The following is an 88,684-nucleotide window of genomic DNA, read 5'->3' on the forward strand; positions in this document are numbered from 1 at the left end:
TCGGCAATGAAGACATTATTGCGATACGACGCCGGAAACATCGGCCCGGTATAGAAGCGCATCCCGAGCGCCGCGACGTGCGCGCCGAGTTTCAGGACGGGCGGCACGTAACGGCGGCAAACCTCGGCGCTGCCGAATTCGGGGTCGGGTGTATCGCCGCCGTGGCAGTAGGGAAAGCCGAAGTCGAGGCCGGCGCGGGGCGCGCGGTTCAGCTTGTCGTCGGGTACGTCGTCGCCCATCATGTCGCGCCCGTTGTCGGTGAACCACAGCTCGCCCGAATCGGGGTGCCATGCAAAGCCGACCGTATTGCGTATGCCGCGGGCGACCACTTCGCGTCCGCTGCCGTCGGCGTTCATTCGCGCGATGATCGCGTAGCGGTTGCGATCGGCGAGGCAGGCGTTGCACGGTGCGCCGGTCGGCACGTACAGCTTGCCGTCGGGACCGAACGCGATGAATTTCCAGCCGTGATGGTGGTCGGTCGGCAGCGCGTCGGTCACCACGACAGGGGCGGGCGGTCTGGCGAGCCGGTCGTCGATATGGTCGATGCGCACGATGCGCGACACGGCGGATATATAGAGAGTGCCGTCGCGGTAGGCGACGCCGACGGGCATGTCGAGCCCGGACGCGACGACGTAGCGCGCGCTGATCTGGCCCTCGTGCATGACGAACGCGTGGACGCGGCCGTCTCGTGTGCCGACATACAGGATGCCGCGCGGCGACCACGCCATTTCGCGCGCGGCCGGTACGGCGTCGGTCAGCACGTCCACGTGGAAGCCGGGCGGCACGACGAGTTCGTTCACCGGCAGCGGCGCGGTAAACGCCGGCGCGGACACGGAGCAGGCAAGGCCGGCAAGCAACGCCGCGAATGGGCGCCGTGCGCGGCGCACGAGGGCGGCGCGAAGGGGCAACATGACGGTCGGGAGCGTCCTGGACACGACGATTGTAGGCCCGGCGGACGGGCCGTCCGCGGATTTTTACGCGTAAGTGTTTGTTGTACCTCTGGTTTCCGGCTATAATCGCGTGTTTCAGTAGTTTCGAACCCGGTTTTCCCGAAGGACATCATATGGTTATCATCCGTCTGGCTCGTGGCGGCTCGAAGAAGCGCCCGTTCTACAACATCGTTGCTACCGATTCGCGCAACCGTCGTGACGGCCGCTTCATCGAGCGCGTCGGCTTCTACAACCCGGTCGCCACGAAGGGCGAATCGCTGCGTATCGCTCAGGATCGCCTGACGTACTGGCAAGGCGTTGGCGCGCAACTGTCGCCGACCGTCCAGCGTCTCGTGAAGGAAGCGCAAAAGGCGCAACCGGCTGCCTAACATGGCACGGTGTGCCGGTCGTGCCGGCTATGAGGTGCATTGATGGCGGGTCACGATTCCGGTAATGCAAGGCGCGGGCGTGCGTCATTCGGCGCATTCGTCCGCAAACCGGTCGAGCGCGACATGGTCGCGAACGCCGGTCAGGCTGCCGAACCAGGCGGCCCCGACGCGACGCAAACCTGGCCCGACGATGCCGTCGAGGTCGGGGCGGTGGTCGACGCCTACGGCCTGAAAGGCTGGGTCAAGGTGGCGGCGCATGCCGATGCCGGTCGCGGTGGCGACGCGCTGCTCAATGCGCGTCGCTGGTGGCTGGAACGCGGTGCGGAGCGGCTTTCCGTCCGCATCATGCAGTCGAAGACGCACAGCGATACTGTCGTTGCGCAACCCGCGGGCGTCAGCGACCGCGATGCTGCGCTGTCCATGCGCGGCTTTCGCGTGTTCGTGCGCCGGGAAGATTTCCCGGCACTGGCCGCGGACGAATTCTATTGGGTCGACCTGATCGGTCTCGAGGTCGTCAACGAGCAATCGGTGGCGCTCGGGAAGGTGAGCGGGATGATCGACAACGGCGTGCATTCGATCATGCGTGTCGAGTATCCGGCGACCGGCAAAGACGGTCGGCCGACCACCGACGAGCGGTTGATTCCGTTCGTCGGCGTCTACGTCAAAACGGTGGATCAGGCGGCGCGTCGCATCGTCGTCGACTGGGAAGCCGATTACTGAAATGAACCAGGTTACCGAGAGCGCGGTGCAGTTCGACGTCATCACGCTCTTTCCCGAGATGTTCCGCGCACTGACCGACTGGGGAATCACCAGCCGGGCCGTCAAGCAGGGGCGCTTCGGGCTGCGCACCTGGAACCCGCGTGATTTCACGACGGACAACTACCGCACGGTCGACGATCGTCCGTACGGCGGCGGTCCGGGCATGGTGATGCTGGCGAGGCCGCTCGAAGCCGCGATCGATGCCGCGAAAGCGGCACAGGCGGAGCAGGGCATCGCGAGCACGCGCGTCGTGATGATGTCGCCGCAAGGCGCGCCGCTCACGCATGATCGCGCGGTGCGGATGGCGCAGGAACCCGGCGTCGTCGTGCTGTGCGGTCGTTACGAAGCGATCGATCAGCGCCTGCTCGACCGTTGTGTCGACGAGGAAATCAGCCTCGGCGATTTCGTGCTGTCGGGCGGCGAGCTGCCGGCGATGGCGATGATGGATGCAGTCGTGCGGTTGCTGCCCGGTGTGCTGAACGATTCGCTGTCGGCCGTGCAGGACAGCTTCGCCGATGGTCTGCTCGATTGTCCGCACTACACGCGTCCCGAGGAATACGACGGCGTGCGCGTGCCGGACGTGTTGCTCGGCGGGCATCATGCCGAGATCGAGAAGTGGCGGCGTCAGGAAGCATTGAGGAATACGTTGCGGAAGCGGCCGGACCTGATCGTCCGGGCGCGCCGCGAAAAGTTGTTGAGCCGGGCCGACGAGGCGTGGCTTGCGAACCTCGCACGCGAAGCGAAGGACGCCTCCTGAGGCGGCTGCGCGAGCGGGAATTGGCGGTGCCGTACATGCGTGTACGGTGCCTGATGTGAATCCATCCTCTATCGGGGCCAGGCCTGGAAGCAGGCGGGTGCCAACGCCGACACGATGGCATAAGGAGTCAGTAATGAATCTGATCGCAAAACTTGAGCAGGAAGAAATCGAGCGCGCGCTCGCCGGCAAGACGATCCCCGATTTCGCCCCGGGCGACACGGTGATCGTGAACGTGAACGTGGTTGAAGGTAACCGCAAGCGCGTTCAGGCTTACGAAGGCGTCGTGATCGCGATTCGCAATCGTGGTCTGAACTCGAACTTCATCGTTCGCAAGATCTCGTCGGGCGAAGGCGTCGAGCGTACGTTCCAGACGTACTCGCCGCTGCTGGCAAGCATCGTCGTGAAGCGTCGCGGTGATGTGCGTCGTGCGAAGCTGTACTACCTGCGCGAGCGTTCGGGCAAGTCGGCTCGTATCAAGGAAAAGCTGGTGTCGAAGGATCGCGCCGCAGCAGCTTCCCAAGAGTAAGAGCTGTAAGGAAAAAGCACCCAACCGGGTGCTTTTTTCATTCTGGCGCGACAATATGCTCGATACGACACGAACCCGAGAGCCCCATTGAATCGCCGCCCCATCATCGATCCCGAAGTCTTGCCGGTCGAAGGCACCGGCGCCGGCCTGCCCGTCATCGACTCCCGGCTGATGACGCCGTCCGGCCTGCGCGAACGTTTCGCGCGCACGCTCGAATGGAGCGTCGAGCCCGGCGAGGCGAGGCTGCAGGAGGGCGTCGATCCGCGTAGCGCGGCCGTCCTCGTGCCGCTCGTCGTCCGCGAGTCAGGCCTCACCGTGCTGCTGACGCAGCGCGCCGATCACCTGAACGACCACGCCGGACAGATCAGCTTTCCCGGCGGCCGTCGCGAGCCGTTCGACCGCGATGCGACCGCCACCGCGTTGCGCGAGGCGAAGGAAGAGATCGGGCTGGCCGCCGAACGCGTCGAGATTCTCGGCGCGCTGCCCGACTACCTGACCGGCACGGGTTTCTGCGTGACGCCGGTCGTCGGCCTCGTGCATCCGCCGTTTACCGTGCAGGCCGATACGTTCGAAGTCGCCGAGATTTTCGAAGTGCCGCTCGCGTTCGTGATGAATCCCGCGAACCATCAGGTCCGCGTGTTCCGGTGGGAAGGCGGCGAGCGTCGTTTTTTTGCCATGCCCTATCCGAATGGCGAACCGGGCGGGCATTACTTCATCTGGGGCGCAACTGCCGGCATGTTTCGCAATCTGTATCGCTTCTTGGCCGCCGGCTAGGCGGGCGCGCCGACTGGCGCGCGCGACCGGCTGCCGGGCGACCGCGCCGGCAGCCATGCGCGGCTGACGCTGTGCTATCGTTATGCAAAAAATGACATAACTCCGAAGACGGCGCCACGCATGACTTTCTTTTCGGTTCTCCTCGCTCTCATCATCGAACAGGTCCGCGCGTTGTCGCCGAGCAATCCGGTATTCGCGCTGTTCCAGTTTCATGCGGAAACCGTCGCGCATGGCCTCGACGCCGGCAAGCAGAAGCACGGGATCCTCGCATGGCTTGCGGTCGTGCTGCCGTGGGTGCTGATCGTCGCGCTGATCTATTTCCTGCTGTACAAGGTGAGCTTCGTGCTCGCGTTCCTGTGGAACGTCGCCGTCGTGTATTTCACGCTCGGCTTCCGCCAGTTCAGCCACTACTTCACCGACATCCACCTCGCGCTCAACAACGACGACGTGCCGCGCGCGCGTGAAATCCTCCATGAATGGACGGGCATCGACACGGTCGACATGCCGGTGGGTGAAATCGTCCGCCATACGCTGATCCATGCGGTCGTCGCGTCGCATCGCCACGTGTTCGGCGTGTTCTTCTGGTACGTGCTGCCGATCGGCCCGGCCGGCGCCGTGCTGTACCGGATTTCCGAATATCTCGCGCGCAGCTGGGCGACGCCGGGCGACGACCGTACGGCCGCGTTCTCGACGTTCGCGCAGCGTGCGTTCTTCGTGATCGACTGGATTCCGTCCCGACTGACGGCGCTCGGTTTCGCGATCGTCGGCAATTTCGAGGATGCGATTTACGCGTGGCGCAATCACACGCGCCAGTGGCCCGACCCGAACGACGGCGTACTGCTGGCCGCCGGCAGCGGGGCGCTCGGCGCGCGTCTTGCCGGGCCGCTCGCGGAACCGTCGAGCCTCGATGCGCTGGCAGTCGGCGACAGCGGCCCGTTGACAGTTGGTGACGATTGCACGCCGCGCACGCTGCAGTCGGCGGTCGGCCTCGTATGGCGTGCGGTGATTCTGTGGATGATCCTGCTGCTGATGCTGACGCTTGCCGTCTGGGTGTCGTGACGGGGCAGCCTGACGCGCGATGAAATGAAAAGGCCGGCTCGATGCCGGCCTTTTCGCTGTGTGTCAGCGCGGTGCATTCAGTCATCGAGCGGGTCACGCACGGCGCCGCATTGCCAGCACGCGGTGAATTGCGCTTCGAGCGCTTCGCCGCACTGCCGGCAGCGCCAGGGCGCCGCGCCCGCCGACGGGCCGTGCGACGCGGCGTCGAGGAGCCGGCGGGCGAGCGCGTCGTCACGTTCGTCGTCGAGCCACAGCTCGGGCGTGCACGCATCGGCCGGCAGGCCGCCGAGCGCGCCGGTCGCGTAGCAGTTGTGCAGTTCGCAACCGATGCCGGCTACCTGGAGCACGTTGGCCCAATGCTGCGCGGTCGCGAGGTCGGGTGCCTTGAAACGCATCGCGGCTCCTGTCGATGAAAGCCGGCCCGGCTGGCGCCGGCCGGCCGTCGTGCACGTCGCGCGGTCAGCGGACGATCTGGCTCGCCTCGTGCACGAGCTGCGCGTACAGCGCGTGCCGCGACGGCGCGATACGGCCGTCGGCGACCGCTTCGAGGATCGCGCAGCCGGGCTCGTGCAGATGATGGCAATTATAGAAACGGCAGTCCGCGAGCAGCGGCCGGAATTCCGGAAACGCGCGCTCGAGGCGGCCTTCGGTCAGGTGGTAGAGGCCGAATTCCTGGAAGCCCGGCGAATCGATCAGCGCACCGCCGCCTTCCAGCGGGTACAGGCGCGTGAACGTCGTCGTGTGACGGCCGCTGTTGAGCGCGGCCGAAATCTCGCGGGTTGCGGCTTCGGCGTCGGGCACGAGCAGGTTCACGAGCGTCGACTTGCCCATCCCGGACTGGCCGAGCAGGATCGTCGAATGCCCGGCGAGGTGCGGCATCAGCTGCGCGCGCGCATCGTCCGGCGCGCCTTTCACCGACAGCTCGAGCACGTCGTAGCCGAGCGCGCGGTACGGGGCGAGGCGTTCGCGCGCGACCGGCAGCGCGGCCTCGACGTCGATCTTGTTCAGCACGACGAGCGGCTTCAGCTCGTTCGCTTCGGCGGCGATCAGCGCGCGGCCGAGCAGATCCTCGCTGAAATAGGGCTCGGTCGCGAGCACGATCAGCAACTGGTCGAGGTTCGCGGCGAACAGCTTCGATTTGAACTGGTCGGAGCGGTACAGCAGGTTGCGCCGTTCGCCGATTTCCACGATCACGCCCTGGTCGGCCGACGCGAGTTCGTACGCGACGCGGTCGCCGACCGCGATGTCGCTCTTCTTGCCGCGCGGGAAGCATTGCAGCATCGGGCCGCCGTCGTCGGGGGCGACGATGTAGTGGCGGCCGTGCGCCGCGATCACGCGGCCTTCGGCCCGTTGCGCGCTCGACGCGCGCGGGGCCGGCTTGCGGGAGGTCGGCCGGCTCATGCGTGTTGCAGCAGGCGGTCGATCCGCTGCGAGGCCGGCGGATGCGAGTAGTAGAAGGCCGTGTAGACGGGGTCGGGCGTCAGCGTCGACGCGTTGTCCTCGTAGAGTTTCACGAGCGCGCTGACGAGATCCTGCGCGTCGGTCTGGCTGGCCGCGAACGCGTCGGCCTCGAATTCGTGCTTGCGCGACGTGAGGCTGCTGAACGGCGTCGCGAAGAACAGGAACACGGGAATCGCGAGGAAGAACAGCACGAGCGCGGCGCCCGCGTTGCTGGTGTCGAGCGACGGCGTGACGCCGAGCCCTGTATAGAACCACGTGCGCTGCGCGAGCCAGCCGAGCAGCGCGAGCAGCACGAGGCTCAGCACGAACGACACGAGCATGCGCTTCATCACGTGGCGGCGCTTGAAGTGGCCGAGTTCGTGCGCGAGCACGGCCTCGATCTCCTGGCCGGACAGGCGCGCGAGCAGCGTGTCGAAGAACACGATCCGTTTCGATGCGCCGAAGCCCGTGAAGTACGCGTTGCCGTGCGCGGAGCGGCGGCTGCCGTCCATCACGAACAGCCCCTTGGCCGCGAAGCCGCAGCGCTTCATCAGCGACTCGATGCGCGCGCGCAGCGCGTCGTCCTTCAGCGGCTCGAACTTGTTGAAGAGCGGCGCGATGAAGGTCGGGTAGATCAGCAGCACGAGCATCTGGAACGCGACCCACACGATCCAGGTCCACAGCCACCACAGGCTGCCGGCCTGGTTCATCAGCCACAGCACGACGAACAGCAGCGGCAGGCCGAGCGCGGCGCCGAGCAGCGAATTCTTCAGCATGTCGGTGAAGAACAGCTGCTTCGTCATCCGGTTGAAGCCGAAGCGCTGCTCGATCCCGAACTGGCGGTAATACTCGAACGGCACGTCGATCACGCCCGTGATCACGAGCACCGCGGCGACCAGCGCGACCTGCTGCCCGTAGCCGCGGCCGAGCCAGCCGGTCAGCAGCGTGTCGAGAGCGCCGACGCCGCCGAGCAGCGTGAGGCCGACCAGCACGGCCGCGCTGACGACGATCTCGAGCATCGTCAGCCGGGTGCGCTCGACCGTGTAGTCGGCCGCGCGCTGGTGGGCGGTCAGCGGGATGGTGGCGCTGAACTGCGCGGGTACGCCGTTACGGTGCGCGGCGACGAAGCGGATCTGCCGCGATGCGAGCCACAGTTTGGTGACGACCATCGCGAGTACGGCGAGCGCGAACAGCAGGGTGAACGAAAAGGGTGACATCGAAGGCGCCAAAGGGTTCTATGCGAGAATTATATGTTCTTGCGGACCGGCCCCGCTGATGCGATGCCGGCCGCCCGGGCGGCGCTGCATCGGCGCGCCCGGTCCGCCATTTTCCAGGATGAATCATGACCGATACCGCCGCTTCCGCCAGCCAGCCCGCGCTCGTGCGCAACGAGTTGAACCTCGTCTGGCTCGACATGGAGATGACGGGCCTCGACCCGGATAACGACCGCATCATCGAGATCGCGGTCGTCGTGACCAACTCCACGCTCGACATTGCCGTCGAGGGCCCGGTGTTCGCGATCCACCAGAGCGACGAGACGCTCGCGAAGATGGACGACTGGAACAAGTCGACGCACGGCCGTTCCGGCCTGATCGACCGCGTGCGCGCATCGACCGTGACCGAGGCGGACGCCGCCGCGCAACTGCAGGCGTTCCTCGCGCAGTACGTGTCGCCCGGCAAGTCGCCGATGTGCGGCAACTCGATTTGCCAGGACCGCCGCTTCATGGCGCGCTGGATGCCGGAATTCGAGCGATTCTTCCACTACCGCAACCTCGACGTCAGCACGCTCAAGGAGCTGTGCCGCCGCTGGCAGCCGGCCATCTACAAGGGTTTCCAGAAGCGGGCGATGCACACTGCGCTCGCGGACATCCACGAATCGATCGACGAGCTGAAGTATTACCGCGAGCATTTCCTGATTCCGGCCGCGTCGGTGTCGGCAGGGGAATCCGCGCCGGCCGCGTGAGCGGGCCGGCACGCGCGCAGCGCCCGGCAAACGCTCAGCGCCGCGCGCTTTTCGGCCGGAACGCCGCGACCACCGCGGCGTCGGTCTCGACATACGGGCCGCCGATCAGGTCGATGCAGTAGGGCACCGCGGCGAAGATGCCGGGCACGGTCGGCTTGCCGTCGGCGTCGCGCAGCCCTTCCAGCGTTTCCCGGATCGACTTGGGCTGGCCGGGCAGGTTGATGATCAGCGCCGCATGGTCGGCCGTTTCTCGGATCACCGCGACCTGCCGCGACAGGATCGCGGTCGGCACGAAATTCAGGCTGATCTGCCGCATCTGCTCGCCGAATCCCGGCATTTCCTTCGTCGCCACGGCCAGCGTGGCTTCCGGCGTCACGTCGCGGCGCGCGGGGCCGGTGCCGCCCGTCGTCAGCACGAGGTCGCAGCCGGCGACGTCGACGAGCTCGGTCAGCGTGGCCGAGATCGTCGGCGCATCGTCCTGGATCAGGCGCGTTTCGGCGCGCCACGGCGAAACCAGCGCGCCGGCGAGCCATTCCTGCAGCGCCGGAATGCCCTTGTCTTCGTAGACGCCCGTACTCGCGCGGTCGCTGATCGACACGAGGCCGACCACGAGTTCGTCCGGGTGGTTATGCTTCGTCGTCATGGTCGTCTCCGGCGTCGTCGGCCGCTTCGTCGTCGCTGTCGGATGCGCCGCCCGCGGCCTTGATCCACTGGAACAGCTCGCGGAAATAGCGCGGCGGCTTGCCTTGCTGCGCTTCCTTGCGCGCGTTGCGGATCAGCGTGCGGCCTTCCTGGATGTCGGCGTCGGGGTGCTGGCGCAGGAATTCGGTCAGTGCGTCGTCGCTCGCGAGCAGCTGCTCGCGCGTGCGCTCGATCCAGTGCAGGCGGGCTGTCGCGGCCTTGTTCACGCCGCGTTGCGCGTCGAGCGCGGTACGCAGCGCGGCCGTTTCGTCGTCGGTCAGCGAGCGCATCACGCGGCCGACGTACTGGAGCTGGCGGCGCTTGCCCTCGTGATCGGTGATCCGGCGCGCCTCGCGCACGGCGTCGGCGAGATCTTCGGGCATCGGCATGCGCTTGAGCGCGTCCTTCGGCAGGTCGACGAGCGCCTGGCCGAGTTCCTGCAGCGCGTGCATTTCGCGCTTCAACTGGGATTTGCTGGGGCGATCGTAGCCATTGTCGTCGTCATCGACGGCATGTTCGATCGGCTGGATTCGGGTTTTGCGTGTCATGGGCCGCATTGTATCGCGGCGCGGACACCCCAAGCTTGTCTGTGTCCGGCCCCGGACCTTGCTATGATCGCGGGATACGCAACATTTTGACCATGCGGGCGCCCGCCCGCCACCGGATACCAAGACGATGGCAGCCAATCTCGACGTACAAGCGCGCTATTTCCCGCACACGCAGGACCAGCTCAAGGAAATCGCATCGGACATCCTTCGCCATGCGAAGGCGCTCGGCGCGACGGACGCCGCGACCGAAATCTCCGAGGGCGACGGCCTGTCGGTGTCGGTGCGCCGCGGCGAAGTCGAAACGATCGAGCACAACCGCGACAAGATGGTCGGCGTGACCGTGTTCATCGGCAAGAAGCGCGGCAACGCGAGCACGTCGGACTTCTCGCCGGCCGCGATCAAGGACACCGTCGCTGCCGCGTACAACATCGCGCGCTTCACGGCCGAGGACGAAGCGGCCGGTCTCGCCGAAACCGAGCTGCTCGAAACCGACCCGCGCGACCTCGATCTGTACCACCCGTGGGCGCTGAGCGCCGACGAAGCCGTCGAGCTCGCTCGCCGCGCGGAAGACGCCGCGTTCGCGGTCAGCCCGCAGATCCGCAATTCGGAAGGCGCGAGCGTGTCGGCGCAGCATTCGCAATTCGTGCTCGCGACGTCGCGCGGCTTCCTCGCCGGCTATCCGTACTCGCGCCACTACATCGCGTGCGCGCCGATCGCGGGCAGCGGCCGCCACATGCAGCGCGACGACTGGTATTCGTCGAAGCGCAGCGCGATCGATCTCGCCGCGCCCGAAGCGGTGGGCCGTTACGCGGCCGAACGCGCGCTCGCGCGGATGGGCGCGCGCCGTCTCGACACGCGCAAGGTGCCCGTGCTGTTCGAGGCGCCGCTCGCGGCCGGCCTGCTCGGCGCCTTCGTGCAGGCAGTGAGCGGCGGCGCGCTGTATCGCAAGACGTCGTTCCTCGTCGACAGCCTCGGCAAGCCGGTGTTCGCGCCGCACGTCCAGGTCGTCGAGGATCCGCACGTGCCGCGCGCGATGGGCAGCGCACCGTTCGACGAGGAAGGCGTGCGCACGCGTGCGCGCAGCGTCGTGAAGGACGGCGTCGTCGAAGGCTATTTCCTGTCGACCTATTCGGCACGCAAGCTCGGCACGCAAACCACCGGCAACGCGGGCGGCTCGCACAACCTCGCGCTGCGCAGCTCGAACACGCAGGCGGGCGACGACTTCGACGCGATGCTGAAGAAACTCGGCACGGGCCTGCTGCTGACCGAACTGATGGGGCAGGGCGTGAACTACGTGACGGGCGACTATTCGCGCGGCGCGGCGGGCTTCTGGGTGGAGAACGGCGTGATCCAGTATCCGGTCGAGGAAATCACCGTCGCCAGCACGCTGCAGGAGATGTTCCGCCATATCGTCGCGATCGGTGCGGATTCGATCGTGCGCGGGACGAAGGAAACCGGCTCGGTGCTGATCGAGCAGATGACGATCGCGGGGCAGTAAGCCGCACGCGGCACCGGCCGCCTGGAAACGAAAAAGCCCGACCGGCGCAAACCGGTCGGGCTTTTTTCATCGTGCGGAAGCTGGCGTCAGCCGCGCTTGCGTGCGTAGACGACGAACGCATAGCCGAACGTGTTCGGCGCGGCTGCCTGATGTGCGTCGCGCGAGATTTCCTGCCAGTGCGCGGCGTCGGGCGCCGGGAACGATGCGTCGCCGTCGAAGTCCGCATCGATCTCGGTGACGACCAGCTTGTCGGCGAGCGTGAGACCTTCCGCATAGAGTTGCGCGCCGCCGATCAGGAATGCCTCGGGTGCGCCGTCGCGCGCGGCGAGCGCCAGCGCATCGGCCAGCGACGTGACCGTGTCGCAGCCTTCGAAACGGCGCGTCGCGTCGCGCGTGACGACGATATTGCGGCGGCCCGGCAGCGGCCGCCCGATTGACTCGTGGGTCTTGCGGCCCATCACGATCGGCGCACCCATCGTCGTGCGCTTGAAGAACGCGAGGTCCTCGGGAAGTTTCCAGGGCAACTGGTTGTCGCGGCCGATGATGCCGTTGCGGGCACGCGCGACGATCAGGGTCAACGTCGTCATGAAGGTCGGGGAAGAGGGAAAACGGAATGGGCCGATTTTACCGGAACGGCGGCACGCTCCGGATTCCGCACGCCGGTAGGGACGTCGGCGTTTCCCGTGCCGTGCGCCGCGACGCGTGATGCTCCGCGTCGCGGCGACCGTCCGAATAAAAAGAGTGCCCGCCGGGGGACGGAGCACAAAAAACGTTTTGTGCCGCGAGATCGGCGATACCGGTTCCGATCGAGGGCAGCGCGTTCGACCGGATCGTCAGTTCAATACGGAATCCTGATCGAATCGAAGCGACGCGAGCATCAAGGATGCGTACTGCCTCGCGCGTTGCCGCCCATCGCGTGCCGCATGTCCGACGGTTGCGGCGCCGGCAGCGGCATCGGCAACTGGGGCGGCGGCGGGATCTCGTCCCAAAGCGTCACGGAGGCCTGGGCGGCCGGCAGCGGTTGCGGCGCCGACACGGTCACGATACTGAAGCCGTCGCCGAGCTGCATGCTCGGCACAGGCTCGGCAACCAGCATGGCGCGATCCGGCCGCATGCCTTCGTCCGCGCATGCCGGTGCTGGCGGGCCGGCTGCCGAGAGCACGAGCGTCATCGGCACGAAAGAAAGTAAAAGATGTTTTCGCATGGCGACTGTCTCCGGTCGTTCCCGTATTCAGCGAAATACATGCCACGGTACCGGGACCATTGCCGCCATTGCGATTCCTGCTCAAGCGTTGCGAATTGTGGCCAAAAACGCCTGAAAATGTTTCAGGCCTGAAACGAGGGGGCTCGGGAATACTGCTGATTCAATCGATACGCTTCAAGGATGAAAATCGGCGCGTGTGTTGATGACGAAACCCTTCCCTGCGCATGGGCTATGTGCAGATGATTGATCTGCATCGACCTCCTGAGCGATTCGGCCGCATCGCCATCGGCACTGAAACGGCTTTGTCGTATTCGGTGCCTATAACCAAGCAGTCTTGATCAAAAATAACTGGACGCGAGATAAGCGCCATCATGCGAGGCTGTGTCGTTGCCGCGCATCGGCATGGCGAATCGAGCCACCTTGGGCTGACCCGATTCGATCCTTTTGCACGTGACCTTGACGTGTGCGGCAATCGTTAGACGGTTGATGAACGGGGTGAGCATATGGGAGCCGATCAGCGGCACGTGATCTACTATTCGCGCGAACCGAACGACGCGTTGCGCGGCCATTTCGACGAATGCGGCTGGCGCGTCGATCTGGCCGAGACCGTGCGCGATGTGCGGCGCGTCGTGCAGCATGGCGTCGCAACCGCCGGCCTGCTCGATTTCTCGCCGGGCTTCAAGCCGTCGGATCTGCGTGAACTCGAATCCTGCCTGAGCATCCAGCACATCGGCTGGATCGCGGCGACGCGGCGCGGCCAGTTGCAGGACGCGACGCTGCGCCACCTCATTCGCGACTATTGCTTCGACTACGTGACGATGCCGTACGAAACGGCGCGGATCGTCGAGACGGTCGGTCATGCGCACGGCATGGTCGCCCTGACCGATCCCGTTGCGCCGCCCGTCGGCGCCGGACGCAGCGAAGGCGAGATGGTCGGCACCTGCGATGCGATGCTCGGGCTCTTCAGGACGATCCGCCGCGTCGCGGCGACCGACGCACCGGTATTCATCTCCGGCGAATCGGGTACGGGCAAGGAGCTGACGGCGGTCGCGATTCACGAGCGCTCGTCGCGTGCGCAGGCGCCGTTCATTGCGATCAATTGCGGCGCGATACCGTCGACGCTGCTGCAGGCCGAACTGTTCGGCTATGAACGCGGCGCGTTCACCGGTGCGAACCAGCGCAAGATCGGTCGCGTCGAGGCCGCCAACGGCGGCACGCTGTTTCTCGACGAGATTGGCGATCTGCCGCTCGAAAGCCAGGCGAGCCTGTTGCGCTTCCTGCAGGAAGGCAAGATCGAGCGGCTCGGCGCGCACGTGTCGGTGCCGGTCGATGTGCGCGTGATCTGCGCGACGCACGTGGACATGGAAGCGGCGCTGCGCGAAGGGCGCTTCCGCGAGGACCTGTTTCATCGGTTGTGCGTGCTGAAGATCGAGGAGCCGCCGCTGCGCGCGCGCGGCAAGGACATCGAGGTGCTCGCGCGCCACATGCTCGAGCGCTTCAAGGGCGATGCGCATCGCCGTCTGCGCGGCTTTTCCCCGGATGCGGTCGCGTCGCTGTACGGCTATTCGTGGCCGGGCAACGTGCGCGAGCTGATCAACCGCGTGCGCCGCGCGATCGTGATGTCGGAAGGCCGGATGATCACGTCGGCCGATCTCGAACTGAACGACTATGCGGCGCTTGCGCCGGTGTCGCTGCTGGAGGCGCGCGAGGCGGCCGAACGGCAGGCGATCGAGCAGGCGCTGCTGCGCCATCGCGGCCGTTTCGCGGATGCCGCGCGCGAACTCGGCGTATCGCGCGTCACGCTCTACCGGCTGATGTGCGCACACGGGATGCGCGATCGCGGCGACACGCTCGGAGGGTTTTCGGCGCCGTTGCCGGAGCTTCCGCGTCACGCTTGTTAAAATTGGCGGGTACGGCCGCCCTCGCGGCCGAAGGAACCCGCATGAAACAGTATCTCGATCTCGTTCGTACCATTCTCGATACCGGCAGCTGGCAGGAGAACCGGACGGGAATCCGCACCATCAGCATGCCGGGCGCGATGCTGCGCTTCGACCTGCAGCAAGGCTTCCCGGCCGTGACGACCAAGAAGCTCGCGTTCAAGTCCGCGATCGGCGAACTGGTTGGTTTCCTGCGCGCGTCGCGCAGCGCGGCCGATTTCCGTGCGCTCGGCTGCAAGGTGTGGGATGCGAACGCGAACGAGAACGCACAGTGGCTCGCGAACCCGTATCGCCAGGGCGTGGACGATCTCGGCGACGTCTACGGCGTGCAATGGCGCCAGTGGCCGGGCTACAAGGTGCTGGATGCCGGCGCGGACGCGCAGATCGCCGATGCGACCCGCCGCGGCTTCCGGATCGTCACGCGTTTCGACGAAGACGGCGCGCCGAAGGTGCTGCTGTACAAGGCGATCGATCAGTTGCGCCAGTGCCTGGACACGATCATGGAGAACCCGTCCGATCGCCGCATCCTGTTTCACGCATGGAATCCGGCCGTGCTCGACCAGATCGCGCTGCCCGCGTGCCATCTGCTGTACCAGTTCCTGCCGAACGCGACGAAGCGAGAGATCTCGCTGTGCCTGTACATCCGCAGCAACGACGTCGGCCTCGGCACGCCGTTCAACCTGACGGAAGGGGCCGCGCTGCTGTCGCTCGTCGGCCGGCTGACGGGCTACACGCCGCGCTGGTTCACGTATTTCATCGGCGACGCCCACATCTACGAGAACCAGCTCGACATGCTGCAGCAGCAACTCACCCGCGAGCCGTACGAAAGCCCGCGGCTGGAAATTGCCGAGCGCGTGCCCGACTACGCGAAGACGGGCGTCTATGCGCCGGAATGGCTGGAGCAGGTCGAGCCGTCCGATTTCTCGCTCGTCGGCTATCGGCACCATGAGCCGCTGACCGCGCCGATGGCGGTCTGATCGCGCGGCCGGGGCCGCGCGGGTCCATCGCTCCGCACCCTGCAAAAAGGCTCGACCGGCTGATACCGGTCGAGCCTTTTTGTTTCAGGTTTGCTGCACTTACTGGCGATGCCGCTCCTCGTGGCCGCCTTGCGGCGGCGGGTTGCTCGGGCGCGGCGCCTCGACGTGCGGCGCCGGCTGCGGCCGCGGTTCCATCCGCGGAGCGGGCATTGCCGGGCGCGGCTCCATGCGGGGCGCCTGCGGCTCCATCCGCGGCGCCTGCGGCTGCGGACGCGGCACGTCGTGCACGGCGGGCGCCGGCGGACGGTACTCGTTCACGCGCGGCGGCGCGACTTCGCGATGGGGCGCCGGTTGAGCGAAGTCCGGGCGCGGCTGCGGCGCGGGGGCGGCCCGTTCCGGTTGCGGCTGCGCATGCCGGGCCGGCGTCGGGAAATCGGGGCGCGGACGCGGCTGCGGAATCTGCGCGGTATGGTCGGGCTGCGGTTGCGGCAGCGCGCGCGGCGCTTCGTTGCGGCCGCCGGGCTGGATGCCCTGCGGGGCCGGCACGCCGTCCGGGTGCGGCACCGCGGCGCTGCGCACGGGCGGCAGCGCGTTCTGGCCGGCCGCGTGCAGCGCAGTGGGCGGAGCAGGGCGCTGACGTTCCATCGGCGTGTGCGGCTGCATCCACGTGGGCGATGACGGCGCGTCGGCTGCCCGCGCCTGACCGATGCCCGACCGAGCGTTGTTCGCTTCCGGCGGATGCGGGACGCCGTTGCCGGTCGCGAATCCCTGATGCGGGATCGGGTTGCCGGACGCCTGCGGCGTGCCGCCATTGGCGAAACGCGATGCGTTCGGGATTTCGCCGTTTGCAGGCCGTGCGACATTCGGCATGCCCAGCGTCGGCGCCTCCGGCCGTCCGGCCTGCACGCCGGCCGGCTGGCCTTCGCGCGGCGCGCGGGTCGGCTCCACGACGGGGCCGTGCGGATTCACGAGCTGCACGTTGTGCATCGCCCAGGCGCCGCCGCCCGGCTTGCCCGGCACGCGGACCGGACGAGCCGTATAGTCGGCCGGCACGTTGGTCTTCACGACCGGTGCGCCGGCGCCCGGTACGCGCCCGCCTTGCTGCGCGAGGTGGGCGGCGGCCTGGTCGCGATATGCGGCCGGCACGGCCGGATTGCGGGTCGCGACGTACGGGTGCTGCGCGATCGCCGCCGGCGGACGGTAGCTGGCATTGCGCAACCCGCCGGTGAAGCTCTGGCGCACGGGCGCGATGCCGGGCGTGCCCGGCGTGACATGCGCGTTGCGCCATTGCTGCGGATCGACGTGCTGCGAGAAGTGCGCGACCGGCTGGCCGTGCACGAACGCGGAGGCCGGTACGGCCGTGATCGCGTGCGGCGCGCGGAAGTTCACGTACGTCTTGTTGATGTTGGTGATATTGGTGATGTTCGTCACGTTCACGGTCTTGTTCACGTTGACGTTGTTCACCACGATGTTGCGGTTGACGCGCTCGTAGTAGTGCGGACTCCAGCCGCCCCAGCCCGGATGCCACGGCTCGCCCGGGCCGAGCGCGAACCATGCGCAGCCGGCCGCGGCGACGCCGCCGACCGTCAGCGCCACATTCCAGTCGGAACCGCCGCCACCGCCGCCGCCCACGAAGGCGACGAGCGCCGGCGCATAGACGGGCGGCTGGCTGACGACCATCGGGCCGGGCACCCAGGCCCAGCTGTCGTCCACGTACGCCCAGCGGCCGTAGTGATACGGCGCGAAGCCCCACGGCGCGTCGTCGACCCAGGTCCAGCCCCACGGCGCCTGCCAGATCCAGTGGCCGTCGTGATACGGCGCCCAGTCGGCCGGCGTGTCGTTCGGCACCCAGACCGCGCCGTAGTTCGGCGTTTCGCGCCACGTGCCGTTCGCATCGAGATCCTGGTAGCCGGGGATGTCGCGGGACACGTAGCGGGCCGACACCGAGCGCGCTTCGGCCGCGTCGCGGCTGGCCGCCCACTGGTCGAGCGCATCGGGGCCCGGTGCGGCCGATTGTTGCGCGACCTGCAGGTCGGTGCCGGTGAACACGACCTGCTGCCCGGGCGACAGCGGGTACTGCCCGTTGCTGCCGTAGACCGTCGCGCTGCCGCTGCGCACCGTCACCGTCGTGCTCGCGCCGTTCGGCGCGACATCGACGCGATAGTCGCCGGGGCCCGTGATGCCGAGCGCGAGGTTCGGCGTGTCGATTTCATATGATCCGCCGGCCGGCAAATCGCGCACGTGCGTCGACACGGTGCCGAGGCCCACTTTCAACTGCGTCGTCGTGTCGTCGAGATTCAGCACCGACAGGCTCGTCGATTCGCCGAGCCGCACCGCGGTCGAGCCGATGTGCAGTTCCGAGCGCGCGCCGGCATCGTTCCAGAGCTGGTCGCCGGTCGTCAGCGGCCGGTTCACCGCCGCATACGACCACGCATCGGTGCCGGCCGGTTCGGTCGTCACGGCGCCCGACAGGTAATTGAGCCGCGCGACGCGGCCGGGCGGATCGCCGCCCGGTTGCCGTGCCGCGGCGATATTCGGCGGCGCATCGGCCGATTGCGCGAAGGCGGGCGGCAGCGCCGCAAGCGCGACGAACGCAAGCAGCGTGTAGCGGGCGGTGCGCTTGAGCGTGAACAGGGTGGCCATGGTGAGCGTCATTGTCGTGATCGCGGCGCGTCGATTCGTGCCGTCGAGTTCACAATATCCGCTTGGCCTGTTTCAAGGCACGGTGTTTTGTAAGTCGAATGGCATGCGATGTAACAAAACCTGTCCATCGCGCGCCGTTGTCGTGCGGCTGCAATGCCGGCGTCAAGCGGACGTAAGCCACGCATCGAAAACCTGCCGGCCGGGCGCCGTGACGCGCAGCACGCGCGGCCGGGCAGCGCGCTCGATCCAGCCGTGTGCGCAGAAGCTTTCGAGCAGCGCCGCGCCGAGCGCGCCGCCGAGATGCGAGCGCCGCTCGCTCCAGTCGAGGCAACCGCACGCGAAGCGGCGTCGGCGCGCGCGCTGTTGCGCGACGTCGATGCCCCATCGTCCGAGCGCCTGCGTGCCGAGCTCGGTGGTCTCGATCGCGTCGCCGTTCGCGAGCAGCCAGCCGCGCGCGGTGAGGCCGTCGAAGATGCGCACCGCGAGCTCGCCTGCCATGTGGTCGTAGCAGGTGCGGGCGTAGCGCAGTTCGGCCGGGACCGCGCGCGACGGCGGCGGAACCGGACGGTGCGGCGCGGCCGCGCGGGCGACGTTCGCCAGCGCTTCGAGCGAGGCCGCGATGTCGGCCGACGCGATGCGGTAGTAGCGATGCCGGCCGCGCACGTCGAGCGCCAGCAGGCCGCCCTCGGTCAGGCGGGCGAGGTGCGCGCTGGCCGCGGACGGCGACAGCCCCGCGATCATCGTCAGTTCGCCGGCCGGCCGCGCGCTGCCGTCCATCAGCACCCACAGCATCGCGGCGCGGCCGGGATCGGCGATCAGTGCGCCGATGCGGCTCAGGCCCGGAAAATGGTGGTCGTCTTGATCGGTCATCGTCGTGCCTCGTCGAGCGGGATGAAGGCAGTGTAGTCGGTGCGCGCATTCGATGTTTCGCTTCCGGATGAAATGTCGGATGCGGCCGCGACGCCCCTGCGGGGACGGGCTGCGGCCGGTTGCAGGGCACGCGTAGAATGGCCGGACGCGGCGGCAGCGGGCCGCCGCATGTGACGCGATGCAACGATGAAGACGATTTTCTGTGTGTTGACCGCCGCGCTCGTATGCGCGGCGTGTGCGCAGGGCGGCGCGGGCGCGACCGGCGAGCGCGGCGGCAGTATCGAGATGTACGGGACGATCGACCAGGGCATCACGGTGCGCCGCTGACCGGCGCCGCTCCCCGCGCGCGTCGGCATGACCGCCGCAGCCCCGCCACGCGGGGCTTGCCGCGACGCGTTGCCGCAGTGCAACGTATAATGGCCCGATCACAGCGCCCCTGTCGCCCGGAGCCAGAACAATGTCCCAACCGTCCCCCGTGCCGGCCGCCCTCGACCGCACCGAAACCGTATTCCGCTTCCTCGCCGAGCCTTCGTCCGTGAACTTCGGCGGCAAGGTGCATGGCGGCGCGCTGATGAAGTGGATCGACGAGGTCGCGTATGCGTGCGCGGCGGTCTGGTCGAGCCGCTATTGCGTGACGGTCAGCGTCGGCAACATCCGTTTCCAGCGTCCGATCCTGGTCGGCAATCTGGTCGAGCTGAAGGCGCGCGTCGTCGCGACGGGGCGTACCAGCATGCACATCCACGTGTCGGTGCACGCCGGCGATCCGAAGGGCGGTGTGCTGCGCCAGACGACCGATTGCCTCGTCGTGTTCGTCGCGGTCGACGAGAACGGCAACCCGGTGCCGGTGCCGCCGTTCGTGCCCGAAACCGACGAGCAGCGCGTGCTCGCGAAATATGCGGCCGACGTGCGGGCCGCGCTCGACAAGATCGTCGAGATGAAGCCGGAAGAAGTCGCGAAGGGCACCGTCTGAGTGCCGTGGGCGCCGCGCTCGTCGCGCCGCGCCCGCCGTCCTGCCGTTACCGCGTCCCGATCATCTGCTCGGGGCGCACCCAGGCATCGAATTCCGCCTCGGTCAGGTAGCCGAGCGCGAGCGCGGCCGCCTTCAGCGTCGTGCCTTCCTTGTGCGCCTTCTTCGCGATCTGCGCGGACTTGTCGTAGCCGATGTGCGGATTGAGCGCCGTCACGAGCATCAGCGATTCGTTCAGCAACAGGTCGATCCGCGAGCGGTTCGGCTCGATGCCCACCGCGCAGTGATCGTTGAAGCTCTGCGCGCCGTCGGCGAGCAGGCGCACCGATTGCAGCACGTTGTGCGCGATCATCGGCCGGAACACGTTCAGCTCGAAATTGCCGCTCGCGCCGCCGACGTTGACCGCGACATCGTTGCCGAACACCTGGCAGCACAGCATCGTCACCGCTTCCGACTGCGTCGGGTTCACCTTGCCCGGCATGATCGAGCTGCCCGGCTCGTTTTCCGGAATCGACAGCTCGCCGAGCCCGCAGCGCGGCCCGCTCGCGAGCCAGCGCACGTCGTTCGCGATCTTCATCAGGCTGGCCGCGACCGTCTTCAGCGCGCCGTGCGCGAAGACCAGCGCATCGGCGGCCGCCATCACCTCGAACTTGCTCGGCGCCGTCACGAACGGCAGCTTCGTGAGCCGGCCGATCTCGTCGGCCACGCGCACCGCGAATTCCGGGTGCGCGTTCAGCCCCGTGCCGACCGCGGTGCCGCCGAGCGCGAGCTCGTACAGATGCGGCAGCGCCGATTCGACGTGACGGATGCCCTGGTCGAGCTGCGCGACATAGCCGGAGAATTCCTGGCCGAGCGTGAGCGGCGTGGCGTCCTGCAGGTGCGTGCGGCCGATCTTCACGATGTCGGCGAACGCCTTCGACTTCGCGTCGAGCGTCGCGCGCAGCGTGCGCAGCGCCGGCAGCAGGTGATTGACGATCGCATACGCGGCCGCCACGTGCATCGCGGTCGGGAACACGTCGTTCGACGACTGGCCGCGGTTCACGTCGTCGTTCGGATGCACCTTGCGCGCTTCGCCGCGCTCGCCGCCCATCAGTTCGCTCGCGCGGTTCGCGATCACCTCGTTGAGGTTCATGTTGGTCTGCGTGCCGGAGCCCGTCTGCCACACTGCGAGCGGGAATTCGCGCGGATGCTTGCCGGCGATGATCTCGTCGGCGGCTGCGATGATCGCGTGCGCCTTGTCGTCGGCGAGCACGCCGAGCGACTGGTTGACGGCCGCCGCGGCGCGCTTGACGATCGCGAGCGCGTGGATCAGCTCGGGCGACTGCTTCTCCGTCGAGATCCGGAAATTCTGCAGCGAGCGCTCGGTCTGCGCGCCCCAGAGCCGATCGGCCGGCACGGCGATCTCGCCGAACGTGTCGCGTTCCATCCGAACTGCTTCATTCATGATGCACTCCTCCTGGAAAGGGGAAAGGCCGCGCGTCGTCGCGCGGCGTCAGGCGTAATCAGACGTATCGTGAGGCAGTCGCGCCGCTGGCGCGGCGTCTCGAGGTGTTCAACCGACAAGCATAGCGCCGGCCGCGATTTTGCGTCGTGTCGCGCCTGGGGCCGGCGCAAGCCCGCGACGAGCGGGAACCGGCCCTAGCGCGCCGTCGCGATGAGCGAGAGGGTCTTGCGGTGAAAGCGCCAGGCCATCAGCGCGGCGACGCTCGCGAGCCCGGCCGCGAGCCCCCACCACAGGCCGCGCGCGCCCAGGCCCGCGTGGAACGCGAACCAGTAGCCGGTCGGGAAGCCGATGCCCCAGTAGCCGAAGGTCGCGGCGAGCATCGGGATGCGCGTGTCCTTCAGGCCGCGCAGCGCACCTGACGCCACGGTCTGCATCCCGTCGACGATCTGGAACACCGCGGCGATGCCGAGCAGTGACGCGGCGAGCGACACCGTGGCCGCGTTGGCCGGGTCGTCGAGGTGCAGGTACAGGCCGACGATCGTGTGCGGCGCGACGATCATCACGAGGCCCGACAGCGACATGAAGCCGACGCCGAGCGCGAGCGCGACGAAACCCGCGTGCCGCGCGGCGACGGGCGAGCCCGCGCCGACCCAGTAGCCGACGCGCACGTTGGCCGCCTGGCCGATCGCGAGCGGCACCATGAACGATACCGACGCGACGTTCAGCGCGATCTGGTGCGCGGCGAGCGACGTCGCGCCCAGCACGCCGACCGTGAGGCCGGTGGCGAGGAACAGCGTCGATTCGACCCCGTACGTGATCGCGACCGGCCAGCCGATGCCGATCAGCTCGCCCATCACGGGCAGCTTCGGGCGCGCCGCGGTCACGAAATGGCGGAAGCGCTGCCGGCCGTGCAGCAGCCAGATCAGCGCGAGCGCGGTGAGCCAGATCGTGATCGTTGTCGCGACGGCCGAACCGAGAAAACCGAGGCGCGGCAACCCGAATGCGCCGTGGATCAGCCCGTAGTTCAGCACGCCGTTGACGCCGACGCCCCCGATCGACACCCACAAGAGCCGCCGCGCGGCGCCGATCGCCGGCAGGAACGCGCGCATCAGCCCGACGCCGATCAGGCTGCCGAGCGCCGCGTAGCGCAGGATGCCCGTGTATTCGCCGACGTGATGCGCGAGCAGCGGCGGCTCGTGGAACATCAGCAGGATCGGCTCGGCGAGCGACAGCGCGACGATCGCCGGAATCGCGAGCAGCACGGACAGCGCGAAGCCCGTCCAGTAGATGTGCGGCACGCGGTCCTCGGCCTGCGCGCCGCGCGCATGCGCGACGCTCACGCTGACCGACGACAGCACCCCTTGCAGGATCGTCACGATCACGAAGAAGAAGTTCGCGCCGAGCCCGCCCGCCGCGAGCGAATCGGGGCCGAGCGAGCCGAGCAGCACCGTGTCGGTGACGCTCATCGCCATCTGGGAAAGTTGCGCGATCGCGAGCGGCGCGGCGAGGCGCGCGGTATCGGCGGCATGACTGGACAGGGACGGCGGCGCGGCGGCCGTCCGCGTGAAACCGGAATGCGACATGGAATGGGCGCTCGCGCGGGTGCGGGCCCGCGCTATATGTATTTATTTTGAGAGACGGTTAGCTTACGGCTTTATTCGTACCGTGTCGAACGCGTGCATCGATGGCCATGTCGCAGGCAGGGGGAACGCGGCGGGGCTAGGCCTCGCGCACCGCGATGCGCGTGTCGCCGAGCAGCACGACCTGGCCCGCGCGGATCTTGCAGGTCTTGCGCAGCTCGACCGCGCCGTCGACTTTCACGGCGCCGGACGCGACGATCAGCTTCGCGGTGCCGCCGCTGTCCGCGAGGCCGGTGATCTTGAGAAGGTTGTGCAGCTCGACGTATTCGCCGGTCAGCGTGAAATCCAGATTGGGCATGACGAGGAAGGTGCGCGACGCGCGGGAGGAAACGCCCCGCATCATACGGCACCGCGGGCCGGCACGCGAGCGCGGCCGGCTGCCGGCGGATGTAAAGGACTGTGAGCGATTCGTCAGCAAATGAAACGGTGGGTAACAGTCTGAGAGATTGGCGAACCGGCCGCGCGGGCCGCCGGTCTTCTGTCGTACCTGCTGCGTGTTGCGGTGGGGACGCGACGGACCGCAACGGCGGCCCGGGCGGACAACTTCTTGAGGAGAATTGCCATGTCCAAGATTCGTACGATGCTGATCGGTGCCGCGCTGACGGCGTTCGCCACTTCGGCCGCATTCGCCCAGACGGGCACGACGGCGCAAGGCGCAGCCGGTGCCGGCGTGCAGGCGCAGACGCCGGCGGCCGGTGTCGGTGCAGGCGCGCAGGGCGGGGCCGGCGCGAACGCGTCGGGCAATGCGACGGGTGCTGCGACCGATGCGGTCGGCGCGGCAGCCGATGGCGCGAAGGATACGACGTCGTCGGCCGTCCATTCGACCAAGAAGCACACGAAGCATGCGGCGAAGTCGGCCAAGAGCCATGCCGGTTCGGCCAAGGCGAAGGCCGATGAGGCGACCGAGGGCGGCGCATCGGTCGGCGCGCAGGGCGGTGCATCGGCCCAGGGCGCCACGCAGTAAGCGATGCCCGGCGCTTGTCGCGACGCTCGCCTTCGGGCGGTGCGTCGCGACCGGCGATCGTCCGGCGGCCCGGTTCGCTTGACGCGAGCCGGGCCTTTTTCATGAGGTAAAAGGTTCAGCGGGACGGGCGAGCCGTCACGGCCGGCGCGGGCCTTGCCCTTGTCCCTGCCCCTGGGCCGGCCGCACGGCGGCCGGTGTGAACACGCTGCGCAGCCACGCGGCGAGCCGCGCGAAGACGTCGTACGGTTCCTCGACGAAGATCTCCGGCTTCAGCAGCCGCAGGTATTCCATGATCTGCTGGGCTTCCTGCTTCTGGAACGAGCCGTGCGCGAGCCCGAGCCGCAGCAGCCCGCGCAGTTCGCCGAGCTTGTCGCGCGCGGTGCTGCCGACGCTCATCTCGCACGCGAGCTTGGCTTCGTAGATCCGTTGCCGCAGCGATTCCGCGAGCCGCCACGCCGGCGTCTGCATCGATTCCTCGAGCGTCTGGATGTCCTGCGCCGCGCCCTTGATCTGCGACGCGAGCGGATCGATCAGCGACGCGTCGCCCTGCGCTTCGGCGACGATCGCCTTCGCCCAGTCGCGGCAGGCCTTCGCGAGTTCGTCGGGCGTCCACTCGGAGCGCGACGCGAAGCCGAAGCCGAATTCGCCGGCCTGCCGCATCAGGATCGCGACGACGTCCGGGAATTCCTTGTCGAGCGTGCGCTTCGCCCATGCGTACTGGCCGCCCTGCAGCATCCGCTGCACGGCGTGCTCGGTCAGCGGCACCATGTTGTCGAGCAGCTTGGCGCGCAGGAAATCCTCGAACGACGGCGTCGCGAATTGCGGGTCGAGTTTCAGCGACACGCGAACGAACGCATCGTAGTCCTTGCGCAGGGACTCGAGCGTGTCGTCCTTGAGGGAAAGGGTGATCTGGCCCATGAATCGTCTCGATGGCGGCCCGCGCAGGCCGGCGCCGGCACGGCGCACCGGGGCGGGCGCAGCGTCGACTGACCGGTGCGCGCCGAGGCCGGTGGCGGGTCTTCATCTCCTATATCGGCGCACCGGGCGGAAACTTGAGCGGGCGCGATCGAGCATGCGCTCAGGCGGGCAGCCAGTGCGGGAGGACGACCCCTTGCCACAGGAAGAACACCACGAGTCCGGCGGCGATCGTCACGAGCGGGCGGCGGGTCGTGGCCGATACCAGCACGGCGGCGAGCGCGCCGACGAGTTGCGGATTGCGCCAGGTCAGCTCGGCCGTGCCGCCGTGCGGGGAAACGGTCATCGGCACGATGATCGCGGTCAGCACGGTGACCGGCACGAAGCCGAGCGCGGTCCGCACGAGCGGCGGGAACGTCAGCCGCTCGCCGAACAGGAACAACGTCGAGCGGATCGCATACGTGATGACGGCCATGCCGAGGATCAACAGCGCGTAGCTCACGATGCGGCCTCCGAGCGCGAGCCGGCGCGCGTGCGATCGTGCAGCAGCGTGAGCAGGACGCCGATCGCGACGCCGACGGCGACCGCGCCGAGCAGCCCGAGCTTGTACGGCCAGCCCTGCCAGAAGTACGCGAGCGTGCCGGCCGTGGCGGCCGCCGCGAAATAGCGCAGCGTGCCGAGCTGCGGGACGACGATCGCGATGAAGGTCGCCGCCATCGCGAAATCGAGGCCGAGCGACTGCAGGCCCGGGAATGCCGCGCCGAAGCCGATGCCCGCGAGCGTCCAGACCTGCCAGTTCAGGTACATCGCGAGCCCGGAGCCGAAAAAGTAGTGGGGGCCGATCGTGCCGGGCGGGTAGTGCCGGTAGTGCCCGTACGCGACCGCGAACACCTCGTCGGTCATCAACGCGCCGAGCGTCGCGCGCCAGCGCAGCGGCAGGTGCGCGACATAGGGCGCGAGGGTCGCGCTGTACAGCAGGTGGCGCAGGTTCACGATCAGTGTCGTGGCGAGCACGACGACGAAACTCGCGCTACCGGCGATCAGGCCGAGCGCGATGAACTGCGCGGAGCCCGCGAACACGGCGAGCGACATCAGCGCGCCGTGCCAGGCGGCGAGCGGGCCGCCGCCGACGAGCGTGCCGAAAATCACGCCGAACGGTGCGGCGCCGATCATCATCGGAATCGTGTCGCGCGCGCCGTCGAGCCATTCGTTGAGCGGGCGGCGCGGGGGCGATGCGGGTGTCTTGTTCAAGAAGCGCTCCTCCATGAGCGGGAGGATAGCGGGCCGGTGGCGGGCCGGCTTGTATGTTCTTGCGCCCGCCGGAACGGGGCCGGCGCCCGCGTGCCGGCCGGCGCGGGCGGCCGTGCGGCCGACGACGGCGGGAAGCCGCGCGTCAGCTTGCCTGCCAGCGCCCGGGCGGCACGCCGAACATCCGTTTGAAATGCCGCGTGAAGTGGCTCTGGTCGACGAAGCCGCTGGCCGCCGCGACATCGGCGACCGGCACGCCCGCGCGCAGCGGCGCCAGCGCACGCTGCAGCCGCAACTGGTTGCGCCACGCATGCGGCGGCATGCCGGTCGTACGCGTGAACAGGCGCGCCGCGTGAAACGGCGACAGGCCGGCCGCCTGCGCGACCTCGTCGAGCGTCACCGTGGACATCAGGTCGGCGGCGAGCCGCTCGCGCATCGCGTCGACGCGTGGCTCGTCGGCCGCGAGCGGCGCGGGTCGCGGCCGTACGTCGGCGTGGCGCACGATCAGCGTCGACAGCGCGTCGAGCATCGCGGTTTCGGCGGCGAGCGGATCGTAGATGCGCGGCGCGCCGGTGGCCGGATCGCCGGCCGGCTGTCCGGCCGCATCGGCCTGCGACGACAGCGCGCGCTCGCTGCCGGCTTCCAGCATCCGGTGCGCGAGCGTGAGCCGGGCCGCGAGATCGGCGTCGCGGATCACGTCGGGGGCAAACCACGGTGCATCCTGCGGGCGGCCCGCGATCGTACTCGCGAGTTCGTGGATGAATTCGACCGGCATGTAGCTGACGCGATAGCACCAGCCTTCGTCGGCGGCACGCGAGCCCGTGTGCACTTCACCGGGATTGATCACGGGCACGGTGCCCGTTTCGGCGACGTAGCCGGTGCCGCGATAGGTGAAGCGTTCCGCGCCTTCGAGAATCACGGGGATCGTGTACGCGTCGTGCCAGTGGGGCGCGAACGCGTGATCGCGATAGGTGGCCGTGAGCAGATCCGCGTCCGGCACGAGCGGCGTGCGCCAGTAGCGTGCGGAATCGGGGAGGCGGGCGGCGGACATGATCGGGCGCGGGAGCGGGCTTACTTGACCGGAATCGTCGTGCCGGCGGGCATCGGCACCGCGGTCACGGCGTTCTTCGGGCTGCCGCTGACGATACGGTCGCTGTAGGTCAGGTAGACGATCGTGTTGCGCTTCTTGTCGATCACGCGCACGACGTGCAGCGTCTTGAAGATGAACGACATGCGTTCGCTGAACACGTCGGTCTGCTGCTTGAGCGGTTCCTTGAAGCTGATCGGGCCGACCTGCCGGCACGCGATCGACGCTTCGCTCGGATCCTCGGCGACGCCGAGCGTGCCCTTGATCCCGCCGGTGCGGGCGCGCGACACGTAGCAGGTCACGCCACTCACGACCGGATCGTCATAGGCCTCGACGACCACGCGATCGGAGCCCGTGACGCGGAAATGGGTATTGACGCTGCCGACTTCCTCCGCGTGCGCGAACGGTGCGGCGGCGACGGCGGAGAACAGGAGGGCGACGGGGGCGAAACGGAAGAGGCGATGCTTCATCGACGGAACCGGATGCGAATGCGGGACAGAAACTCTAGCATGCGCATGACCGGACCACGAAAAGCGGGAAGAGGGAACGGCGGCCGGAAAAACAAAAGGCCCGTCGAATGACGGGCCTTTCGCTGTTTGGCTCCCCGACCTGGGCTCGAACCAGGGACCTACGGATTAACAGTCCGGCGCTCTACCGACTGAGCTATCGGGGAATAAATCGGTACATCTGCGTGTTGTGTGTTCCAACAAAAAACCCGTCCACTTTCAACGGGCCTTTGCGTTTTTGGCTCCCCGACCTGGGCTCGAACCAGGGACCTACGGATTAACAGTCCGGCGCTCTACCGACTGAGCTATCGGGGAACAAACAAGCAACAGCAGAGAAACGAGATTGTATGGAGTGTTCGCTAACCTGTCAACACCTTGGAGCCGCGCCGCATGAAATTTTTTGCGGCCGCCGCGCGATCAGCGCTCGAGCAGGTGCAGCTTCTCCTGCACGTCCTTCCACTCGTCCGCGTCGGCCGGCGCCGGCTTGGTCTTCGTGATCGACGGCCAATTCTTCGCCAGCTCGGCATTCAGCTCGGTGAACTGCTGCTGGTCGGTCGGAACGTCTTCTTCGGCATAGATCGCATTGGTCGGGCATTCGGCGACGCACACGGCGCAGTCGATGCACTCGTCCGGATCGATGGCGAGAAAGTTGGGACCTTCACGGAAGCAATCCACCGGGCACACATCCACGCAATCCGTGTATTTGCACTTGATGCAGCCTTCGGTCACAACGTGAGTCATTAAAACGCTCCTGCTTGGCGGTATATATGGGGTGGCGTTTGCGCCAAAAGCGGCATTGTAACTGAAGCGCAAAACCCGCATGACGTGGTCGGCTATCCGGCTTATATCGTTTCGTGATTAGTTTATGGCGTGCGCAACGCGGATACCCGCGCACCCGGCGGCGGCGCGACGCGGCCCGGCGGCGAGGGCGGTTTCACGATGGTCCGGCCCGCATTCGGGTAACATGACCGACAGACCGGGCGGCGCGCGGTGCGCCGGGGCCCGGTCATGATATTGGCGGTGCCGTCATCATGATCATCACTTCGCTGCTGGACACGGATCTCTACAAGTTCACGATGATGCAGGTCGTCCTGCATCACTTTCCCGCTGCAAACGTCGAATACCGCTTCCGGTGCCGTACGCCCGGCGTCGATCTCGTGCCGTACATCGACGAGATTCGCGATGAGGTGCGCGGCCTGTGCTCGCTGCGCTTTTCCGACGTCGAACTCGATTACCTGCGGCGGATGCGCTTCATCAAGAGCGACTTCGTCGATTTCCTCGCGCTGTTCCACCTGAACGAGAAGTACATCTCGGTCACGCCGTCGCCGAAGGGCAACGGCGAGATCGACATCGTGATCGAGGGGCCGTGGCTGCATACGATCCTGTTCGAGATCCCGGTGCTCGCGATCGTCAACGAAGTCTATTTCCGCAACACGCAGCGCGAGCCCGACTATCGCGAAGGCCGCGAACGGCTGCGCGAGAAGATCAAGCTGCTCGGCGCGAAGCCCGAGTTCGCCGACTGCAAGATCGCCGATTACGGCACGCGCCGGCGCTTCTCGAAGGTCTGGCACGAGGAAGTCGCGCTCACGCTGCGCGACGGGCTCGGGCCGCAGTTCGCGGGCACGAGCAACGTGCTGTACGCGATGAAGCACGACATCACGCCGCTCGGCACGATGGCGCACGAGTATCTGCAGGCGTGCCAGGCGCTCGGCCCGCGGCTGCGCGATTCGCAGATCTACGGCTTCGAGATGTGGGCGAAGGAATATCGCGGCGACCTCGGGATCGCGCTGTCGGACGTCTACGGCATGGACGCGTTCCTGAACGACTTCGACATGTACTTCTGCAAGCTGTTCGACGGCGCGCGCCACGATTCGGGCGATCCGTTCGAGTGGGGCGAGCGGATGCTGCGCCACTACGAAGCGAACCGGTGCGACCCGCGCACCAAGGTGCTGGTGTTCTCGGACGCGCTCGACATTCCGAAGGTCATGCAGCTGTACGAACGGTTCCGCGGCCGCTGCAAGCTCGCGTTCGGCGTCGGCACCAACCTCACCAACGATCTCGGCTACGTGCCACTGCAGATCGTGATCAAGATGGTTCGCTGCAACGGGCAGCCGGTCGCGAAGCTGTCCGATTCGCCGGGCAAGAGCATGTGCGACGACAAGGCGTATCTCGCGTACCTGCGGCAGGTGTTCGGCATCGCGCAGCCGGTCGAGGAAGACGCGTCGAAGTAGGCGCCGGCCGTTCGGCCGAAGGTGCGTCGCGGCAGGGGCGGTCGGTATAATCCGACGTATTGCCCGCCACCGTCACGAGGACCGTTCATGGACACTTCCGCTGCCCGTCGCCAGATCCTCGCGCGCATTCGCGCGGCGCAGGGGCGCGCGGCCGAACCCGATGCAGCGGAGCGCGACGGCGTCGCCGACTATCTCGCCCGTCATCCGGAGGGGCCGCGCCCGCCGGCGCCGGCCGACCTCGTCGCCGCTTTCGTCGACGAAGCGGCGCGCCTGTCGACCACGGTCGACGAAGTCGCGACGCTGGCCGACGTGCCTGCCGCCGCCGCCCGCTATCTTGCCGCTCACGGCCTGCCGACGCAGGCCATCGCTTGGCGCACGCTCGCCGATCTCGACTGGGCCGGCGCCGGCCTGTCGGTCGAGTGCCGCAAGCCGCGCGACGGCGATCTGGTCGGCCTGACCGGCTGCTTTTGCGCGACCGCCGAAACGGGGTCGCTGGTATTGCTGTCCGGCCCCGACACTTACGCATCGGCCGGCCTGCTGCCGGAAACCCACATCGCGATCGTGCCGGCATCGCGCATCGTCGCCGGTCATGAAGACGCGTTCGCGCTGATTCGCGCGGAGCGCGGCGAGCTGCCGCGCGCGGTCAATTTCGTGTCCGGCCCGTCGCGCACGGGCGACATCGAACAAACGATCATCCTGGGCGCACACGGCCCGTACCGCGTGCACGCGATCGTCGTACGGGGCGCATGACGCGCCCGCTGCATTCACCCCTACTCGAACAAGGAAGTTCTGCATGAAACGACATGCCGCCTGGGCGGGCATGGCGTCGGGAATCGCGCTTGGCGCCGCTCCCGCGCTTGCATCGGCCGCCACGCTCGACGGTGCCACGCTGTCTGCGCTCTGGGGCATCCCGTTCGCCGGGATCCTGCTGTCCATCGCGCTGTTCCCGCTCGTCGCCCCCGTGTTCTGGCATCACCACTTCGGCAAGATCGCCGCCGGCTGGGCGATCGTGTTCCTCGCGCCGTTCGCGGTCGCGTTCGGCATCGGCACCGCGTTCGGCACGCTCGTGCATGCGCTGCTCGAGGAATACATTCCGTTCATCGTGCTGCTCACCGCGCTCTATACGGTCGCGGGCGGCATCTGCGTGAACGGCAACCTGCATGGGTCGCCGAAACTGAATACCGCGATACTCGCGCTCGGTACGCTGCTCGCGAGCGTGATGGGCACGACGGGCGCCGCGATGCTGCTGATCCGGCCGCTCCTGCGCGCCAACGACAACCGCAAGCATGTCGTGCACGTCGTGATCTTCTTCATCTTCCTCGTCGCGAACGCGGGCGGCTCGCTGTCGCCGCTCGGCGATCCGCCGCTGTTCCTCGGCTTCCTGAACGGCGTGAGCTTCTTCTGGACGACCACGCATCTCGCGCTGCCGATGCTGTTCATCTGCGTGGTGCTGCTGACGCTGTTCTTCGCGCTCGATACGTACTTCTACCGGAAGGGCGGCGAGGAGCGGCCGGCCGCGCTCGATCCGACGCCCGACGGTGCGGCGCTGTCGATCGACGGCAAGGTCAACTTCGTGCTGCTGGCGGCCGTGATCGCGCTCGTGCTGATGAGCGGCGTGTGGAAGCCGGGCATCTCGTTCGACGTGTGGGGCACGCACGTCGCGCTGCAGAATCTCGTGCGCGACGTCGCGCTCGTGGTCGTGACGCTCGTGTCGCTCGCGCTGACGCCGCGTTCCGCGCGCGAGGGCAACGCGTTCAACTGGGCGCCGATCGAGGAAGTCGCGAAGCTGTTCGCGGGCATCTTCGTGACGATCGCGCCGGTGATCGTGATCCTGCGCGCCGGCGCGGATGGCGCGTTCGCGCAGATCGTCCATCTCGTCACGGGGCCCGACGGCAAGCCGATCGACGCGATGTACTTCTGGGCGACCGGCATCCTGTCGTCGTTCCTCGACAACGCGCCGACCTATCTCGTGTTCTTCAACCTCGCGGGCGGCGATGCGCGGACGCTGATGACGACCGGTGCGTCGACACTCGCCGCGATTTCCGCCGGCGCGGTGTTCATGGGCGCGAACAGCTACATCGGCAACGCGCCGAACTTCATGGTGAAGGCGATCGCCGAATCGCGCGGCGTGAAGATGCCGAGCTTCTTCGCGTACCTCGGCTGGGCGCTCGTCGTGCTGATACCGGTATTCCTGCTGACGTCGTGGCTTTTCTTCACGGCGTAAGCTGACGATTTTCAACCCCGAGCGGGCGGTCCCGGCGGCGCATGGTGCGCCGCCATCCGGCCGCGGCATGCGGAGATGGCGATGCAGAAGATCCTGGTCGCGCGTCCGATCTTTCCGGACGTGATCGAACGGCTCAAGCAGTATTTCGAAGTCGACTGGAACGACGGCGACGCGCTCGCGCCCGACGCGCTCGCCGCGCGTCTGGCCGACAAGGACGGCGCGCTGACGGCCGGCGACCCGGTCGGCGCGGCCACGCTCGCGGCGGCGCCGCGTCTGCGCGTCGTGGCGAACATGGCGGTCGGCTACAACAACTTCGACATGGCCGCATTCAACGCGGCGAACGTGCTCGGCACCAATACGCCCGACGTGCTGAACGAATCGACCGCCGATTTCGGCTGGGCGCTGATGATGGCAGCGGCGCGCCGGATCGCCGAATCCGAACACTGGCTGCGCGCCGGCCACTGGCAGAAGTGGGCGTACGACGGCTTTCTCGGCGCCGACATCCATGGCTCGACGCTCGGCGTGATCGGGATGGGTCGCATCGGCCAGGCGCTCGCGCGCCGCGCGCGCGGCTTCGGGATGCAGGTGATCTACCACAACCGGTCGCGGGTCGCGCCCGAGATCGAAGCCGAGCTGAATGCCGAATACGTGTCGAAGGATGCGCTGCTCGCGCGCGCCGATCATGTCGTACTCGTGCTGCCGTACACGAAAGAGAACCATCACACGATCGGCGCGGCCGAGCTCGCGAAGATGAAACCGACGGCGACGCTGACCAACATCGCGCGCGGCGGGATCGTCGACGATGCGGCGCTGGCCGTCGCACTGCGCGACGGGACGATCGCCGCGGCCGGCCTCGACGTGTACGAGGGCGAGCCGAGCGTGCATCCGGCGCTGCTCGAGGTGCCGAACGTCGTGCTGACGCCGCATATCGCAAGCGCCACCGAAAAGACCCGCCGCGCGATGGCGGATCTCGCCGCCGACAACCTGATCGCCGCGCTGGGCGAGGGGCCGCGGGCGGGGCGGCCGCCGAATCCGATCAACCCTGACGTGATCGGGAAGCCGCGCGCATGACGATGACGTTGTTGCTTGCGGCGGTCGTCGTGCTGGCTGTCGCGCTCGCGGTGGCGATCGTCGCGCTCGTGCGCGGCGGCCGCCACGACGATGCGGCCGTGCTCGGCGACCAGATCGAGGACGCCGCGCATGCGCAGGCGCGCGCGGTCGAGCGGCTCGAGCGCGAACTGCGCGGCGAGATCGTCGAAAATGCGCGCGGCTCGCGTACCGAGCTGGCCGGCAGCTTCGCGCAGTTGCAGCAGACGCTCGCCGCGCAACTGACGAGCGTGGCGACCGTGCAGAACAACCAGATCGAGGGGTTCGCGCAGCAGCTCGGCAAGCTCGTCGCCGGCAACGCGCAGCAGTTCGACGCGATGCGCGAGAGCGTGCAGCGCCAGGCCCAGCAGGCGCGCGAGGAGCAGACGGGCGCGCTGCGGCTGTTCGGCGACACGTTGCACCGGCAGCTCACGCAACTGACCGAGGCGAACGATCGCCGGATCGGTGAAGTGCGTGCGACGCTCGAACAGCGGCTGAAGGAAATCGAGACGAACAACGCGGCGAAGCTCGAGGAGATGCGCCGCACCGTCGACGAGAAACTGCACGCGACGCTCGAGCAGCGGCTCGGCGAATCGTTCAAGCTCGTGTCGGACCGGCTCGAGCAGGTGCATCGCGGGCTCGGCGAGATGCAGACCCTCGCGGCCGGCGTTGGCGACCTGAAGAAGGTGCTGACCAACGTGAAGACGCGCGGCACCTGGGGCGAGGTGCAGCTCGAAGCGCTGCTCGAACAGATGCTCACACCCGAGCAGTACGCGAAGAACGTCGCGACGGTGCCGAAGAGTACCGAGCGCGTCGAATTCGCGATCCGGCTGCCGGGCCGCGATGCCGGCACGCGCGACGCGCCGCCGGTGTGGCTACCGATCGACGCGAAATTTCCGCGCGAAGACTACGAGCGGTTGATCGACGCGCAGGAGCGCGCCGATGCGGTGGCGGTCGAGGAGGCGGCGCGTGCGCTCGAGGCGCGGGTGCGGATGGAAGCGCGCACGATCGCCGAGAAGTACGTCGCGCCGCCGCACACGACCGATTTCGCGCTGCTGTTCCTGCCGACCGAGGGGCTCTATGCGGAGATCCTGCGTCGGCCGGGGCTGACCGACCTGCTGCAACGCGACTATCGCGTGACGGTCGCCGGGCCGACCACGCTCACCGCGCTGCTGAACAGTCTGCAGATGGGGTTCCGCACGCTCGCGATCGAGCAGCGCTCGAGCGAGGTGTGGCAGGTGCTCGGCGCGGTCAAGACCGAGTTCGGCAAGTTCGGCGACGTGCTCGCGCGCACGAAGTCGCAGCTCGAAACGGTCACGCGTTCGATCGAGGCGGCCGAGCAGCGCACGCGCGTGATGAACCGCAAGCTCAAGCAGGTCGAGGCGTTGCCGGGCGATACGGCGGCCGGGCTGCTCGGCGCGGAAGGGGCCGAAGGCGCCGATGCGGACGATGCATGACACGCGTTACCGGCAGCCGCCGGACAGAAAAAACGGGCGCCGCGGCGCCCGTTTTCCTTTGCAGCGATCGCCGGCGTGGCCGGCCCGCGCTCAGTGCGCGGCGAGCGTGTCCAGCGCGCCACCCGTCACGCGTACGATGCGCCACTCCGGCAGCACGGTCGCGCCCATCTTCTCGTAGAAATCGATTGCCGGCTGGTTCCAGTCGAGGACCGACCACTCGAAGCGCGCGCAACGGCGCTCGACGGCGAGTGCCGCGAGATGACGCAGCATCGCGGTGCCGAGGCCCGTACCGCGCTGCGACGGCTGCACGTACAGATCCTCGAGAGAGAGTCCGCGGCGGCCGACGAACGTCGAATAGTTGTGGAAGAACAGCGCGTACGCGACGATCGCGCCGTCACGCTCGGCCACCAGCGCTTCGGCCGCGGGGTGCTCGCCGAACAGCGCGTCGGCGAGATCGGCTTCGGTCGCGACGAACAGATCCGTGAGCTTCTCGAACTCGGCCAGCTCGCGCATCAGCGCGAGGATCGCGCCGACGTCGCGCGGGGCGGCCGCGCGGATCAGCGGCGTGCCGCTCACGCTTCCTCCGGCGGATCGGACAGCACGATTTCGATGCCGCCGAAGCGCGACGCGACCCAGTTGTACGCGTGGCACGCAATCCACAGCAGCACGAAACCGAGGATCGCGTTCAGCAGCAGCGCGCTCAGGATCGTGCTCAGTTCGACCATCCCGTAGCGGATGTACGCGACGAGAATGCCGAGCAGCACGATCGGCACGCTGAACGTCAGGTAGACGAGAATCAGCGCCTTCGCGGTCTGTCCCGCGGCGATCGACGAGATTTGTTTCTTCATGTGCGGATTGCCCCCGTAGAGATATACCGATAGTGGAATTCAGATCAGGCCGTCGAGCGGCAGGATGTCGACCGGGGCGCCCGCGTCGACTGCCGCGGTATCGTGGCCCAGGACGATGAAACAGTTGGCGTCTGCGAGGCCGCTCAGCGACGCGGAGCTTTGCGATCCGGCCGGTGCGACGTGCCATTGGCCGTCGGCGGCGCGCGTCGCGATGCCGCGCAGGTATTCGGTGCGACCGGGGCGCGTCTTCAACGGCTGCGTACTGCGCGCCGTGTACATCGCCGGTGGCGGCGTCTGCGCGCCGGCCAGCGTCAGCAGCGCGGGGCGCACGATGGCGTAGAACGTCACGGCGGACGCGACCGGATTGCCGGGCAGCCCGAAGAACAGCGCGTGGCCGGCGCCGTCGGCCGCGCGTGCGAGCGTGCCGCACGCGAGCGGCCGGCCGGGCCGCAGCGCAAGGCTCGCGAACGTCACGTCGCCGAGCCGCGCCATCACGTCGCGCGTGAAGTCGGCTTCGCCGACCGACACGCCGCCCGACGTGATGACCGCATCGGCCTGCGCGGCGAGGGCGTCGCGCAATGCGGCATCGAGCGCGGCCGGGTCGTCGCGGACGATGCCGAGATCGATCGCATCCACGTGCAGGCGTTCGAGCATCGCGATCAGCATCCCGCGATTGCTGTCGTACAGCGCGCCGCGGCCGAGCGGTTCGCCGGGCTCGCGCAGTTCGTCGCCGGTCGAGAACACGGCGACGCGCACGCGCCGGCGCACCATGACGTCGGTGACGCCGAACGACGCGAGCAGGCCGAGATCGGACGGCCGCAGGACGCGGCCCGCGGCGAGCGCACAGGCGCCGCGCGCGAGATCCTCGCCGGCCTTGCGGCAGTTCGCGCCGCGCGCGACGTCGCGCGTGGCGAAGCGGATCGTGTCGCCCTCGACGCGCACGCGTTCCTGCGGGATCACGGTGTCGCATCCGGCCGGCATCGGCGCGCCGGTCATGATCCGCACGCATGCACCGGCTGCCACGGCGCCGTCGAACGGATGGCCGGCGAATGCGGTGCCGGCGACCGGCATCGCGACCTCGCCCTGCGGCGACGCGAGTGCCGCGCTGCCGCCGTCGAACGCATAGCCGTCCATGGCCGAATTGTCGTACGCGGGAATGTCGAACGGCGCGCTCACGTCGACCGCGAGCACGCGGTCGAGCGCATCGCGCAGCGTCACCGTGTCGCACGCGTCGACGGGCACCGCGAAGCGGCACGCGAGCGCCTGCGCGTCGGCGAGCGACAGCGGGACATCGGGGTCGGGTGCGGTTCGGGAGGCGGGCGAGGATTGCGTGATCATCAGTCGGACTGCGCCGCAAGGCGTATCGGGTTCGTGGCCGGTGGCGCGAGGAGGGTGCCTGGGCGCGGGTTTCGCGTGTGGCGGGCGCCGGGCGGGAACGGCACGGGGCCGTCAGCGGCGGGCCAGCGCGGCGAGTTCCTGCCAGGAGTTGGCATTGTAAAACGCACGCTCGTCGCGAAACTCGACTTCGACCGTCTTGTGGCGTGCGTACCACGCACGCACCTTGCGGTCGCCGGCCGCGAGGCGCGCGGCCAGATCGTCGGCCAGCGATGTGCGCAGCAGCGCGAAGGTCGGCTGCGGCGAGCGCAGCTGCTGCGCGTCGACGGTGACCGCCATCGCGATGTCGGCCTGCTGCGCGTCGAGCGCCGCATGCAGTTGCGCGACGAGGTCGGCGGGCAGATACGGTGTATCGCACGGCGAGCATGCGACCAGCGGCGCGCGCGCCGCGCGCATGCCGGCGAGCAGGCCCGCGAGCGGCCCGGGGAAGTCGGGCGTTTCGTCGGCGACGATGCGCGCGTCGAACGGCGCACCGAGCTCGGCATAGCGATCGGCATGGCGGTTCGCGCTGATCAGCGTCTCGTCGACCTGCGGCGACAGCCGGCGCAGCACGTGCAGCGCGAGCGGCGTACCGTCGAGCAGTTGCAGACCCTTGTCGACGCCGTCCATGCGGGTCGCGCGCCCGCCTGCGAGCAGCAGGCCGGCGATCGACGGAGAAGCGGGAGCGGGCATCGTGTGAAGGCGGAAAGAGGCGTCAGCCGCCGATATACGACATTTCGACGCGCTTGCCGGCGCCGTGGGGCGTGGCGTCGGCCGAGGCGCTGCCGCGCAGCTGCGAATAGCGATCGGTGCGCGCCTGCCAGATGCGCGCGATCGCGGTCGCGATCTCGGCATCGCTTGCGCCGCCCCGCACGAGCGCACGGAGGTCGTGGCCGGCCGACGCGAACAGGCACAGGTACAGCTTGCCTTCGGTCGACAGCCGGGCACGCGTGCAATCGCCGCAGAAGGCCTGCGTGACGCTCGAGATCACGCCGATCTCGCCGCTGCCGTCCGCATAGCCCCAGCGCTGCGCGGTTTCGGCCGCCGTGTGAGGCTCGAGCGGCACCAGCGGGAAATGTTCGGCGATACGCGCGACGACGTCCGCCGACGGCAGCACCTCGGTCATGTTCCAGCCGTTCGACGTGCCGACGTCCATGTATTCGATGAAACGCAGGATCACGCCGGTGCCGCGGAACCGCTCGGCCATCGGCAGGATCTCGCTGTCGTTGGTGCCGCGCTTCACGACCATGTTGACCTTGACCGGCGCGAGGCCCGCGGCCTGCGCGGCGAAGATGCCGTCGAGCACGTCGGCGCTCGCGAACTCCGCATCGTTCATGCGCTTGAACAGCGTGTCGTCGAGCGCATCGAGGCTGACCGTGACGCGCGTAAGCCCGGCGTCCTTCAGCGCGCGCGCCTTGCGTGCGAGCAGCGAGCCGTTGGTCGTCAGCGTCAGGTCGAGCGGGCGGCCGGCATGCGTCGTCAGGCGCGCGAGGCGCTCGATCAGGAATTCGAGGTTCTTGCGCAGCAACGGTTCGCCGCCCGTGATACGGATCTTCTCGACGCCGTGTGCGACGAAGAGTCGCGCCACGCGCTCGATTTCCTCGTGCGTGAGCAGCGCGCTGTGCGGCAGGAACGGGTAGTCCTTGTCGAAGACCGCGCGCGGCATGCAGTACACGCAACGGAAATTGCAGCGGTCCGTCACCGAAATGCGCAGGTCGCGCAGCGGCCTGGCGAACGTGTCGGCCAGCGTGCCGTCGGGGGCATGCGCGACGCCGGAGACGTCCGGCATCCCGCTGACGTCGGCGAGAGGAATGATGCGTCGGGACATGTTGGAAGAAGTGCGGACCAGACCTCTATTTTAGCCGCAACCGGCCGGTGGGTCCGGTGGGCGGAAACCCGCAGCGCGGACATGAAAAAGCCCGCCGGAGGCGGGCTTTTCCTGGTCGGGCGATGCGCCGTTAGTGGTGCGTCGTTTCGACCTGCTGCATCGGCGCCGTATCGGCCGGCGGCAGCACCTTGCGTTCGCGCGGCACGCGGGCCGGGCGCGGGAGTCGCGATGCGGCTTCCTGCGCGGCCGCGAACTTGTCGGCGTCCGTGTTCACCCAGACGAGACCGGCCTGCTCCAGCACGACGTCCAGGCTCGCCGAAGTGGGCGCGGCTGCCGGTTGTGCGGGGGCGGGAGCCGGTGCCGGTGTCGGTGCCGGTGCGGCGACGGCCTCGACCGGCGCGGCTGCGACCGGTGCCTCGGCCACCGTCGGCGCGGCTTCGACCACCACCGGAGCGGTCTCGATCGCCACGGCAGCCGGTGCGGCTTGCTCGACCGGTGCGGCTTGCGGGGCCTCGGCAGCGACCGGAGCGGCGGCCGGCACTTCGAACGCATCGGTCGGCGACACCGCGACCGGCGTCGGGCCTGCTTCCGCGACGGCCGGTGCGACCGGTGCCGGTTCGGCTGCCTGGACGGCGACGGGCTCGACCGGGGCGGCCGGAGCCACTTCGGCGGGGGCCGGTGCCGGCTGCGCTTCGACAGCGGCCGGTGCGGCATGCTGCTCGGCGACGGCTTCCACGGCGACCGCGCTTGCCACGGCCGCGACGACTGCCGGCGCAGCCGTGTGAGCCGGTTCGGCAGCGACCGGGGCGGCCGGCGTCACCGCTTGCGCGGCGACTTCGCCTTCGGCGCCTTGTTCGGCCTGCTCGACTGCGCCGTCTTCCTCGCGCTCGCGACGACCGCCGCGGCGGCCGCGACGGCGACGGCGGCGTTCTTCGCCGTCACGTGCGCCGGCTTCCGCATCGGCTGCCAGTTCCGCGCCGGGCAGGGCTTCTGCCGCCACCTTGTCGGTTTCCGGTTCCGGATGGTTTTCACCGCGGGTGACGGTTTCGAGCGTGGCTGCATGCTGGGTCGGCTTGCGGCGTTCGCCGCGCTCGCGACGCTCGCCGCGTTCCTGACGCTCGCCACGGCCGGCTGCTTCGACGCCTTCCGGCTGTTCGGCACGCTCGCGCGGTTCGCGCGGCTCACGGCCTTCACGCGGCTCGCGACCTTCCCGCGGGCCACGGCCCTCGCGACCCTCACGGTTTTCACGACCCTCGCGGTTTCCGCGGCCCTCGCGACCTTCACGCAGCTCACGACCCTCGCGCGGCTCACGGCCTTCACGCGATTCGCGCACTTCCTTGCCTTCGCGTTCCTGGCGTTGCGGCTGGCCACGGCCTGCGGCTGCCGGGTCGCGGCCGCCTTGCGCCTGCTGGGCGCCGCCGCGACGGTTGCGATTGCGATCGCCGCCGCGCTGCTCGGTCTTTTCCGTGCGCTCGCGCGCCGGACGGGCTGCCTGCTCCTTCGCCGGTGCCGGCGCGACCGGTGCGGGCGCCGGTGCCGGCGACACGCCGAACAGGCCCTTCAGCCAGCCGATGAAGCCGCCGCTTGCCGCGGCGACGGGCGCCGGGGCGGGGGCGGCAACGGGCTCGACCGGACGCTGCGGAGCCGGGCTCGGTGCCGGACGCTCGGGCGTGATGCCCTTGACCGCGGCTTCCTGCTTCGGCTTCACTTCGGCCGCCCGCTTGCTGTAGCCGGTTTCCGATTCGAGCTCGCGGGCCGCTTCCTCGGCCATCTTCCAGGATGCGCGCGGATCGTCGAGGCGCGCATCGTCGTGACGCAGGCGCTCGAGCTTGTAGTGCGGCGTATCGAGGTGCTTGTTCGGGATCAGCACGATGCCGACCTTGAAGCGCGACTCGATCTTGTTGATTTCCTGACGCTTTTCGTTCAGCAGGAAGGCGGTCACCTCGACCGGCACCTGGCAGTGGATCGCCGCGGTGTTTTCCTTCATCGCTTCTTCCTGAATGATCCGCAGGACCTGCAGCGCGGACGATTCGGTATCGCGGATGTGGCCGGTGCCGTTGCAGCGCGGGCACGTCACGTGGCTGCCTTCCGACAGCGCCGGGCGCAGGCGCTGGCGCGACAGTTCCATCAGGCCGAAGCGCGAGATCTTGCCCATCTGCACGCGCGCACGGTCGTGCTTGAGCGCGTCCTTCAGGCGCTGCTCGACTTCACGCTGGCTCTTCGCCGATTCCATGTCGATGAAATCGATCACGATCAGGCCGCCGAGGTCGCGCAGGCGCAGTTGGCGGGCGACTTCGTCGGCCGCTTCGAGGTTCGTGCGGGTGGCCGTTTCCTCGATGTCCGCGCCCTTGGTCGCGCGTGCGGAGTTCACGTCGATCGCGACGAGCGCTTCGGTGTGGTCGATCACGATCGCGCCGCCCGACGGCAGCGGGACCGTGCGCGAGTACGCGGTTTCGATCTGGTGCTCGATCTGGAAGCGGGAGAACAGCGGCACGTCGTCGTGATAGCGCTTCACCTTCGCGACGTTGTCCGGCATCACGATGTCCATGAAGGCACGGGCCTGATCATGGATTTCGTTCGTATCGATCAGGATTTCGCCGATATCCGGCTGGAAATAGTCCCGGATCGCGCGGATCACGAGGCTCGATTCCAGATAGATCAGCATCGGCTGGCCGGCGTTGCCGCTTTGCGAGGCAGCCTCGATCGCGCGCCACAGTTGCAGCAGGTAGTTCAGGTCCCACTGCAGTTCCTCGGCGCTGCGGCCGATGCCCGCGGTACGGGCGATCATGCTCATGCCGTCCGGAATCTGCAGCTGCGCCATCGTTTCGCGCAGTTCCTGGCGCTCGTCGCCTTCGATCCGGCGCGATACGCCGCCGCCGCGCGGGTTGTTCGGCATCAGCACGAGATAGCGGCCGGCGAGCGAGATGAAGGTGGTGAGGGCGGCGCCCTTGTTGCCACGCTCTTCCTTCTCGACCTGGACGATCAGCTCCTGGCCTTCGCGCAGCGCATCCTGAATGCGCGCGGAGCGCATGTCGATGCCTTCCTTGAAGTACTGGCGGGCGACTTCCTTGAACGGCAGGAAGCCGTGGCGGTCTTCGCCGTAGTTGACGAAGCACGCTTCGAGCGACGGCTCGATACGGGTGATGACACCTTTGTAGATATTGCCTTTGCGCTGTTCGCGCCCGGCGGTTTCGATGTCGATGTCGATGAGCTTTTGCCCATCGACGATGGCGACGCGCAGCTCCTCCTGCTGCGTCGCATTGAACAGCATGCGTTTCATGAACGACTCCAGGCGGCTCCGCTGCCGGCGCCTCGCGGTTGTCAGGCGCGAGGGCGGGAACGACGACAGGCCGCACCTTGTTGTGTTGTCACGAGCACGCTGGAGCGGGAATGCTGGCGGGGAGAATTGCCTGAAGAGGCGCTTGGGCCCGAAAGACGGGGCCGGCGGCCATAGGGCACCTGCGAATACGGCTTCAAAGCACGGCGTTCACACACCGCACGCTGCAAAAGCGCGCTAAGCCTGTCCGGGCATTGCCACGGGCGCGCGCAATGCGTCGCGCGCGCCGACGGGCGGCAGATGCTGCGGCTTGGGCCGCAGCGGGGAGTATCGAATCCAGCCCGACTTTCCCGCTTGGGGTGTACTTCCCTGGTTTGACGTCGCCAAGCCCCGCACGCTTCGCGGGGCCAAATCGGGCGCAACGCCGTAATTTTCGCAACCGGCAGCCTGCGGACGCACTGCGCGCCGTCGGCTGCCGATCAAATTCTTTTCAACCAACTTTCCGTTACCGCGGCGCCTTGCCGACCGAATCCGCCTGTGGGCGCGATCCTTGCCGACGGGCGGCGCCGTGCGTGCAACTTGCTGCTTCTCTTTGATTAGGGGCGAGCAGCGGACCCCCGGCGCAAGTAAAATAGCAGTTTGCGCTTGCGCCTTGCCCGATTCAGCCGGGGCCGGCCGGTCAGGCCACCCACAACGTCAGGCTGGGCAAAATTATATTCAGTATGAATGAGTTAGGCAAAATATCCCAGAATTCGGTCGCAAGCGGCCAGGTATTGATGATCGAGATCGACGAAAACTCGGCCGGTCAGCGCATCGACAACTTCCTGTTGCGCGTCTGTAAAGGCGTGCCGAAAAGCCATATTTACCGGATCCTCCGCAGCGGCGAAGTGCGCGTGAACAAGGGCCGGATCGACGCGCAGTACCGCCTGGAGCTCGGCGACCTCGTCCGCGTGCCGCCGGTGCGCGTGGCGGCGGCCGACCTCGCGCGCGCCGACACGCCCGTCGTGCCGCCCGCGCATTTCGACGTGCTGTACGAGGACGACGCGATGCTCGTCATCGACAAGCCGGCCGGGGTCGCGGTCCACGGCGGCAGCGGCGTCGCGTTCGGCGTGATCGAGCAGATGCGCCAGGCGCGTCCGCGCGCGAGATTCCTCGAACTGGTGCACCGGCTCGACCGCGAGACGTCCGGGATCCTGATGCTCGCGAAGAAACGCACGGCGCTCGTCGGCCTGCACGAGCAGATCCGCGAGAACCGGATGGACAAGCGCTACTTCGCGTGCGCGCACGGCGAATGGCAGCCCGACTGGGGCCGGCGCCGCGCGGTGAAGGCGCCGCTGTTCAAGTATTCGACCCCGGAAGGGGAGCGCCGCGTACGGGTGCAGGAGGACGGGCTCGCGTCGCATACGGTGTTCAATCTCGTCGACCGCTGGCCGGACTACGTGCTCGTCGAAGCGGAACTCAAAACGGGTCGGACCCATCAGATCCGGGTGCACCTCGCGCATCTCGGCCTGCCGATCGCCGGCGACGCCAAGTATGGCGATTTCGCATTGAACAAGGCGCTGGCGCGCGCGAACGCGCAGCCGTCGCTGAAACGGATGTTCCTGCATGCGCACCGCCTCAAGCTCGCTCATCCGCTGACCGGCGAGGCGCTGCAGTTCGATGCGCCGCTGCCGGCCGAGTGCCGGCGCTTCCTCGATCAACTCAGCGCATTGCGCGATACCGCCTGAACCGCATGGCCCGACAGCAATTTGACCTGATCGTCTTCGACTGGGACGGCACGCTGATGGATTCGACTGCGCACATCGCGCACAGCATCCAGGCGGCATGCCGCGATCTCGGCTTGCCCACGCCGTCCGACGAAGCTTCCCGCTACGTGATCGGCCTCGGCCTGCGGGACGCGCTGCAGATCACGGCGCCGACCCTCGATCCGTCCGACTACGCACGGCTGGCTGAGCGCTACCGCTACCACTACCTGCTCGACGACCAGCGCATCGAGCTGTTCGCCGGCGTGCGCGAGCTGCTCGCCGAACTGCGCGATACGGGCTATCTGCTCGCCGTCGCGACCGGCAAGGGTCGGGTCGGGCTGAACCGCGTGCTCGACCAGTCGAAACTGACGAGCTGGTTCGACGCGACGCGCTGCGCGGACGAAACGTTCTCGAAACCGCATCCGGCGATGCTGCACGAGTTGTCGCGGGAATTGGGGCAGGACCTGTCGCGCACCGTGATGATCGGCGATACGACGCACGACCTGCAGATGGCGGCCAGCGCCGGCGCGGCCGGCGTCGGCGTCGCGTATGGCGCGCACACGGCCGATGCGCTGGCGGCGCTCACGCCGCGCTTCGTCGCGCCGGACGTCGGTGCGCTGGCCGCATGGCTGCGGGAGCACGCATGAGCGCGGCGCCGGACGCCGTGCGCGTGTGCGCGTCGGACGCGCTGACCGACGGCGGCGCCGGGGTGCGCGTCGACGCGACGCTGCGCGGCGAGCAGGCGGTCGTGTTCTTCGTGCGCTACGACGGCCGCGCCTACGGCTACCTGAACCGCTGCGCGCATGTGCCGATGGAGCTCGACTGGGCCGAAGGGCAATTCTTCGAGTCGTCGGGCCTCTATCTGATGTGCGCGACGCACGGCGCGATCTACGCGCCGGATACCGGCAAGTGCGTCGGTGGCCCGTGCCGCGGCGGCCGCTTGCGGCCGGTCGAGGTCGACGAGCGCGACACGCCCGACGGCCGTGCGGTATTCTGGGTGCCCGATGCGGACCTGCATCCCGCCACGCCCGCCACGACCGACTGACGACACCACTGCATGGCCGACCAACCGAATTCCCCGGATTCCTCCTCCCGTCCCGACAGCCGTGAACCGGCCTGGGAGCGCGCAGCGCTCGAGCGGATCGCGCTCGCGGCCGTCAAGGAGCAGCGTGCCGCACGGCGCTGGAAGATCTTCTTCCGCTTCGCGTTTCTCGGCGTGTTCGTGCTGCTCGCGTTCGCGCTGATCGATTTCTCGAGCGATTCGAAGTTCTCGTCGAGCGGGCGGCATACGGCGCTCGTGACGATCGACGGCGAGATCGCGGCAGGCGTCAACGCGAACGCCGACGACATCAACACCGCGCTCGACGCCGCGTTCGACGACGACGGCACGGTCGGCGTCGTGCTGCGGATCAACAGCCCGGGCGGCAGCCCGGTGCAGGCCGGCATGGTCTACGACGAGATCCGGCGCTTGCGCGGCAAGTATCCGGACAAGCCGCTGTACGTCGTCGTGACCGACATGTGCGCATCAGGCGGGTATTACATCGCGTCGGCCGCCGACAAGATCTTCGTCGACAAGGCGAGCATCGTCGGCTCGATCGGCGTGCTGATGGACGGCTTCGGCTTCACCGGGCTGATGGGCAAGCTCGGGGTCGAGCGGCGCCTGCATACGTCGGGCGAAAACAAGGGCTTCTACGATCCGTTCTCGCCGGAAACGCCGAAGATGGACGCGCACGCGCAGGAACTGCTCGACCAGGTGCATGCGCAGTTCATCAAGGCCGTGAAGGATGGCCGCGGCAAGCGGCTGCACGAGACGCCGGACATGTTCTCCGGCCTGTTCTGGACCGGCGAGAAGAGCGTCGAGCTCGGGCTCGCCGACGGCTACGGCACCACCGACACGGTCGCGCGCGACGTGCTGAGGGCGCCGGATCTGGTCGACTATACGGTGAAGGAAAGCCTGACGAACCGTGTCGCGCGCAAGTTCGGCGCGGCCGTCGGTGGCGCTGCGATGAAGGCGCTGACGGCTGGCGGCGCGTCAGTCAGCCTGCGCTGACGGCTGACGGCTGACGGCTGACGGCTGACGGCTGACGGCGGCGATGGGCGGGCCGCGATGGCCCGCCTTTCATTCATCAGTGGATCGCCGGTCGCGGCATCAATCAGTTCGCGAGCAGCAGGAAGATCGCGGGGCGCTTGTGCAGATTCGGCGCCAGCGCCTTTTTCCAGTCCGCCGCCGTGCGGCTCGCGATCGTCTCGGTCGCGAGGGTCAGATCGGCCGCGACGCAGATCTGCGTCGACGGCGCGCAGGTCGCGACCAGCGTGTCGAGCATCGCGTGATTCCGGTACGGCGTTTCGATGAAGATCTGCGTCTGGCGCGCCTTGCGCGACAGTTGCTCGAGTTCGCGCAGGCGTTTCGCGCGCGCGGCCGCATCGACCGGCAGATAGCCGTTGAACGCGAAGCTCTGGCCGTTCAGGCCCGACGCCATCAGCGCGAGCAGGATCGAACTCGGTCCGACGAGCGGCACGACCTTCACGCCGCGCTCGTGCGCGCGGCGCACCAGCAGCGCGCCGGGATCGGCGACGGCCGGGCAGCCGGCCTCCGACACGAGGCCGGCATCCGCGCCGGCCAGCACCGGAGCGAGCAGCCGGTCGATCGCGCCGGCCGGCGTATTGACGTTCAGCTCGCTGATCTCGATTTCCTGGATCGGCCGCGTCGTACCGATCTTCTTCAGAAACGCGCGGGTCGTTTTCGCGTTCTCGCCGATGTAATAGCCGAGCGTGCCGGCGCGCGCCTGCACGGCGGCGGGCAGCACGGCGGCGAGCATCGATTCGTCGCCTTCGCCGAGCGTGTTCGGGACGAGATAAAGCGTGCCGGCGGTCATGCGCGGTCTCCACGAGTGGTTGCAAACAACGGGTAGCCGGCGGCGCGCAGCATCCGCGTGAGGGCGATCAGCGGCAGGCCGACGAGTGCGGTGGGGTCGTCCGAGTCGATCGCGTCGAGCAGGGCGATGCCGAGCCCTTCGGATTTCGCGCTGCCGGCCACGTCGTACGGCGTTTCCGCGCGCAGGTAGGCGTCGAGTTCGGCCTCGGGCAGCGAGCGAAAGCGCACGTGCGTGACGATGTCCTCGACCTGCGCTTCGTCCGTACGGCTGTCGTGCAGGCAGAGCGCGCTGTGGAATTCGACTTCGCGGCCCTGCATCGACACGAGTTGCGCGAGCGCGCGCTCGTGCGTACCGGGCTTGCCGATCTGGTGGCCGTCGAAGGTCGCGACCTGATCCGACCCGATCACGAGCACGCCGTCCGGCGCGTCGATCGTCGCGGCCACCGCGCGTGCTTTCGCGGCGGCGAGGCGCAGCGCGGTCGCGGCCGGCGTTTCGCCGGCGAGCGGGGTTTCGTCGAGGTCGGGCGACACGACGTCGAACGGCACGCCGAGGCGCTCGAGGAGCGTGCGGCGGTAGCGGGAACTGGAGGCAAGAATCAGCCGCGGCGGGCGGCAAACGGTATCCGGCATGGTCGGTTGGATCGGTGAGTCGTCAGGTGTGGCGCGGCGTTGCGCGGACGCAAGCTTAAGTGATTGACCGCAAAAGGTAAAACAGGTATGCTTTCCCGCTTTTCGTCGGCAGGCTTTCGTGTGGTGGCGCCTGCCGGGTCTTCGGAAGTAAAGTACGTCATCCTTCGATGAGCCGTACGCGAGCGGTGCCAAGCCGGATCCCGCAAGTCAGCCTGTAGGCAGGAGCGCACATGAACACTTCTTCTGGCAAACCTGCGGCGGCGCTCGATCCGCACGCGGTCGACCTGTTCGAGTTTGCCCGCAGCGGGCGGCAGGCAGCCGGCGCGGTGCACCTCTCGCAACTGCCGCGCATGTTAAACGAAGTGCCGACGGACGCGCCAGATCGCGACACGGTCTTCACGTGGCAGGCGGAAGGGTTCACGCAAAAGGAGTTGCAGGACGACGGCACCGACGGGCAGCAGCCGTATCTGCGCCTTGCGGTGCACGGCCATGCGTGGCTCACGTGCCAGCGCTGCATGACGCCGTACGACCAGACGTTCGACGTCGACATGACGTACCGGATCGTCGCGACCGAAGAAGAAGCTGAAGAATTTCCGCTCGACGACGATGAAGCCGATGTGATCGTGGGCTCACGCCAGTTCGATCTCGTCGACTTGATCGAAGAGGAATTGCTGCTTTCGTTGCCGCTCGTGCCCAAGCACGAGGTTTGCCCGGCAGTTCACGAAAGCCTCGTGTCGGGCGCGAGCGGTCCCACGGAAGAGACGGACGAGGCGTCCGACGAAGCCGGGGACGAAGGCAAACGGCCGAATCCGTTCGCAGCGCTGGAAGCGTTGAAGAAGGACGGTGACGGCACCAAGAAACACTGAGCAGTTGTGGCGCGGGAAGGCGTAAGGGCTTTGGGCCAGGGTAGTTAAGCGCCGGATCGGGCTGTGTTAGAATCCGGAAAATTATTTAGGAGTTAGTCATGGCAGTCCAGCAAAACAAGAAGTCGCCGTCGAAGCGCGGCATGCATCGTTCGCACGATTTCCTGACGGCAGCGCCGCTGGCAGTCGAGCCGAGCACGGGTGAAGTGCACCTGCGTCACCACGTCAGCCCGAACGGCTACTATCGCGGCAAGAAAGTCGTCAAGACGAAGAACGACTAAGCGTCAAGTCACGCGTTGCGCGCTACGCTCGCCGTTCGCGTGACAACTGGTTCGCTTGACACTTTCCTGGCTCAACAAAAAGGCGGCATTCAACTGCCGCTTTTTTGTGCCTGAAATTCGTCGCATTCCATGACCGTAAAGCTCACAATCGATTGCATGGGAGGCGACCACGGCCCGTCCGTGACCGTTCCCGCGGCAGTCAAGTTCGTCCGCGCGCATCCCGATGCGCACCTGATGCTCGTCGGCATCGAAAGCGCGATTCGCGCTCAGCTGAAGAAGCTGAAAGCCCTCGACGATCCCGCGTTGACCATCGTGCCCGCCACCGAAGTCGTGGCGATGGACGATCCTGTCGAAGTGGCGCTGCGCAAGAAGAAGGATTCTTCGATGCGCGTCGCGCTCAACCACGTCAAGGACGGCGCGGCGCAGGCCTGCATCTCCGCCGGCAATACCGGCGCGCTGATGGCCGTTTCCCGTTACGTACTCAAGACGCTGCCCGGCATCGAGCGGCCCGCGATCGCGTTCGCGCTGCCGAACCCGACCGGCTACACGATGATGCTGGACCTCGGCGCGAACGTCGACTGCGAACCGCAGCACCTGCTGCAGTTCGCGGAGATGGGGCACGCGCTCGTGGCCGCGCTCGAAGGCAAGGAGCGCCCGACGATCGGCCTGCTGAACATCGGCGAAGAGGTCATCAAGGGCAACGAGACGATCAAGCGCGCAGGCGAGCTGCTGCGTGCCAGCACGCTCAATTTCCGCGGCAACGTGGAAGGCAACGACATCTACAAGGGCACCGTCGACGTGATCGTGTGCGACGGCTTCGTCGGCAACGTCGCGCTGAAGACGTCCGAGGGGCTCGCGCAGATGCTGTCGGACATCATCCGCGAGGAGTTCGGCCGCTCGCTGATGTCGAAGCTGATGGCGCTGCTCGCGCTGCCTGTGCTGATGCGCTTCAAGAAGCGCGTCGACCACCGCCAGTACAACGGCGCGGCGCTGCTGGGGCTGAAGAGCCTCGTGATCAAGAGCCACGGTTCGGCCGACGCCTACGCGTTTGAGTGGGCGATCAAACGCGGGTATGATGCCGTCAAAAACGGGGTGCTGGAGCGCCTCGCGCGCGCGATGGCGGATAATTCAGTGTCGCTCGGCGACGGCGAACACGACGCGGGCGGCGCGGGCCATGCAAGCCCGGCCGCAGGCCATCACGCCGAACCTTCCGCTGCGCAATCCTCTAAAGCATAAATGGCCCAATCGACTCTCTATTCCCGCGTGCTCGGCACGGGCAGCTACCTGCCGCCCGACCGCGTCACGAACCAGCAGTTGACCGATCGTCTTGCGAAGGAAGGCATCGAGACGAGCGATGAATGGATCGTGGCGCGCACGGGCATCCATGCGCGCCATTTCGCCGCACCGGACGTCACGACGAGCGATCTCGCGCTCGAAGCGTCGCGTCGTGCGATCGAAGCGGCCGGTGTCGATCCGCAGTCGATCGACCTGATCATCGTCGCGACTTCGACCCCCGATTTCGTGTTCCCGAGCACCGCGTGCCTGCTGCAGAACAAGCTCGGCATCAAGAACGGCGGCGCGGCATTCGACGTGCAGGCCGTGTGTTCGGGCTTCGCGTACGCGGTGGCGACAGCCGACAGCTTCATCCGCAGCGGCCAGCATCGTACGGCGCTCGTGGTCGGCGCGGAGACGTTCTCGCGCATTCTCGACTTCAAGGACCGCACGACCTGCGTGCTGTTCGGCGACGGTGCCGGCGCGGTGATCCTGTCCGCGTCGGAAGAGCCGGGCGTGCTCGGCAGCGCGCTGCATGCGGACGGCAGCTACTCGAACATCCTGTGCACGCCGGGCAACGTCAACCGCGGCGTGATCGACGGCAGCGCGTTCCTGCACATGGACGGGCAGGCCGTGTTCAAGCTCGCGGTCAACGTGCTCGAAAAGGTCGCGATCGAAGCGCTCGCGAAGGCGAATCTCGCGCCCGAGCAAATCGACTGGCTGATTCCGCACCAGGCCAACATCCGCATCATGACCAGCACCTGCCGCAAGCTCGGCCTGCCGCAGGAGCGCATGGTCGTGACGGTCGACCAGCACGGCAATACGTCGGCCGCGTCGATCCCGCTGGCGCTCGACGCCGCGGTGCGCGACGGTCGCATCCAGCGGGGCCAGCACGTGCTGATCGAAGGCGTCGGCGGCGGCTTCACCTGGGGCGCGTCGGTCTTCCGCTTCTGATCCGCGGCGCGCGACAAGCCGCGCGCGGATCCCATCGGCGCGCCGTTCGTGCGCGCCGTCCGAATCGATTCAATTGGGGACGATATGAAATTTGCATTCGTTTTTCCGGGGCAGGGCTCGCAGGCGATCGGCATGCTCAACGCATTCGCCGATCTGGCCGTCGTGCGCGAGACGCTCCAGGAAGCATCCGATGCACTCAATCAGGATCTCGGCAAGCTGATCGCCGAAGGCCCGGCCGAAGAGCTGAACCTGACCACCAACACGCAGCCCGTGATGCTGACCGCGGCGTACGCGTGCTACCGCGCGTGGCAGCAGGCGGGCGGCCCGGCGCCGTCGATCGTCGCCGGCCACAGCCTCGGTGAATACACGGCGCTCGTCGCGGCCGGCGCGCTTGCGTTCAAGGATGCGGTGCCGCTCGTGCGCTTTCGTGCACAGGCGATGCAGACGGCCGTGCCGGTCGGCCAGGGCGGCATGGCCGCGATCCTGGGCCTCGACGACGACACGGTGCGCGCGGTATGCGCGGAAGCCGCGGAGGCGGGCGTCGTCGAAGCGGTGAACTTCAATGCTCCGGCGCAGGTCGTGATCGCGGGCAGCAAGGCCGCGGTCGAAAAGGCATGCGAGATCGCGAAGGCGAAGGGCGCGAAGCGCGCGCTGCCGCTGCCGGTGTCGGCGCCGTTCCATTCGTCGCTGCTCAAGCCGGCGTCGGACCAGCTGCGCGACTACCTCGCGAACGTCGACGTGAAGGCGCCGCAGATTCCGGTCGTCAACAACATCGACGTTGCCGTGGTCAGCGATCCGGCCGCGATCAAGGATGCGCTGGTGCGCCAGGCCGCGGGCCCGGTGCGCTGGGTCGAGTGCGTGCGGCACATCGCCGGCACGGGCGCCACGCACGTGATCGAATGCGGTCCGGGCAAGGTGCTGGCCGGCCTGACGAAGCGCATCGACGGCAACCTGACGGGTGCGTCGGTGTTCGATCCGGCTTCGCTCGACGAAGCGCTCAAGCTCGCGACCGCCTGACGCGGCGCCTTTTCCCAAGCAACGGACATTCGATTCATGGACAAGACTCTCGATAAACAGGTTGCGATCGTGACCGGCGCGTCGCGCGGCATCGGCCGTTCGATCGCGCTCGAACTCGCGCGCCTGGGCGCGACGGTGATCGGCACGGCGACGAGCGAATCGGGCGCCGCCGCGATCACCGCGGCGTTCGCGGAAGCGGGCGTCACGGGCCGCGGCGCGGTGCTGAACGTCAACGACGCGGCAGCCGCCGAGGCACTGATCGATGCGACCGTGAAGGAATTCGGCGCGCTGAACGTGCTCGTCAACAACGCGGGCATCACGCAGGATCAGCTCGCGATGCGGATGAAGGACGAGGACTGGGACGCGGTGATCGACACCAATCTGAAGTCGGTGTTCCGCCTGTCGCGCGCGGTGCTGCGCCCGATGATGAAGGCGCGCGGCGGCCGTATCATCAACATCACGTCGGTGGTCGGCTCGGCCGGCAATCCGGGTCAGGTCAACTATGCGGCCGCGAAGGCCGGCGTCGCGGGCATGACGCGTGCGCTCGCGCGCGAAATCGGCAGCCGCGGCATCACGGTGAACTGCGTGGCGCCGGGCTTCATCGACACCGACATGACGAAGACGCTGCCGGAAGAACAGCAGGCCGCGCTCAAGACCCAGATTCCGCTCGGCCGCCTCGGCAGCCCGGAGGACATCGCCCATGCCGTCGCGTTCCTCGCATCGCCGCAGGCCGGTTACATCACCGGCACGACGCTGCACGTGAACGGCGGCATGTACATGTCGTAACGGTTTTCGTTTACCATCCGCGCCGTATCCCGTTTTTCAGGCGGATCGGCGCTTGATCGACCATCAAGCCAACGCGCGTTTTGGCGTCAGCAAACCTGATAAAATGCGCGCACTTGTAAATCTGAACTTTCCCTCGGAGGGGTAATGGACAACATCGAACAACGTGTCAAGAAGATCGTCGCTGAACAACTGGGCGTCGCGGAAGCCGAGATCAAGAACGAAGCTTCGTTCGTGAACGACCTGGGCGCGGATTCGCTCGACACGGTCGAACTGGTGATGGCTCTCGAAGACGAGTTCGGCATGGAAATCCCGGACGAAGAAGCAGAGAAGATCACGACCGTTCAGCAAGCGATCGACTACGCTCGCGCAAACGTCAAGGCGTAAGCGCCTTTCGCGCTTGTCCGCCACGTCGCCGCGATCTTCGCGATTGACGCGCCATCCTGCCGGCTTCGCGCCGGACGGACTAACAGCCACAGGGCTCGCAGGGCTGGTTCCTGTGGCCACTGTGGCTTTTGTTTTTGTCATCCAATAATGGAAAAGAGGTTACCGTGAGCCGCCGTCGTGTTGTCGTTACAGGCCTGGGGCTGATTTCGCCTGTTGGCAATAATGTTGCCGACGGCTGGGCCAATCTCGTCGCCGGCAAGTCCGGTATCGCCACCGTCACGAAGTTCGATGCGTCGAACCTCGCCTGCCATTTCGCGGGCGAAGTGAAGGGCTTCAGCGCCGAGGAGTACATCCCGGCGAAGGAAGCCCGGAACATGGATACGTTCATCCATTACGGCATCGCCGCCGGCGTCCAGGCCATCAAGGACAGCGGGCTGGAAGTGACCGAAGCCAACGCGGAGCGCATCGGCGTGCTGGTCGGTTCCGGCATCGGCGGCCTGCCGATGATCGAAGACACGCACCAGACCTACGTCGATCGTGGCGCGCGCCGGATTTCGCCGTTCTTCGTGCCGGGCTCGATCATCAACATGATCTCGGGTCACCTGAGCATCATGTTCGGCCTGAAGGGCCCGAACCTCGCGGCCGTCACGGCCTGCACGACCGGCCTGCACAGCATCGGCCTCGCCGCGCGCCTGATCCAGGCCGGCGACGCCGACGTGATGGTCGCGGGCGGCGCCGAATCGACGGTGTCGCCGCTCGGCATCGGCGGGTTCGCCGCCGCGCGCGCGCTGTCGACCCGCAACGACGATCCGGCCACCGCGTCGCGTCCGTGGGACAAGGACCGCGACGGCTTCGTGCTGGGCGAGGGCTCGGGCGTGATGGTGCTCGAGGAGTACGAGGCGGCGAAGGCGCGCGGCGCGAAGATCTACGCGGAAGTCGTGGGCTTCGGCATGACGGGTGACGCGTACCACATGACCGCGCCGAACATGGACGGCCCGCGCCGCTGCATGGTCGCGGCGCTGCGCGACGCCGGCCTGAATGCCGACGAGGTGCAGTACCTGAACGCGCATGGCACGTCGACGCCGCTGGGCGACAAGAACGAGTCCGACGCGGTGAAGGCGGCCTTCGGCGAGCACGCGTACAAGATGGTGGTCAACTCGACGAAGTCGATGACGGGCCACCTGCTGGGTGGCGCGGGCGGCCTCGAATCGGTGTTCACGGTGCTGGCACTGCACAACAACGTGTCGCCGCCGACCATCAACATCTTCAACCAGGACCCCGAGTGCGATCTCGATTACTGCGCGAACACCGCGCGTGACATGAAGATCGACGTTGCCGTGAAGAACAACTTCGGCTTCGGCGGGACCAACGGCACGCTGGTGTTCAAGCGCGTCTGACGTCGAATCGCTTGACGAGTCCATTCGATGCTCCGGCCGGGCGTCCGCAGCGCTTTGCGTTGCGGGCCTCGGCCGTGTCGTATCTCGTGCTGGCCGCGTTCGTCGCATCGGCTGCCGCGTCGGCGTACCTGTTCTGCGCGCCGCGCGCGGGCGCTGCCGCCGGCGCAGGCGTGTCGGCCGCGACGGCGGCACTGCTGGCCGTATGGGCGGCGCGGGCCTGCGCCCGCCGGCTGCCGGCCGAGCTGCGGATCGATGCGTTCGGGGAGATTGCGGCGTTTGGCCGCACCGGGCGATTGCTGGCCCGCGGTCGCGTGACCGGCCATGCGCACTGGAGCACCCTGCTGCTGGTGCTATCGATCGGGCAGGGCGCCCGGCGCGCGCGGCCGCTGCTGATTCCGGCCGACGCGCTCGACGCCGCGTCGTTCAGCGCGCTGTCGGTGCTGGCGAGAACGGCCGGGGCGGCGGGGCAGGCATGACGGCGGCGCGGTTACCGACCGTAACCAGCGGCCGGCGCCGGAACGCTACAATAACGCTCCGCGTTGCATCCCTAGTTAACGGATTTGTCAGGTGAGTGAAAAAGAAATCGATCAGGCTCTGGTCGAGCGCGTACAGAAGGGCGACAAGGCGGCGTTCGAACTCCTGGTCTCCAAATACCACCGCAAGATCATCCGGCTGATCTCGCGCCTCGTGCGGGATCCCGCCGAGGTCGAGGATGTGGCCCAGGACGCGTTCATCAAGGCGTATCGTGCGCTGCCGCAATTCCGCGGCGAATCGGCGTTCTATACGTGGTTGTACCGAATTGCCGTCAACACGGCGAAGAACTACCTTGCGACGCAAGGCCGCCGGGCGCCGACCTCGACCGAGGCCGATGCGGAGGAAGCGGAAACTTTCTCGGACGCAGACCAACTAAGGGATATCAACACGCCTGAGTCGATGTTGATGAGCAAGCAGATTGCCGAGACGGTCAACGCTGCGATGGCTCTGCTGCCCGAAGAACTGCGCCAGGCAATCACGCTGCGCGAGATCGAGGGCCTGAGCTACGAAGAGATCGCGGAAATGATGGGCTGTCCGATCGGGACGGTCCGCTCGCGGATCTTCCGTGCGCGCGAGGCAATCGCTGCCAAATTGCGTCCGCTGCTCGATACGCCCGAAGGCAAGCGCTGGTAAGCGCGACGGGCGGAACGACGCGGGTCGGGGTCTAGTTACGGATAGAGTCGTGAAGTCACGACGGGGTGTGCAAGATGGGGAGCATCATGGGGTCGGTCAATACGCAATCGCAAGCGTGCTCGCGCGGCGAGCGCCTTTCCGCGCTGGTCGACGGCGAAATGTTCGATGGCCCGGATCACGGGCAGTTTCTGGCTGAGCTCGACCGCGCGGATCGCGCTGCGTGGGCCCATTACCACCTGATCGGCGATGCGCTGCGCTCGGACGAGCTCGCGCTGCCGCCCGCGCTGAGCGTCGCGTTTACCGCACGCATGTCGGCCGCGCTCGAAAGCGAGCCGCACCTGCTGGCTCCGGCGGCCGCGCCGGCCGCGCGCAAGCTGCTGTCGCTGCGTCGGCGCGTCGTGCCCGCGTTCGCGGTGGCCGCCGCGGCGGCCACGCTGACCTGGGTCGTCGTCCCGCAAATGCAGACGGCCGGTACGCCGGGCGCCGTCCAGGTCGCCTCGATCGGCGCGCAGCAGGGCGGCAACCTGCAGCGCGTGACGGTTGCGCAGGCATCGGCCCAGCCCGGCCTGCAGGACGTCAACATCATTCGCGACGCCAGCCTCGACCAATACCTTGAAGCGCACCAGCAATTCGCCCAGCAGCCCGTCGTCACGGGTTCGATGCCGCTGATCCGCGCTGCCGTGACCACCACGCCAGGCCAATAAACCCGATGCGGACATTGCAGTTGAATCACGCCATCTCCGGATGGAAGCGGCTGCCGGCCCTCCTGCTTTGCGCAGCCGCCCTGTTGTCCGTTCAATCCCTTCCCGCCAGTGCCCAGCAACCGGACGATCCCGTCGCGACCCGCAAGGGCGCCGCGGACTGGCTCGACCGCGTCCAGCAGGCGGCGCAGCAGCAGAGCTACGAAGGTACGTTCGTCTACCAGCGCGGCGGGTACGTGCAGTCGTCGCGCATCGCGCACGTCGCGTCCCGCGACGGCGAGTTCGAACGGATCGAGACGCTCGACGGCAAGCCGCGCAAGCTGCTGCGGCACAACGACGAGCTGTACACGTTCGTGCCCGAGCGCAAGCTGTGCGTGGTCGAGCGCCGTCAGACGCGCGACTCGTTTCCCGCGCTGCTCGGCGCGAGCGGCGAACACGTAATGTCCGTCTACGATGCGAAGTCGCTCGGCAAGGACCGCGTGGCCGGGATCGACGCGCAGGTCGTCGAGCTCGTGCCGAAGGATGCGTACCGTTTCACGTACAAGCTGTGGGCCGACGCGCGCACCGGGCTGCTGCTGCGTTCGCAGACGCTCGACGCGAACGATCGCGTGCTCGAGCAGATCGCGTTCTCGCAATTGCAGACGGGCGGCGCAAGCGGCGACAAGGCCGCGATCGCAGCCGGCATGCGCAACCTGAGCGGCTGGACGGTCGTGCGCCCGCCGGTCGCGACGGTCGACATGGAAGCGCAGGGCTGGCAGCTCGCGCCGAGCGTCGCCGGCTTCCAGAAGATTCGTGAAGTGCGCCGGCCGATGGCCGCGCGCGATGCCGGCGATCCGCCGATCCCGGTCGATCAGGCGGTCTTCACGGACGGCCTCGCGACGATCTCGGTTTTCATCGAGCCGGCCGAAAAGAATACGCGCAAGGAAGGCGCGGGCAGCACCGGGGCGACGCACGTTCTCGTGAAGCGCCGCGGCGACTACTGGATCACCGTGCTCGGCGAAGTGCCGCCGGCGACGTTGCAGCAGTTCGCGTCTGCCATAGAATACAAGGCTTCCAAGTAACGCTACGGCTTCCGACATGACGAAACTCACGCTGCGCAAAGTGCTCGCGGCGGCGGCGCTGTGTGCCTGCCTGCCGCTCGTCCCGCAAACCGCGGTCGCGGTCACGCCTCCCGCCGCAAGCCTGCCCGACTTTGCCGATCTGGTCGAAAAGGTCGGGCCGGCCGTCGTGAACATCCGGACCACCGCCAACGTGCCGACGAGCGGCCCGCGCGGCATGCTCCCGCCCGGCTTCGACAACGGCGACATGTCGGAATTCTTCCGGCGCTTCTTCGGCATCCCGCTGCCGCAGGCGCCCGGCAACGGTGGCGGCAACGGCAGCAACCCGAAGAATGCGCCGGCGCCGGACAATCCGCCCGATACCGAGCAGAACCGTGGCGTCGGCTCGGGCTTCATCGTGTCGGCCGACGGTTACGTGATGACCAATGCGCACGTCGTCGACGATGCGGACACCATCTACGTGACGCTGACCGACAAGCGCGAATTCAAGGCGAAGCTGATCGGCGTCGACGACCGCACGGACGTCGCGGTCGTCAAGATCCAGGCGTCGAACCTGCCGGTCGTCGCGATCGGCGATTCGAACAAGGTGCGCGTCGGCGAGTGGGTCGTCGCGATCGGTTCGCCGTTCGGCCTCGACAACACGGTCACGGCCGGCATCGTCAGCTCGAAGAGCCGCAACACGGGCGACTACCTGCCGTTCATCCAGACCGACGTGGCCGTGAACCCTGGCAACTCGGGCGGCCCGCTGATCAACATGCAGGGCGAGGTGATCGGCATCAACTCGCAGATCTACAGCCGCACCGGCGGCTTCATGGGCATTTCGTTCGCGATTCCGATCGACGAGGCGATGCGCGTGGCCGACCAGCTGAAGGCGACCGGCAAGGTCACGCGCGGCCGGATAGCGGTGGCGATCGGCGAGGTGACGAAGGACGTGGCCGATTCGATCGGGCTGCCGAAGGCCGAAGGCGCGCTCGTCAGCAGCGTCGAGCCGGGCGGCCCGGCCGACAAGGCAGGCATCCAGCCGGGCGACATTATCCTGAAGTTCAATGGCCGTCCGGTCGATGCGGCGTCGGACCTGCCGCGCATGGTCGGCGACACGAAGCCCGGCACGAAGGCGACGGTCAGCGTATGGCGCAAGGGTCAGGCACGCGATCTGCCGATCACGATCGCCGAGACGCCGGCCGAGTCGACGGCGAAGGCCGAGCAGCGCAAGAACGCGCCGCAGAAGCCGCGCCAGACCAATTCGCTCGGGCTGACGGTCAGCGACCTGACGGCGGAGCAGATGAAGACGCTGAAGCTGAAGAACGGCGTGCAGATCGACGGCGTCGACGGCCCGGCCGCCCGGGCGGGCCTGCAGCGCGGCGACATCGTGCTGCGTGTCGGCGACACCGACATCACGAGCGCGAAGCAGTTCGCCGACGTGACCGCGCAGCTCGATCCGCAGAAGGCGGTCGCGGTGCTCGTGCGGCGTGGCGACAACACGCAGTTCGTGCCCGTGCGGCCGCGCCAGAAGTAACGCGTCGATGTTCACGCTCTACGGCCGCGGCTGGTGCCACCTGTGCGACGACATGCGCGACGCACTGGCGCCGGTGGCGGCCGAATTCGGTGTCGCGGTCGACTACATCGACATCGACACCGATGCAGCGCTGGTCGCGCGTTACGACGAGGACGTGCCCGTGCTGCTGCTGGACGGCGCGGAAGTGTGCCGCCACCGGTTCGACGACGCGCGGGTGCGCGACGCGCTGGCGGCCCGGCGCTGAATCCGGCCCGCCGCCGGCCGACGCCGTTTTCGCGCGGGGTTCGATCCGGCGGGCGCCCGCCCCGCGTGGCAGGGCGTCCGAAATCCCGCCCGGCAAAAGCCTTTTCGGCTAAAATAAGCCGTTTTTTCACCGACTTACAAGGCGTGCTCCGCAGTCGTGAGCGCGCCTTTTTCGCTTGATCGGCACTGAATGGATCATATTCGCAATTTCTCGATCATCGCCCACATCGACCATGGCAAGTCGACACTCGCGGATCGCATCATCCAGGTATGCGGCGGCCTCGCCGACCGTGAAATGGAAGCGCAGGTGCTCGACTCGATGGACATCGAGCGCGAGCGCGGCATCACGATCAAGGCGCAAACAGCCGCGCTGACCTATCGCGCACGCGACGGCAAGGTCTACAACCTGAACCTGATCGACACGCCGGGGCACGTCGACTTCTCGTACGAGGTCAGCCGTTCGCTGTCCGCGTGCGAAGGCGCGCTGCTGGTCGTCGACGCCAGCCAGGGCGTCGAGGCGCAGACGGTCGCGAACTGCTACACGGCGATCGAGCTCGGCGTCGAGGTCGTGCCCGTGCTGAACAAGATCGACCTGCCGGCCGCGAACCCCGAGAACGCGATCGAGGAGATCGAGGACGTGATCGGCATCGACGCGACCGACGCGACGCGCTGCAGCGCGAAGACCGGCCTCGGCGTCGAAGACGTGCTCGAGTCGCTGATCGCGAAGGTGCCGCCGCCGAAGGGCGATCCGACCGCGCCGCTGCAGGCGCTGATCATCGATTCGTGGTTCGACAACTACGTCGGCGTCGTGATGCTCGTGCGTATCGTCAACGGCACGCTGCGCCCGAAGGACAAGATCAAGATGATGGCGACCGGCGCGCAGTATCCGGTCGAGCACGTCGGCGTGTTCACGCCGAAGTCGCGCAATCTCGAGTCGCTGTCGGCCGGGCAGGTGGGCTTCATCATCGCCGGCATCAAGGAACTGACGGCCGCGAAGGTCGGCGATACCGTCACGCACGCGGCCAAGGCCGCTGCCGAGCCGCTGCCGGGCTTCAAGGAAGTGAAGCCGCAGGTGTTCGCGGGGCTGTATCCGGTCGAGGCGAACCAGTACGACGCGCTGCGCGAATCGCTCGAGAAGCTGAAGCTGAACGACGCATCGCTGCAGTACGAGCCGGAAGTGTCGCAGGCGCTCGGCTTCGGTTTCCGCTGCGGCTTCCTCGGGCTGCTGCACATGGAAATCGTGCAGGAGCGGCTCGAGCGCGAATTCGACATGGATCTCATCACGACCGCGCCGACGGTCGTCTACGAGGTCGTGCAGAGCGACGGCTCGACGATCATGGTCGAGAACCCGGCGAAGATGCCGGAGCCCGGCCGCATCGCCGAAGTCCGCGAACCGATCGTCACCGTGAACCTGTACATGCCGCAGGATTACGTCGGCTCGGTGATCACGCTGTGCGAGCAGAAGCGCGGCTCGCAGATCAACATGCAGTATCACGGCCGCCAGGTGCAGCTCACGTACGAGATCCCGATGGCCGAGATCGTGCTCGACTTCTTCGATCGCCTGAAGTCGGTGTCGCGCGGCTATGCGTCGATGGACTACGAGTTCAAGGAATACCGTTCGTCGGACGTCGTGAAGGTCGACATGCTGATCAACGGCGACAAGGTCGATGCGCTGTCGATCATCGTGCACCGATCGCAGTCGCAATACCGCGGCCGCGAAGTCGCCGCGAAGATGCGCGAGATCATTCCGCGCCAGATGTACGACGTGGCGATCCAGGCCGCGATCGGCGCGCACATCGTCGCGCGCGAGAACATCAAGGCGCTGCGCAAGAACGTGCTCGCGAAGTGCTACGGCGGCGACATCACGCGAAAGAAGAAGCTGCTCGAGAAGCAGAAAGAAGGTAAGAAACGCATGAAGCAGGTGGGTTCGGTCGAGATCCCGCAGGAGGCGTTCCTCGCGATCTTGCGCGTCGAAGACAAATAACAGGACTCATCCTTTTATGAATTTTGCGCTGATTCTTTTTGTGCTCGTCGTCGTGACGGGCGTAGCGTGGGTGCTGGACAAACTGGTGTTCCTGCCGCGGCGTCGCAAGGCGGCCGACTCGGCGATCGAGGAGTTCGATCGCCAGCAGTCGCGCATCGACAAGCGTTTCGCGGACGAAAACGCCGCGCAGACGCGTTCGAAGCTGCGTGACGAAAAGCTGCGCCAGCCGTGGTGGCTCGAGTACACCGCGAGCTTCTTCCCGGTGATTCTGGCCGTGTTCGTCGTGCGTTCGTTCGTCGTCGAGCCGTTCAAGATTCCGTCGGGCTCGATGGTGCCGACGCTGCTCGTCGGCGACTTCATCCTCGTCAACAAGTTCGAGTACGGGCTGCGCCTGCCGGTCACCAACACGAAGATCACGCAGGGCAGCCCGCTGTCGCGCGGCGAAGTCGTCGTGTTCCGCTATCCGAAGGACGAGTCGGTCGACTACATCAAGCGCGTGATCGGCCTGCCGGGCGACACGGTCGCGTACCAGGACAAGCAGCTCACGATCAACGGCCAGCCGGTGCCCGAAACGCCGCTGCCCGATTTCTTCGACGACGAGCGCCAGAATTACGCGAAGCAGTTCGAGGAAACGATCGGCAACAAGAAGAACGCGATCCTCAACAACCCGGCCGTGCCGCCGTTCGTGATGGGCGCATACGACTATCCGTATCGCGACAACTGCACGTACAACAGCCGCGGCGTGATCTGCAAGGTGCCGCCCGGCCACTACTTCATGATGGGCGACAACCGCGACAACAGCGCGGACAGCCGCTACTGGGGTTTCGTGCCGGACCAGAACATCGTCGGCCGCGCGTTCTTCATCTGGATGAACTTCAGCGACCTGAAGCGCATCGGTTCCTTCAACTGATCGCATTCGACTCACACGCAATACGCGACGCACGGGCCGCGTCGCGTATTGCCGAACTACTTTAAGAACCGGCGGTAACACCGCCTCGTCACGCCTTTTCGGGTCCGGCCGTGCCGTTTCGGCCCGACCGGCGCCCGCGTTATACTCCTGCACATGCCCCTATCCCAGTTGGAAAGCCGGCTGCGCTACGAATTTCGCAATGCGGAATTGCTGCGCCAGGCTTTGACCCATCGCAGTCACAGTGCCACGCACAATGAACGGCTCGAGTTTCTCGGCGATTCCGTTCTGAATTGCGCGGTGGCCGCTCTTTTGTTTCAGCGTTTCGGCAAGCTGGACGAAGGTGACCTGTCGCGCGTACGCGCCAACCTCGTCAAACAGCAGTCGCTGTACGAAATTGCTCAGGCCCTGAATATCTCGGACGGCCTGCGGCTGGGCGAGGGCGAACTGCGCAGCGGCGGGTTCCGTCGCCCGTCGATCCTCGCGGACGCGTTCGAAGCCATCATCGGGGCCGTGTTCCTCGATGGGGGCTTCGAAGCCGCCCAAGGGGTCATCAAGCGGCTCTATATCCCGATTCTCGACCACATCGATCCGCGCACGCTCGGCAAGGACGCGAAGACGCTGCTGCAGGAATACCTGCAGGGGCACAAGATCGCGCTGCCGACCTATACGGTCGTCGCGACCCATGGTGCGGCGCACAATCAGCAGTTCGAGGTCGAGTGCACGGTGCCGAAGCTGGACGTGAAGGTATCGGGCTCCGGCGCGAGCCGGCGCGCGGCCGAGCAGGCCGCCGCGAAGAAGGCGCTCGACGAGGTGATGGCGGCCGCACCGATGTTGGCCGCGAAGCCGAAGCGCTCGAAAAACGCGCGCGGCTCCAAGCATGTCGAACCCGAGATCGTGCCGGGCGTGAAGGGCGTGCAGGAAGCGCTCGACCTGCGCTCGCCCGAGCGGAAGGAACGTGCGGCGGCGCGCGAGGCCAGGGCGGCCGGCGCGGCGCCGGGGGCCGCCGCGGCGGCTGCAGCGGCGGGCGCTGAGCCGGCCGTCGCGCCGATGGCCGCGATCCGGGCCGCGCACGTCGAGCCGGCGGCGGACAAGGGCGAACGGGCGGCGAAGCCGGCGACCGACAAGGTGGCCGACAAACCGGCCGAGCGGCCCGACAAGGCCGCGGAAAAGTCCGCCGAGGCCGCGCCGCGCGCAGCCGACAAGCCGGCCGGCCAGGCAACCGATCCGGCGCCCTCGTCGGCCGACAAGCCCTCCGCCGATTCCGCCGCGCGCACGCCCGCGCGCGCACGCGATGCCGCGGCGCCCGACGCCGATACGCCGCCCGGCGGCGCGAGTCTTGCTGCCGCGCAGGCGCGCGTGGCCGATGCCGACCACTGAATTGCCCAGCGATCGTGCCGCGCGCCGCGCGGCCGTTTCCGAACCTGTCTCCCAAACGATATGAACACTCCCGCTCCTACCGGTTTCCGTTGCGGCATGATCGCGATCGTGGGCCGCCCGAACGTCGGCAAGTCGACGTTGATGAACGCACTCGTCGGCCAGAAGATCAGCATCACGTCGCGCAAGGCGCAGACGACCCGCCACCGCATCACCGGCATCAACACGTTCGACGACGCGCAATTCGTATTCGTCGACACGCCGGGCTTTCAGACCCGTCACAGCACCGCGCTGAACCGTTCGCTGAACCGCGCGGTCACGTCGACGCTGACGTCGGTCGACGTGATCCTGTTCGTGATCGAGGCCGGCCGCTTCGGCCCCGACGACCAGAAGGTGCTCGACCTGATCCCGCCCGGCATGCCGACGCTGCTGATCGCGAACAAGATCGACCGCGTGAACGACAAGGCGTCGCTGTTCCCGTTCATGCAGAAGGTGAGCGAACTGCGCGAATTCACCGAGCTCGTGCCGCTGTCGGCGCAGAAGCCGGAAGACATCAAGCGCCTGCTGGACACGATCAAGCCGTACCTGCCGGAAGGCGAGCCGATCTACGGCGAGGACGAGCTGACCGACCGCAGCTCGCGTTTTCTCGCGGCCGAAATCCTGCGCGAGAAGGTGTTCCGCTGGACCGGCGACGAGCTGCCGTACACGAGCACCGTGCTGATCGACAAGTTCGAGGAGGAGGGGCGCCTGAAGCGCATCTTCGCGACGATCCTCGTCGAGCGCGATTCGCACAAGGCGATGGTGATCGGCAAGAAGGGCGAGAAGCTCAAGCAGATCAGCACCGAGGCGCGGATGGACATGGAAAAGCTGTTCGACGGCCCCGTATACCTCGAGACCTTCGTGAAGGTGAAGAGCGGCTGGGCCGACAACGAGGCGGGGCTGCGTGCCTATGGGTACGAATGACGCGCTGACGTCGACCGAAGACGCGGTGGCGGCCGGCGCGAACGACGCGCCGTTGCCGGCACCGCCCGAACCGCCGCGCAAGGCGCGGCGCGCGACGTCTCGCACGTCCGATTTCCGCGTCGCCGAGCAGCCGGCGTTCGTGCTGCACAGCTATCCGTATCGGGAAACGAGCCTGATCGTCGACGTGCTGACACGTGACCACGGCCGGCTCGCGCTCGTCGCGAAGGGCGCGAAGCGCCCGCACTCCGCGTTGCGCGGCGTGTTGCAGACGTTCCAGCCGCTGCTGCTGTCCTGGTCCGGCAAATCCGAGGTGCGCACGCTGACGGGCGCCGAGTGGGTCGGCGGGATGCTGCCGCTCGGCGGCGACGGCCTGTTGTGCGGTTTCTACGCGAACGAGCTGCTCGTGAAATTCTGCGCGCGCGAGGATCCGCAGCCGCCGCTGTTCAATCATTACGTGCTGACCCTCACGCGTCTCGCGCACGGCGAGCCCGCGGTGCAGGTGCTGCGCTCGTTCGAACGCGTGCTGCTGCGCGAGACCGGCTATGCGATGGCGCTGAACCGCACGGTCGCCCGCCGCGCGGTCGAACCCGAGCGCCGCTACGTGTTCGATCCGGAGCGTGGCGTACGCAATGCGGACGACGACGTGCCGTCGCACTGGCCGGTCATCACCGGCCAGACGTTGCTCGACATGGAGCAGGACGATTACCATCGAGCCCAGACGGTTGCGCAGAGCAAGACGCTGATGCGCTTCCTGCTGAACACCTATCTCGGCGGTACGCCGCTCGCCACGCGTCAGATCCTGATCGACCTGCAAAACCTATGAGCTTCTTCCTGACAACGCCCACCGCCATCGACCTCGGCGTGAACATCGACCACGTCGCGACGCTGCGCAATGCGCGCGGCACGCGCTATCCCGATCCGATCCGCGCGGCGCTCGCCGCCGAAGAGGCGGGCGCGGACGCGATCACGCTGCACCTGCGCGAGGATCGCCGTCACATCGTCGACGCGGACGTGCGCCAGTTGCGCCCGCTGCTGAAGACGCGCATGAACCTCGAATGCGCGGTGACGGCCGAGATGCTCGACATCGCTTGCGAAGTGCGTCCGCACGACGCATGCCTCGTGCCGGAGAAGCGTGAGGAACTGACGACTGAAGGCGGTCTCGACGTGGCCGGCCACTTCGAGGCGGTGCGCGCCGCATGCAAGCAGCTCGCCGACGAGGGCGTGCGCGTGTCGCTGTTCATCGACCCGGACGACACGCAGATCCGCGCTGCGCACGAAGCGGGCGCGCCGGTGATCGAGCTGCATACGGGCCGCTACGCGGAAGCGCACGACGAAGCGGAGCAGCAGCGCGAATACGAGCGTATCGTCGCGGGCGTGCAGGCCGGCGCGCAGCTTGGCCTGAAGGTCAATGCGGGCCATGGGCTGCACTACACGAACGTGCAGCAGATCGCCGCGATCGACGGCATCGTCGAGCTGAACATCGGCCACGCGATCGTCGCGCACGCGATCTTCGCGGGCTGGGACAACGCGGTGCGCGAGATGAAGGCGATCATGGTCGCCGCACGCGTCGCCGCGCTGCATGGCGGCGCGCGCTGACGATGCGAGGCCGCCGCGCCCCGCACGCCGTTGGCGACGCGTTTGACCCGGCCTCGCCGGGCCACCCCGGCGGAGACTGACATGGCGATCTACGGCATCGGTACCGACATCGCGCAGGTGAGCCGCGTCGCGGCCGTGCTCGAACGCACGGGCGGCCGGTTTGCCGAGAAGGTGCTCGGCCCCGACGAACTGCGCGTGTTCCACGCCCGGCGCGCCCGCTCCGAGGCGCGCGGCATCGCGTTTCTCGCGACGCGCTTCTCCGCGAAGGAAGCGTTCTCGAAGGCGATCGGGCTCGGCATGCATTGGCCGATGACGTGGCGCGCGCTGCAGACGCTCAATCATCCAAGCGGCGAGCCGTACGTGGTCGCATCCGGCGAGCTGGCTGAATGGCTGGCCGCGCGCGGCATCACGGCACGTGTGACGGTCAGCGACGAACGCGACTACGCGGTGTCGTTCGTGGTCGCCGAAACGGACGCCGCGCCTGGCACTGCACCTGTTTCCCGAACTTCTTCCTGACGGAATTCACGATTCGATGAAAACGACTCCCGGCCCGGTCATGCTCGACGTCGTCGGCACGACCCTGTCGCGCGACGATGCGCGGCGCCTCGCGCATCCGAATACCGGCGGCGTGATCCTGTTCGCGCGGCACTTCCAGAATCGTGCGCAACTGACCGCGCTGACCGATTCGATCCGCGCGGTGCGCGAAGACATCCTGATCGCCGTCGATCACGAAGGCGGGCGCGTGCAGCGGTTCCGCACCGACGGCTTCACGGTGCTGCCCGCGATGCGTCGCCTCGGCGAGCTGTGGGATCGCGACGTGCTGCTCGCGACGAAGGTCGCGACCGCCGTCGGTTACATCCTGGCCGCCGAGCTGCGCGCGTGCGGGATCGACATGAGCTTCACGCCCGTGCTCGATCTCGACTACGGGCACTCGAAGGTGATCGGCGATCGTGCGTTCCATCGCGATCCGCGCGTCGTCACGCTGCTGGCGAAGAGCCTGAACCACGGGCTGTCGCTTGCCGGCATGGCGAACTGCGGCAAGCATTTTCCCGGGCACGGCTTCGCGGAGGCCGATTCGCACGTCGCGCTGCCGACCGACGACCGCACGCTAGACGCGATCCTCGAGCAGGACGTCGCGCCGTACGACTGGCTCGGGCTGTCGCTGGCCGCGGTGATCCCGGCGCACGTGATCTACACGCAGGTCGACAAGCGGCCGGCGGGCTTTTCGCGCGTGTGGCTGCAGGACATCCTGCGCGGCAAGCTCGGCTTCACGGGTGCGATCTTCAGCGACGACCTGTCGATGGAGGCTGCCCGCGAAGGCGGCACGCTCACGCAGGCCGCCGACGCCGCGCTCGCCGCCGGTTGCGACATGGTGCTCGTCTGCAATCAGCCGGATGCAGCCGAAGTCGTGCTGAACGGACTGAAGGCGCGGGCCTCGGCCGAGTCGGTGCGGCGCATCAAGCGGATGCGTGCGCGCGGCAAGGCGCTCAAGTGGGACAAGCTGATCGCGCAGCCCGAGTATCTGCAGGCACAGGCGCTGTTGAGCAGCGCGCTGGCGTAAGCGGGCAGGGCGGGCGCGGATCGTGTCGTTCCGGTCGCTCCAAATGAAAAAGCCGCGCAATCGCGCGGCTTTTTTACGGGTGGCGACAGCCTGATTCGAACGGTCGCCGGCACGGATTTGAACGCAACTAACGGTCAGATCGAGCCAGCGCCCGTATCCAGGGCGCCGTTCGCTCAGTTCACCTTCATCCGCTGCAGCTTGTTGTACAGCGTCTTCGGGCTGATGCCGAGCAGCGTCGCGGCGCGGTGGCGCGTACCGCCGACCGCGTCGAGCGTCGCGCGGATCAGCAGATCCTCGACGTCGGACAGCGGCGTGCCGACCTTGATCTGCACGCTGCTGCCGTTCAGCGCGGCGCCGGCGGAGAAGCTGGCCTCGCCCGCGCGCAGCGTCTCGATGAAGTCGCCCGATGCGTCGTACGCGAAGCGCACGCGTTCCTGCAGCTCGCGCACGTTGCCCGGCCATTCGTACGACAGGCATTCGCGCACGAAGCCCGGCGCCGCGCGCTTGTCGGTCGTGCTGCGGCCGGTTGCGCGCGCTTCGCGGTTCAGTTCGTCGATCTGCGCATCCGCGATCGCGAGTGCGTCGCCGTCGCGCTCGCGCAGCGGGGGCATCGTGATCGATGCCGCATCGAGGCGCAGCCACAGATCCTCCCGCAGTGTGCCGTTTGCCACCGCTTCACGCGCCGGGCGGCGCGTGGCCGCGATCAGCCGGAAATCGCTGGTGATCGAGCTCGTACCGCCGATCCGCATGAAGTTCTGCGAATCGAGCGCGTGCAGCAGCGCTTCCTGCAGCACGAGCGGCAGTGCGGTGATTTCGTCGAGGAACAGCGTGCCGCCGCCGGCTTGCTCGAACAGGCCCAACTCGCGGCGCTCCGCGCCGTCGAAGGCGCCGCGCTCGTGGCCGAACAGCACGCTGTCGAGCGACGCGCCATGCCGGCCGGCCTGCGCGAGCATCCGGCAGTCGAACGACACGAACGGCCCCTTGCGGCGCCGGCTCAGCTCGTGCAGCGTGCGCGCGGCCAGCTTCTTGCCGGTGCCGGCTTCGCCCGAGAACAGCACGGCCGTCTCGGTGCGGGCGTTGTGCTCGATCATGTCGTACACGTGCTGCATCGCGTCGCTGCGGCCGACCAGCGCGCCGAAGCGGCCCAGATGGCGCAGCGATGCCCGCAGCGACTGCACTTCGTCGATCAGTTCGTACGGGCGGGGAATCCGCGCGAGCAAGCTGCGCAGGCGCGGAATGTTGATCGGCTTGAGCAGGTAGTCCCAGATGCCGTGGCGCAAACCCTCGATGGCGCTCTCGACCGTCGCGTTGCCCGTCAGCACGATCACGGGCAGCGAGCCGTTCGGCTGTTGCTGCGGCAGGTGCTGGAGCAGGTCGAAGCCGCTGCCGTCCGGCAGGTTCAGGTCGACGAGCACGACGTCGGGAATCGAGCGGCCGAGCGCCGTGCGCGCTTCGGCGAGCGACGTGGCCGTGTCGACCGAGAAGCCGTCTGCGGCGAGCAGCGCGGTGAGGCCTGACAGGCTGTTGGGATCGTCTTCGACAATCAGGGCGTGTGGCATGGTGGACGCGAGTCGAGTCAAGAGAGGCGGGCTGTCGGCCAGCGGGCCGCAGCCGCATGTCGGATTAAAGACTGATTTTATGCCCCGCCGAACGCGTCACGCGCATTATTTCTCCGGCGCTATAAAACAGTTACCGATGATACAAATTGAATATCTTTACCGGTGGATTTTGTGCTGCTTATGGCGCCGGCTTGTGGCAGCTGTTGACGCCAGGCAAACAAAAAGCGCCCCGAAGGGCGCTTTGTTCGATGCGGATATCGCAGACGATTACGCGCGGCTGCGGTATTCGTTCGTGCGCGTATCGATTTCGATCTTGTCGCCGGTGTTGCAGAACAGCGGCACCTGCAGTTCGAAGCCGGTCGCCAGCTTCGCGTTCTTCAGCACCTTGCCCGACGACGTGTCGCCCTTGACGGCTGGTTCCGTGTAGGTGATTTCGCGAACGAGGATCGTCGGCAGTTCGACCGAGATGGCCTTCTCGTTGTAGAACACGACTTCGCAAGCCATGCCGTCTTCGAGATAGTTCAGCGCTTCGCCCATCATTTCGGCTTCGACTTCGTACTGGTTGTAGTCGGCGTCCATGAACACGTACATCGGGTCGGCGAAGTACGAGTACGTCACTTCCTTGCGGTCGAGCACGACGACGTCGAACTTGTCGTCGGCCTTGTAGACCGATTCCTGACCTGCGTTCGACAGCAGGTTCTTCATCTTCATCTTGACGACGGCGGCGTTACGGCCCGACTTGTTGTATTCCGTCTTTGCGATGACCCAGGCGTCGCTGCCGATCTGCACGACGTTGCCTACGCGGAGTTCCTGTGCGGTTTTCATAAAAACACTGTCCTGATCAAATCAAATAAATAGGTGCCTGAGCGGTGCACAACGGGTGAGGCGCCAAGCAGATGCGTTCCGGTGGGCGCCCAAAGCTCAAACGCGAGCGCTTGCGTGGTCAGCCGTCGGATAACCGCTTATTTTAACTGAGATTTTGCGTATTCCGCCAGCTTTCCGGCGAGATCGCCGACGGCCGCGAGCGCGTCGGCCCAGCGGATCGCATTGGCGTCCAGCGCGGCGCGGTGTTGCCAGAAATCGGCCCAGTCGGGCGTGCCGGCGCCGTTCCACGCATGCCAGAACCGCTCGAGCGCCGCGCGCGGCGCATCGGGGAGGCCGGCCGACAGGTGCGCGAGCGCGGCATCGAGCTTCGGCAGGTGCACGTCGTCGGCCTGCGGGTAGATGTGCCACACGAACGGCTTGCGCGCCCATTGCGCGCGGACGAACGAATCCTCGCCGCGCACGAAGTTGAGGTCGGCGACCCACAGCAGCGCGTCGTAGTCGGGCTGCGGAACGAACGCGAGCCCGTGGGCGGTCAGGTTGCCGCTGCGCGCGTGCGCGCCCGCCGCGAATGATTCGACCCCGAAAAAGCGCGCGACGGCCGGCGACACGCGCCCGGCGGGTACGAGCGCGAGGACCGGCGACGGGCCGTCGCGCCACTGCGCGAGCAGCGCGTCGACGGCCGGGTTCTCGTAGGCGAACAGGCTGACGACCGTCGTGCCGGGCGCCGGCGGCGCGCCGCCGGTCGCGTGCCGCCACCACGCGGCGCGCGCTGCCGGGTCGGCGTCGAAGGCCGCGCGGCGTGCGTCGAGGTCGCGCTCCTTCGGCACGCCGCCGGTGCCGGCCGACAGGCCCGGAAAGAAGAACGTCTTCAGCAGCGGGTAGCGCGGATGCGGCGACGGCCGCAAATGGAAATCGGCGACCCAGTCCTCGGCGCTCAGGTATTCGAGGTTGATCCACACGGGGCGGCGCGCGCGTCGCGCCATCGCCGCGAGATACGGGCCGGGCAGCTCGCACGCGAACGCCTCGATCACGACATCGGCGATGTCCAGCGCGTCGCCGACTTCCGCATGCCAGTGCTCGATCACGATCGCGTCGACCGTCTGCCGGGTCGCGTCGGGGTCGACCTCCGGCAGCAGGCGCGCGAACGTGTGCAGGTCGTCGACGAACAGGCGAACCTGCCAGCCGTGCTCGTGCGCGAGCTGACGCGCGACGCGCCAGCACACGCCGATGTCGCCGAAATTGTCGATCACCGTGCAGAACAGGTCGCAGGCGATCGGTTCGCCCGGCGCGAGCGGCGCGGAAGAGAGTGGGGCAGCGGTGGTGCGTGGCATCGAAGCGGGCCGGTGAATGCTCTAAACTGGCGATTCTAATGGACCCGTTCCGCGTTACAAGGCGCCCGGATCACGCATGACATCCCCAGAAGCTTCCGATACTCCGTTCGAACCGAAGAAGATCCTTGCGCAGTTGCCGCACATGCCGGGTGTCTATCGCTATTACGACACGGCGGGCGCCGTCCTCTACGTCGGCAAGGCGCGCGACCTGAAAAAGCGCGTGTCGAGCTATTTCACGAAGACGCAGCTGTCGCCGCGCATCGCGATGATGGTCACGCGCATCGCGCGCATCGAAACGACCGTCACGCGCTCGGAAGCCGAAGCGCTGCTGCTCGAGAACAACCTGATCAAGGCGCTCGCGCCGCGTTACAACATCCTGTTTCGCGACGACAAATCGTATCCGTACCTGAAGCTGACCGCGCACCGCTTTCCGCGGATGGCCTACTACCGAGGCTCGGTCGACAAGCAGAACCAGTATTTCGGGCCGTTCCCGAGTGCGTGGGCCGTGCGCGAGAGCATCCAGATCCTGCAGCGCGTGTTCCAGTTGCGCACCTGCGAGGATTCGGTCTTCAACAACCGCACGCGGCCGTGCCTGTTGCACCAGATCGGACGGTGCACGGCGCCGTGCGTCGGCGCGATCTCCGACGAGGATTACGCGGTCGACGTGTCGAACGCCGCGCGGTTCCTGCTCGGCCGGCAGTCCGAAGTGATGAAGGAGCTCGAGCAGAAGATGCACGCGTTCGCGGCTGAACTGAAATTCGAGCAGGCGGCGGCCGTGCGCAACCAGATGAGCTCGCTCGCGACGGTGCTGCACCAGCAGGCGATCGAGGTCGGCAGCGACAGCGACGTCGATGTCCTGGCCGTCGTCGCGCAGGGCGGGCGCGTGTGCGTGAACCTCGCGATGGTGCGCGGCGGCCGGCACCTCGGCGACAAGGCCTATTTCCCGACGCACGTCGAAAGCGCGCTGACGCTCGCCGAGGGCGGTCTCGGCGAAGACGCCGAGCCGGCGGAGGCGGTCGATGCGACGGCCGACGCGGTGCCCGATCTGCCCGCGGAAGAGGCCGGCAGCGCGCGCGGCACGGCGGCCGCGGCGTCGGTCGAGGCCGAGGTGCTCGACGCGTTCATCGCGCAGCACTATCTCGGCAATCGCGTGCCGCCCGTGCTCGTCGTCAGCCATGCACCGGCGAGCCGCGACCTGCTGGAGCTGCTGTCCGAGCAGGCCGGCCACAAGGTGTCGCTGGTGCGGCAGCCGCAGGGGCAGCGGCGCGCGTGGCTGTCGATGGCCGAGCAGAACGCGCGCCTCGCGCTCGCGCGGCTGCTGTCCGAGCAGGGCTCGCAGCAGGCGCGTACGCGCGCGCTGGCGGACGCGCTCAGCTACGACAGCGACGATCTCGCGATGCTGCGGATCGAATGCTTCGACATCAGCCATACGATGGGCGAGGCGACGCAGGCGTCGTGCGTCGTCTATCACCATCACAAGATGCAGTCGGGCGAATACCGCCGCTACAACATCACGGGCATCACGCCGGGCGACGATTACGCGGCGATGCGGCAGGTGCTCACGCGCCGCTACGAGAAGATGGTCGAGCAGGCCGCGCAGGCGGCGGCCGTCGACGAAGCGGCCGGCATCGACGGCGAGTCGACGCGCCAGGCCGAGGCGTCGAGCCTGCTGCCGAACATCGTGCTGATCGACGGCGGCAAGGGCCAGGTCGAGATCGCGCGGCAGGTATTCACCGAGCTCGGCCTCGATACGTCGATGCTGGTCGGCGTCGCGAAAGGCGAGGGGCGCAAGGTCGGCCTCGAAACGCTGGTGTTTGCGGACGGCCGCACGCCGCTCGAACTCGGCAAGGAGAGCGCCGCGCTGATGCTCGTCGCGCAGATCCGCGACGAGGCGCACCGTTTCGCGATCACCGGCATGCGGGCGAAGCGGGCGAAGGCGCGCCAGACGTCGCGACTCGAGGAACTCGAGGGCGTCGGCGCGAAGCGCCGGCAGCGGCTGCTCGCGCGCTTCGGCGGGTTGCGCGGCGTGGTGGCCGCGAGTGTCGAGGAACTGGCGAGCGTCGAGGGCATTTCGCACGCGCTCGCCGAGCAGATCTACAAGCAGCTTCACTAACGCGGCCGTGCGGCCGGCGGCGTTGCCAGCGTTCTTGTGGCAGGCCGGTCGACACGGCACAATTGCGAATCCTTTACTGTCCCGCATGCCATGCCGTTCAATTTCCCGATTTTCCTGACGTGGGTACGGATCGTGCTGATTCCGCTCGTCGTCGGCGTGTTCTATCTGCCGGACACGGTGATGGGCGGCGCGCACCGCAATCTCGCGGCGGCGGCGATCTTCATCCTCGCCGCGCTGACCGACTGGTTCGACGGCTTCCTCGCCCGCAAGTGGAACCAGACGTCGTCGTTCGGCGCGTTCCTCGACCCGGTCGCGGACAAGCTGATGGTGACGGCCGCGCTGCTGATCCTCGTGCAGATTTCGCGGGTCGACGCGGCGATCGCGCTGGTGATCGTCGGTCGCGAGATCGCGATTTCGGCGCTGCGCGAGTGGATGGCCCAGATCGGCGCGTCGAAGAGCGTGGCGGTGAACCAGCTCGGCAAGTTCAAGACCGCGTGCCAGATGGTCGCGATTCCGATGCTGCTGTTCTACGGGCCGCTGCCGCTCGGGATTGTGACGATCGACACGCGCGTGTGGGGCGAGTGGCTGATGTATCTGGCCGCGGTGTTGACCATCTGGTCGATGCTGTACTACATGAAACTCGCATGGCCGCAGATTCGCGAGCGTGGCGGCGCCTGACCCGCATCGCCTGTGCGGCGGCGGTTTTTGTAAAAAGGGCTGGAAAAGCCCTTGACACACGAATGTGCCTTCGACATAATCTCGCTTCTCCGCTGCACGACGAAGTAAGTGTGTGACGGGGAAGCAGGAGCGTAGCAATACGCGGGAGTAGCTCAGTTGGTAGAGCGCAACCTTGCCAAGGTTGAGGTCGCGAGTTCGAGACTCGTCTCCCGCTCCAATTTATGATCTACAGACGTCCACTGACGTCTGTAAGTCATTGAAAAGAGGAGCTTCGGCTCCTTTTTTCATTCCAGCCAAAGCCACGGAAATCCACCGACAGCCAGCGTTTTTGAGGCCAAAATTAAGGCCAAAGAATGCGGGTGGTGCCGGTTCCGGGTTGTTGCTGGGGTTGGATCGGGATGACCAGCAGCATCGAGCCTAAGTCTCACGACTTAGGAGTTTGATGATGGCACTCTCTGATCTGACCGTGCGGCAAGCCAAGGCCGCCAAGAAAACCTACAGCATCCCCGATACCGACGGCCTCGGCCTGGTGGTCGCCCCTACCGGCGGCAAATCGTGGCACCTGCGTTACTACTGGCTCGGCAAGCAAAAACGCATCTCCCTGGGCAACTATCCCGAGATCGGCCTGCGCGAAGCCCGCACCTTGCGCGACGAAGCCCGGGCACTCCTGGCCCAAGGCATCAACCCCCACGCTGACCGTAAGCAGAAGCGGCACGCGGTCAAGTTGGCCTCGGACTACACGTTCAAGGCTGTCTTCGATGCCTGGTTCGAGCACCGCGCCAAGGAACTCAAGGAAGGCAGGAACAGCACGCTGTCGCAGATCAAGCGGATCTTCGAGAAAGACGTGCTGCCCAGCCTCAAGCAAATGTCGATCTATGACATTCGGCGGCCGCAGCTCCTGGGCGTCCTGGCGCGGATCGAAAAGCGCGAGGCGTTCACCACTGCAGAGAAGGTCCGTACCTGGCTGGGACAGTTGTTCCGCTACGCGCTGGTCATTGTCGAGGGAATGGAGGCCAATCCGGCTACGGACCTGGACGTAGTGGCCGAGCCCAAGCCCGCGGTGACCCACAACCCCTACCTGCATCTGCCTGAGCTTCCCGAGTTCCTCCAGAAGCTCAGGCTCTACAACCCTCGGGGCTGGCAGACCCAGCTTGGTATCCGCCTGCTGTTCCTGACCGGCGTGCGTACCGGAGAGCTGCGGCTCGCGACCCCCGACCAGTTCGACCTCGACCGTGGCCTGTGGATCATCCCGCCGGAAATCGTCAAGCAGCTTCAGGACGAGATGCGCAAGGCGGGCAAGCGTCCGCAGGATGTGCCGCCCTACATCGTGCCGTTGTCCGTCCAGGCCATCGAGATCGTGCGCTACCTGCTCGGGGTGATGCGGCCGGCGCAGCGCCACCTGTTGACACACCGCAGCAACCTCAAGAAGCGCATCAGCGAGAACACGCTCAACGCCGCCTTGAAGCGGATGGGTTACACGGATCGACTGACCGGACACGGTATTCGCGGAACGATCTCGACGGCGCTCAACGAGATCGGTTACCCGAAGATTTGGGTGGATGCCCAGCTTTCGCACTCCGATCCGAACAAGGTAAGTTCGTCCTACAACCACGCCAAGTATGTGGAGCCGCGGCGCCGGATGATGCAGGACTGGGCTGACCGTCTCGACTTGCTCGAACAGGCCCAGGTCGAAGCGGCCAGCGCACACCTCACTATCCACATCGAGGGCGTGCCCGCCATTGCGGAGGAGGACAAGGCTGACGCCATCGTTGCAAGTTCCTCTGCGGCACCCGTTCCGCCGGTAGTGGCTACCCCTATCGTTGTGACGCCGAGCGACGGAGGCATCACCTTCCAACGGTTGTCGCAGGTGCCGCCACCCCCGACACATGCGCCGGAACCCGAGGTGTCCGCCATCCAGCGCGAGCGCGAGGAAATGCTGGCCATTTACGAATCGCCGAGCAGTCTGCCGGTGCCCCTGTTCGGCAAGCTCGCCGGAAAGTCCAAGGACCAGATCAACCGCGAGCTGAAGGCCGGCAAGCTGCTCTCCATCAGCCTGGGCAACCGGGGGCAGCGCGTCCCCGACTGGCAACTGGTGCCGCTCAAGCATAAGCTGGCCCAGGTGCTCATGCACCAGTACCCGCAGGCGGATTCATGGGAGCTTTACCGCATGTTGACCCGGCCACACCCCGACCTGGGTGATCGCGCGGCCATCGACATCGTGACGCCAAGCAATCTGGGCATGGTGGCCCAGGTCATCGCAGGCGGCCAGCCCCATGCGAATGCTCCCGAGGTCGTCCCGCCGCGGCCTATCTCCGAAGAGGTGCGCCAGAGCGTTCGCCGGCTGATGGAGAGCGCTGTGGCTTTGGACGGCGCGTAGTGTTACAGCGCCCGCGAGGGCCTCACGGCCCCCGCGCTACATCTGCACCGCCTGCATGAGTTCGTTCAGTGTGCTGTGGTGCGGGAGCTAAGGACAGGCGCCGATGTCGCCGTCTAGAAATCGAGCAGACGATCATGCATGTCCAGCGGATCGTTGGACGCCTGGCATCTGCACATCAGGGGACGCTCAGCGCGGGCACGCTATCGGGTATTCGATTGGACCGCGCTATCCTTGGCTACCTGCATCGCTCTGCGCTCGAACCGCTCAGAAACCGCGTTGGCTCGTCCTTTGGGTCGCTGCAGATGCGTCACGACCTCGTAGGGACCCTCAGCCAGCGGCCGGGCGGTGATCCCCCATGCATCAGCACGCTTGATGCGCGATTGCGCTGTGATCCCAACGCCATAGCCAGCGCCAACCCATAGCGCCAACATCTCGAACGAGGTCACGTGCTGGATACTCTGCTGGTTCAACGGTGGTAGGGATGATAGTCGCTGATCCAGCGGTGAGCAGCTTTCTGCCGGCCAGCGAAACACGGGGTAGTTCAGAAGCTCGGCGAGCGTGAGTTTTGTCTGGGCAAGTAACGGGGACCGCCATGGCATGGCAACAGCGATGTTCTCAAGCCACAATGGTTGGCTATTCAGAGACGGAGCGCTTACGGCCCGGAGCGACATTCCTGCGTCGTAGCGACCTTCATCAATGCCCGTCACCAGGTCGTCACTTGATGTCTCAAAGAACGCGATAGTGATTTCTGGCTCTTCCGCGCGTTGCAGGGCGAGAAGCGAGGAGAAGCATGAGGATGGCACGCCAGGTGCTATGGCAAGCCTGAGATGGGAAAACTGGCTGGTGGCATCATGCATGCGAGCCCCCAAAAAGTGTTCTGGCCGAGGAGGTGAACTTGCATCGTGGTCAAGAGTGAAGTTTAACGCCGTTATCTTTAACGTGGTTAATTTTGGCAGATTGTTTGACGCTTCTGCTGATGCAGAAATCAACCATTCAGCCAGGCCGTCCTTCTGGTACAAAAACGTATGAATCCGCAGCGGCGACAGCTTTCGGACAGGCCGTGCGCGCTGCGCGCGTCGCACAAGGAGTCGCGCAAGACGAGTTCGCATCTCGGGCAGGCATTTCGCGCTCGCACATGGGCAAGATCGAGCGTGGTGAGCACGTGCCCACGCTGCCCCTCATACTGAAAATTTCAGTAGCACTTAGGATAAGCGCGGCAGAATTGATGGCGGCCACCGAGCGCAATCTTCGTGCCGAAACCGATCTTTGAGGGTGTCTGCCAGCGGGGCTGCGTCAGCCGCTCGCAGACTCACGTAGGCGAACGATGAATCGCTCCAGCGAAGCCGACAAATCGTTGCTGTCAGGTCGCAGCAAGTAAGTCGTGATGACGGCTGAATCGATGGCCAGGGGACGGATCACCACGTCTGGGCGTTGGCAAACCGGAATCTTGCTTGCAGCCAAAAAACCGATGCCGTAGCCGGCACCGACTAAGGTGAGCATCATGTCCAGCGAGGACACCTCCTCGACGACGTTCAACTTGTGCTCAAGCACCTGCAGCAGTCGTGTCAGTTCCCGGCAGTAGCCCTCGCATGCATGGGGATCACACAAGACCAGTGGATGGATCCCGACTTCTTGGAGCGGGACCTTTTTGTGGGCGAGCAGTGCGTGCCGTGCCGGCACGGCGATGACCAATGGATCTCGCCAGATGGGCTCAGCCCGTATGTCGTCGCCGACGTCGGCCGTATGCGCGAATCCGATCATGAAATCCCCGGACCGCAGGCCGCGTAACTGCTCGGCCAGCGGAACCTCGGACAGACGTATCTCGATCTCCGGCTCCTCCGCACGACACCGGGCCAGAAATGCCGACAGGCGAGCATCGATCGCCCCGTCGGAAATTGCGATGCGCAGACTGCCTCGCAAACCCGCTGCCACGGCGTGGGCGCTTTCGCGTGCCTGTTCGAGCACGGTGAACAATCTGCGGACATCTTGAAGAAAGACGACACCCGCCGGCGTCAGCACGGTTCCACGGCGGTTCCGGACGAACAGCACGACCCCTAGCTCGTCCTCCAGTTCTTTGATGGCACGGGACAAGGGGGGCTGTTCGATGTGCAGGCGCTCGGCGGCCCGCGTGAAATGCAACTCTTCAGCCAGGGCCATGAAATAGCGCAGATGTCGTAATTCCATGGTCTCACCCCCCCAATGCCGAACGGGCAATCGCGTGCTACGCCCGTATGTAGGTCCATCCCGCTTGCTGCATGCGCGCCATCTCGATGACGGCAGGCCCGTCCAGTACTTCGAGCGGCTCTCTGTTCTCCCTGCCGATCCGCGAAAGTGTGTTGGGACATACCCAGGTGAGCGTGTCGAGGTCGGAAGGTGCCGTGTCCAGGGCGGCAGCGACGGCTTGCGCGTTCGCGACGATGCGCACATCGGCATCGGGCGCCGCGCGCTTGAGATTGCTTGCATTGTTTCGCGCACGCTCAAAGGCTTCTGCCGTCGGTGCGTGGATGATCACTTTCAATGTAGGGCGTTGGGTGTCTTGGGTCATGGTCGCTCGGCTGTGGCCGTCAGAAAGGTCGTTCACGGGCGCATCTGCTGGGATGCGGATTTCAAGGCGCTTTGCAGCATCTCCTCGATGGAGGGGTGGTAGTACGGCATGGCCAGCAGATCGTTGACCGTCTGCTTTGCCTGGATCGCCCAGGCGATCAGGTGCGCCAGATGCTCGCCTTGCGTCAGGAGCATGCTGGCACCGAGCAAGGCGCCTGAGCCGGGGTCGGCATAGATGCGCAGCAGGTTTTCCGGGGCTCCCAGGATCTTGGAGCGCCCGTTGCCGCTGCCTTCCGCAGTGCCGACGACCGCGCCTTCCTGCATCGCGGCCTCATGGGTCATGCCGACTGCGCACGCATCCGGGTCGGTGAACAGGATCGTGATCGGCACGCGCCGCGATGCCCCTGGCCAGCTTTCCCCGCGCAAGCTCGACAACGCGGCCTGCGCCGCCATCTGGCCCTCGTCCGCGGCCTCGTGCATCAGGGGGCGATCCGGCTGCACGTCGCCTGCGAAGAAAATCGGCACCTGGGAGGACCCGGGGGCCTGCATGGTCGCGGGGTCGATGCTCGGTCGGCCAGCCTGATCCAGGGAGATGCCGGCCGCGGCGAGGTCGAGCGCCTCGGTATTGGGCTGTCGTCCCGTCACGACGAGAAGCCGATCCACCAGGGCCTCGCGCTCGCCGGTGCGCATGCGTACCTGGTCGCCCTCAAGGCTGACTTCGACGGCGGCGCCCAGCCACATCGGCAATTCGGTCTCGAACCTGGCGATCGCTCGCTTCAGGACATCGGGGTCTTGGATACCGCCGATGGTGTCTTTCTGGTCTGCCGCGACCACCTGCACATCCAGCCGAGACAGGGCCAAGCCGAGTTCCAGCCCGATGGCGCCCAGCCCCAGGATCCCCATCCGGGCCGGCAGGACTTCCAGGTCGAACAGGGTATCGGTGGTCAGAACGCGGGAGGCGACACCTTCGAGCGCTTTGGGAACCACCGGGCGGGAGCCCGTCGCCACGATGAAGGCGCCGGCCTCGATCCGTTGTTCGCCCGCCTGCAAGATGCCTGGCGCGACGAAGCGCGCTTCGGCCATGATCAGGCTCTCGCCGGCCGCCTTGCGTGTGCGTTCCGCGGCGGCGCTGGCCAGCGCATCCCTGGTCTGGCGGGCGTGGGACCACAAGGCCTGCGGCCCTTGGGTCGACGGCGTGGCGCTCGCCGCGAGTGCCTTGGCAACCTTCCAGTGCATGCCGGCATGCAGCGCCGCTTTCGAAGGCATGCATCCGACGCGCGCGCAGGTCGTCCCCAATGGCCCCCGATCGATCAGAACCACCTGTTTGCCTGCCGCCTTCAGCGCGTGGAATGCGGTGCTGCCAGCGGTTCCCGCGCCAATGATGGCGATATCTGCTTTCCTTGTCTGCATTGAATATTCCCGTCCACATCAATTAATCGAACATCGAACATCGGACCTCTAGCCAACATTGCGCATGAGCATGAGGGCCGCCACGGCCACGCAGGTGATCGAGAACACCCGCTGGAGCATCTTTGAGGGAATCCTGCGTGCCAGAACGCGGCCAATTGACATGCCCACGAGCGCCGTGAGAACGAATGTCCAGGCGGGTGCGGTAAGCGTCAGGCCGTGACTCCACGCGATGAACACGGTCACCGCGGACAGCAGCGCGATCACCATGAGCGAGGTCGCGACGATGCTGTGCATGCGCAGCTCGCTGAAATGCGCCAGGGCCGGGACGATGATGAATCCGCCGCCCACCCCCAGCATGCCCGTGGCCAAACCGGAGACGACGCCGATGCTTCCCAGCGTGGTCGCGGTTCGCACGTTCCAGACGAAGCGGCCGGTGTCCTTGGAGATCTTGCAGACCCGGCCCTGCTCGTCAGCCGAATCGCCCTGCGGCTGGTTGCCACGGGATGACATGAACATACGGTAAGCCACCACGAGCATGATGGCGACGAAGATCAGGTTCAGCCATCGAGGCGAAAGCCAGTGAGCGAGCTGCACGCCCAGCGGAGCCGTCACGGTACCGGCAGCCGCCAGCATCATCGCTGCCTTGTACCGAACAACGCCCTGGCGCAAGCCCTGCGCAGCCCCCAGGGTCGCCGCAGCGCCCACGGCGAGCAGCGCCACGGGCGCGGCCTGACGGATGTCCATGCCCAGGCCGAATACCAGCGCCGGCACGGCGAAGATGCCGCCGCCGGCCCCAGTCAATCCCAGCACGGCTCCAATGATGAGGCCCAGCACTCCACCCGTCAGCGAGAGCATGGTGAATGATCCTTTGTGCAATTTCCGTTGAACAGCCTGGGATGCGGTCTGAGAGAAGTGGCCATCAGGTTCGGTGCCTCGGCGGCTGGTTCAGCGCGGTCCCAGCACTTCACCCAGTTGCGCCCCTCGCGGCATGCCGTTGTATTTCTTGAGGACCCCGTTGGGGCCGCGCACGACGATGCCGGGCGTCCCCCGGAAGCCGGTGCTCGCCATGAGTGCCAGGTTGTCATCGAGGATCTTGCGCACATCGGCAGGCACGCTCTTGGCTGGCGTAATCCCGCCTTGGCCGAACTGTCGTTCGTTCGTCAACAATGCCGCGCTCCGGTCAGGCGCGCCAAGGATGGCCGCGGCTTTGGCCGGACTGTCATCCTTGATGATGCCCACCAGAATGTGCCGCAATTGGACCTTGCCGGAATCCACCCAAGGGCGTGCAGCTTCCCAAAAGGCGTTGCAATAGGGGCAGTTGGCATCGCTGAAGGTGTAGATGACGCGCGGCGCATCTGCCTTGCCGTCCAGCACCCAGGTAGACGACTGGAGCTGCGACCATTCCTTGTCGCTGATCGGTTTGGCGGCCAGCTTTTCGAGGTCCGCTTCGTCCATCGGCTCGCCCTTGGCGTTCAGGCGAGTTCCCACGATGGCATTGCCGTCGCTCGTGATGTATACGGCAATGGGCCGGTCACCCGCGACGGCGGCGAAGGCGCGCAGACCACCGCCGACCTTGAATTCCTGCGTGACGGTCAGGCCCTGGCCCTCCAGCGCCTTGAGGACGGCCGGCTTGTCCGCCGTCTCTGCCTTGCTGCAGCCGGTGACCGCCATGAAGCTGGCGGCCAAGAGGAACGAAATGTGCGAGCGTTGTGCAAACATGATTACTCCTTGTCTGTCTTGATCTGTTGGGCTGGCGCGAATCGGCGCGACACCGTGTGTTTGAGGCTTGCCATCGTGAGTTCGCCCAGATGGGTATCCACCAGGCGTCCTTGTTCATCGAAGAACAAGGTGGTGGGCAGGCCTCGCGAGGCGACGGCCTGCATGGTCTGGGAAGCGGGGTCGAGCAGCACATCCTTGAGCTGCAGGCGTTCGCTTTCAAGAAAGGCGCGGGCCTGCTGGGCGCTTTCTCCCTGGTTGACCATGACGAAGGCGATACCGGGATACTGCGCTTGCGCCTGCTCGAACACCGGCATCTCGCGACGGCATGGTGGACACCATGAAGCCCAGAGGTTGAGCACGACGGGCCGCCCAGCATAGGAATTGAGGACGACAGGCCGTTCATCGAGCGTTGCGAGCGTCAAGGCCGGCAATGGCGGCGCCGAGCGCTGAAGCAAAGCCAGCACGCCACCGGCCGCAAACCAGGCCAAGAGTCCGGCCGCAACTCCCGCCAGCACAGGCCGGCGCAATGCCTGAACCGCACGGGTGCGCCACCAGATGAGCGTCACCGCGGCCAGGACACCGACCCACCACAAAAAGCCTTGATCGCCAATGGAAATCATGGACATTGGCGACTGCGCGTACTCTTCCCACCACTGCGCGATGTAGCCGAGGCGAGCTGCCACAAGCCCCACAAAAACGGCGTCCAGCAGCATGCCACCGGCCGCCTTGTACGGAGAGTCGGGCAACCGCTTGGCCACCATGCGCGCCACGACCCAGGCCAGCAGGATGGCCAAGAAGACGGCAACCACCTGAACGGAGAATGGACCGATGCTGATCATCAGGAACCAGCCTTGTCCAAGCGCTCCAAGAAGGCGCTGGCATCGATCTCGCCGACGACGCGCAGATCGCGCCGTTCCTTGCCATCCGGACCGACGAGAATGAGAGTAGGCGGTCCCATGACACCCCAATGCTTGAGCAAGGTCTGGTCGGTCGCATCATTGCGCGTCACGTCCGGTCGCACGACCTGCATCCGGGCCAGTCGGGACGCGACGGCCGGGTCGCCGAATACGTTGCGTTCGATCACATGGCAACTGACGCACCAGTCGGCGTAGAAATCGATCAGAGTCCATTGACCGCGTGAGGCGGCCTGTGCCAGATGCGCATCGACGTCCTCGACCGATTTGGCCTGCAGGTAAGCGACGCCGCCTGTCGCCGGTGCTGCCGAAGCCGAATCCCCGCGCAGGTGTGCCAGCGGCTGCAATGCCGATTCGCCGCCAGAGGCCGCGCCGACCAGCATCAGGATGGACCACAAGCCGGCGAAGACAGCGCCGGACCGCAGCGTCCATGCCAGCCGATGCTTTGCTGCCACGGCCTGGCCCCAAGCGATCAGTCCAATCGCCACCGACAAGACCCACGCGCCCCACAGAACCAGGCTGACCGTGCCGGGCAGGACGCGCGTCAGCATCATCACGGCCATGCCCACCATGACGTAGCCGAATGCCACGCGCACGCGGTCCATCCACGCGCCAGGCCGCGGCAGGACCCGGGCACCGAACACGGCGATGGCCAGCAGGGGCAGTCCCATGCCCAAACCCAGCGCGAACAAGGCCATGCCGCCGTAGACCGCGCTGCCGGTCTGCCCGATGTACAGCAATGCGCCCGCCAATGGAGCGGTCATGCAAGGCCCGACCAGAAGCGCCGAGAGGAAGCCCAGCGCCGCCGCGCCGGGGAGGCTCCCGCCCGAGCGCTCTCTGCCAGCGGATTCGACCCGATTGATCAGCGCCGAGGGCATCTGCAGCTCGAACAGACCGAACAAGGAACTCGCCAGGACCAGGAACAAGGCTGCAAACGCTCCGAGCAGCCAAGGCGATTGCAGTGTGGCCTGCAGATTGGCCCCGGCCAGGCCAGCGGCCACACCTACCGCGGCGTAGGTGCCCGCCATCGCCAAGACATAGGACAGGGAGAGGAAGAAAGCCCGCCGCGGCCTGGCCTGGCTGCCGACCACCATGGTGGAGATGATGGGGATCATCGGGAGCGAGCATGGCGTGAAAGCCAGCAGCAACCCGAAGCCGAAGAACAGCAGCGTCCCCCACACGGGCCCCAGCGCTGCAAGCCGCTGCGCTGCGGCTTGATCCTCCGCCACCTCGGTCGGCCCACCCTGGCTGCCTGCATGGGTGGCGGCCACGGCCGAACTCCCCTGGACGGAATCATTGCCGGCCGGGGAGGTACCGGCCACCACAGCCGGCAGTGCCACGTTCATGGTCTGCGGCGGATAGCAGATCCCTGCTTCCGCGCAGCCCTGCCAGTGGAGCGTCAGCGGGCCGGGGGCAGTGGCAGGAAAGCGCAGCTTGAGCGCCTCGCCCGTATAGATTTCCGTGTCGCCAAAGAATTCGTCGTGTTTGGCCGTTCCTGCCGGAAGGCTCAAGCTGACCTCATGGCCCTGGGCATCGACCAACTTGAGGGCATGGCGATAGACGTAGTAGCCATCGGCGATGTGCCCAGCGGCCGAGAACGAATCGCCCTGCTGCTGCGCAGGGTCCAGCTTGAGAACTTCGGCAACGTCCAGAAATTGCCGTTCACTGCTGCCCCAGGAGGAAAAAAGGCCATTCGCCCACGCGCTGCCGACCGCACAACAACACAGGAGAAAGATCGCTACGACGCGCCGATGAAAAGCCAAATCCGAATCCTCCAAGCAAAGCTGCCTGGATCATGCGATGACCCGATTAAGCGAAACTAAAGGTCCCCCGCACGGCCCCTGGGAACCGGGATGCCATCAATGCTTTGCGCTTGGCTCTGATGATCGACCGTGGGCGAGTTCCGCCTGCTCCGTCCGGGCCCGTTCGATCCCGGCCTCGACGACTTTCGCCGCCTCGGAGTCGGGGGGCATCATCCCTAGCAGCTTCTGCCAGTGCGCGATGGCCGCTTGGTAGTCCCGGCGCTGCACCGCAGCAGCGCCGGCCAGAGTCAGAGGCAGGGCTGCATTGGGATCGAGCGACAAGGCCCGCTCAAGCATACGGGTGGGCTCTCCCTCAAAGCCGGAGCCGCGGATTCTGGACAGCGACTCCGCGTATTCCGACAAAGCTTGTGGATCGTTCTGGACAAGTTCATTGGCGCGAGTGAAGGCATTGACGGCTTGCTCATGATCGCCGAAGTAGCGGTAGGAACGCGCCAGCATGAGCCAGCCTCCAGGATCATCGGGGTGCTGGGCCAGTCGTGCCTGCAGTGAGGCCACCATGGCTTGCACATCGGCTTGCGTCGTCATACCCGCGCTGCGAACCTGTGGCGGGTCCACGGCGGCCGGATTCCCCAAGTACGAATAGGTCAGCGCCGTCGCGATCGGCAGCACAATGGCGACAGTGATCGCTGCCCCCCTGCTTCCAGCAGGTGGCCCCAATCTCGACGGCGATGGAGCAGTTTCATCCAGCGCTCGCCGTTGCAGATCGGATCTTGCATCGGCCAATTCATGGGCCGACAGCGTGCCATTGAAGTGGTCTCTCTCCAACTCCGCCCATTGATCGCGCAGTACCGCGGCGTTCACGCTGTCAGGGGCAACCTGGTTGCCCGCACCATGTCCCCCTCGCCAGAGGAGGAAAGAAAGCCATAGCGAGACGCCTCCCACGAGCACCGACGCCAGAACCAGGAAAACGATGCTCATGACTCGTCCAGGGCATTGTGTGGCGGAGCCAGCAGCGCGTCCGCGTGTCTGCGCTCCTCTTCATTGAGGGCAGCATTCTTCGGCTTGCGGTTTCGGCTGCGCAGACTCATGACCAAGACCACAAAGCCCAGGGCAAGCAGCGCGAACGGGCCAAACCAAAGCAGCATCGTTGTCGGCTTCAATGGCGGGCGGTAAAGCACAAAGTCGCCGTATCGTTCGACCATATAGGTTCGGATGTCGTCATCGCTTTTTCCGGCACGGATCTGCTCGCGAATCTGTTGACGCAAGTCGGCGGCGAGATCGGCCTGCGAAGCTGCAATCGACTCGTTCTGGCAAACCAGGCAACGCAACTCGGATGCAATGCCCAGCATGCGGTCCTCGGCCGCCTGGTCGCTGGCCCAGACCGGAGCCGTGAACAAAAAGAAAAACAATGCCAGCCGCCAGAGGATCATTTCTCAAGCTCCTGCACCAGCGGCAGCAGCTCGCTGCGCATTTCACCCGCGTCCATCGGCCCGGTATGCTTGTAGCGAATGATGCCCGCCTTGTCGATCAGATAGGTTTCCGGCACGCCGTACACCCCGAAGTCGATGCCGACAGCCCCGTGCGCATCGGAGATCGTCGTTTCAAAGGCGTTGCCATTGCGTCCTAGCCAGGCGATGGCGTTCTGCGGCGTGTCCTTGTAGTTCATGCCGACCACCGAGACGGCATGCCTGCTGGCCAATTCGGTGATGACGGGATGCTCCTCAAGACAGGGCGCGCACCAGGAAGCCCACACGTTCAGTACCCATACTTTCCCGATCATGCTCTCGGGCGAGAAGGTCTTGTCCGGGGCTTGCAGTTGCGGAAGACTGAAGCGTGGCGCGGGCTTGTTGATCAAGGGCGACGGCACCTCGCTGGGCTTGAGCGTCAGTCCCATCGCGAGAAATGACACCAATACAAAGAATCCGAGCAGCGGCCATAGGAAGCGGTTCATGATGTGGCCTCGGGCAATGGCTGGGCGGCGTGTTGACGGCGAGGCTTCAGGCGGTATCGGCGATCGCTGATGGCCAAGCCGCCGCCAAGCGCCATCAGGATGCAGCCGATCCAGATCCAGTCGACGAACGGCTTGTGGTAGACGCGAACGCTCCAAACGCCCTCTCCGAGCGGTTCGCCGAGCGCCGCGTAGACGTGGCGCAGTCCATTTGCGTCGATCGCCACTTCGGTCATCGGCATCTGCGAGGCCGGGTAGTTGCGCTTCTCCGGATGGAGCCGACGCAAGACCTTGCCGTCGCGCGACAGTTCGATATCGCCTATCTGCGTCACGTAGTTGGGTCCTCGCGCGCTCCTTACGCCGACCAAAGTGAGGTTGTAGCCGCCGATGCTGACGGACTCTCCCTGGGCCAATCGAACGTCTCGCTCGGTCTCATACCCGCTGACGATGGTCACGCCAGTCACGAATACCGCGATGCCCAGATGCGCCATATGCATCCCAAGCCAACTGCGCGGCTGGGCACGCAACCCGCCGCGGGTGGCGCGCATTCGACCGAAGATGCCCGTCCCCACGGACACGGCGATCCATGTGGCCAGCATCAAGCCCAACGCCGCGGAGCCTGACCAGTGTCCCAGCACGAATGGAGCGGTCAGGCCCACCACGGGTGCCGCAATCATCGGAACGCGCAACTGCCTGAAGATGGCACCGAACTGGGCGGCCTTCCAATTGGCGACGGGTCCGACCGCAATCAGAAGTAACGCGGGGATCATCAATGGCACGAACACCGCATTGAAGTATGGCGGCCCGACGGAGAGCTTGCCCAGGCCCAACGCGTCGATGAGCAGTGGGTACAGCGTACCGAGTGCGACCGCGCCGGCAGTGACCACCAGCAGCACATTGTTCGCCAGCAGCAAGGACTCCCTGGAGACCGTGTCGAACCGTCCTCCCATTCCGACCTTGGGGGCTCGCCATGCGAACAAAGCGAGCGACGTGCCCACAATGACAGTCAGCAGAATCAGAATAAACAGTCCGCGCCGTGGATCGGTGGCAAATGCATGCACGGAAGTCAGTACGCCCGAGCGCACCAGAAAGGCACCAAGCAACGAGCATGAAAATGCACCGATGGACAGCAGCACCGTCCAATTCTTGAAGCTGGCCCGCTTTTCCGTTACTGCCAAAGAGTGGATCAAGGCAGTGCCCACCAGCCAGGGGATGAACGATGAGTTCTCGACCGGGTCCCAAAACCACCATCCCCCCCAGCCCAACTCGTAGTAGGCCCACCAACTTCCCAAGGCGATGCCGACCGTCAGAAACGCCCAGGCTGCGGTGGCCCAGGGACGCGACCAGCGCGCCCACGTCGAGTCCAGTTGTCCGGCAAGCAATGCGGCGATCGCGAATGCGAAGGCCACCGAAAATCCGACGTACCCCATGTAAAGCAGCGGCGGATGAAAGATCAAGCCGATATCCTGCAAGAGCGGATTCAGATCCCATCCGTCTTGCGGGACCGGGAAAAGTCGTTCGAAGGGATTGGAGGTCAACAGGACGAACAGCAGGAAACCGGCCGTCACCAGCCCGAGCACACCCAGAACGCGCGCCACCATGGCATCCGGAAGCTGCTTCGACAGCCGGCTGACCGCATAGGCCCATCCGGTCTGCATCAGCAGCCAGAGCAGGAGCGAACCCTCATGTCCGCCCCAGACCGCGGCCATTCTGTAGCCCAGCGGGAGCTGAGAATTGGAATTTTGAGCGACGTAGGCGACCGAGTAGTCCTTCGCGACAAAGGCCCAGGTGAGCGCTGTAAAACCGACGATCACCAGCAGGAATTGCGTGCGTGCTGCGGGACGGGCGAACGCGATCCAGGTGAGGTTGGCTCGCGCCGCGCCGGCCAGGGCAAGAACACCTTGAGCGAGTGCCACGAACAAGGCGGCGATGAGGGCGAGGTGGCCGATTTCTGGAATCATGGGTCAAGGCTTCCTTGAAGCTGAATTCTTCTGGGCCTCGTCCAGTGCATGCTGGGCCTCGGGTGGCATGTAGTTCTCGTCGTGCTTGGGACCTATCCGTCATTTTGTGGGCGGGGCATATCATGAGGTGTAAAAGCCATGGATATGCCGATGAAGAAGAAAAGACAAACCGTAGCGCGTCAGGCAGCGGCCCGCGGGCCGCTGCCTGAGTTGCC

At 66.7% G+C, this 88,684-nt stretch carries 90 protein-coding genes and 3 tRNA genes (1 of these 93 cut by a window edge); 49 read left to right on the forward strand and 44 right to left on the reverse strand.

What is annotated here, in order from left to right:
* A protein-coding gene (locus tag H0X95_RS05705) for a PQQ-dependent sugar dehydrogenase (protein WP_196445943.1) crosses the window boundary here: on the reverse strand, positions 1 to 911 show its 5' portion. 229 nt of this gene lie to the left of the window's left edge; only the first 911 of its 1,140 coding nucleotides appear in the window; it begins with the start codon at positions 909 to 911; its stop codon lies beyond the left edge, outside the window.
* 152 nt (positions 912 to 1,063) lie between these two features.
* On the opposite strand from H0X95_RS05705, the gene rpsP reads away from it, so the two are divergent.
* From rpsP to H0X95_RS05735, 6 genes are all read left to right on the forward strand, one after another.
* On the forward strand, positions 1,064 to 1,318 hold the full coding sequence (gene rpsP / locus H0X95_RS05710) for a 30S ribosomal protein S16 (RefSeq protein WP_006476550.1): 255 nt from the start codon (positions 1,064 to 1,066) through the stop codon (positions 1,316 to 1,318).
* Between the two features lie 42 nt (positions 1,319 to 1,360).
* Positions 1,361 to 2,038, forward strand: coding sequence for a ribosome maturation factor RimM (gene rimM, locus H0X95_RS05715; RefSeq protein ID WP_006493547.1), 678 nt, complete (start codon positions 1,361 to 1,363; stop codon positions 2,036 to 2,038).
* Between the two features lies 1 nt (position 2,039).
* Positions 2,040 to 2,834, forward strand: coding sequence for a tRNA (guanosine(37)-N1)-methyltransferase TrmD (trmD, locus tag H0X95_RS05720; RefSeq protein ID WP_006486979.1), 795 nt, complete (start codon positions 2,040 to 2,042; stop codon positions 2,832 to 2,834).
* A 133-nt stretch (positions 2,835 to 2,967) separates the two neighbouring features.
* The gene (gene rplS / locus H0X95_RS05725; RefSeq protein WP_006486838.1) at positions 2,968 to 3,360 is read left to right on the forward strand and encodes a 50S ribosomal protein L19; all 393 of its coding nucleotides are present in this window, start codon (positions 2,968 to 2,970) and stop codon (positions 3,358 to 3,360) included.
* A gap of 87 nt (positions 3,361 to 3,447) precedes the next feature.
* A complete protein-coding gene (locus H0X95_RS05730; protein WP_006486824.1) occupies positions 3,448 to 4,134 on the forward strand; it encodes a CoA pyrophosphatase in 687 nt (228 codons plus the stop codon).
* Between the two features lie 120 nt (positions 4,135 to 4,254).
* Positions 4,255 to 5,193 carry a CobD/CbiB family protein gene (locus tag H0X95_RS05735; RefSeq protein ID WP_006486900.1) on the forward strand — a complete coding sequence of 313 codons (939 nt, stop codon included), beginning with the start codon at positions 4,255 to 4,257 and terminating at the stop codon, positions 5,191 to 5,193.
* A 77-nt stretch (positions 5,194 to 5,270) separates the two neighbouring features.
* On the opposite strand, the gene H0X95_RS05740 is transcribed toward H0X95_RS05735, so the two are convergent.
* From H0X95_RS05740 to H0X95_RS05750, 3 genes are all read right to left on the reverse strand, one after another.
* Positions 5,271 to 5,588 (reverse strand): putative signal transducing protein, encoded by a 318-nt coding sequence (locus H0X95_RS05740; RefSeq protein ID WP_011351362.1) that lies wholly within the window; start codon positions 5,586 to 5,588, stop codon positions 5,271 to 5,273.
* A 64-nt stretch (positions 5,589 to 5,652) separates the two neighbouring features.
* Complete coding sequence (gene rsgA / locus H0X95_RS05745) at positions 5,653 to 6,594, reverse strand: ribosome small subunit-dependent GTPase A (RefSeq protein ID WP_006486937.1); 942 nt, start codon at positions 6,592 to 6,594, stop codon at positions 5,653 to 5,655.
* Positions 6,591 to 7,850: a M48 family metallopeptidase gene (locus H0X95_RS05750; protein ID WP_048984637.1), complete on the reverse strand. Its 1,260-nt coding sequence runs from the start codon at positions 7,848 to 7,850 to the stop codon at positions 6,591 to 6,593. Before H0X95_RS05750 ends, rsgA begins: the two co-directional genes overlap by 4 nt.
* A 125-nt stretch (positions 7,851 to 7,975) precedes the next feature.
* Here H0X95_RS05750 and orn point away from each other — a divergent pair, with 125 nt between their 5' ends.
* On the forward strand, positions 7,976 to 8,596 hold the full coding sequence (orn, locus tag H0X95_RS05755; RefSeq protein ID WP_006486828.1) for an oligoribonuclease: 621 nt from the start codon (positions 7,976 to 7,978) through the stop codon (positions 8,594 to 8,596).
* A 34-nt stretch (positions 8,597 to 8,630) separates the two neighbouring features.
* Here orn and mog read toward each other — a convergent pair whose 3' ends face one another.
* Both mog and yjgA read right to left on the reverse strand, forming a co-directional pair.
* Entirely contained in the window at positions 8,631 to 9,239 is a 609-nt protein-coding gene (gene mog, locus H0X95_RS05760) for a molybdopterin adenylyltransferase (protein WP_077020014.1), read from the reverse strand.
* On the reverse strand, positions 9,223 to 9,825 hold the full coding sequence (yjgA, locus tag H0X95_RS05765) for a ribosome biogenesis factor YjgA (RefSeq protein WP_276208963.1): 603 nt from the start codon (positions 9,823 to 9,825) through the stop codon (positions 9,223 to 9,225). Before yjgA ends, mog begins: the two co-directional genes overlap by 17 nt.
* Before the next feature lie 127 nt (positions 9,826 to 9,952).
* On the opposite strand from yjgA, the gene pmbA reads away from it, so the two are divergent.
* Positions 9,953 to 11,323: a metalloprotease PmbA gene (gene pmbA / locus H0X95_RS05770; RefSeq protein WP_006493546.1), complete on the forward strand. Its 1,371-nt coding sequence runs from the start codon at positions 9,953 to 9,955 to the stop codon at positions 11,321 to 11,323.
* Between the two features lie 86 nt (positions 11,324 to 11,409).
* On the opposite strand, the gene H0X95_RS05775 is transcribed toward pmbA, so the two are convergent.
* Both H0X95_RS05775 and H0X95_RS05780 read right to left on the reverse strand, forming a co-directional pair.
* Positions 11,410 to 11,910: a dihydrofolate reductase gene (locus H0X95_RS05775; protein WP_006493548.1), complete on the reverse strand. Its 501-nt coding sequence runs from the start codon at positions 11,908 to 11,910 to the stop codon at positions 11,410 to 11,412.
* Between the two features lie 290 nt (positions 11,911 to 12,200).
* A complete protein-coding gene (locus tag H0X95_RS05780) occupies positions 12,201 to 12,527 on the reverse strand; it encodes a hypothetical protein (RefSeq protein WP_006486864.1) in 327 nt (108 codons plus the stop codon).
* A 503-nt stretch (positions 12,528 to 13,030) separates the two neighbouring features.
* On the opposite strand from H0X95_RS05780, the gene H0X95_RS05785 reads away from it, so the two are divergent.
* Together H0X95_RS05785 and H0X95_RS05790 are read left to right on the forward strand one after the other, a co-directional pair.
* Positions 13,031 to 14,428, forward strand: coding sequence for a sigma-54 dependent transcriptional regulator (locus H0X95_RS05785; RefSeq protein ID WP_006486860.1), 1,398 nt, complete (start codon positions 13,031 to 13,033; stop codon positions 14,426 to 14,428).
* A 41-nt stretch (positions 14,429 to 14,469) separates the two neighbouring features.
* Positions 14,470 to 15,441, forward strand: a complete 972-nt coding sequence (locus H0X95_RS05790; RefSeq protein ID WP_006486933.1) for a thymidylate synthase — start codon at positions 14,470 to 14,472, stop codon at positions 15,439 to 15,441.
* Positions 15,442 to 15,540: 99 nt separating this feature from the next.
* Here the strand turns inward: H0X95_RS05790 and H0X95_RS05795 are convergent, their stop codons facing one another.
* Both H0X95_RS05795 and H0X95_RS05800 read right to left on the reverse strand, forming a co-directional pair.
* Entirely contained in the window at positions 15,541 to 18,096 is a 2,556-nt protein-coding gene (locus H0X95_RS05795) for a DUF6600 domain-containing protein (protein WP_230878149.1), read from the reverse strand.
* Between the two features lie 150 nt (positions 18,097 to 18,246).
* A complete protein-coding gene (locus tag H0X95_RS05800) occupies positions 18,247 to 18,954 on the reverse strand; it encodes an ArsR/SmtB family transcription factor (protein WP_048985197.1) in 708 nt (235 codons plus the stop codon).
* A gap of 186 nt (positions 18,955 to 19,140) precedes the next feature.
* Between H0X95_RS05800 and H0X95_RS05805 the strand changes: the two genes are divergently transcribed.
* On the forward strand, positions 19,141 to 19,281 hold the full coding sequence (locus H0X95_RS05805) for a hypothetical protein (protein WP_006486199.1): 141 nt from the start codon (positions 19,141 to 19,143) through the stop codon (positions 19,279 to 19,281).
* A gap of 130 nt (positions 19,282 to 19,411) precedes the next feature.
* On the forward strand, positions 19,412 to 19,924 hold the full coding sequence (locus H0X95_RS05810) for an acyl-CoA thioesterase (RefSeq protein ID WP_006493265.1): 513 nt from the start codon (positions 19,412 to 19,414) through the stop codon (positions 19,922 to 19,924).
* A 46-nt stretch (positions 19,925 to 19,970) separates the two neighbouring features.
* Here the strand turns inward: H0X95_RS05810 and fumC are convergent, their stop codons facing one another.
* The 3 genes from fumC to H0X95_RS05825 all read right to left on the reverse strand — a co-directional run bounded on the left by fumC (position 19,971) and on the right by H0X95_RS05825 (position 23,303).
* Positions 19,971 to 21,365, reverse strand: a complete 1,395-nt coding sequence (gene fumC, locus H0X95_RS05815; RefSeq protein WP_006486188.1) for a class II fumarate hydratase — start codon at positions 21,363 to 21,365, stop codon at positions 19,971 to 19,973.
* 194 nt (positions 21,366 to 21,559) lie between these two features.
* On the reverse strand, positions 21,560 to 22,948 hold the full coding sequence (norM, locus tag H0X95_RS05820; RefSeq protein WP_006496523.1) for a multidrug efflux MATE transporter NorM: 1,389 nt from the start codon (positions 22,946 to 22,948) through the stop codon (positions 21,560 to 21,562).
* 136 nt (positions 22,949 to 23,084) lie between these two features.
* Positions 23,085 to 23,303, reverse strand: coding sequence for an RNA-binding S4 domain-containing protein (locus H0X95_RS05825; protein ID WP_006486208.1), 219 nt, complete (start codon positions 23,301 to 23,303; stop codon positions 23,085 to 23,087).
* A 264-nt stretch (positions 23,304 to 23,567) separates the two neighbouring features.
* Here H0X95_RS05825 and H0X95_RS05830 point away from each other — a divergent pair, with 264 nt between their 5' ends.
* Positions 23,568 to 23,969, forward strand: coding sequence for a hypothetical protein (locus H0X95_RS05830; RefSeq protein ID WP_006486212.1), 402 nt, complete (start codon positions 23,568 to 23,570; stop codon positions 23,967 to 23,969).
* A 135-nt stretch (positions 23,970 to 24,104) separates the two neighbouring features.
* Here the strand turns inward: H0X95_RS05830 and H0X95_RS05835 are convergent, their stop codons facing one another.
* The 8 genes from H0X95_RS05835 to fdxA form a co-directional block, all read right to left on the reverse strand.
* A complete protein-coding gene (locus H0X95_RS05835; RefSeq protein ID WP_006493266.1) occupies positions 24,105 to 24,887 on the reverse strand; it encodes a DUF4088 family protein in 783 nt (260 codons plus the stop codon).
* 160 nt (positions 24,888 to 25,047) lie between these two features.
* Positions 25,048 to 25,386: an AzlD domain-containing protein gene (locus H0X95_RS05840; protein ID WP_006486204.1), complete on the reverse strand. Its 339-nt coding sequence runs from the start codon at positions 25,384 to 25,386 to the stop codon at positions 25,048 to 25,050.
* On the reverse strand, positions 25,383 to 26,150 hold the full coding sequence (locus H0X95_RS05845) for an AzlC family ABC transporter permease (RefSeq protein ID WP_006496522.1): 768 nt from the start codon (positions 26,148 to 26,150) through the stop codon (positions 25,383 to 25,385). The genes H0X95_RS05840 and H0X95_RS05845 overlap by 4 nt, the downstream gene beginning before the upstream one ends.
* 127 nt (positions 26,151 to 26,277) lie before the next feature.
* Positions 26,278 to 27,183, reverse strand: a complete 906-nt coding sequence (locus H0X95_RS05850; protein ID WP_006486200.1) for an AraC family transcriptional regulator — start codon at positions 27,181 to 27,183, stop codon at positions 26,278 to 26,280.
* Between the two features lie 20 nt (positions 27,184 to 27,203).
* Positions 27,204 to 27,689 carry a CreA family protein gene (locus H0X95_RS05855; RefSeq protein ID WP_058902106.1) on the reverse strand — a complete coding sequence of 162 codons (486 nt, stop codon included), beginning with the start codon at positions 27,687 to 27,689 and terminating at the stop codon, positions 27,204 to 27,206.
* Positions 27,690 to 27,816: 127 nt separating this feature from the next.
* Positions 27,817 to 27,892: transfer RNA gene (locus H0X95_RS05860), tRNA-Asn, on the reverse strand.
* A gap of 72 nt (positions 27,893 to 27,964) precedes the next feature.
* A tRNA-Asn gene (locus H0X95_RS05865) sits at positions 27,965 to 28,040 on the reverse strand.
* 102 nt (positions 28,041 to 28,142) lie between these two features.
* A complete protein-coding gene (gene fdxA / locus H0X95_RS05870) occupies positions 28,143 to 28,466 on the reverse strand; it encodes a ferredoxin FdxA (protein ID WP_006496521.1) in 324 nt (107 codons plus the stop codon).
* A gap of 290 nt (positions 28,467 to 28,756) precedes the next feature.
* Between fdxA and pncB the strand changes: the two genes are divergently transcribed.
* The 5 genes from pncB (at position 28,757) to rmuC (ending at position 34,723) form a co-directional block, all read left to right on the forward strand.
* Complete coding sequence (pncB, locus tag H0X95_RS05875) at positions 28,757 to 29,956, forward strand: nicotinate phosphoribosyltransferase (protein WP_006486197.1); 1,200 nt, start codon at positions 28,757 to 28,759, stop codon at positions 29,954 to 29,956.
* Between the two features lie 87 nt (positions 29,957 to 30,043).
* Complete coding sequence (locus H0X95_RS05880; RefSeq protein WP_006486205.1) at positions 30,044 to 30,706, forward strand: LutC/YkgG family protein; 663 nt, start codon at positions 30,044 to 30,046, stop codon at positions 30,704 to 30,706.
* 43 nt (positions 30,707 to 30,749) lie between these two features.
* Positions 30,750 to 32,180, forward strand: a complete 1,431-nt coding sequence (locus H0X95_RS05885; protein ID WP_058902108.1) for a sodium:proton antiporter — start codon at positions 30,750 to 30,752, stop codon at positions 32,178 to 32,180.
* Between the two features lie 81 nt (positions 32,181 to 32,261).
* Positions 32,262 to 33,251, forward strand: a complete 990-nt coding sequence (locus H0X95_RS05890) for a 2-hydroxyacid dehydrogenase (protein ID WP_006486189.1) — start codon at positions 32,262 to 32,264, stop codon at positions 33,249 to 33,251.
* Positions 33,248 to 34,723, forward strand: coding sequence for a DNA recombination protein RmuC (rmuC, locus tag H0X95_RS05895; RefSeq protein WP_006486198.1), 1,476 nt, complete (start codon positions 33,248 to 33,250; stop codon positions 34,721 to 34,723). Before H0X95_RS05890 ends, rmuC begins: the two co-directional genes overlap by 4 nt.
* Positions 34,724 to 34,813: 90 nt before the next feature.
* Here the strand turns inward: rmuC and H0X95_RS05900 are convergent, their stop codons facing one another.
* The 6 genes from H0X95_RS05900 to H0X95_RS05925 form a co-directional block, all read right to left on the reverse strand.
* Positions 34,814 to 35,299, reverse strand: coding sequence for a GNAT family N-acetyltransferase (locus H0X95_RS05900; RefSeq protein ID WP_196445944.1), 486 nt, complete (start codon positions 35,297 to 35,299; stop codon positions 34,814 to 34,816).
* Positions 35,296 to 35,571, reverse strand: coding sequence for a hypothetical protein (locus H0X95_RS05905; RefSeq protein WP_006476519.1), 276 nt, complete (start codon positions 35,569 to 35,571; stop codon positions 35,296 to 35,298). The genes H0X95_RS05900 and H0X95_RS05905 overlap by 4 nt, the downstream gene beginning before the upstream one ends.
* Before the next feature lie 39 nt (positions 35,572 to 35,610).
* Positions 35,611 to 36,909, reverse strand: a complete 1,299-nt coding sequence (moeA, locus tag H0X95_RS05910) for a molybdopterin molybdotransferase MoeA (protein WP_080331969.1) — start codon at positions 36,907 to 36,909, stop codon at positions 35,611 to 35,613.
* Between the two features lie 111 nt (positions 36,910 to 37,020).
* Positions 37,021 to 37,638 carry a molybdenum cofactor guanylyltransferase MobA gene (gene mobA, locus H0X95_RS05915; protein ID WP_059721528.1) on the reverse strand — a complete coding sequence of 206 codons (618 nt, stop codon included), beginning with the start codon at positions 37,636 to 37,638 and terminating at the stop codon, positions 37,021 to 37,023.
* 22 nt (positions 37,639 to 37,660) lie between these two features.
* Complete coding sequence (gene moaA, locus H0X95_RS05920) at positions 37,661 to 38,773, reverse strand: GTP 3',8-cyclase MoaA (RefSeq protein WP_080331970.1); 1,113 nt, start codon at positions 38,771 to 38,773, stop codon at positions 37,661 to 37,663.
* 130 nt (positions 38,774 to 38,903) lie between these two features.
* The gene (locus H0X95_RS05925; RefSeq protein WP_196445945.1) at positions 38,904 to 42,053 is read right to left on the reverse strand and encodes an Rne/Rng family ribonuclease; all 3,150 of its coding nucleotides are present in this window, start codon (positions 42,051 to 42,053) and stop codon (positions 38,904 to 38,906) included.
* A 719-nt stretch (positions 42,054 to 42,772) separates the two neighbouring features.
* On the opposite strand from H0X95_RS05925, the gene H0X95_RS05930 reads away from it, so the two are divergent.
* From H0X95_RS05930 to H0X95_RS05945, 4 genes are read left to right on the forward strand one after another with little or no spacing between them, the layout of a single operon-like run.
* Positions 42,773 to 43,777, forward strand: a complete 1,005-nt coding sequence (locus H0X95_RS05930; RefSeq protein ID WP_196445946.1) for an RluA family pseudouridine synthase — start codon at positions 42,773 to 42,775, stop codon at positions 43,775 to 43,777.
* A gap of 5 nt (positions 43,778 to 43,782) precedes the next feature.
* Positions 43,783 to 44,442 (forward strand): HAD-IA family hydrolase, encoded by a 660-nt coding sequence (locus H0X95_RS05935; protein WP_006493743.1) that lies wholly within the window; start codon positions 43,783 to 43,785, stop codon positions 44,440 to 44,442.
* Positions 44,439 to 44,840 carry a Rieske (2Fe-2S) protein gene (locus tag H0X95_RS05940; protein WP_006493745.1) on the forward strand — a complete coding sequence of 134 codons (402 nt, stop codon included), beginning with the start codon at positions 44,439 to 44,441 and terminating at the stop codon, positions 44,838 to 44,840. The genes H0X95_RS05935 and H0X95_RS05940 overlap by 4 nt, the downstream gene beginning before the upstream one ends.
* 12 nt (positions 44,841 to 44,852) lie before the next feature.
* Positions 44,853 to 45,845 (forward strand): S49 family peptidase, encoded by a 993-nt coding sequence (locus tag H0X95_RS05945; RefSeq protein ID WP_196445947.1) that lies wholly within the window; start codon positions 44,853 to 44,855, stop codon positions 45,843 to 45,845.
* Between the two features lie 103 nt (positions 45,846 to 45,948).
* Here the strand turns inward: H0X95_RS05945 and H0X95_RS05950 are convergent, their stop codons facing one another.
* Both H0X95_RS05950 and H0X95_RS05955 read right to left on the reverse strand, forming a co-directional pair.
* Positions 45,949 to 46,671, reverse strand: a complete 723-nt coding sequence (locus H0X95_RS05950; RefSeq protein WP_077189684.1) for an SAM-dependent methyltransferase — start codon at positions 46,669 to 46,671, stop codon at positions 45,949 to 45,951.
* Positions 46,668 to 47,300 carry a Maf-like protein gene (locus H0X95_RS05955; RefSeq protein ID WP_196445948.1) on the reverse strand — a complete coding sequence of 211 codons (633 nt, stop codon included), beginning with the start codon at positions 47,298 to 47,300 and terminating at the stop codon, positions 46,668 to 46,670. Before H0X95_RS05955 ends, H0X95_RS05950 begins: the two co-directional genes overlap by 4 nt.
* 230 nt (positions 47,301 to 47,530) lie before the next feature.
* On the opposite strand from H0X95_RS05955, the gene H0X95_RS05960 reads away from it, so the two are divergent.
* The 22 genes from H0X95_RS05960 (at position 47,531) to nagZ (ending at position 67,327) form a co-directional block, all read left to right on the forward strand.
* Positions 47,531 to 48,166, forward strand: a complete 636-nt coding sequence (locus tag H0X95_RS05960) for a DUF177 domain-containing protein (RefSeq protein WP_006489698.1) — start codon at positions 47,531 to 47,533, stop codon at positions 48,164 to 48,166.
* Between the two features lie 98 nt (positions 48,167 to 48,264).
* Positions 48,265 to 48,444: a 50S ribosomal protein L32 gene (gene rpmF / locus H0X95_RS05965; RefSeq protein ID WP_006051932.1), complete on the forward strand. Its 180-nt coding sequence runs from the start codon at positions 48,265 to 48,267 to the stop codon at positions 48,442 to 48,444.
* A 129-nt stretch (positions 48,445 to 48,573) separates the two neighbouring features.
* On the forward strand, positions 48,574 to 49,680 hold the full coding sequence (plsX, locus tag H0X95_RS05970) for a phosphate acyltransferase PlsX (protein WP_006489700.1): 1,107 nt from the start codon (positions 48,574 to 48,576) through the stop codon (positions 49,678 to 49,680).
* Positions 49,681 to 50,670 carry a beta-ketoacyl-ACP synthase III gene (locus H0X95_RS05975; RefSeq protein ID WP_034200835.1) on the forward strand — a complete coding sequence of 330 codons (990 nt, stop codon included), beginning with the start codon at positions 49,681 to 49,683 and terminating at the stop codon, positions 50,668 to 50,670.
* Positions 50,671 to 50,754: 84 nt separating this feature from the next.
* Positions 50,755 to 51,687 carry an ACP S-malonyltransferase gene (gene fabD / locus H0X95_RS05980; protein WP_196445949.1) on the forward strand — a complete coding sequence of 311 codons (933 nt, stop codon included), beginning with the start codon at positions 50,755 to 50,757 and terminating at the stop codon, positions 51,685 to 51,687.
* A 36-nt stretch (positions 51,688 to 51,723) separates the two neighbouring features.
* Positions 51,724 to 52,473 carry a 3-oxoacyl-ACP reductase FabG gene (gene fabG / locus H0X95_RS05985; protein WP_006476504.1) on the forward strand — a complete coding sequence of 250 codons (750 nt, stop codon included), beginning with the start codon at positions 51,724 to 51,726 and terminating at the stop codon, positions 52,471 to 52,473.
* A 144-nt stretch (positions 52,474 to 52,617) separates the two neighbouring features.
* Positions 52,618 to 52,857, forward strand: a complete 240-nt coding sequence (gene acpP / locus H0X95_RS05990; RefSeq protein WP_004197638.1) for an acyl carrier protein — start codon at positions 52,618 to 52,620, stop codon at positions 52,855 to 52,857.
* Positions 52,858 to 53,021: 164 nt separating this feature from the next.
* The gene (gene fabF / locus H0X95_RS05995) at positions 53,022 to 54,254 is read left to right on the forward strand and encodes a beta-ketoacyl-ACP synthase II (protein ID WP_006489692.1); all 1,233 of its coding nucleotides are present in this window, start codon (positions 53,022 to 53,024) and stop codon (positions 54,252 to 54,254) included.
* Positions 54,255 to 54,265: 11 nt separating this feature from the next.
* The gene (locus tag H0X95_RS06000) at positions 54,266 to 54,730 is read left to right on the forward strand and encodes a hypothetical protein (protein WP_196445950.1); all 465 of its coding nucleotides are present in this window, start codon (positions 54,266 to 54,268) and stop codon (positions 54,728 to 54,730) included.
* Positions 54,731 to 54,821: 91 nt separating this feature from the next.
* Positions 54,822 to 55,421 (forward strand): RNA polymerase sigma factor RpoE, encoded by a 600-nt coding sequence (rpoE, locus tag H0X95_RS06005; protein WP_006490873.1) that lies wholly within the window; start codon positions 54,822 to 54,824, stop codon positions 55,419 to 55,421.
* 86 nt (positions 55,422 to 55,507) lie between these two features.
* The gene (locus tag H0X95_RS06010) at positions 55,508 to 56,125 is read left to right on the forward strand and encodes a sigma-E factor negative regulatory protein (protein WP_006490874.1); all 618 of its coding nucleotides are present in this window, start codon (positions 55,508 to 55,510) and stop codon (positions 56,123 to 56,125) included.
* A gap of 5 nt (positions 56,126 to 56,130) precedes the next feature.
* Entirely contained in the window at positions 56,131 to 57,183 is a 1,053-nt protein-coding gene (locus H0X95_RS06015; RefSeq protein WP_124633211.1) for a MucB/RseB C-terminal domain-containing protein, read from the forward strand.
* 16 nt (positions 57,184 to 57,199) lie between these two features.
* Positions 57,200 to 58,696 (forward strand): DegQ family serine endoprotease, encoded by a 1,497-nt coding sequence (locus H0X95_RS06020; protein ID WP_059721521.1) that lies wholly within the window; start codon positions 57,200 to 57,202, stop codon positions 58,694 to 58,696.
* A 7-nt stretch (positions 58,697 to 58,703) separates the two neighbouring features.
* The gene (locus H0X95_RS06025) at positions 58,704 to 58,940 is read left to right on the forward strand and encodes a glutaredoxin family protein (protein ID WP_006476497.1); all 237 of its coding nucleotides are present in this window, start codon (positions 58,704 to 58,706) and stop codon (positions 58,938 to 58,940) included.
* A 189-nt stretch (positions 58,941 to 59,129) separates the two neighbouring features.
* On the forward strand, positions 59,130 to 60,923 hold the full coding sequence (gene lepA / locus H0X95_RS06030) for a translation elongation factor 4 (RefSeq protein WP_006490871.1): 1,794 nt from the start codon (positions 59,130 to 59,132) through the stop codon (positions 60,921 to 60,923).
* A gap of 16 nt (positions 60,924 to 60,939) precedes the next feature.
* Positions 60,940 to 61,833 carry a signal peptidase I gene (gene lepB / locus H0X95_RS06035; RefSeq protein ID WP_196445951.1) on the forward strand — a complete coding sequence of 298 codons (894 nt, stop codon included), beginning with the start codon at positions 60,940 to 60,942 and terminating at the stop codon, positions 61,831 to 61,833.
* 153 nt (positions 61,834 to 61,986) lie between these two features.
* On the forward strand, positions 61,987 to 63,210 hold the full coding sequence (gene rnc / locus H0X95_RS06040; protein ID WP_080331974.1) for a ribonuclease III: 1,224 nt from the start codon (positions 61,987 to 61,989) through the stop codon (positions 63,208 to 63,210).
* Positions 63,211 to 63,270: 60 nt separating this feature from the next.
* On the forward strand, positions 63,271 to 64,170 hold the full coding sequence (era, locus tag H0X95_RS06045) for a GTPase Era (protein ID WP_006485602.1): 900 nt from the start codon (positions 63,271 to 63,273) through the stop codon (positions 64,168 to 64,170).
* A complete protein-coding gene (recO, locus tag H0X95_RS06050; RefSeq protein WP_006497720.1) occupies positions 64,157 to 64,993 on the forward strand; it encodes a DNA repair protein RecO in 837 nt (278 codons plus the stop codon). The genes era and recO overlap by 14 nt, the downstream gene beginning before the upstream one ends.
* Positions 64,990 to 65,766, forward strand: coding sequence for a pyridoxine 5'-phosphate synthase (gene pdxJ, locus H0X95_RS06055; RefSeq protein ID WP_006485609.1), 777 nt, complete (start codon positions 64,990 to 64,992; stop codon positions 65,764 to 65,766). The genes recO and pdxJ overlap by 4 nt, the downstream gene beginning before the upstream one ends.
* An 81-nt stretch (positions 65,767 to 65,847) precedes the next feature.
* A complete protein-coding gene (acpS, locus tag H0X95_RS06060; protein ID WP_006485603.1) occupies positions 65,848 to 66,282 on the forward strand; it encodes a holo-ACP synthase in 435 nt (144 codons plus the stop codon).
* Between the two features lie 16 nt (positions 66,283 to 66,298).
* Positions 66,299 to 67,327: a beta-N-acetylhexosaminidase gene (nagZ, locus tag H0X95_RS06065; protein WP_006485604.1), complete on the forward strand. Its 1,029-nt coding sequence runs from the start codon at positions 66,299 to 66,301 to the stop codon at positions 67,325 to 67,327.
* A 173-nt stretch (positions 67,328 to 67,500) separates the two neighbouring features.
* Here the strand turns inward: nagZ and H0X95_RS06070 are convergent, their stop codons facing one another.
* From H0X95_RS06070 to earP, 3 genes are all read right to left on the reverse strand, one after another.
* Positions 67,501 to 68,886, reverse strand: coding sequence for a sigma-54-dependent transcriptional regulator (locus H0X95_RS06070; protein WP_006485607.1), 1,386 nt, complete (start codon positions 68,884 to 68,886; stop codon positions 67,501 to 67,503).
* Between the two features lie 267 nt (positions 68,887 to 69,153).
* A complete protein-coding gene (gene efp, locus H0X95_RS06075; protein ID WP_006485608.1) occupies positions 69,154 to 69,711 on the reverse strand; it encodes an elongation factor P in 558 nt (185 codons plus the stop codon).
* 137 nt (positions 69,712 to 69,848) lie between these two features.
* A complete protein-coding gene (gene earP / locus H0X95_RS06080; protein WP_012492436.1) occupies positions 69,849 to 71,042 on the reverse strand; it encodes an elongation factor P maturation arginine rhamnosyltransferase EarP in 1,194 nt (397 codons plus the stop codon).
* Positions 71,043 to 71,118: 76 nt separating this feature from the next.
* Here earP and uvrC point away from each other — a divergent pair, with 76 nt between their 5' ends.
* The 4 genes from uvrC to H0X95_RS06100 all read left to right on the forward strand — a co-directional run bounded on the left by uvrC (position 71,119) and on the right by H0X95_RS06100 (position 76,210).
* Positions 71,119 to 73,155 carry an excinuclease ABC subunit UvrC gene (gene uvrC / locus H0X95_RS06085; protein ID WP_006497717.1) on the forward strand — a complete coding sequence of 679 codons (2,037 nt, stop codon included), beginning with the start codon at positions 71,119 to 71,121 and terminating at the stop codon, positions 73,153 to 73,155.
* 90 nt (positions 73,156 to 73,245) lie between these two features.
* Positions 73,246 to 73,833 (forward strand): CDP-diacylglycerol--glycerol-3-phosphate 3-phosphatidyltransferase, encoded by a 588-nt coding sequence (gene pgsA / locus H0X95_RS06090; RefSeq protein WP_006482193.1) that lies wholly within the window; start codon positions 73,246 to 73,248, stop codon positions 73,831 to 73,833.
* A 141-nt stretch (positions 73,834 to 73,974) separates the two neighbouring features.
* A tRNA-Gly gene (locus H0X95_RS06095) sits at positions 73,975 to 74,050 on the forward strand.
* A gap of 228 nt (positions 74,051 to 74,278) precedes the next feature.
* Positions 74,279 to 76,210, forward strand: coding sequence for a tyrosine-type recombinase/integrase (locus tag H0X95_RS06100; protein ID WP_196445952.1), 1,932 nt, complete (start codon positions 74,279 to 74,281; stop codon positions 76,208 to 76,210).
* A 200-nt stretch (positions 76,211 to 76,410) separates the two neighbouring features.
* Here the strand turns inward: H0X95_RS06100 and H0X95_RS06105 are convergent, their stop codons facing one another.
* The gene (locus tag H0X95_RS06105) at positions 76,411 to 77,067 is read right to left on the reverse strand and encodes a substrate-binding domain-containing protein (RefSeq protein ID WP_081651475.1); all 657 of its coding nucleotides are present in this window, start codon (positions 77,065 to 77,067) and stop codon (positions 76,411 to 76,413) included.
* A gap of 119 nt (positions 77,068 to 77,186) precedes the next feature.
* On the opposite strand from H0X95_RS06105, the gene H0X95_RS06110 reads away from it, so the two are divergent.
* A complete protein-coding gene (locus tag H0X95_RS06110) occupies positions 77,187 to 77,480 on the forward strand; it encodes a helix-turn-helix domain-containing protein (protein ID WP_081651477.1) in 294 nt (97 codons plus the stop codon).
* 23 nt (positions 77,481 to 77,503) lie between these two features.
* Here the strand turns inward: H0X95_RS06110 and H0X95_RS06115 are convergent, their stop codons facing one another.
* The 11 genes from H0X95_RS06115 to H0X95_RS06165 all read right to left on the reverse strand — a co-directional run bounded on the left by H0X95_RS06115 (position 77,504) and on the right by H0X95_RS06165 (position 88,469).
* Positions 77,504 to 78,394 carry a LysR family transcriptional regulator gene (locus tag H0X95_RS06115; RefSeq protein WP_029043912.1) on the reverse strand — a complete coding sequence of 297 codons (891 nt, stop codon included), beginning with the start codon at positions 78,392 to 78,394 and terminating at the stop codon, positions 77,504 to 77,506.
* Positions 78,395 to 78,431: 37 nt separating this feature from the next.
* The gene (locus H0X95_RS06120) at positions 78,432 to 78,755 is read right to left on the reverse strand and encodes a hypothetical protein (protein ID WP_029043913.1); all 324 of its coding nucleotides are present in this window, start codon (positions 78,753 to 78,755) and stop codon (positions 78,432 to 78,434) included.
* 32 nt (positions 78,756 to 78,787) lie between these two features.
* A complete protein-coding gene (locus H0X95_RS06125; RefSeq protein WP_020204474.1) occupies positions 78,788 to 80,164 on the reverse strand; it encodes a dihydrolipoyl dehydrogenase in 1,377 nt (458 codons plus the stop codon).
* A gap of 48 nt (positions 80,165 to 80,212) precedes the next feature.
* A complete protein-coding gene (locus H0X95_RS06130; RefSeq protein ID WP_020204475.1) occupies positions 80,213 to 81,019 on the reverse strand; it encodes a sulfite exporter TauE/SafE family protein in 807 nt (268 codons plus the stop codon).
* A 90-nt stretch (positions 81,020 to 81,109) separates the two neighbouring features.
* Positions 81,110 to 81,883 (reverse strand): thiol:disulfide interchange protein DsbG, encoded by a 774-nt coding sequence (dsbG, locus tag H0X95_RS06135; protein WP_020204476.1) that lies wholly within the window; start codon positions 81,881 to 81,883, stop codon positions 81,110 to 81,112.
* 2 nt (positions 81,884 to 81,885) lie between these two features.
* On the reverse strand, positions 81,886 to 82,722 hold the full coding sequence (locus H0X95_RS06140) for a TlpA disulfide reductase family protein (RefSeq protein ID WP_020204477.1): 837 nt from the start codon (positions 82,720 to 82,722) through the stop codon (positions 81,886 to 81,888).
* Positions 82,722 to 84,575, reverse strand: coding sequence for a protein-disulfide reductase DsbD (gene dsbD / locus H0X95_RS06145; protein ID WP_020204478.1), 1,854 nt, complete (start codon positions 84,573 to 84,575; stop codon positions 82,722 to 82,724). Before dsbD ends, H0X95_RS06140 begins: the two co-directional genes overlap by 1 nt.
* Before the next feature lie 81 nt (positions 84,576 to 84,656).
* Complete coding sequence (ccmI, locus tag H0X95_RS06150) at positions 84,657 to 85,538, reverse strand: c-type cytochrome biogenesis protein CcmI (protein ID WP_029043914.1); 882 nt, start codon at positions 85,536 to 85,538, stop codon at positions 84,657 to 84,659.
* Entirely contained in the window at positions 85,535 to 85,990 is a 456-nt protein-coding gene (locus H0X95_RS06155; protein WP_020204480.1) for a cytochrome c-type biogenesis protein, read from the reverse strand. The genes ccmI and H0X95_RS06155 overlap by 4 nt, the downstream gene beginning before the upstream one ends.
* Positions 85,987 to 86,511: a DsbE family thiol:disulfide interchange protein gene (locus tag H0X95_RS06160; protein WP_029043915.1), complete on the reverse strand. Its 525-nt coding sequence runs from the start codon at positions 86,509 to 86,511 to the stop codon at positions 85,987 to 85,989. The genes H0X95_RS06155 and H0X95_RS06160 overlap by 4 nt, the downstream gene beginning before the upstream one ends.
* Positions 86,508 to 88,469 carry a heme lyase CcmF/NrfE family subunit gene (locus tag H0X95_RS06165; protein WP_020204482.1) on the reverse strand — a complete coding sequence of 654 codons (1,962 nt, stop codon included), beginning with the start codon at positions 88,467 to 88,469 and terminating at the stop codon, positions 86,508 to 86,510. Before H0X95_RS06165 ends, H0X95_RS06160 begins: the two co-directional genes overlap by 4 nt.
* Positions 88,470 to 88,684 lie beyond the last annotated feature (215 nt).

It is taken from the genome of Burkholderia sp. 9779_493 (assembly GCF_015712215.1).
Taxonomy (GTDB): Bacteria; Pseudomonadota; Gammaproteobacteria; order Burkholderiales; family Burkholderiaceae; genus Burkholderia; species Burkholderia cenocepacia.

Excerpts from the sequence above, each read along its gene's own strand:
- rpsP (WP_006476550.1), top strand. The coding sequence starts at position 1,064 with ATGGTTATCATCCGTCTGGCTCGTGGCGGCTCGAAGAAGCGCCCGTTC.
- rimM (WP_006493547.1), top strand. The coding sequence starts at position 1,361 with ATGGCGGGTCACGATTCCGGTAATGCAAGGCGCGGGCGTGCGTCATTC.
- trmD (WP_006486979.1), top strand. The coding sequence starts at position 2,040 with ATGAACCAGGTTACCGAGAGCGCGGTGCAGTTCGACGTCATCACGCTC.
- rplS (WP_006486838.1), top strand. The coding sequence starts at position 2,968 with ATGAATCTGATCGCAAAACTTGAGCAGGAAGAAATCGAGCGCGCGCTC.
- H0X95_RS05735 (WP_006486900.1), top strand. The coding sequence starts at position 4,255 with ATGACTTTCTTTTCGGTTCTCCTCGCTCTCATCATCGAACAGGTCCGC.
- H0X95_RS05740 (WP_011351362.1), bottom strand. The coding sequence starts at position 5,588 with ATGCGTTTCAAGGCACCCGACCTCGCGACCGCGCAGCATTGGGCCAAC.
- rsgA (WP_006486937.1), bottom strand. The coding sequence starts at position 6,594 with ATGAGCCGGCCGACCTCCCGCAAGCCGGCCCCGCGCGCGTCGAGCGCG.
- H0X95_RS05750 (WP_048984637.1), bottom strand. The coding sequence starts at position 7,850 with ATGTCACCCTTTTCGTTCACCCTGCTGTTCGCGCTCGCCGTACTCGCG.
- orn (WP_006486828.1), top strand. The coding sequence starts at position 7,976 with ATGACCGATACCGCCGCTTCCGCCAGCCAGCCCGCGCTCGTGCGCAAC.
- mog (WP_077020014.1), bottom strand. The coding sequence starts at position 9,239 with ATGACGACGAAGCATAACCACCCGGACGAACTCGTGGTCGGCCTCGTG.
- yjgA (WP_276208963.1), bottom strand. The coding sequence starts at position 9,825 with ATGACACGCAAAACCCGAATCCAGCCGATCGAACATGCCGTCGATGAC.
- pmbA (WP_006493546.1), top strand. The coding sequence starts at position 9,953 with ATGGCAGCCAATCTCGACGTACAAGCGCGCTATTTCCCGCACACGCAG.
- H0X95_RS05775 (WP_006493548.1), bottom strand. The coding sequence starts at position 11,910 with ATGACGACGTTGACCCTGATCGTCGCGCGTGCCCGCAACGGCATCATC.
- H0X95_RS05780 (WP_006486864.1), bottom strand. The coding sequence starts at position 12,527 with ATGCGAAAACATCTTTTACTTTCTTTCGTGCCGATGACGCTCGTGCTC.
- H0X95_RS05785 (WP_006486860.1), top strand. The coding sequence starts at position 13,031 with ATGGGAGCCGATCAGCGGCACGTGATCTACTATTCGCGCGAACCGAAC.
- H0X95_RS05790 (WP_006486933.1), top strand. The coding sequence starts at position 14,470 with ATGAAACAGTATCTCGATCTCGTTCGTACCATTCTCGATACCGGCAGC.
- H0X95_RS05795 (WP_230878149.1), bottom strand. The coding sequence starts at position 18,096 with ATGACGCTCACCATGGCCACCCTGTTCACGCTCAAGCGCACCGCCCGC.
- H0X95_RS05800 (WP_048985197.1), bottom strand. The coding sequence starts at position 18,954 with ATGACCGATCAAGACGACCACCATTTTCCGGGCCTGAGCCGCATCGGC.
- H0X95_RS05805 (WP_006486199.1), top strand. The coding sequence starts at position 19,141 with ATGAAGACGATTTTCTGTGTGTTGACCGCCGCGCTCGTATGCGCGGCG.
- H0X95_RS05810 (WP_006493265.1), top strand. The coding sequence starts at position 19,412 with ATGTCCCAACCGTCCCCCGTGCCGGCCGCCCTCGACCGCACCGAAACC.
- fumC (WP_006486188.1), bottom strand. The coding sequence starts at position 21,365 with ATGAATGAAGCAGTTCGGATGGAACGCGACACGTTCGGCGAGATCGCC.
- norM (WP_006496523.1), bottom strand. The coding sequence starts at position 22,948 with ATGTCGCATTCCGGTTTCACGCGGACGGCCGCCGCGCCGCCGTCCCTG.
- H0X95_RS05825 (WP_006486208.1), bottom strand. The coding sequence starts at position 23,303 with ATGCCCAATCTGGATTTCACGCTGACCGGCGAATACGTCGAGCTGCAC.
- H0X95_RS05830 (WP_006486212.1), top strand. The coding sequence starts at position 23,568 with ATGTCCAAGATTCGTACGATGCTGATCGGTGCCGCGCTGACGGCGTTC.
- H0X95_RS05835 (WP_006493266.1), bottom strand. The coding sequence starts at position 24,887 with ATGGGCCAGATCACCCTTTCCCTCAAGGACGACACGCTCGAGTCCCTG.
- H0X95_RS05845 (WP_006496522.1), bottom strand. The coding sequence starts at position 26,150 with ATGGAGGAGCGCTTCTTGAACAAGACACCCGCATCGCCCCCGCGCCGC.
- H0X95_RS05850 (WP_006486200.1), bottom strand. The coding sequence starts at position 27,183 with ATGTCCGCCGCCCGCCTCCCCGATTCCGCACGCTACTGGCGCACGCCG.
- H0X95_RS05855 (WP_058902106.1), bottom strand. The coding sequence starts at position 27,689 with ATGAAGCATCGCCTCTTCCGTTTCGCCCCCGTCGCCCTCCTGTTCTCC.
- fdxA (WP_006496521.1), bottom strand. The coding sequence starts at position 28,466 with ATGACTCACGTTGTGACCGAAGGCTGCATCAAGTGCAAATACACGGAT.
- pncB (WP_006486197.1), top strand. The coding sequence starts at position 28,757 with ATGATCATCACTTCGCTGCTGGACACGGATCTCTACAAGTTCACGATG.
- H0X95_RS05880 (WP_006486205.1), top strand. The coding sequence starts at position 30,044 with ATGGACACTTCCGCTGCCCGTCGCCAGATCCTCGCGCGCATTCGCGCG.
- H0X95_RS05885 (WP_058902108.1), top strand. The coding sequence starts at position 30,750 with ATGAAACGACATGCCGCCTGGGCGGGCATGGCGTCGGGAATCGCGCTT.
- H0X95_RS05890 (WP_006486189.1), top strand. The coding sequence starts at position 32,262 with ATGCAGAAGATCCTGGTCGCGCGTCCGATCTTTCCGGACGTGATCGAA.
- rmuC (WP_006486198.1), top strand. The coding sequence starts at position 33,248 with ATGACGATGACGTTGTTGCTTGCGGCGGTCGTCGTGCTGGCTGTCGCG.
- H0X95_RS05905 (WP_006476519.1), bottom strand. The coding sequence starts at position 35,571 with ATGAAGAAACAAATCTCGTCGATCGCCGCGGGACAGACCGCGAAGGCG.
- moeA (WP_080331969.1), bottom strand. The coding sequence starts at position 36,909 with ATGATCACGCAATCCTCGCCCGCCTCCCGAACCGCACCCGACCCCGAT.
- mobA (WP_059721528.1), bottom strand. The coding sequence starts at position 37,638 with ATGCCCGCTCCCGCTTCTCCGTCGATCGCCGGCCTGCTGCTCGCAGGC.
- moaA (WP_080331970.1), bottom strand. The coding sequence starts at position 38,773 with ATGTCCCGACGCATCATTCCTCTCGCCGACGTCAGCGGGATGCCGGAC.
- H0X95_RS05925 (WP_196445945.1), bottom strand. The coding sequence starts at position 42,053 with ATGAAACGCATGCTGTTCAATGCGACGCAGCAGGAGGAGCTGCGCGTC.
- H0X95_RS05930 (WP_196445946.1), top strand. The coding sequence starts at position 42,773 with ATGAATGAGTTAGGCAAAATATCCCAGAATTCGGTCGCAAGCGGCCAG.
- H0X95_RS05935 (WP_006493743.1), top strand. The coding sequence starts at position 43,783 with ATGGCCCGACAGCAATTTGACCTGATCGTCTTCGACTGGGACGGCACG.
- H0X95_RS05940 (WP_006493745.1), top strand. The coding sequence starts at position 44,439 with ATGAGCGCGGCGCCGGACGCCGTGCGCGTGTGCGCGTCGGACGCGCTG.
- H0X95_RS05945 (WP_196445947.1), top strand. The coding sequence starts at position 44,853 with ATGGCCGACCAACCGAATTCCCCGGATTCCTCCTCCCGTCCCGACAGC.
- H0X95_RS05950 (WP_077189684.1), bottom strand. The coding sequence starts at position 46,671 with ATGACCGCCGGCACGCTTTATCTCGTCCCGAACACGCTCGGCGAAGGC.
- H0X95_RS05955 (WP_196445948.1), bottom strand. The coding sequence starts at position 47,300 with ATGCCGGATACCGTTTGCCGCCCGCCGCGGCTGATTCTTGCCTCCAGT.
- H0X95_RS05960 (WP_006489698.1), top strand. The coding sequence starts at position 47,531 with ATGAACACTTCTTCTGGCAAACCTGCGGCGGCGCTCGATCCGCACGCG.
- rpmF (WP_006051932.1), top strand. The coding sequence starts at position 48,265 with ATGGCAGTCCAGCAAAACAAGAAGTCGCCGTCGAAGCGCGGCATGCAT.
- plsX (WP_006489700.1), top strand. The coding sequence starts at position 48,574 with ATGACCGTAAAGCTCACAATCGATTGCATGGGAGGCGACCACGGCCCG.
- H0X95_RS05975 (WP_034200835.1), top strand. The coding sequence starts at position 49,681 with ATGGCCCAATCGACTCTCTATTCCCGCGTGCTCGGCACGGGCAGCTAC.
- fabD (WP_196445949.1), top strand. The coding sequence starts at position 50,755 with ATGAAATTTGCATTCGTTTTTCCGGGGCAGGGCTCGCAGGCGATCGGC.
- fabG (WP_006476504.1), top strand. The coding sequence starts at position 51,724 with ATGGACAAGACTCTCGATAAACAGGTTGCGATCGTGACCGGCGCGTCG.
- acpP (WP_004197638.1), top strand. The coding sequence starts at position 52,618 with ATGGACAACATCGAACAACGTGTCAAGAAGATCGTCGCTGAACAACTG.
- H0X95_RS06010 (WP_006490874.1), top strand. The coding sequence starts at position 55,508 with ATGGGGTCGGTCAATACGCAATCGCAAGCGTGCTCGCGCGGCGAGCGC.
- H0X95_RS06015 (WP_124633211.1), top strand. The coding sequence starts at position 56,131 with ATGCGGACATTGCAGTTGAATCACGCCATCTCCGGATGGAAGCGGCTG.
- H0X95_RS06020 (WP_059721521.1), top strand. The coding sequence starts at position 57,200 with ATGACGAAACTCACGCTGCGCAAAGTGCTCGCGGCGGCGGCGCTGTGT.
- H0X95_RS06025 (WP_006476497.1), top strand. The coding sequence starts at position 58,704 with ATGTTCACGCTCTACGGCCGCGGCTGGTGCCACCTGTGCGACGACATG.
- lepA (WP_006490871.1), top strand. The coding sequence starts at position 59,130 with ATGGATCATATTCGCAATTTCTCGATCATCGCCCACATCGACCATGGC.
- lepB (WP_196445951.1), top strand. The coding sequence starts at position 60,940 with ATGAATTTTGCGCTGATTCTTTTTGTGCTCGTCGTCGTGACGGGCGTA.
- rnc (WP_080331974.1), top strand. The coding sequence starts at position 61,987 with ATGCCCCTATCCCAGTTGGAAAGCCGGCTGCGCTACGAATTTCGCAAT.
- era (WP_006485602.1), top strand. The coding sequence starts at position 63,271 with ATGAACACTCCCGCTCCTACCGGTTTCCGTTGCGGCATGATCGCGATC.
- recO (WP_006497720.1), top strand. The coding sequence starts at position 64,157 with ATGGGTACGAATGACGCGCTGACGTCGACCGAAGACGCGGTGGCGGCC.
- pdxJ (WP_006485609.1), top strand. The coding sequence starts at position 64,990 with ATGAGCTTCTTCCTGACAACGCCCACCGCCATCGACCTCGGCGTGAAC.
- acpS (WP_006485603.1), top strand. The coding sequence starts at position 65,848 with ATGGCGATCTACGGCATCGGTACCGACATCGCGCAGGTGAGCCGCGTC.
- nagZ (WP_006485604.1), top strand. The coding sequence starts at position 66,299 with ATGAAAACGACTCCCGGCCCGGTCATGCTCGACGTCGTCGGCACGACC.
- H0X95_RS06070 (WP_006485607.1), bottom strand. The coding sequence starts at position 68,886 with ATGCCACACGCCCTGATTGTCGAAGACGATCCCAACAGCCTGTCAGGC.
- efp (WP_006485608.1), bottom strand. The coding sequence starts at position 69,711 with ATGAAAACCGCACAGGAACTCCGCGTAGGCAACGTCGTGCAGATCGGC.
- earP (WP_012492436.1), bottom strand. The coding sequence starts at position 71,042 with ATGCCACGCACCACCGCTGCCCCACTCTCTTCCGCGCCGCTCGCGCCG.
- uvrC (WP_006497717.1), top strand. The coding sequence starts at position 71,119 with ATGACATCCCCAGAAGCTTCCGATACTCCGTTCGAACCGAAGAAGATC.
- pgsA (WP_006482193.1), top strand. The coding sequence starts at position 73,246 with ATGCCGTTCAATTTCCCGATTTTCCTGACGTGGGTACGGATCGTGCTG.
- H0X95_RS06100 (WP_196445952.1), top strand. The coding sequence starts at position 74,279 with ATGGCACTCTCTGATCTGACCGTGCGGCAAGCCAAGGCCGCCAAGAAA.
- H0X95_RS06105 (WP_081651475.1), bottom strand. The coding sequence starts at position 77,067 with ATGCATGATGCCACCAGCCAGTTTTCCCATCTCAGGCTTGCCATAGCA.
- H0X95_RS06110 (WP_081651477.1), top strand. The coding sequence starts at position 77,187 with ATGCAGAAATCAACCATTCAGCCAGGCCGTCCTTCTGGTACAAAAACG.
- H0X95_RS06115 (WP_029043912.1), bottom strand. The coding sequence starts at position 78,394 with ATGGAATTACGACATCTGCGCTATTTCATGGCCCTGGCTGAAGAGTTG.
- H0X95_RS06120 (WP_029043913.1), bottom strand. The coding sequence starts at position 78,755 with ATGACCCAAGACACCCAACGCCCTACATTGAAAGTGATCATCCACGCA.
- H0X95_RS06125 (WP_020204474.1), bottom strand. The coding sequence starts at position 80,164 with ATGCAGACAAGGAAAGCAGATATCGCCATCATTGGCGCGGGAACCGCT.
- H0X95_RS06130 (WP_020204475.1), bottom strand. The coding sequence starts at position 81,019 with ATGCTCTCGCTGACGGGTGGAGTGCTGGGCCTCATCATTGGAGCCGTG.
- dsbG (WP_020204476.1), bottom strand. The coding sequence starts at position 81,883 with ATGTTTGCACAACGCTCGCACATTTCGTTCCTCTTGGCCGCCAGCTTC.
- H0X95_RS06140 (WP_020204477.1), bottom strand. The coding sequence starts at position 82,722 with ATGATCAGCATCGGTCCATTCTCCGTTCAGGTGGTTGCCGTCTTCTTG.
- ccmI (WP_029043914.1), bottom strand. The coding sequence starts at position 85,538 with ATGAGCATCGTTTTCCTGGTTCTGGCGTCGGTGCTCGTGGGAGGCGTC.
- H0X95_RS06155 (WP_020204480.1), bottom strand. The coding sequence starts at position 85,990 with ATGATCCTCTGGCGGCTGGCATTGTTTTTCTTTTTGTTCACGGCTCCG.
- H0X95_RS06160 (WP_029043915.1), bottom strand. The coding sequence starts at position 86,511 with ATGAACCGCTTCCTATGGCCGCTGCTCGGATTCTTTGTATTGGTGTCA.
- H0X95_RS06165 (WP_020204482.1), bottom strand. The coding sequence starts at position 88,469 with ATGATTCCAGAAATCGGCCACCTCGCCCTCATCGCCGCCTTGTTCGTG.